The organism is Pseudomonas sp. 3B-A001-10F, assembly GCF_056313565.1.
This window is the reverse complement of record NZ_JBQYFW010000006.1, coordinates 57,672-170,885: the sequence shown is the minus strand read 5'-3', so window position 1 is coordinate 170,885 and position 113,214 is coordinate 57,672. Positions and strand designations below refer to the sequence as shown.

Annotated in this window: 106 protein-coding genes, 5 tRNA genes and 2 pseudogenes (2 of these 113 running past the window's edge); 37 read left to right on the top strand and 76 right to left on the bottom strand. The window is 58.1% G+C overall.

Annotated elements, in window-relative coordinates; genetic code table 11:
• The 7 genes from AC0ZWN_RS08790 to AC0ZWN_RS08760 all read left to right on the top strand — a co-directional run.
• Positions 1-467, top strand: the 3' portion of a protein-coding gene (locus tag AC0ZWN_RS08790; protein ID WP_476334727.1) for a glycosyltransferase. Its footprint begins 670 nt before the window's first position; only the last 467 of its 1,137 coding nucleotides appear in the window; its start codon lies beyond the left edge, outside the window; the stop codon is at positions 465-467.
• A gap of 13 nt (positions 468-480) precedes the next feature.
• Positions 481-1,482 carry a polysaccharide deacetylase family protein gene (locus AC0ZWN_RS08785; protein WP_414915462.1) on the top strand — a complete coding sequence of 334 codons (1,002 nt, stop codon included), beginning with the start codon at positions 481-483 and terminating at the stop codon, positions 1,480-1,482.
• Complete coding sequence (locus tag AC0ZWN_RS08780; protein ID WP_460063982.1) at positions 1,479-2,786, top strand: lipopolysaccharide biosynthesis protein; 1,308 nt, start codon at positions 1,479-1,481, stop codon at positions 2,784-2,786. Before AC0ZWN_RS08785 ends, AC0ZWN_RS08780 begins: the two co-directional genes overlap by 4 nt.
• Positions 2,783-4,702: a hypothetical protein gene (locus AC0ZWN_RS08775; protein ID WP_476334726.1), complete on the top strand. Its 1,920-nt coding sequence runs from the start codon at positions 2,783-2,785 to the stop codon at positions 4,700-4,702. Before AC0ZWN_RS08780 ends, AC0ZWN_RS08775 begins: the two co-directional genes overlap by 4 nt.
• A 68-nt stretch (positions 4,703-4,770) precedes the next feature.
• The gene (locus tag AC0ZWN_RS08770; RefSeq protein ID WP_476334725.1) at positions 4,771-5,460 is read left to right on the top strand and encodes an N-acetyltransferase family protein; all 690 of its coding nucleotides are present in this window, start codon (positions 4,771-4,773) and stop codon (positions 5,458-5,460) included.
• A gap of 4 nt (positions 5,461-5,464) precedes the next feature.
• Complete coding sequence (locus AC0ZWN_RS08765; RefSeq protein WP_476334724.1) at positions 5,465-6,655, top strand: GNAT family N-acetyltransferase; 1,191 nt, start codon at positions 5,465-5,467, stop codon at positions 6,653-6,655.
• Positions 6,652-7,344, top strand: a complete 693-nt coding sequence (locus AC0ZWN_RS08760; protein WP_095124757.1) for a GNAT family N-acetyltransferase — start codon at positions 6,652-6,654, stop codon at positions 7,342-7,344. The genes AC0ZWN_RS08765 and AC0ZWN_RS08760 overlap by 4 nt, the downstream gene beginning before the upstream one ends.
• 151 nt (positions 7,345-7,495) lie before the next feature.
• On the opposite strand, the gene AC0ZWN_RS08755 is transcribed toward AC0ZWN_RS08760, so the two are convergent.
• On the bottom strand, positions 7,496-8,293 hold the full coding sequence (locus tag AC0ZWN_RS08755; protein WP_476334723.1) for a class I SAM-dependent methyltransferase: 798 nt from the start codon (positions 8,291-8,293) through the stop codon (positions 7,496-7,498).
• Between the two features lie 175 nt (positions 8,294-8,468).
• On the opposite strand from AC0ZWN_RS08755, the gene AC0ZWN_RS08750 reads away from it, so the two are divergent.
• Entirely contained in the window at positions 8,469-8,816 is a 348-nt protein-coding gene (locus tag AC0ZWN_RS08750) for a hypothetical protein (protein ID WP_476334722.1), read from the top strand.
• 143 nt (positions 8,817-8,959) lie between these two features.
• Here AC0ZWN_RS08750 and AC0ZWN_RS08745 read toward each other — a convergent pair whose 3' ends face one another.
• Entirely contained in the window at positions 8,960-9,859 is a 900-nt protein-coding gene (locus AC0ZWN_RS08745; RefSeq protein WP_093439300.1) for a LysR family transcriptional regulator, read from the bottom strand.
• A gap of 161 nt (positions 9,860-10,020) precedes the next feature.
• Here AC0ZWN_RS08745 and AC0ZWN_RS08740 point away from each other — a divergent pair, with 161 nt between their 5' ends.
• Both AC0ZWN_RS08740 and AC0ZWN_RS08735 read left to right on the top strand, forming a co-directional pair.
• The gene (locus AC0ZWN_RS08740) at positions 10,021-11,043 is read left to right on the top strand and encodes an alpha/beta hydrolase (RefSeq protein WP_476334721.1); all 1,023 of its coding nucleotides are present in this window, start codon (positions 10,021-10,023) and stop codon (positions 11,041-11,043) included.
• A gap of 108 nt (positions 11,044-11,151) precedes the next feature.
• Entirely contained in the window at positions 11,152-12,579 is a 1,428-nt protein-coding gene (locus AC0ZWN_RS08735) for a mechanosensitive ion channel domain-containing protein (protein ID WP_476334720.1), read from the top strand.
• A gap of 313 nt (positions 12,580-12,892) precedes the next feature.
• On the opposite strand, the gene ycaC is transcribed toward AC0ZWN_RS08735, so the two are convergent.
• From ycaC to AC0ZWN_RS08700, 7 genes and pseudogenes are all read right to left on the bottom strand, one after another.
• Positions 12,893-13,516 (bottom strand): isochorismate family cysteine hydrolase YcaC, encoded by a 624-nt coding sequence (gene ycaC / locus AC0ZWN_RS08730; protein ID WP_007913541.1) that lies wholly within the window; start codon positions 13,514-13,516, stop codon positions 12,893-12,895.
• A gap of 74 nt (positions 13,517-13,590) precedes the next feature.
• Positions 13,591-15,429: an amidohydrolase gene (locus AC0ZWN_RS08725; RefSeq protein WP_099758574.1), complete on the bottom strand. Its 1,839-nt coding sequence runs from the start codon at positions 15,427-15,429 to the stop codon at positions 13,591-13,593.
• 43 nt (positions 15,430-15,472) lie between these two features.
• Positions 15,473-16,099: an antibiotic biosynthesis monooxygenase gene (locus AC0ZWN_RS08720; RefSeq protein ID WP_093439313.1), complete on the bottom strand. Its 627-nt coding sequence runs from the start codon at positions 16,097-16,099 to the stop codon at positions 15,473-15,475.
• Positions 16,092-16,505, bottom strand: coding sequence for a DoxX family protein (locus AC0ZWN_RS08715; RefSeq protein ID WP_476334719.1), 414 nt, complete (start codon positions 16,503-16,505; stop codon positions 16,092-16,094). The genes AC0ZWN_RS08720 and AC0ZWN_RS08715 overlap by 8 nt, the downstream gene beginning before the upstream one ends.
• Positions 16,506-16,719: 214 nt before the next feature.
• Positions 16,720-17,009, bottom strand: a pseudogene (locus AC0ZWN_RS08710) (DUF6124 family protein); the annotation flags it as partial.
• 445 nt (positions 17,010-17,454) lie between these two features.
• A complete protein-coding gene (locus AC0ZWN_RS08705; RefSeq protein WP_093439319.1) occupies positions 17,455-18,378 on the bottom strand; it encodes a LysR family transcriptional regulator in 924 nt (307 codons plus the stop codon).
• 54 nt (positions 18,379-18,432) lie between these two features.
• A complete protein-coding gene (locus tag AC0ZWN_RS08700; RefSeq protein ID WP_476334718.1) occupies positions 18,433-19,413 on the bottom strand; it encodes an MBL fold metallo-hydrolase in 981 nt (326 codons plus the stop codon).
• A 248-nt stretch (positions 19,414-19,661) separates the two neighbouring features.
• Between AC0ZWN_RS08700 and AC0ZWN_RS08695 the strand changes: the two genes are divergently transcribed.
• Together AC0ZWN_RS08695 and AC0ZWN_RS08690 are read left to right on the top strand one after the other, a co-directional pair.
• On the top strand, positions 19,662-20,093 hold the full coding sequence (locus AC0ZWN_RS08695; RefSeq protein ID WP_093439325.1) for a helix-turn-helix domain-containing protein: 432 nt from the start codon (positions 19,662-19,664) through the stop codon (positions 20,091-20,093).
• Between the two features lie 125 nt (positions 20,094-20,218).
• A complete protein-coding gene (locus AC0ZWN_RS08690) occupies positions 20,219-23,107 on the top strand; it encodes an ATP-binding protein (RefSeq protein WP_476334717.1) in 2,889 nt (962 codons plus the stop codon).
• On the opposite strand, the gene AC0ZWN_RS08685 is transcribed toward AC0ZWN_RS08690, so the two are convergent.
• Together AC0ZWN_RS08685 and AC0ZWN_RS08680 are read right to left on the bottom strand one after the other, a co-directional pair.
• A complete protein-coding gene (locus AC0ZWN_RS08685) occupies positions 23,084-24,541 on the bottom strand; it encodes an ATP-binding protein (RefSeq protein ID WP_476334716.1) in 1,458 nt (485 codons plus the stop codon). The genes AC0ZWN_RS08690 and AC0ZWN_RS08685 overlap by 24 nt on opposite strands.
• Before the next feature lie 90 nt (positions 24,542-24,631).
• Positions 24,632-25,582: a GlxA family transcriptional regulator gene (locus AC0ZWN_RS08680; protein WP_093439335.1), complete on the bottom strand. Its 951-nt coding sequence runs from the start codon at positions 25,580-25,582 to the stop codon at positions 24,632-24,634.
• Between the two features lie 215 nt (positions 25,583-25,797).
• Between AC0ZWN_RS08680 and AC0ZWN_RS08675 the strand changes: the two genes are divergently transcribed.
• The gene (locus tag AC0ZWN_RS08675) at positions 25,798-26,520 is read left to right on the top strand and encodes a pirin family protein (RefSeq protein ID WP_093439338.1); all 723 of its coding nucleotides are present in this window, start codon (positions 25,798-25,800) and stop codon (positions 26,518-26,520) included.
• A gap of 49 nt (positions 26,521-26,569) precedes the next feature.
• Here AC0ZWN_RS08675 and AC0ZWN_RS08670 read toward each other — a convergent pair whose 3' ends face one another.
• Entirely contained in the window at positions 26,570-26,965 is a 396-nt protein-coding gene (locus AC0ZWN_RS08670) for a hypothetical protein (protein ID WP_476334715.1), read from the bottom strand.
• Between the two features lie 249 nt (positions 26,966-27,214).
• Complete coding sequence (locus tag AC0ZWN_RS08665; RefSeq protein WP_093439341.1) at positions 27,215-28,090, bottom strand: LysR family transcriptional regulator; 876 nt, start codon at positions 28,088-28,090, stop codon at positions 27,215-27,217.
• Positions 28,091-28,201: 111 nt separating this feature from the next.
• Between AC0ZWN_RS08665 and AC0ZWN_RS08660 the strand changes: the two genes are divergently transcribed.
• From AC0ZWN_RS08660 to AC0ZWN_RS08650, 3 genes are all read left to right on the top strand, one after another.
• A complete protein-coding gene (locus tag AC0ZWN_RS08660) occupies positions 28,202-29,401 on the top strand; it encodes a YbfB/YjiJ family MFS transporter (protein ID WP_460127859.1) in 1,200 nt (399 codons plus the stop codon).
• A 61-nt stretch (positions 29,402-29,462) separates the two neighbouring features.
• Positions 29,463-30,461 carry an NAD(P)H-quinone oxidoreductase gene (locus tag AC0ZWN_RS08655; RefSeq protein ID WP_093439347.1) on the top strand — a complete coding sequence of 333 codons (999 nt, stop codon included), beginning with the start codon at positions 29,463-29,465 and terminating at the stop codon, positions 30,459-30,461.
• 112 nt (positions 30,462-30,573) lie between these two features.
• Positions 30,574-31,518: an alpha/beta hydrolase gene (locus AC0ZWN_RS08650; protein ID WP_476334714.1), complete on the top strand. Its 945-nt coding sequence runs from the start codon at positions 30,574-30,576 to the stop codon at positions 31,516-31,518.
• Here the strand turns inward: AC0ZWN_RS08650 and AC0ZWN_RS08645 are convergent.
• Complete coding sequence (locus AC0ZWN_RS08645) at positions 31,515-33,326, bottom strand: ABC transporter ATP-binding protein (RefSeq protein ID WP_476334712.1); 1,812 nt, start codon at positions 33,324-33,326, stop codon at positions 31,515-31,517. The two genes, AC0ZWN_RS08650 and AC0ZWN_RS08645, sit on opposite strands and share 4 nt — an antisense overlap.
• 222 nt (positions 33,327-33,548) lie before the next feature.
• Between AC0ZWN_RS08645 and AC0ZWN_RS08640 the strand changes: the two genes are divergently transcribed.
• Positions 33,549-33,962, top strand: a complete 414-nt coding sequence (locus AC0ZWN_RS08640) for a VOC family protein (protein WP_476334711.1) — start codon at positions 33,549-33,551, stop codon at positions 33,960-33,962.
• A gap of 57 nt (positions 33,963-34,019) precedes the next feature.
• On the opposite strand, the gene AC0ZWN_RS08635 is transcribed toward AC0ZWN_RS08640, so the two are convergent.
• From AC0ZWN_RS08635 to AC0ZWN_RS08620, 4 genes are all read right to left on the bottom strand, one after another.
• Positions 34,020-34,349, bottom strand: coding sequence for a hypothetical protein (locus AC0ZWN_RS08635; RefSeq protein ID WP_476334710.1), 330 nt, complete (start codon positions 34,347-34,349; stop codon positions 34,020-34,022).
• A 152-nt stretch (positions 34,350-34,501) separates the two neighbouring features.
• Entirely contained in the window at positions 34,502-35,527 is a 1,026-nt protein-coding gene (gene rtcA / locus AC0ZWN_RS08630; RefSeq protein ID WP_476334709.1) for an RNA 3'-terminal phosphate cyclase, read from the bottom strand.
• A gap of 8 nt (positions 35,528-35,535) precedes the next feature.
• Complete coding sequence (locus tag AC0ZWN_RS08625) at positions 35,536-36,324, bottom strand: nucleotidyltransferase domain-containing protein (protein ID WP_476334708.1); 789 nt, start codon at positions 36,322-36,324, stop codon at positions 35,536-35,538.
• Positions 36,325-36,338: 14 nt separating this feature from the next.
• Entirely contained in the window at positions 36,339-37,565 is a 1,227-nt protein-coding gene (locus tag AC0ZWN_RS08620) for an RtcB family protein (protein WP_093439375.1), read from the bottom strand.
• Positions 37,566-37,812: 247 nt separating this feature from the next.
• Here AC0ZWN_RS08620 and rtcR point away from each other — a divergent pair, with 247 nt between their 5' ends.
• From rtcR to AC0ZWN_RS08600, 4 genes and pseudogenes are all read left to right on the top strand, one after another.
• Positions 37,813-39,411, top strand: a complete 1,599-nt coding sequence (gene rtcR / locus AC0ZWN_RS08615) for an RNA repair transcriptional activator RtcR (protein ID WP_476334706.1) — start codon at positions 37,813-37,815, stop codon at positions 39,409-39,411.
• A 121-nt stretch (positions 39,412-39,532) separates the two neighbouring features.
• Positions 39,533-39,802 carry a hypothetical protein gene (locus AC0ZWN_RS08610; protein WP_093439507.1) on the top strand — a complete coding sequence of 90 codons (270 nt, stop codon included), beginning with the start codon at positions 39,533-39,535 and terminating at the stop codon, positions 39,800-39,802.
• A gap of 84 nt (positions 39,803-39,886) precedes the next feature.
• A complete protein-coding gene (locus AC0ZWN_RS08605) occupies positions 39,887-40,246 on the top strand; it encodes a hypothetical protein (protein ID WP_258709535.1) in 360 nt (119 codons plus the stop codon).
• A gap of 291 nt (positions 40,247-40,537) precedes the next feature.
• Positions 40,538-41,096, top strand: a pseudogene (locus AC0ZWN_RS08600) (integrase arm-type DNA-binding domain-containing protein); the annotation flags it as partial.
• A gap of 102 nt (positions 41,097-41,198) precedes the next feature.
• Here the strand turns inward: AC0ZWN_RS08600 and AC0ZWN_RS08595 are convergent.
• Complete coding sequence (locus tag AC0ZWN_RS08595) at positions 41,199-42,116, bottom strand: LysR family transcriptional regulator (protein ID WP_476334705.1); 918 nt, start codon at positions 42,114-42,116, stop codon at positions 41,199-41,201.
• 238 nt (positions 42,117-42,354) lie between these two features.
• On the opposite strand from AC0ZWN_RS08595, the gene AC0ZWN_RS08590 reads away from it, so the two are divergent.
• From AC0ZWN_RS08590 to AC0ZWN_RS08575, 4 genes are all read left to right on the top strand, one after another.
• Complete coding sequence (locus tag AC0ZWN_RS08590; protein WP_476334704.1) at positions 42,355-43,194, top strand: pirin family protein; 840 nt, start codon at positions 42,355-42,357, stop codon at positions 43,192-43,194.
• 72 nt (positions 43,195-43,266) lie between these two features.
• Positions 43,267-44,346, top strand: coding sequence for an alkene reductase (locus AC0ZWN_RS08585; RefSeq protein ID WP_093439391.1), 1,080 nt, complete (start codon positions 43,267-43,269; stop codon positions 44,344-44,346).
• Positions 44,347-44,591: 245 nt separating this feature from the next.
• On the top strand, positions 44,592-45,380 hold the full coding sequence (locus AC0ZWN_RS08580; RefSeq protein WP_038364716.1) for an SDR family oxidoreductase: 789 nt from the start codon (positions 44,592-44,594) through the stop codon (positions 45,378-45,380).
• 198 nt (positions 45,381-45,578) lie between these two features.
• Positions 45,579-46,271, top strand: coding sequence for a GntR family transcriptional regulator (locus tag AC0ZWN_RS08575; protein WP_224789881.1), 693 nt, complete (start codon positions 45,579-45,581; stop codon positions 46,269-46,271).
• Between the two features lie 63 nt (positions 46,272-46,334).
• On the opposite strand, the gene AC0ZWN_RS08570 is transcribed toward AC0ZWN_RS08575, so the two are convergent.
• The 8 genes from AC0ZWN_RS08570 to AC0ZWN_RS08535 form a co-directional block, all read right to left on the bottom strand.
• Complete coding sequence (locus AC0ZWN_RS08570) at positions 46,335-47,861, bottom strand: UxaA family hydrolase (RefSeq protein WP_476334702.1); 1,527 nt, start codon at positions 47,859-47,861, stop codon at positions 46,335-46,337.
• Positions 47,858-49,228 carry an MFS transporter gene (locus AC0ZWN_RS08565; RefSeq protein WP_181105990.1) on the bottom strand — a complete coding sequence of 457 codons (1,371 nt, stop codon included), beginning with the start codon at positions 49,226-49,228 and terminating at the stop codon, positions 47,858-47,860. Before AC0ZWN_RS08565 ends, AC0ZWN_RS08570 begins: the two co-directional genes overlap by 4 nt.
• Before the next feature lie 111 nt (positions 49,229-49,339).
• Positions 49,340-50,266, bottom strand: coding sequence for a 3,5-dioxohexanoate:acetyl-CoA acetone transferase (gene kce, locus AC0ZWN_RS08560; RefSeq protein WP_414927512.1), 927 nt, complete (start codon positions 50,264-50,266; stop codon positions 49,340-49,342).
• Between the two features lie 50 nt (positions 50,267-50,316).
• Entirely contained in the window at positions 50,317-51,279 is a 963-nt protein-coding gene (locus AC0ZWN_RS08555) for a 3-hydroxyacyl-CoA dehydrogenase (RefSeq protein ID WP_093439409.1), read from the bottom strand.
• A 322-nt stretch (positions 51,280-51,601) separates the two neighbouring features.
• Positions 51,602-52,822 carry an alpha/beta fold hydrolase gene (locus AC0ZWN_RS08550; RefSeq protein ID WP_476334701.1) on the bottom strand — a complete coding sequence of 407 codons (1,221 nt, stop codon included), beginning with the start codon at positions 52,820-52,822 and terminating at the stop codon, positions 51,602-51,604.
• A gap of 65 nt (positions 52,823-52,887) precedes the next feature.
• The gene (locus AC0ZWN_RS08545) at positions 52,888-54,276 is read right to left on the bottom strand and encodes an MFS transporter (protein ID WP_476334699.1); all 1,389 of its coding nucleotides are present in this window, start codon (positions 54,274-54,276) and stop codon (positions 52,888-52,890) included.
• A 390-nt stretch (positions 54,277-54,666) separates the two neighbouring features.
• Positions 54,667-55,593, bottom strand: coding sequence for a LysR family transcriptional regulator (locus tag AC0ZWN_RS08540; RefSeq protein WP_150705638.1), 927 nt, complete (start codon positions 55,591-55,593; stop codon positions 54,667-54,669).
• Positions 55,594-55,676: 83 nt separating this feature from the next.
• A complete protein-coding gene (locus tag AC0ZWN_RS08535) occupies positions 55,677-56,213 on the bottom strand; it encodes a 2,4'-dihydroxyacetophenone dioxygenase family protein (protein WP_007913179.1) in 537 nt (178 codons plus the stop codon).
• 352 nt (positions 56,214-56,565) lie between these two features.
• On the opposite strand from AC0ZWN_RS08535, the gene AC0ZWN_RS08530 reads away from it, so the two are divergent.
• Positions 56,566-57,570 carry an LLM class oxidoreductase gene (locus AC0ZWN_RS08530; RefSeq protein ID WP_027620508.1) on the top strand — a complete coding sequence of 335 codons (1,005 nt, stop codon included), beginning with the start codon at positions 56,566-56,568 and terminating at the stop codon, positions 57,568-57,570.
• Entirely contained in the window at positions 57,567-58,514 is a 948-nt protein-coding gene (locus AC0ZWN_RS08525) for a nuclear transport factor 2 family protein (RefSeq protein WP_414927515.1), read from the top strand. The genes AC0ZWN_RS08530 and AC0ZWN_RS08525 overlap by 4 nt, the downstream gene beginning before the upstream one ends.
• A gap of 18 nt (positions 58,515-58,532) precedes the next feature.
• On the opposite strand, the gene AC0ZWN_RS08520 is transcribed toward AC0ZWN_RS08525, so the two are convergent.
• The 5 genes from AC0ZWN_RS08520 to AC0ZWN_RS08500 form a co-directional block, all read right to left on the bottom strand.
• The gene (locus AC0ZWN_RS08520; RefSeq protein ID WP_476334697.1) at positions 58,533-59,549 is read right to left on the bottom strand and encodes a LacI family DNA-binding transcriptional regulator; all 1,017 of its coding nucleotides are present in this window, start codon (positions 59,547-59,549) and stop codon (positions 58,533-58,535) included.
• A gap of 161 nt (positions 59,550-59,710) precedes the next feature.
• Positions 59,711-60,673 carry a cyclase family protein gene (locus AC0ZWN_RS08515; protein WP_027620510.1) on the bottom strand — a complete coding sequence of 321 codons (963 nt, stop codon included), beginning with the start codon at positions 60,671-60,673 and terminating at the stop codon, positions 59,711-59,713.
• Between the two features lie 47 nt (positions 60,674-60,720).
• Entirely contained in the window at positions 60,721-61,812 is a 1,092-nt protein-coding gene (locus tag AC0ZWN_RS08510; protein WP_476334696.1) for a glycerol dehydrogenase, read from the bottom strand.
• 75 nt (positions 61,813-61,887) lie between these two features.
• Complete coding sequence (locus AC0ZWN_RS08505) at positions 61,888-62,658, bottom strand: SDR family oxidoreductase (protein WP_476334695.1); 771 nt, start codon at positions 62,656-62,658, stop codon at positions 61,888-61,890.
• A gap of 654 nt (positions 62,659-63,312) precedes the next feature.
• Positions 63,313-64,251, bottom strand: a complete 939-nt coding sequence (locus AC0ZWN_RS08500) for a LysR family transcriptional regulator (RefSeq protein WP_027620513.1) — start codon at positions 64,249-64,251, stop codon at positions 63,313-63,315.
• Positions 64,252-64,372: 121 nt separating this feature from the next.
• On the opposite strand from AC0ZWN_RS08500, the gene AC0ZWN_RS08495 reads away from it, so the two are divergent.
• Positions 64,373-65,299, top strand: a complete 927-nt coding sequence (locus tag AC0ZWN_RS08495) for an alpha/beta hydrolase (protein ID WP_027620514.1) — start codon at positions 64,373-64,375, stop codon at positions 65,297-65,299.
• A 1,425-nt stretch (positions 65,300-66,724) separates the two neighbouring features.
• Here AC0ZWN_RS08495 and AC0ZWN_RS08490 read toward each other — a convergent pair.
• From AC0ZWN_RS08490 to thrS, 9 genes are all read right to left on the bottom strand, one after another.
• Positions 66,725-66,801: transfer RNA gene (locus AC0ZWN_RS08490), tRNA-Pro, on the bottom strand.
• A gap of 88 nt (positions 66,802-66,889) precedes the next feature.
• Positions 66,890-67,246: a MerR family transcriptional regulator gene (locus AC0ZWN_RS08485; protein ID WP_003179985.1), complete on the bottom strand. Its 357-nt coding sequence runs from the start codon at positions 67,244-67,246 to the stop codon at positions 66,890-66,892.
• The gene (gene ihfA, locus AC0ZWN_RS08480; protein WP_002553164.1) at positions 67,227-67,529 is read right to left on the bottom strand and encodes an integration host factor subunit alpha; all 303 of its coding nucleotides are present in this window, start codon (positions 67,527-67,529) and stop codon (positions 67,227-67,229) included. Before ihfA ends, AC0ZWN_RS08485 begins: the two co-directional genes overlap by 20 nt.
• A 3-nt stretch (positions 67,530-67,532) precedes the next feature.
• Entirely contained in the window at positions 67,533-69,911 is a 2,379-nt protein-coding gene (gene pheT / locus AC0ZWN_RS08475; RefSeq protein ID WP_476334693.1) for a phenylalanine--tRNA ligase subunit beta, read from the bottom strand.
• Positions 69,912-69,937: 26 nt separating this feature from the next.
• A complete protein-coding gene (gene pheS / locus AC0ZWN_RS08470; RefSeq protein WP_003226365.1) occupies positions 69,938-70,954 on the bottom strand; it encodes a phenylalanine--tRNA ligase subunit alpha in 1,017 nt (338 codons plus the stop codon).
• 109 nt (positions 70,955-71,063) lie between these two features.
• The gene (gene rplT / locus AC0ZWN_RS08465) at positions 71,064-71,420 is read right to left on the bottom strand and encodes a 50S ribosomal protein L20 (protein ID WP_007913489.1); all 357 of its coding nucleotides are present in this window, start codon (positions 71,418-71,420) and stop codon (positions 71,064-71,066) included.
• A gap of 27 nt (positions 71,421-71,447) precedes the next feature.
• Positions 71,448-71,642 (bottom strand): 50S ribosomal protein L35, encoded by a 195-nt coding sequence (rpmI, locus tag AC0ZWN_RS08460; protein ID WP_002553160.1) that lies wholly within the window; start codon positions 71,640-71,642, stop codon positions 71,448-71,450.
• Between the two features lie 60 nt (positions 71,643-71,702).
• On the bottom strand, positions 71,703-72,254 hold the full coding sequence (gene infC, locus AC0ZWN_RS08455; RefSeq protein ID WP_171057393.1) for a translation initiation factor IF-3: 552 nt from the start codon (positions 72,252-72,254) through the stop codon (positions 71,703-71,705).
• Complete coding sequence (gene thrS / locus AC0ZWN_RS08450; RefSeq protein ID WP_007913488.1) at positions 72,254-74,176, bottom strand: threonine--tRNA ligase; 1,923 nt, start codon at positions 74,174-74,176, stop codon at positions 72,254-72,256. Before thrS ends, infC begins: the two co-directional genes overlap by 1 nt.
• A gap of 372 nt (positions 74,177-74,548) precedes the next feature.
• Here thrS and AC0ZWN_RS08445 point away from each other — a divergent pair, with 372 nt between their 5' ends.
• Both AC0ZWN_RS08445 and AC0ZWN_RS08440 read left to right on the top strand, forming a co-directional pair.
• Positions 74,549-74,851, top strand: coding sequence for a hypothetical protein (locus AC0ZWN_RS08445; RefSeq protein ID WP_095047633.1), 303 nt, complete (start codon positions 74,549-74,551; stop codon positions 74,849-74,851).
• A 288-nt stretch (positions 74,852-75,139) separates the two neighbouring features.
• Entirely contained in the window at positions 75,140-75,352 is a 213-nt protein-coding gene (locus AC0ZWN_RS08440) for a cold-shock protein (protein WP_003179963.1), read from the top strand.
• 72 nt (positions 75,353-75,424) lie between these two features.
• On the opposite strand, the gene AC0ZWN_RS08435 is transcribed toward AC0ZWN_RS08440, so the two are convergent.
• Positions 75,425-75,742: an I78 family peptidase inhibitor gene (locus AC0ZWN_RS08435; RefSeq protein ID WP_093432154.1), complete on the bottom strand. Its 318-nt coding sequence runs from the start codon at positions 75,740-75,742 to the stop codon at positions 75,425-75,427.
• Between the two features lie 169 nt (positions 75,743-75,911).
• Positions 75,912-76,217 carry a hypothetical protein gene (locus AC0ZWN_RS08430; RefSeq protein WP_476334691.1) on the bottom strand — a complete coding sequence of 102 codons (306 nt, stop codon included), beginning with the start codon at positions 76,215-76,217 and terminating at the stop codon, positions 75,912-75,914.
• Positions 76,218-76,347: 130 nt separating this feature from the next.
• On the opposite strand from AC0ZWN_RS08430, the gene AC0ZWN_RS08425 reads away from it, so the two are divergent.
• On the top strand, positions 76,348-76,554 hold the full coding sequence (locus AC0ZWN_RS08425) for a hypothetical protein (RefSeq protein ID WP_460063853.1): 207 nt from the start codon (positions 76,348-76,350) through the stop codon (positions 76,552-76,554).
• A 33-nt stretch (positions 76,555-76,587) separates the two neighbouring features.
• Here the strand turns inward: AC0ZWN_RS08425 and AC0ZWN_RS08420 are convergent, their stop codons facing one another.
• From AC0ZWN_RS08420 to AC0ZWN_RS08385, 8 genes are all read right to left on the bottom strand, one after another.
• On the bottom strand, positions 76,588-77,616 hold the full coding sequence (locus AC0ZWN_RS08420; protein WP_476334690.1) for a nucleoside hydrolase: 1,029 nt from the start codon (positions 77,614-77,616) through the stop codon (positions 76,588-76,590).
• A gap of 31 nt (positions 77,617-77,647) precedes the next feature.
• Positions 77,648-78,052: a D-ribose pyranase gene (gene rbsD, locus AC0ZWN_RS08415; RefSeq protein WP_476334689.1), complete on the bottom strand. Its 405-nt coding sequence runs from the start codon at positions 78,050-78,052 to the stop codon at positions 77,648-77,650.
• Positions 78,049-78,966 carry a ribokinase gene (rbsK, locus tag AC0ZWN_RS08410; RefSeq protein WP_476334687.1) on the bottom strand — a complete coding sequence of 306 codons (918 nt, stop codon included), beginning with the start codon at positions 78,964-78,966 and terminating at the stop codon, positions 78,049-78,051. The genes rbsD and rbsK overlap by 4 nt, the downstream gene beginning before the upstream one ends.
• A 24-nt stretch (positions 78,967-78,990) precedes the next feature.
• Positions 78,991-80,010 carry a LacI family DNA-binding transcriptional regulator gene (locus AC0ZWN_RS08405; RefSeq protein WP_476334685.1) on the bottom strand — a complete coding sequence of 340 codons (1,020 nt, stop codon included), beginning with the start codon at positions 80,008-80,010 and terminating at the stop codon, positions 78,991-78,993.
• Positions 80,011-80,013: 3 nt separating this feature from the next.
• A complete protein-coding gene (locus AC0ZWN_RS08400) occupies positions 80,014-80,991 on the bottom strand; it encodes an ABC transporter permease (RefSeq protein ID WP_093432140.1) in 978 nt (325 codons plus the stop codon).
• Entirely contained in the window at positions 80,988-82,541 is a 1,554-nt protein-coding gene (locus AC0ZWN_RS08395) for a sugar ABC transporter ATP-binding protein (RefSeq protein WP_093432137.1), read from the bottom strand. Before AC0ZWN_RS08395 ends, AC0ZWN_RS08400 begins: the two co-directional genes overlap by 4 nt.
• A 56-nt stretch (positions 82,542-82,597) precedes the next feature.
• A complete protein-coding gene (locus tag AC0ZWN_RS08390; RefSeq protein WP_016984936.1) occupies positions 82,598-83,554 on the bottom strand; it encodes a sugar ABC transporter substrate-binding protein in 957 nt (318 codons plus the stop codon).
• A gap of 200 nt (positions 83,555-83,754) precedes the next feature.
• A complete protein-coding gene (locus AC0ZWN_RS08385; RefSeq protein ID WP_093432134.1) occupies positions 83,755-84,210 on the bottom strand; it encodes a hypothetical protein in 456 nt (151 codons plus the stop codon).
• A 350-nt stretch (positions 84,211-84,560) separates the two neighbouring features.
• On the opposite strand from AC0ZWN_RS08385, the gene AC0ZWN_RS08380 reads away from it, so the two are divergent.
• The 3 genes from AC0ZWN_RS08380 to AC0ZWN_RS08370 all read left to right on the top strand — a co-directional run bounded on the left by AC0ZWN_RS08380 (position 84,561) and on the right by AC0ZWN_RS08370 (position 86,809).
• Positions 84,561-85,649, top strand: a complete 1,089-nt coding sequence (locus AC0ZWN_RS08380; RefSeq protein WP_034152752.1) for an asparaginase — start codon at positions 84,561-84,563, stop codon at positions 85,647-85,649.
• Positions 85,650-85,845: 196 nt separating this feature from the next.
• Positions 85,846-86,115: a DUF1654 domain-containing protein gene (locus tag AC0ZWN_RS08375; RefSeq protein WP_371748305.1), complete on the top strand. Its 270-nt coding sequence runs from the start codon at positions 85,846-85,848 to the stop codon at positions 86,113-86,115.
• Positions 86,116-86,119: 4 nt separating this feature from the next.
• The gene (locus AC0ZWN_RS08370) at positions 86,120-86,809 is read left to right on the top strand and encodes an endonuclease (RefSeq protein WP_093432123.1); all 690 of its coding nucleotides are present in this window, start codon (positions 86,120-86,122) and stop codon (positions 86,807-86,809) included.
• A gap of 106 nt (positions 86,810-86,915) precedes the next feature.
• Here AC0ZWN_RS08370 and AC0ZWN_RS08365 read toward each other — a convergent pair whose 3' ends face one another.
• Together AC0ZWN_RS08365 and AC0ZWN_RS08360 are read right to left on the bottom strand one after the other, a co-directional pair.
• Positions 86,916-87,107: a hypothetical protein gene (locus AC0ZWN_RS08365; RefSeq protein ID WP_460090350.1), complete on the bottom strand. Its 192-nt coding sequence runs from the start codon at positions 87,105-87,107 to the stop codon at positions 86,916-86,918.
• Between the two features lie 11 nt (positions 87,108-87,118).
• Positions 87,119-87,487 (bottom strand): penicillin-binding protein activator LpoB, encoded by a 369-nt coding sequence (locus tag AC0ZWN_RS08360; RefSeq protein ID WP_093432120.1) that lies wholly within the window; start codon positions 87,485-87,487, stop codon positions 87,119-87,121.
• A 249-nt stretch (positions 87,488-87,736) separates the two neighbouring features.
• Here AC0ZWN_RS08360 and csrA point away from each other — a divergent pair, with 249 nt between their 5' ends.
• Positions 87,737-87,931: a carbon storage regulator CsrA gene (gene csrA, locus AC0ZWN_RS08355; protein WP_003179932.1), complete on the top strand. Its 195-nt coding sequence runs from the start codon at positions 87,737-87,739 to the stop codon at positions 87,929-87,931.
• A gap of 225 nt (positions 87,932-88,156) precedes the next feature.
• On the opposite strand, the gene AC0ZWN_RS08350 is transcribed toward csrA, so the two are convergent.
• A complete protein-coding gene (locus tag AC0ZWN_RS08350; protein WP_476334684.1) occupies positions 88,157-88,612 on the bottom strand; it encodes a DUF2214 family protein in 456 nt (151 codons plus the stop codon).
• On the opposite strand from AC0ZWN_RS08350, the gene AC0ZWN_RS08345 reads away from it, so the two are divergent.
• Positions 88,601-88,813 (top strand): hypothetical protein, encoded by a 213-nt coding sequence (locus AC0ZWN_RS08345; protein ID WP_139213399.1) that lies wholly within the window; start codon positions 88,601-88,603, stop codon positions 88,811-88,813. The genes AC0ZWN_RS08350 and AC0ZWN_RS08345 overlap by 12 nt on opposite strands.
• Positions 88,814-89,228: 415 nt before the next feature.
• Here AC0ZWN_RS08345 and AC0ZWN_RS08340 read toward each other — a convergent pair.
• A tRNA-Val gene (locus AC0ZWN_RS08340) sits at positions 89,229-89,305 on the bottom strand.
• 183 nt (positions 89,306-89,488) lie between these two features.
• On the opposite strand from AC0ZWN_RS08340, the gene AC0ZWN_RS08335 reads away from it, so the two are divergent.
• Positions 89,489-90,772: an NAD(P)/FAD-dependent oxidoreductase gene (locus AC0ZWN_RS08335; protein WP_320414135.1), complete on the top strand. Its 1,284-nt coding sequence runs from the start codon at positions 89,489-89,491 to the stop codon at positions 90,770-90,772.
• A gap of 47 nt (positions 90,773-90,819) precedes the next feature.
• On the opposite strand, the gene AC0ZWN_RS08330 is transcribed toward AC0ZWN_RS08335, so the two are convergent.
• The 21 genes from AC0ZWN_RS08330 to AC0ZWN_RS08230 form a co-directional block, all read right to left on the bottom strand.
• On the bottom strand, positions 90,820-91,791 hold the full coding sequence (locus AC0ZWN_RS08330; protein WP_476334682.1) for an XdhC family protein: 972 nt from the start codon (positions 91,789-91,791) through the stop codon (positions 90,820-90,822).
• A gap of 1 nt (position 91,792) precedes the next feature.
• A complete protein-coding gene (locus AC0ZWN_RS08325) occupies positions 91,793-93,028 on the bottom strand; it encodes a c-type cytochrome (RefSeq protein ID WP_476334681.1) in 1,236 nt (411 codons plus the stop codon).
• Between the two features lie 2 nt (positions 93,029-93,030).
• Positions 93,031-93,570 (bottom strand): (2Fe-2S)-binding protein, encoded by a 540-nt coding sequence (locus AC0ZWN_RS08320; RefSeq protein WP_038369461.1) that lies wholly within the window; start codon positions 93,568-93,570, stop codon positions 93,031-93,033.
• Positions 93,563-96,394, bottom strand: coding sequence for a xanthine dehydrogenase family protein molybdopterin-binding subunit (locus AC0ZWN_RS08315; RefSeq protein WP_476334679.1), 2,832 nt, complete (start codon positions 96,392-96,394; stop codon positions 93,563-93,565). The genes AC0ZWN_RS08320 and AC0ZWN_RS08315 overlap by 8 nt, the downstream gene beginning before the upstream one ends.
• Positions 96,395-96,805: 411 nt before the next feature.
• A tRNA-Asp gene (locus AC0ZWN_RS08310) sits at positions 96,806-96,882 on the bottom strand.
• Between the two features lie 93 nt (positions 96,883-96,975).
• Positions 96,976-97,052 (bottom strand) — tRNA-Asp (locus AC0ZWN_RS08305).
• 56 nt (positions 97,053-97,108) lie between these two features.
• Positions 97,109-97,184: transfer RNA gene (locus tag AC0ZWN_RS08300), tRNA-Val, on the bottom strand.
• A gap of 216 nt (positions 97,185-97,400) precedes the next feature.
• Complete coding sequence (locus AC0ZWN_RS08295; protein WP_093432102.1) at positions 97,401-98,177, bottom strand: SDR family oxidoreductase; 777 nt, start codon at positions 98,175-98,177, stop codon at positions 97,401-97,403.
• Positions 98,174-99,385, bottom strand: coding sequence for an O-succinylhomoserine sulfhydrylase (locus AC0ZWN_RS08290; RefSeq protein ID WP_093432099.1), 1,212 nt, complete (start codon positions 99,383-99,385; stop codon positions 98,174-98,176). Before AC0ZWN_RS08290 ends, AC0ZWN_RS08295 begins: the two co-directional genes overlap by 4 nt.
• Positions 99,386-99,458: 73 nt before the next feature.
• Positions 99,459-100,964, bottom strand: coding sequence for an amidophosphoribosyltransferase (purF, locus tag AC0ZWN_RS08285; protein WP_016984539.1), 1,506 nt, complete (start codon positions 100,962-100,964; stop codon positions 99,459-99,461).
• Between the two features lie 41 nt (positions 100,965-101,005).
• Positions 101,006-101,566: a CvpA family protein gene (locus AC0ZWN_RS08280; RefSeq protein WP_007913461.1), complete on the bottom strand. Its 561-nt coding sequence runs from the start codon at positions 101,564-101,566 to the stop codon at positions 101,006-101,008.
• Positions 101,567-101,664: 98 nt separating this feature from the next.
• Positions 101,665-102,315: an SPOR domain-containing protein gene (locus tag AC0ZWN_RS08275; RefSeq protein ID WP_093432096.1), complete on the bottom strand. Its 651-nt coding sequence runs from the start codon at positions 102,313-102,315 to the stop codon at positions 101,665-101,667.
• Positions 102,299-103,606: a bifunctional tetrahydrofolate synthase/dihydrofolate synthase gene (gene folC / locus AC0ZWN_RS08270; protein ID WP_476334678.1), complete on the bottom strand. Its 1,308-nt coding sequence runs from the start codon at positions 103,604-103,606 to the stop codon at positions 102,299-102,301. The genes AC0ZWN_RS08275 and folC overlap by 17 nt, the downstream gene beginning before the upstream one ends.
• Positions 103,603-104,523 carry an acetyl-CoA carboxylase, carboxyltransferase subunit beta gene (gene accD, locus AC0ZWN_RS08265; RefSeq protein ID WP_007913458.1) on the bottom strand — a complete coding sequence of 307 codons (921 nt, stop codon included), beginning with the start codon at positions 104,521-104,523 and terminating at the stop codon, positions 103,603-103,605. The genes folC and accD overlap by 4 nt, the downstream gene beginning before the upstream one ends.
• Positions 104,524-104,727: 204 nt before the next feature.
• Entirely contained in the window at positions 104,728-105,354 is a 627-nt protein-coding gene (locus AC0ZWN_RS08260) for a phosphoribosylanthranilate isomerase (protein WP_476334677.1), read from the bottom strand.
• Between the two features lie 65 nt (positions 105,355-105,419).
• Complete coding sequence (gene truA / locus AC0ZWN_RS08255) at positions 105,420-106,244, bottom strand: tRNA pseudouridine(38-40) synthase TruA (protein WP_034152768.1); 825 nt, start codon at positions 106,242-106,244, stop codon at positions 105,420-105,422.
• 269 nt (positions 106,245-106,513) lie between these two features.
• The gene (locus tag AC0ZWN_RS08250; RefSeq protein ID WP_476334676.1) at positions 106,514-109,153 is read right to left on the bottom strand and encodes a motility hub landmark protein FimV; all 2,640 of its coding nucleotides are present in this window, start codon (positions 109,151-109,153) and stop codon (positions 106,514-106,516) included.
• Between the two features lie 208 nt (positions 109,154-109,361).
• A complete protein-coding gene (locus AC0ZWN_RS08245; protein ID WP_476334675.1) occupies positions 109,362-110,372 on the bottom strand; it encodes an aspartate-semialdehyde dehydrogenase in 1,011 nt (336 codons plus the stop codon).
• Positions 110,373-110,615: 243 nt separating this feature from the next.
• Positions 110,616-111,728, bottom strand: coding sequence for an aspartate-semialdehyde dehydrogenase (asd, locus tag AC0ZWN_RS08240; RefSeq protein WP_007913448.1), 1,113 nt, complete (start codon positions 111,726-111,728; stop codon positions 110,616-110,618).
• 66 nt (positions 111,729-111,794) lie between these two features.
• On the bottom strand, positions 111,795-112,877 hold the full coding sequence (leuB, locus tag AC0ZWN_RS08235; protein ID WP_116255292.1) for a 3-isopropylmalate dehydrogenase: 1,083 nt from the start codon (positions 112,875-112,877) through the stop codon (positions 111,795-111,797).
• Between the two features lie 54 nt (positions 112,878-112,931).
• Positions 112,932-113,214: the end of a class I SAM-dependent methyltransferase gene (locus tag AC0ZWN_RS08230; RefSeq protein WP_476334673.1), read on the bottom strand. The gene runs 485 nt beyond the window's last position; only the last 283 of its 768 coding nucleotides appear in the window; the start codon falls outside the window, past its right edge; the stop codon is at positions 112,932-112,934.

The window sequence follows — 113,214 nt, the reverse complement described above, 5'->3', positions numbered from 1 at the left end:
CGGTGGCGCACAAACGCATCGTTTACGTACCCCAGGCGCAAGTGATCGACCAGGGCGTTGATGAAGCGGGCAAGCAATGGCGCCGCCGCCAGCGGGTCACGGTTGGTGGCCTGCAAAGCCTGGCGCAACGCAGCGCACTGCTGAACCCGTTCAAGTACGGCCTTTATTCCATTGCCTTGATCAGCCACAAACTGATCCGCCGTCTCGCGCCGATTCTCTTGCTGCCGCTGCTGCTGAGCAATTTCTGGCTGTGGAACGAGCACGGTTTCTATCGCCTGAGCCTGATTGCGCAATTGCTCGGCTACGCGGTTGCCATCGCCGGCCTGCTGGATTCGCAACACCGTTTACCCAAACCGTTCCGCCTCGCAGCATTCCTGCTGGTGACGCTGGCCGGCATGAGCGTCGGTCTGTGGCAGTTCCTGCGCGGGCAACGCTACGCACAGTGGAATCCTGACCAGAATCGTTGAGAGGACTCATGCCATGGCGATCAAACAACTGCTAAAACGCACCAGTGGCTGGCTCTATCTCAACTCGTCAGTGGGGCGCAACCAGTTGCACGGTGCCGGGGTCATTCTGATGCTGCATCGGGTGCTGGCCAACGACCGTGCCGCCAACCTGCCGCACCGCAATGAACTGTGCGTCGGGCCCAAGGCCTTCGAGCATTTACTGCTGTGGCTGCGTCGGCATTTCGATTGCGTGCCGCTGATGGAAATCCTCCAGCCCAATTCGCTGCGCAGCGAGCGCCCACGGGTGGCGCTGACCTTTGATGACGGCTGGCGCGACAACGCCGTCAACGCCTTCCCGCTGCTGCAAAAACATCAGGTACCGGCGAGCATTTTCCTCTCCACCGATTTCATCGGCAGCCGTCAGCGTTTCTGGTGGGAAAGCCTTGGCGAAACCCTGTGGGGCAGCCACGGTGAAAAAGCGCGGATGCACTTGATCGAGTGCCTGCAGTTCATGCATCACCCATTGCCGGTACTGCTCGATGACATCGATGTCGACCGCCGCAGCCTGGCGCTGCTGCATTTCCTCCAAGGGTTGAAGACGCTTGACCCGCAGGAACTGGAAAAACTCACCGATGAGTGCCCAGCCGAATCACAGCCGCAAGCGCTGGACTGGCATCAAGTGCGCGCGCTGGAGGCTTCCGGTCTGGTGCGCTTTGGCCCGCACGGTGCCAGCCACGCCATCCTCACCGGCCTTGATGATCAGCGCCTGAACGAAGAAATCAGCCGCAGCCGCGATGCCTTGTACAACAGCTGCAACCGCCCACTGCCGGTGTATTGCTACCCCAACGGCGACAACGATGAACGCGTGCGCGAGCAGATCGCCAATCACGATTATCCGTTCGCCCTCGGCACCGGCACCGGCATTTATCGCGGCGAAGGCGACCCGCTGAACCTGCCGCGCTTCGGCGTCAGTCAGCGCATCGCGTGCAATCCGGCGTTGTTGTCGTGGCGCATTTATCGCGGGGCACGGCCATGAGTCGCAGTAGCTACCTCAAGCATCTGGCGCTGAGCATGGGCACCAAACTGGCAATGATTGCCTTGCGCCTGCTGCGCAATGTGTTGCTGGCGCGGATTCTCGGCCCGAGTGAACGCGGTTTGTTCGCCCTGCTCAGCACCCTGCCGGATCTGATCAGCGCGGCCACCAGTGGCGGCTTGAATTCGGCAGTCGGTTATCAAGCGGCCAATCAGCGGCCGATGGGCTTGTTGCTCACTCAGGTGTTGGTGTTCGGCTGTCTTCTGGCCGGGCTGCTGACCTTGCTGGTGGTCGCGCTGGCCCGTGAGTTCGGCAGCGAACTCGATGTGACGATGCAGCTCGGTCTGCTGGCGTGGCTGTTGCTGCTGGCGGTGCCGTTGACCGTACTTAAAAGCGGTTTGCTGACCTTGCACAACGCATCGGGCGGCGTGGTTGCATTCAATGTTCTGCGGCTGATCGAATCCCTGGCACCGCTGCTGTTGTTTGTTGCGCTGTTCTGGATGTGGAAGGAGGCAGCACTCGAAGCCGCGCTGATCAGTTGGCTGGCCGGCATCAGCCTGGTGGTGCTGGTCGGCTGGATGTGGCTCAAACGCGCACAACCGCTGCAACTGCAATGGGACCGTGCGAGCCAGAACGAGCTGCTGCGATTCAGTGCGCGCAGCCATCCGGACCTGCTCTTTCAACAGATCATTCTGCGCTCCGACTACTTGTTTATCGGCGCCCTGCTGGGCAGTACCGCGCTCGGCCACTACGCCATGGCCAGCGCCGCCGCCGAATTGTTGCTGATCGTTCCGGAGGCGGTCACCACACCGCTGATGAAGCGACTGCTGCAACAGGACAAAGGCATGGACAAGGTCACGCCGCTGGCGCTGCGCCTGACCGCCACGGTGATGCTCGGCGCCTGCCTGACCATGGCAGTGATCGGCGAATGGTTGATCGTCACGCTGTTCGGCGCGGCGTATCAACCGGCGTATCCGGCGCTGCTCGCGTTGCTGCCCGGTCTGCTGGGCCTGTGCTATGCAAGCATTCTGCGCCTGGATCTGATTGGCAAGGATCGCCCCGGCACGGTGTCGTTGCTGATGGGCATCGGCGCTCTGTTCAATCTGGCGCTGAATCTGCTGTTGATTCCTGCCTTCGGCATTGTCGGTGCAGCGGCGGCTTCATCAATCGCTTATCTGGCGGTGACGGTGGCGATGCTGGTGCTTTATTGCCGCTTGAGCAACGTGCCGTTCTGGCAAACCTTGATCATCCTGCCCAGCGACATCACCCCGATGTGGTTGATGCTGCAACGTCGGAAGACCGCATGAAACGCCTGGCCCTGCTGTTCGGACTCGGCCTGACGCTGAACGGTTTCGCGGCGCCGATGCAGTGGGGTGACCTGCGAGACGGCAGTTTGTACCTGCAAACCGATCGACCGGACTCGGTCACCGTGCGCTGGGTTCCGGCGTGGCAGGCCGAGGCCAATGAAGAGCATATTTATCTGCTCGACGGTCAGGGCAAGCTGCAAGGCGAACGGCTGATCAAAGCCAGCGAAACTCGCGGTTCGCAGAGCTGGCCGTTGCTGCCCGGGGCTGCCAGTTATCGCCTGGAAATTCCCGGCTACAGCTTCCGCAGTTATCGCGTCGAGCATGACGATAAAACAGTGGCGCTGTTCAGTCCGGCCAAGGTGCATTTCAGTGTCGAGACCGGCAATGGCGATGAGCTGTTTTTCAAAGTAGCACCGGGGGAACACGCGGTGCTGAACGGCAAATATCATGGCGGGGTCAACGCGCTGCAAGCCCAGCGTATGGACGATGGCCAACAACTGTCGTTGGCCCTCAAACCTTACCGCGCCTATTGGCAATTCGATCAAGTGGCCTTGCCGGTCAGCGACCAGCCCCAGGTCTGGCGCTTGCGCCTGCAGGGCAGCGGCAAAGCGGCATTCTGGCTCGATGGCACAGCCAATCTGTTTGCGCAAAATCCGCAGCAGCTCCAACCCTTGCGTGAAGAGCCGGGCCAAGTACGCCTGACCCTGCACGATAAGGTTCTCGGTCGCACCCCGGATCTAGGCATTGCCCTGCCCAATCTCATGCCGCCCGCAGCCAGTTATGCCGCACTGGATGCCTTGAAACCGAGTGCAGCGAGTTATTACAGCTATGTTGACGTTACTGCGAAAAATGCCCGTTTCGAAGACCCGGTTCGTCAGCTCTATCAGACTCGCTTCGGCATCCGCCAGGACATCACCCTGCTCGCTGGCACCGGGCGTCGGGCCGATCTGCGTGCCGACGTGCAGAGCAACAACGGCCTTGAGGCCTGGCTCGCCGGCACTCGTGCGCTGGGTGGTCAAGGCACACATTACATCGGCTTCGCCGACGAACCGAACCTGAACTATTCGAGCTACGAAGATTATCGAGCGATTTTTGTCAGCATGGCCCGCCAGGTGCGCAGCGATCCGGCGAATGCCAAGGCCGGCGTGCGCATCGCCATGCCCGCCAGCTCACGTTTTATCAACGGGCCGTTCACCCGCAACGCAGCGGACAAGCGCGGCATCGATTGGGCGCGGCGTCTACTCAGTGAATCCGCCGATCAAGTCGATGCATTGGCCTGGCATGAATGGATGGTTCGCGACTTGCTGGCGACCCGGGTCTACCGCGACAGCGTGCGTCGCGCAGCAGAGGTGGTGGGGCTGGACGCTAAAGGTCAGCCACGCAAAGCGTTGCTGCTGGATCAGACCAATCTGTCCAGTGGCTCAGCCCTGAGCCCCTACGATCAGGAAACCCATTACACCGCGCTGTGGTGGGCCTCGGTGGTCATCAACGCTTCTCAGGACGGCCTGCTGAGCATGCTCAACTGGTTTCAGGCCGCCGACGAACCGCCCTACGGCAAGGGCATGGTGCGGGTGCAGGACAACGGTCGTTTTGAATTGAAACCGGTGGGCCTTGCCCAGCAATTCATCGCCCGGCATTGGCTGCCGCAAGTGCTGCAACTGGATAACGACGCTTTTGAGGTGGATGTTCTGGCGATGGCCGGCGACGAGCAGCGCGCACTGCTCGGGGTGAACAAAGGCACACGCCTGCAACGGGTTGATCTGAGCGGTGCCAAGTGCCCGCTGAATCAAAGCGCCTTGCGTTTCTTCGGCGCTGACAACCGCAGCCGCGACATACCGTTCGCCTGCGAAAACGGGCGTGTGCGTTTCGAATTGCCGGGGCAAACCCTGTTTGCCCTGAACTGGAGCGCTTCATGAACCGCCCTTCGATGTACTGCCCCGCGAGCTTCTTGCTGTGCGTGGGACTCTCATCAGGAGAAGAGACCATGGAAGTTTTGCAAAAACTCAGCGGACATATCCGTCGTAAAGGCCTGCGAGCGACCTTGGACAAGATCCGCAGAATGTACATTTTTGCCCATCAGGAACTGCTGTGGATGGAGCGCGATCTGGTCAGCCCCGTGCCGCCGCACAACCTCAAACCCTACCCGCCGCTACGCGTAATGGAGATCACCGCAAACAACGCCAGCGCCTTCACCCGCTACTTCGGCGACCGTGTCGGCGTGATGGCCGAGCTGGCCAGTGAAGGTCACACCGGGCATATGCATGTCGACGAGCAAGGCGATGCCGTGGCGTTTATCTGGGGCTCACCGCGCGACTATTTCGATCGGCATTACTACGGTTGCCGGTTCCCGGTAAAACCCGGCGAGTTCTTCGAGTTCGGTGGCGAAATGACCCGTGCCTACTGGGGCAGCGAATTGTCAGTCGATGTGCAAGTGCGCCTGTGGGAAGCCATGGCCGCCCAAGGCTGCCGCAAAGTGGTCGATGTCTGCGACTCGAGCAACATCCCGGCGCTCAAGCTACACCTGCGCATGGGCTATACCGAACAACAGCGGATCATGAACATCTACACGCTGTTCGGCCGCTGGCGCTTCTATCGCGAAACCCGCTACAGCGGCTCGCGTCTGGCGGCGCTGGGTAAAACTTCCCGTCCACCTGTCACAGCAACGGCGGCCTGAACCCATGGTGATGCGATTCGAATGGCGCACGTCCCTGTGCGCTGCCGACTTCCCGGCGACGGCCTACGAAGCACTTCGCCTGCGCGTGGCCGACCACACGCCGTTCAACAACCTCGGCTGGTTGTGCGCGGCAGAGCAGGCCATGGGCGAGGATCAGCGCCTGCACATTCTGCTCGGCTGGGAAGCCGAGCAATTGCTGCTGTGCCTGCCACTGGTGGCCAGCCGCGAACGCTTCGCTGGCGTACCGTTTCGCGTTTTGCATCACTTGGGTTATCCAATGGCCGATCGCCTGGCCTTGCTGTCGTTGCTCGGCAGCGAAGACATGCACAAGGCACTGGTGCTGATCCGTAAGCATTTGCCTCATGCGCTGCTGCAACTCAACGAACTGTCGGAACCTGCCGGTGAAGAAAGTGCGCTCACCGAATGGATGGCGCGCAGTTCCACGGCTGAACGACGCCTGAGTTGCCGGGTGCCGGTGCATCTGATCAGCGACGCCGATCATCAGGAGGTCTCCGGTGACCCGCGCTACAAGCTGCGTCGGGCGCGCAAACGGATTGCCGCATGCGGTGCGCAAGTGCGGCGAATCACCCCCGATGCGCTGTCGATGCCTAGGATTTTAGAAGCGTTGCAGGAAGTCGAGTCGGTCAGTTGGAAAGGTGACGAGGGCGTCGGGATTTTCGCCACCGAACGCAGTCGTCAGTGGATGCAAAGCGCTTTCACCGCCCTCGCCGCTCAAGGCCTGGTGCGGGTCGTGACGCTGGAGCTGAACGGCCGCTGCATCAGCTATCGCCTCGGCCTGCTCGAACAGGGCCGCCTCTACGATTACAACCTGGCGTTTTTGCCGCAATACGCCGACCTCGGTAGCGGCCGGGTGTTGCTGGAGGAATGGATTCGCTGGGGGCTGGATGAGCAATGGCGCTGGATCGATGCGTCGCGGGTCAGCCTGGAAAACTCCAGCCATCAACTGCACGAACGCATGACCGGGCAACTGGAACACTGGCGCTGGAGTTTCTACTCGTGGCGCCCGAGCGGTTTGCTGCTGGGCCTGGGGCTACGCCTTTGGCACCGCGTCAAACCGACCCTGCAAAAATGGCGCGCCCAGCGTGCCGGCAACTCAACGGCGGCGAACACATCCGAAACTCAACCGGCAACACCATCCAACACACCTGGGCTAGCGCCTCGGAGGGCATCATGAGCGTCATCGAAAATCTGCTTCTGCGCATCAAACAAAAAGGCCTGCGCCGCACCCTTGGTGCGCTGTGGAAACGTTACGTCTTCGCTCACCGTGAATTGCTGTGGATGGAGCGCGACCTGGTCACGCCGATTGCCCCGAACAAACTGCGCCCCTGTGAAGGTTTGCGCAGAGTCGACATCACCGAAGACAACGCCAAGGCATTCAGCAAGTACTTTGGTGACCGCGTGGAGACCATGGCCGAGTTGGCCGCTGAAGGGCATACGGGGCATATGCACCTGGACCAGGACGGTCACACCGTCGGGTTTGTCTGGGCCAGCACTCGCGACTATTACGACCGCCACTTCTACCGCTGCACGTTCCCGGTCAAGCCCGGTGAATACTTTCAGTTCGGTGCCGAAATTACCCGGCAGTATTTCGGCAGTAGCTTGACCGTCGATGCACAGACCGCACTATGGCAAGTCATGTCTGCCCGAGGCTTTAAAAAAGTCGTGGATATCTGCGACAACGCCAATGTACAGGCCCTGAAGATGCATATTCGCCTGGGCTATCAGGAACAAGGGCATATCACGCATGTTTACGACCTGTTCGGGCACTGGCGTTTCTTCCGCGAATCGAACTACAGCGATTCAAGACTGGAGGCGCTGCGCAAGCCGGAAAGACCGGTAGTGACGGCGGCGGCGCAGGCTTGATTCACATCTGAAAGGTTGTGGCGGTCATGAGGCCGCCTTCGCGAGCAAGCTCGCTCCCACATTGGATTTTGCTCGGCGCAGATCCAATGTGGGAGCGAGCTTGCTCCGGGCGGCGTTCCGACGAAGGGGCCAGTGAAGGCAATGAAAGATTTCAGACCTTGGTGGCAACCAGGGTAAAGCACATCGGCATCTGCGCCTCTCGATTCAGATACTGGTCATACACCTCTTCCCGATTCGAATGCGGGTATTCCTTGAAGTGCGCAATATTCAGCCCTGCTCCGATGGCACCGCTGAAAATCGCCCCCAGCGTATGCACAAACCAATACGACTTCGCCGCCTGCTGCTCAACCTTGCCGACATAGACAATCGGTTCTTCCTGCACAAACGGTTCGGCGCGGAAGTACGAGCTGGCGAGGCGGTAGGGATCTTCCGCATCCGGGTCGACCATTTCCAGGAACGGATGGGTTTCGTAGATCACCAGTTTCCCGCCCGGTTTCAGCGTTGAAGCGACATGGCGGAAAAACTCACCGATGTCCGGCATCCAGTTCAAAACACCAATGGTGATCAGCGCCACATCGAAGCGGTTCTGCAACGACGCCGGCAGATGATGGATATCGCTTTCGATGAACTCGGCATTATGCGGTGAACGCATGTTCAGCTCACGCGCCTGCTCGAGAAACGCCGTCGACTGATCGACACCGACCACGCTGCGCGCACCGAGGGCAAACAGCGACAGACTCTCGCGGCCGTTGTTACAGCCAAGCTGAATCACATCTTTGCCGTCGACCTCCAGCAACCCGCTCAATGTCTCATCAAGGCAAGAAAAATCCGCCTGCGCAACTTCGCCGAGCAAGGCCTGCCAGTCAGGCGAATCCTGGTGATGGCGGGCGGAATCGTTCCACGCCTGTCGATTGCTCTCGATGGCGGTTTTATTGTTGGGCACTTCCATGGCGCACTCCGGACGATGCTCGTGATTGAGCGGATCCGAGTCTAGATCAGCCCGGCAATTGCGGTTGTTGCAAACTTGTAAGCCAATTCCTTGGGATCCGATGTGGATCGAGCGTTGGGGGCGTGGGCAGCTATAGTTAATAGCCTTGGGGAAAACCGCACTCGCAGGTGCCGCCATGCATATGCTCGATCGGTTGTTGTTGACTGGCTGTCTGCTTGCTGCCACACAGGCGCAAGCGCTGGACAGCAATTTCAATTATTACGGGCCCAACCAGCCCTTCGCCCACCCTGCCCCGTATTCACTGAGTTCCACGCCGCCCAAGCCTTACGACGATACGGCGCCGCAGGATTTTGTGGTGATCCCGGGTGACCATGAATTCTACGATTCGCAGTTGCCGACCGTGGCGGATGCGACGGTGCGGGTGTTTATCCGCACCTACGATGCCGAGCGCGGGATTTATGTGAATGACGAGGTGCTGGATCCTGGTTGTGTGCTGGAGTGTTTGAGTCGGCAGCAGCATTGATCCGGCACCTCCGATCCCTTGTAGGAGTGAGCCTGCTCGCGAAGGCTGGGGGTCAGCCAATATTGTTTTAACTGACACACCGCTTTCGCGAGCAAGCTCGCTCCCACAGGGGTTTTGCAGGGTTTGAAAATCTGCTGTAAGGCTCAGAGGGCGACGTGGCTCTCGTTCAGGCGTTCGCGCAGGAATTCGACCAGCGCCTGCACCGGCCTTGAGGCCTGACGATGCTGCGGATACACCGCCGATAACGTCAGCGGCTCGGGGCGCAAGTCATCCAGCACCGGCACCAACCGGCCATCCTTCAACGCCGCGCCGACAATGAACGTCGGCAAATAGGTAATGCCCATCCCCTGCACCGCCGCATCCCTGAGCAACTCGCCGTTGTTAACGCGCATGCGCCCGGTGACATTGACCAACAACGGTTTGCCCTGCCCGGCATTGAAGCGCCATTGCACCGAACGCCCATGGCCATAAGGCAGGCAGTCATGGCTGTGCAGGTCTTCCGGCTTGAGCGGCGTGCCGCGCTCGGCGAGGTACGCCGGACTGGCGCAGTACACGCGCTCGATCGACGCGATGCGCCGGGCAATCAGCGTCGAGTCTTCGAGCACACCAATGCGCAGCGCCAGATCGTAGCCCTCACCGAGCAAATCCACCGGCCGATCACTCAGATCGACCTCTACCGTAACCTCACGATAGCGCTGCAAGAACAGCGGCAGCAGACAGCCCAGATGTGCCACGGCAAACGACAGCGGCGCACTCAGACGAATCGTCCCGCGTGGTTCGGCGGTTTGCCCGGCGATGCCCTGCTCCACTTGTTCGACTTCACCCAACAGGCGCAACGCCGATTCGTAATAACTCTGCCCCAGCGGCGTCACGTCCAGACGCCGAGTCGAGCGGTTCAACAACCGCACGCCGAGACGCTCTTCCAACTGCATCAAGCGACGGCTGACGAACTGCTTGGACAGGCCTAACTGATCGGCCGCCGAGGTGAAGCTGCCGGAGTCCATGACCTGGCAAAAAATACGCATGTCTTCGAACGGGTTCATTGTCACTCTCTGGTAGACAGTTAAACGCTTTATAGCCGCTTTTTCACTTTTGAGCAGCCCATTAATCTGTGCTCACGGTGTTGCTGAGGCCTGAAGCCCAGCGCCACAGCAGCCCGCAACCCAGGCATAAAAAATCAAAAACATTCAAAAGGATTTCCACCATGAACATCGTCAAGAAAACCCTCACCGCTTCCCTCCTCGCCCTGTCCATCGGCAACGCTTTCGCCGCCGAAACCAGCGGTGTCGAACACAACACCCAAGCCTTCCTCAACGCCCTCGCCGCCGGTGGTGGCAAACCGCTAGAGCAACTGAGCCCGAAAGACGCCCGTGCGGTGCTGACCGGCGCGCAGGCTTCGGTGAAGGTCGATCTGTCGGGTATTGAAGTCAGCGACAAGGCGATCAAGGTCGATGGCCAGACCCTCAACCTGAAAGTGGTGCGTCCGGCCAAGGTCAAAGGCGAGTTGCCGGTGTTCATGTTCTTCCACGGTGGCGGCTGGGTGCTCGGCGATTTCCCGACTCACCAACGCTTGATTCGTGACTTGTTGGTGGGGTCCGGTGCGGTCGCGGTGTACGTCGACTACACGCCGTCGCCGGAAGCGCAGTACCCGACTGCGATCAATCAGGCCTACGCCGCAACGAAATGGGTGGCTGAGCACGGCAAGGACATCGGTGTCGACGGCAAGCGCCTGGCCGTGGCCGGCAACAGCGTCGGCGGCAACATGGCGGCAGTCGTGGCGTTGATGGCCAAGGAGCAGAAAGCCCCGGCGCTGCGCTTCCAGTTGCTGATGTGGCCGGTGACCAACGCACAGTTCGACGACGGTTCGTACCAGCAATTTGCCGAGGGCCACTTCCTCACCAAAGGCATGATGCAGTGGTTCTGGGACAACTACACCACCAACCCGGCCGAGCGTACGCAGATCCATGCCTCGCCGCTGAATGCCAGCGCCGAACAGCTCAAGGGCTTGCCTGCGGCACTGGTGCAGACTGCCGAGTTCGATGTGCTGCGTGACGAAGGCGAAGGCTATGCGCGGCACCTGGATGCGGCGGGTGTAGCGGTGACCTCGGTGCGCTACAACGGGATGATTCATGACTTTGGTTTGCTCAATCCGCTGAGTCAGATTCCGGAAGTGAAAGCGGCGGTGCGTCAGGCGGCGGCTGAACTGAAAACTCATCTGAATCCTTAACAGCAAAAGATCGCAGCCTGCGGCAGCGCCTACATTGGAATACGTTCTTCTGTAGGCGCTGCCGCAGGCTGCGATCTTTTTATTGGCAGACACTGCGGAGCACCGGCCATGACCTTTTTCTACACTCACCTGCTGTCCTGGAGCGCTGCCCTGCTGCTGCTCGACGCGGTGCTCTGGCACTTCTCGCCCTTCACCCATCGCGCCCCGAGAGTCGGTGTACGGCTGGTGTTGTTCCTAGCGTTCACGGCGCTGGTGATCAACGCCGGCGTCAGTCCGTTGCAAGCACCACAATTCACCGATGACCGCGTGGCGCAACTGGGTGCGACGGCACTGGGAATTCTCTGGTGGCTGTACGCTGCGCGGGTGCTGACCGAGGTGATCGGCCTGGCGCTGATGCGCCGCATCGGCCACAGCGGTCGTTTGCTGCAGGACGTGATCGGCGCCCTGGTGTTTCTGGTCGCCACCGTCGCCGCAGCCGGTTACGTGTTGGAATTGCCGGTAAAAGGACTGCTGGCAACCTCGGGCGTGGTGGCCATCGTTGTCGGTCTGGCGCTGCAAAGCACCTTGGCCGATGTGTTTTCCGGGATCGTGCTCAACACCACCAAGCCGTATCAGGTGGATGATTTCGTGGTGATCGATGGCGTCGAAGGCAAAGTCTTCGACATCGACTGGCGCGCCACGCACTTGCTGACCAGCGCCGGGACCATGGCGGTGGTGCCGAACTCGGTCGCGGCCAAGGCGAAGATCGTCAACCTCAGTCGCCCGAACAACATGCACGGCGTGTCGATCAGCATTCAGGTGCCGAATCACATCCGCCCGCGCCGGGTACTCGATGCGCTTGATCGCACTTTGCAGGGCAGCAGTTCGCTGTTGCTGACGCCAGCGCCGAAAGCCGTGCTGAAAGAGGCCGGCGAAACCATGTCGGAGTACGTCGCCAGCGGGTTCATCGCCGAGCTCGGCAAGAAAAGCGAAGTACGCAATCAACTGTTCGACCTCGCCCACCGGCATCTGGAAGCGGCAGGGATTTCGCGGCATCCGGATGGCGTGATCGAACCCTCGACCCGCGCCCGTGCGTTGCTCGATGAAGTGAAAATCTTCCGCTCGCTGAGCAGTGATGAGCGCGATCGTCTGGCGGAATCGATGGTTGCCCAGCAGTACACGGCGGGCCAGGTGGTGCTGGATCTGGACGAGGTTCCGGACAGTCTGTTCGTGATTGCCACCGGGGTGGTCAGTGCGACGGTGCCGGACGGCGACAGCCAGGTCGAGGCCGGGCGGATGGGGCCGAGTGAGGTCATGGGTGAACAGAGCATTCTGGCGGATACGCCGTCGCAGGCGACGTTCACGGCGTTGACGTCGAGCATCATTTATCGACTCGACAAGAGCCTCACCCGTCAGTGCATGGAGCACCGCACGGAGGTGGGTCAGGCGTTGAACAAGTTGCAGGCGGTGCGTCAGCAGAACAGTCGCCTCGCGTTGATGGGCGAACCGGTGGCGGTGAGGAAAGGTGGGTTTTTGGGTTGGTTGCAGAAGCGTTGAAGCGGCAAGATCAAAAGCCTACCCCCTCACCCCAGCCCTCTCCCCCAAGGGGGCGAGGGGGAAAGGGAGCCGATCTCCGTTTGCTTCAAGTACGGAGTTCGACTCGATTCCCCGTCGGTGCATATCCCGAGAGACCACCTCGGTCAGTCCCCTCTCCCCAAGACCTCAGAGGATAAGGAAGCCGATCTTCAAGCTGTTCAAAACTGAAGTTCGGCTCGGTATTGCACGTCGGCGTACCTCGAAAGAGCCCCTCGGTCAGTCCCCTCTCCCTCCGGGAGAGGGTTAGGGTGAGGGGCTTTTCAGGATCAGCCGATTACTTGGCAGTGAACTTGGTATAGCTGTTGATCAAATTGCGATAGTTAGGCAGACGCTCCGACAGCAAATGCGCCAAACCTTCCATGTCGTTACGCCAGTCACCCTGCAGCTCGCACGCCACCGAGAACCAGTTCAGCAGGTGGGCACCCGCTGCCGACATACGCGCCCACGCCGCTTGTTGCACGGTGGTGTTGAAGGTGCCGGAAGAGTCAGTCACCACAAACACTTCATAGCCTTCAGCAATCGCTGACAAGGTCGGGAACGCCACGCAAACGTCAGTCACCACACCGGCGATGATCAGTTGCTTGCGACCGGTTGCCTTGATCGCTTTGACGAAATCTTCGTTGTCCCACGCATTGATCTGGCCCGGGCGCTGAATGAACGGCGCATCCGGGAACTGCTCGCGCAGTTCAGGCACGATCGGGCCGTTCGGGCCTGCGTCGAAACTGGTGGTAAGGATGGTCGGCAGCTTGAAGAACTTGGCGATGTCGCCCAGCGCCAGCACGTTGTTCTTGAATTCGTTCGGAGTGAAATCCTGGACCAGCGAGATCAGACCGGTCTGGTGATCGACCAGCAATACAACCGCATCATCTTTGTTCAGACGTGTGTAAGGAACGCTCATGGGAAAACTCCTGATGGACGGATGGATGGATGAAGCGTGAAGCGCCGACCGGATGGCCGGCGCTTCAGGGGAAATCAGAAAGCGAAGCAGGAACAGCCGAACGCGCCCCAGAAACCGGCGAAGTCGCTGACCGGTGCGTTCGACATCCGCGCCTTTTCATGGCTGTGGGTGTGCACCGCACACGGCCCGCTGCACTGATGAACCTGCGCCTGCAACGGCGAATTTGGCCGCCAGTGGCCCGGGACTTTGACCACCGGCGACCAGTCCGGCAGCACTGGAATCGAGCGTGGGCCGAGGTCTTCGAAGTCGCCGGCCGCGTAGACAATCTTGCCGCCGACCACGGTCATGACCGATTCGATCCACTTGATTGCTTCTTCCTCGACATGGAAGAAGTCCGCGCTCAGCGCCGCAAGATCCGCCAGTTGCCCGACCTTGATCTGGCCTTTCTTGCCCTGCTCCGAGGAGAACCAGGCGCTGCCGTGGGTGAACAGTTCCAGCGCGGTGGCGCGCGGCAGACCTTCTTCGTACAAGGCCAGACCGCCGACGGTGCGACCGCTGACCATCCAGTACAGCGACGTCCACGGGTTGTAACTGGAAACGCGCGTGGCATCGGTGCCGGCGCCGACCGGAACACCTTCGGCGAGCATGCGTTTGATCGGTGGTGTCGCCTCGGCGGCTTGTTTGCCGTAACGGTCGACAAAGTATTCGCCCTGGAACGCCATGCGATCCTGAATCGCAATGCCGCCGCCCAGTGCTTTCACCCGTTCGATGTTTTGCGGGGTGATGGTTTCAGCGTGGTCGAAGAACCACGGCAAACCGTTGAACGGAATGTCGCGATTGACCTTCTCGAACACGTCGAGCATGCGGCTGATCGACTCGTTGTAGGTCGCGTGCAAACGGAACGGCCAGCGCTGTTCGACCAAGTGGCGCACCACCGGCTCCAGCTCCTCCTCCATTGTCTGCGGCAGGTCCGGGCGCGGTTCGAGGAAGTCTTCGAAATCGGCTGCCGAGAACACCAGCATTTCGCCGGCGCCGTTGTGGCGCAGGAAGTCATCGCCCTGATGCAACTTGACGCTGCCGGTCCAGTTCTGGAAATCGCTCAGCTCTTCTTTCGGTTTCTGGGTGAACAGGTTGTAGGCGATGCGCACGGTCAACTGGTCGTCTTTGGCCAGTTGTTCGATCACCTGATAATCGTCCGGGTAGTTCTGGAAACCGCCGCCGGCATCGATCGCGCTGGTCAGGCCGAGGCGATTGAGTTCGCGCATGAACTGGCGGGTCGAGTTGACCTGATATTCCAGCGGCAGCTTCGGCCCCTTGGCCAGCGTCGAGTAGAGGATCATCGCGTTAGGCCGCGCGACCAGCATGCCGGTCGGATTGCCGTTGGCATCGCGAACGATCTCGCCACCCGGCGGGTTCGGCGTGTCGCGGGTGTAGCCGGCCACGCGCAGGGCGGCGCGATTGAGTAGCGCACGGTCATACAGGTGCAGGATGAACACTGGTGTGTCCGGCGCGGCCTGGTTGATTTCTTCGAGGGTCGGCATGCGTTTTTCAGCAAACTGGAATTCGTTCCAGCCACCGACCACGCGCACCCATTGCGGGGTTGGCGTGCGGTCAGCCTGATCCTTGAGCATGCGCAGCGCGTCGGCCAGCGACGGCACGCCTTCCCAGCGCAGTTCGAGGTTGTAGTTCAAACCGCCACGGATCAAGTGCAAGTGCGAGTCGTTGAGACCCGGAATAACGCAGCGGCCATGCATATCGACCACTTGCGTGTTCGGCCCGCGCAAGGCCATGGCCTGGTTGTCGTTGCCAACGACCACGAAGCGGCCGTCGGTGATGGCCACGGCACTGGCCAGCGGTTTGGTGCGGTCTACGGTATGAAACTGGCCATTGAATAAAATCAGATCGGCGCTCATCGCAGTTCCTCAAGCAAAGTGAAAAGGAGCAAACCCCGCGCGCTCAGCGTGGCGAGGTTTCTTGGGAATCGAGGTGTTCATGGGCTTGGCTGGCTTCGAGCCACGGTGTAAACAAACGGGTTACCGGCGGCATCACCACGTACACCACCGACAGAACGATGGTCAGGGTGATCAGGAACGTGGCCACCACGTAGTTGGAAAGAATCGGATGCAGCGCCAGCAGCGGTCCCCAGATCAGCGGCACGAGCAAGGTGTGCGGCAGAATCACCAGCAACGTGACGACCGCTTGCTTCCAGCGCGGCGGCGGCGAAGCGGCATCGGCCAGTGGTGTAAACCAGAACTCTTTGATCGGCGCGACTTCAGTCTGATCGCCGTCAGCCAGCATCGGCGCCGCTTCGGCGACCAGTGCCTGACGCTGCGGCGACTCCAGCCACCCCTGCATCGCTTCAGTGGAGCTGAAACGCAGCACGCAAGTGTAGAAATCGAGACGCCCGCGCTTGCCGCGCACCACGTCCACGCCCAAATGGCCTTCACGCTGGCTCGCGACGCGGACGATATTGCGCAGCCAGGCCTCATACGCTGACTCGAAACCGGCCTTGACCCGGTGCTTGATGATCAGCGTGACCGTCTCATCGGCCCCCGGCGTTTGTGGATCGAGGACTTCAGGCATAACGCAGCACTCCGGGCAAACGAACAGGAATCACCAGCCGTCCCGGCCCGGCGATCAACACAGTGGTAAACAGGATCAACAGCAACCAGCCGAACTGCCCTTCAGCCACACTCCATTGCGGATGCACGACCAGCAGTGCCACCAGCAGCACAAAGAGAATAGGCAAGCACGCCAATCGCGCCAGCACCCCGGCGACGATCAGTAGTGGACAGAGGACTTCGGCGAAGATCGCCAGGATCAGGGTGAGGTGGGCACCGAGGTGGAACGGGTCTTCGATCAGTTGCAGTTGCGCGGTGAAATCCAGCAGCTTGGGCAAGCCGTGGACGCACAGCAGAAACAACCCGCCGCTGACCCGCAGGAACAGCAAACCGATGTCGCGTGCCTGTTCATCTGTTGAGGCATTCATGACCCGACCCTTGAAATGTCATTGGCTGGAATCATGCCAATGATGGTCGGGAGGAAATTGGATGGGTGTGCTCAGTTCTACGGCATTCCAAAATTCTTGGAGCACCGCAGCCCCCTGTGGGAGCGAGCTTGCTCGCGAAAGCAGCGTGTCATTCAAAGTATTTATAACTGACCCGACGCCTTCGCGAGCAAGCTCGCTCCCACAGGGAATGGGTTCAGACAGGTGCTTCGAGGTTATCCAGCACCCGATTCACCGCCAGTTCACCGAGCATGATCAACTGCGCAATCCCCAACAACGCCCGGCGCTGCGGCGCGGGCAACAGGTGAGCGACGTCTTGGGCGATGGTTTTGGCCGAGGCGAGTGTATCGCTGGCATCGGTCAGCAGTTCTTCGGCTTTGGTGTCGGCGGTTACGGCATACATGCCGCGAGTTCTGCGTGGCGGTGGCGTGGCGGTGGCGTGGAGCCGGGTGGCAGGAGGTAGTGGTCGAGGTGGCGACCGTATGCAGGTTAGCGAACCGGTAAAAAGGCAACCCGGTAGACCCGAAGGTCTCCCGCATACAGCCGCCATAGCGAAGTGCAGACGATAGCCTGCTACGAAGCATGGAGCGCTGATGCACTTTTTTTGGTCCGAGTCGCTAAACCCGATCGCTGAGTTTTCAGCGACCACCAAACGATAGAGACCCGACCACAAGCGCACAAGCCGGCGGATTCTGGCGTAGCTGTAGGCAAAGGCGCAAGGTTGCGTAGCCTGAAAGAGTGTCTGAGGGTGTTGCTTAAACGGCGATGTTTAAACCACCAACAACTCAGGGATCACGGCGTCCCAATGTGGGAGCGAGCTTGCTCGCGAAAGCGGTGTGTCATTCGAAATATTTATCGACTGATACGACGCCTTCGCGAGCAAACTCGCTCCCACAGGGATCAGTGCTGTATTTGAGATTGGCGTAGGGATTCAGCTAGCCGGGATATTCAGCGGCGCCGCCATGAACTGACTGATCCGCGACCTGAGCCATTTCTCCGCCGGATCGTTGTCATGCACCCCGCTCCAGGCCATCGACAATTGCGCCGCATCGATCGGGAACGGTGGATCTTCGGCGCGCAGCGCACAACCTTCCACCAATGCGCAGGCGGCGTAATCCGGCACAGTGGCGATCATCTCGGTGCCGGCGAGCAAGGCGCGCAGGCCGCTGAATTGCGGCACGCCCAACACCACGCGGCGGGTACGACCGACCTTGGCCAGGTCCATGTCGATATTGCCGCTCAGGTCGCCGGAGAACGACACCATCGCATGCGGACGCTCGCAGTATTCGTCGAGGGTCAGCGGCCCGGGACGGTCGTCGCCGCGCAGGACTTTGCAGGGAATGTCGCGCAATGTCTTGCGCTTGGCGTTGGCCGGCAGATCGGTGGTGTAGCTGACGCCCACTGAGATTTCCCCAGAGGCCAACAGTGCCGGCATCAACAAGTAATTGGCGCGGCGCACGACCACGACAATCCCCGGCGCCTCTTGCTGAAGCTGACGCAACAACGGCGGAAACAGGCCGAATTCGGCGTCGTCCGACAGGCCGATGCGAAACACGTCGCAACTGCTCGCCGGTTCAAACTCCTTGGCCCGGCTGACCGCGCCAGAGATGACGTCCATCGCCGGTTGCAGCTCTTTGAGAATCGCTAGCGCCCGCGCGGTCGGCTCCATGCCGCGACCGTTGCGCAGCAGTAACGGATCGTCGAACAGATCACGCAAACGCCCCAACGCCGCGCTGACGGCCGGTTGCCCCATGAACAGCTTTTCGGCAACGCGGGTCAGGTTCTTTTCGAACATCAGCGCTTCGAAAATCACCAGCAGGTTCATGTCGACGCGACGCAGATCGTTACGGTTCATGGGCATGTTTTCCTTTTCGGTGTCAGCTGCTTTTGCGGGTGGGCGCTGCGCACTTTACTCGATTAACGGCACCTTGGCCGCGCGCTTGTAGGGACCGTATTCCACGGGCACCCACTGAAAATGTTTGCCCTGCGCGGTGATGTGACCGATGCCCGGGAACGGCAGGTGCGCCGCCGTCACCCACGTCTTGCTGGCGACCGCCGCACTGAAGACTGCCTGACGCGCGTTGATCGCTTGCGCACTGTTGACGTCAAAGCCGATCGACACTTCCGGATGCTCAAACTGCACTGCCAGGTTATGCACCAGATCCCCCATGAAGACGATGCTCTGATTCTGCGAGGTGAACCGGTAGGTGGTGCTGCCCGGCGTATGTCCGGCTTCCAGTGTCGCTTCGACTAACCCCGGCAACGGCGACTGGCCCGCGGCGAAGGTCTTGAAACGCCCGACGGCGACGTAGGGCGCGGTGGAGTCCTGGGCAATCTTGAAAAACTCCCGGGCGCCGGCCGGAGCTTTGGCCAGCGCGGCCGGATCGAGCCAGTAATCCGCTTCAGCCTTGGCGGCATACACCGTGGCATGCGTGAACAACGCTTGCTTCTGTGCATCGACCAGCCCACAGACATGATCAAGGTGCAGGTGCGTCAGCAAGATCGTATCAACCTGCTCTGGCCGGTAGCCGGCCGCCTGCATGTTCGCCACGAGCTGCCCGGCGGTAGCGCCAATGCATTGCCCGGCGCCACTGTCGACCAGAATCAGTTGCTTGCCGGTGTTGACCAGAAAGGCATTAAACGCCGTCTGGACACCCGGGGTTTCAATCGAACGGCGTGCCAGCAGTGCGCGGATCTGACTTTGACTCATGCCCTGCAACAGCTTTGGCGACAGGTCGTTGTAGCCATCGAACAACGCGGTGACCTCGTAATCCCCCAATGCCAGGCGGAAATAGCCCGGCGCCTGAGTGCCCTGCTGTGGTGCCTGCGCCATCGCGCTGGAAGTGGCCAGCGCAAACGTCAGCGCCGCCGCTTTGAAAATGCCTTTCATTTGATTCCCCTTGGACCTGCCGATTGCGGCGCCCCCTCGGTTCGCCACGCTTGCAGTCATCGTGCCGCAAACCGCGGGGCGCAGACTTGCAGGGATGTGCTGAGTTCAGGCCAATGCGCTGGAATTAACAACGATTAACTCGTCAGCCTCCCGCCCTCGGCCAACAATGAAACCCTCTGCGCAGCGTTGTTTTTTTGACCTGAGGGGATGCGCCGACCGTGCATTCCCCATCAACACGGACTTTGGCCATGGCTCACTTACAGCACAGCGTCGCCCTTGCCCCTGCCAACGAACCACGCAAGACCGGGGTCGGCGGACTCAGTCCGCAACGCGAACGACAGGTCAAACAACTGATCCTCGAACGCCTCGGCGAAAGCCTCGAGGTCACCGAACTGGCCCGCGCCTGCTCGCTGTCGCGCAGTCACTTTTCCCGCGCCTTCAAATGCAGCACCGGGGTGTCGCCGCAGGACTGGATTCGCACCCAGCGTCTCGCGCGAGCCAAGCTGCTGATCCAGCACACCGACCTGAGCCTGACGCAAATCAGCCTGGAATGCGGGTTCTGCGATCAGGCGCATTTCTGCCATATGTTTACCCGCAGCGAGGGCATTAATCCGTTTGCCTGGCGCTGCCAGATCATGCGTGAACCCAAAGCCCAGCGTTCACAACCCGCCATGTTTTGATCGCGGCCCCCGTTGCACTGACGCTCAAACCTGAGGATTATGCCGGGACACCCCGGAATAGAAGGCCTGCGCACCCGCCCGGCCCTACTCCGCTCTGTCCGCCGCAGCACCGCAGGAGTGAGCTGTTGAGTCTTTCCCCGAATCAGGCCCTCGGTTTTGGCCCCTATCGGATTCATCCCGGCCAACGCCTGGTGCTCGAAGGCGAGCAGCCATTGCGCCTGGGCCGACGGGCGATGGACATCCTCCTGATTCTGCTGGCCCATGCCGGCGAAGTGGTGAGCAAGCAGCAACTGATGGCCGGGGTCTGGCCGGACAGCGTGGTCGAGGACATCAACCTGCGGGTGCACATGGCGGCACTGCGCAAAGCCCTCGGTGACGGTCAGGCCGGCCAGCGTTACATCATCACCGTGGCGCAACGCGGTTACAGTTTCGTCGCCCCGGTTCTACCGCAATCCATGGAGGAGCGTCCTGTGGGCGATGCTGGCGGTCGGCACAATTTGCCCTTGCGGCGCACGCGGATGCTCGGTCGCCAGGCGCTCGTCGACAGTTTGATGACGCAGTTACCGCGCCAACGCTGCATCACCCTGGTCGGCCCCGGCGGGATCGGCAAGACCACGGTGGCCTTGCGCGTGGCCGAGCAGTTGATCGGGCATTACCGCGACGGTATTCGGCTGGTGGACCTGGCACCGCTCAACGATCCACGGCTGATTTGCTCACACCTGGCCGCCCTGCTCGATCTGGCACTCCCCGAAGGCGATCCGCTGGCGGCGCTGGTCAATGGCCTGCAACAGCGACAGATGCTGTTACTGCTCGACAACTGCGAACATCTGATCGATGCCGTCGCGATGCTCAGCGAAAGCATTCTGCGCGGCGCGCCGAAGGTGCATATCCTCGCCACCAGCCGCGAGAGCCTGCGGGCGGAAGGCGAATTCGTGCAGCGTCTCGATTCGCTCGAATACCCATTGATGAACGCGACATTGAATCGTCAGCAAGCGCTGGATTATTCGGCGCTGCAACTGTTCATCGAACGGGCCACGGCCGCGCAGGAAAGCTTTGAACTGAGCGATGCGCAGTTGCCGCAAGCAATCGAAATCTGCCACCGACTCGACGGTATTCCTCTGGCGCTGGAGCTGGCGGCAGCGCAGGTCGCCGAACTGGGCCTGGAAGGTTTGCTGAGCCAACTGCAGGGCCGTTTGCCACCGCTGGCAGCGGGTAATCAAAGCAGTCTTGAGCGACACCTTACTCTGCGCGCCACGCTGGACTGGAGCTTCAACCTGCTCGACCGGTGCGAACAAACCTGCCTGCGCCGTCTGAGCGTGTTTTGCGGAGGGTTTACCCTGGAGTCGGCGGCGGCCGTCATCGTCGGCCAACAGATCGATCCCGGTGCAGTGTGTGTGTCGATCACGCAACTGGTGGCGAAATCCCTGCTCAGCGTCGAAGTCGGTGACGAAGAGGTGTTCTATCGTCTGCTCGACACGACCCGCCGCTATGCACTGGAAAAACTCGAGCACGCCGCCGAATGCGAAGAAACCCGCGAACGCCATGCCGAACGCTGCCTGGCATTGATGCAACAGGCGCAAAGCGATTGGGAAATGACGCCGACGGCTTTGTGGATCGAGCGTTACGCCCGAGGGCTGGAAGACCTGCGCGCGGCGCTGGACTGGAGCCTGAACGGTGTCAGCCCGGATAGTCTGGGGATTCGCCTGACAGCAGCGTCGGCGCCCCTGTGGCAAGAGTTGTCGCTGCTCAAGGAGTATGGCGGCTATGTGCGGCGGGCGCTGAGCCTGCTCGATGAACTCGGCGACCCCTGCCCGCGTCTGAAAATCTCCCTGAAACTGGCCCTCGGCAGTGCCTGTTATCACACGTGGGGAGGCACCCCGGAAACCATCCAGGCGTTCGTCGAGGCTCGCCAGTTGGCCCTTGAGCACGACGACGTCGCCGGGCAATTGCGCGCGGTGTCCGGACACCTGGCGGTCAACCTCAGTTGCGGGCACTACCGCATAGCGCTGGCGCAGAGTGAGCACTTCGATCGCCTCGGCGTGCACGGCGACCCGTTATTGTCACTGAGTACCCACCGTTTACGCGTGCTGGCCCTGCACTATGCCGGCGACCAGCCGCAGGCGCGCATTCATGCCGAGCAGGTGCTGCAGCGCATGGCACACAGCGGCCACGTCAACCGCTTCACCCACGGTTTTGGCGTGCAATACGACCAGAGCGTCGCGTCGCTGACGGTGCTGGCGCGGGTGCTATGGATGCAGGGATTGCCGGAGCAAGCGTGGCATTCGGCGCGACTGGCCCTGGATATTGCCGTGCAGATCGACCATGGCACCTCGATTTGTTACACCCTGGCACTGGCCAGTTGCCTGATCGCTCATTACAACGGCGATCAGCAGAACGCCCGGGCGCTGTTGCAACTGCTGCTGGAACAATCGCAGAAGCATTCGGTGCTGCTGTTCAACACGTGGGCGCGACATTACGCGCAGGTGATCGACACGCAAACCAGCACGCCCGTGCCGAAGAACAGCAGTGGGCTGATTCGGGAAATCATGGTGACGCTGGATGACCGCTTTGTGGATGACGCACTGTTTGAGCGAGCGCTGAGTGGTGATGCGGGATGGAGCACGGCGGAGATTTTGCGGGCTCGGGCTGCTGCGTTATTGAAAGACGATCCGGATTGCCTGGACGGGGCCCTTCGCGAGCAAGCTCGCTCCCACAGGGATTTTGGGTGTACTCGGAACCCATGTGAGAGCGAGCTTGCTCGCGAAGAGACCCTCAAGGAAGCCGAAGCACTCCTGCAACAATCGCTGACCATCGCCCGCAGCCAAGGTGCGCTCGCCTGGGAACTGCGCAGTGCCACCTCACTGGCGCAACTCTGGCAGCGCCAATCGCGCAGCCAAGAGGCGCTGGATTTGCTCACGCCGATTTATCAGCGCTTCACCGAGGGCTACGCGACCCCGGATTTGCGCAAGGTGCGCCTGCTGATCGACGATTTACGCGAGCACAGGCACGCCTGAGGCCCGGCGTATCCGGTTGATATAGAGCGTATGCCGGCGCTCAAGATCAATCCCTTCACCGCAACGCTCCAGTTGCTTGCGCGCATAGCAGCGAGTGGTGTGGAGCATTCGGTATCGGCCTGTGCTGCCGCCCCGCTCCGCCACCAGCAATGACTTGCACGCCAGGCCTTCAATGATCGCAGCAAGCCGCGACGACGCGAGTTGCGGGCAACTGATCACCGCCAGTGCCGCCTCCAGGGTAAACGCCATTTTGAACACCGATAACCGCTGTAGCGCGCGTTGCTCTTGCTCGCTCAAGCGTTGATAGCTCCAGTCGAGTGCCGCCTGCATCGATTGATGCCGCGGTACCGCGGTGCGCCGGCCATGGCTGAGCACTTGCAGACCATTGCTCATTTGCGCCTGTAAGCCGACCAATGCCAAGGCATCGATCTGCGCCGCCGCCAGTTCGATCGCCAGCGGTAAACCGTCGAGTTGGCGACATATCTGAAGGACGGCTTTGACATCCTGTTCACGCAAGCAGAAATCATGCTGTCGCGCCCGAGCGCGGCTGACAAACAACTGCACCGCAGAATGGCCCATGGCTTCAGTGATGCAATCGCCTGCGGAACGTTTCGGCAGGGTCAGCGGTGGCACGCCCTGAAGGGTTTCCAGACCGACCTGCAAGGCCTCGCGGCTGGTGGCGAGAATCGACAGTCGGGGAGCGGCCTCAAGCAACGTTTCAACCGCTGCCCGGCAAGCGGCGAGACGGTGGTCACAGTTATCCAGCAGCAGCAACGCATGGCGAGTCGACAGTCCGGGCAAATCGCTTTCGAGGGTGCCCAGCACCTGATCGAGCAGCGGTGTGTCGTCGTCGATCAAGCTCAGATCAATCTGCCACACGCCGTCTCTGTAGTACTGCAACAGCAGTTCCGCGACCCGCAACGCGACAGTGGATTTACCCACACCAGCCGCGCCCGTGACGGTCATCAGCCGACACAGCGGCATTTGCCGCACCAGCCCGCCGACCAGCGAGTCGCGCCCGGCGACCGGGGTCAGTCGCGCCGGCAGATTATGCTCGGGTGTTCGCAGCCCCTCGAAGGCCACTTGCGCGACGCTGTCGCAGCGCACCGGGGCGATAAAACTGTAACCGCATTGCGGCACGTTAACGATGTAGCGCTGACCGTTTTCGCCGTCACCCAAGGCGCGCCTGAGCGCGGCGATGTGCACGCGCAGGTTGATCTCCTCGACCACTGACGTTGGCCAAACCAGGGCAATCAATTGCTCCTTCCTGACCACTCGCCCGGCACGCTCGACCAGCACCTGCAAAATGTCCAGCGCACGACCGCCCATGCGCAAAGGCCGATCTCCGTCGAGTATCAGCCGTTGGCGCAGGTGGAAGGCGTAGGGGCCGAAATGCAGCACCGACGCCGTGTTCAAATCGATGAGGCTATCCATGCCAACTATCTTGGCAGCCTCAGATGACGCGACAACCGCTACACGAGACTCAATTCGGACATACGGGTGCGCCAGACGGACAACAGCGCTCTAGCTGAACTGTTCGCGGTATTGCGCGGGCGTCAGGCCGAGCTTTTCAGCGAACAGCGAACGCATGTGCCGCACACTGCCGAAACCACTTTTGTAAGCCACTGTTTTAAGGGGCAGATCGCTGGTTTCCAGCAAGTTTCGTGCGCAGTCGATGCGCGCACTTTGCAGAAACTCCATCGGCGTCATGTTGATGTCGCGGGTGAACACCCGCGCGAAGTGCCGCGCGCTCATATTGGCAATCGCCGCCATGCGCTCGACCGTGAAGGCTTCGTCGAGGTGTTCCAGCACGTAACTCTGCGCGCGGGTAATCGGCGTTTCCTGCGGTGCCACGGCAGCCATCAACGGGCTGAACTGCGCCTGCCCGCCCTGGCGTTTCATCACCACCAGCAGGACTTTGGCCACATCCTGCGCGAGCTTCTTGCCGTGATCGCGGGCGATCACAGCCAGCGCCATATCGATCCCCGCCGTAACGCCTCCCGAGGTGATCAGGTTGCGATCCTCGACATAGATCTGATCAGTCGTGACATGGGCTTTCGGGAACCCCTTGATCAGGCGCTCGGTGTAGTTCCAGTGCGTGGTTACACGGTAACCGTCAAGCAAACCGGCGTGCCCCAGGACAAAAGCACCAGTGCAGATAGATCCGAAGTACTCGACGCGCCGGACTGCGTCTTTGAGCCAGGCAAACAACGACGGGAACTGCTGGTTGTAGGCACCGGGGCCTCCCGGCACCAGCAGCAAATCATAACGCTCGGTGTCGTCGCCAATGATCCGGTCGGCCTGCACCATCACACCATTGGAGGCCCGCAGCGGGCCCTCTTCGGTGCCAAGGGTGATCAATTGATAATGCGCATCGGGTTTCAGGTAGCGATTGGCAACCGAAAAAACCTCCAATGGCCCGGCCATGTCGAGCAGAAGAAAGTCGGGAAACAGCACCATTGCCACGGTTTTCATGGGAAGACATCACTTCAATCAGAGAGACATGATACGGACCAGACATTATGGCCAACTGTAGCCGTTTGAGCGCAAAAGTTTTGTGTGAAGGCTATCGCAAAACTGTCAACCTGACAGGGACAGTCTTTCAATTTTCATCTACTTATTGCGCAGTACAGTAAACAGTAACCTTCTCCTCACTCGGACGAATTCACGTCCCGCAAGGAGATTTCATCATGCTGACCCTTCGCAAAGCCTCCGATCGTGGCCTCGCCAATCATGGCTGGTTGAAGTCCTTTCACACCTTTTCCTTTGCCAGCTACCGTGACCCGCGTGAGCAGGGTTTTTCCGATCTGCTGGTGATTAACGATGACCGCGTCGCTGCCGGCAAAGGCTTCGGCCAACACCCGCATCGCGACATGGAGATCTTTTCCTACGTGCTGGAAGGCGCACTGGAACACAAAGACACCTTGGGTACCGGTTCGGTGATCCGCCCAGGCGATGTGCAACTGATGAGTGCTGGCAGCGGCGTAGCGCACAGCGAGTTCAACCATTCGGCGACCAAACCGGTGCATTTCCTGCAGATCTGGATCGTGCCGGAAGTCAGCGGTGCCAAACCGCGTTATCAACAGGAACATTTCAGCGCACAGAAAAAACGCGGTCGCCTGCAATTGATCATCTCGCCGGACGGCAACGGCGGTTCGCTGAAAGTGCGTCAGGACGCACGAGTCTTTGCCGGGCTGTTCGACGGTAAAGAAACTGCCACGCTGGAGCTGCCAGCCAACCGTTATGCCTACGTGCATGTGGCGCGTGGCAGTGTTGAACTCAATGGCCAGCCCTTGCAGGAAGGTGACGGCGTACGGGTTCGCGAAGAACAGTTGCTGACCTTGAGCAATGGTGTCGATGCCGAGGTGCTGGTGTTCGACTTGCGGCCGCAGGAGTTGCCAGAAATGCCATGATGCGGTGTTTCAATGCTCACGAAAAACGGCCTTCTTTGAAGGCCGTTTTCTATTGTGGTGATTCGGGTGCTTGTTGCGAAGCAGGTCTTGGTGCACTTATATCCTTGCCGATCTGGATTGCGGCGAGTGTCGTCTGCAAGGTGGTTAATACCGCTGCTTGATTGGCAAAGTGCGCCCCTACGACGACGGTGATCATTCCGAGAAAATGAACGGCGGTCGTCGCCCAGTAATGCGCCTTCACTGTCGAGGCATGTTTGATGGCTTCTTTTGAGTCTTCGGCGATTTGTTGTACGCCGTCCCACATCAGATCGTATCGTTTGTCTCTCTCCGCCTGAGTCAAAAGATAAGCTTCGATTTTTTCCGACACACCCTCGAACCGAGCGTCCATTCTGGTCTCAATGGTTTCTATCCTGGCATTGAATTCTTCACGACTGATAGCGTTCATGGCTTGAGTATTCCGACCTTTGCTCGCAAGGTCACTGATTGGGTTTTGACTGAATTCCGTGGTTCTCAATTCGACACCTTCCTGGGTTTACCGATACCGTCCCTGGTATCAACATCAGTGCGAGCCCTGCGCCCCTCACCGACATGACGAAACAATAGGCCCCATCCAACCGCCTCACAAGCCGGGAGATTCTGCCTCTGATGTAGGCCGTTTCGTCAGAGCTTGTAGCCCTGCCAAAAGAACGTCTGCCTAGTCATTCTCCGACGCGAACACGTCGACAATCTGCTCAATCACCGCCCGCACCCGCGCGGTATGCCGCAAGTCCGCGTGGGTCACCAACCACACTTCGTACGGCAATGGTCGAGTGCGCTCCGGCCAGAGCCTGATCAGGCCATCGCGCTCGCCCATGTACACCGGGATTTCTCCTACACCCAACCCTGCGGCAATTGACCGGCGGACGAGCAAACTGGAACTGAGGCTGGCGACGATGCGACCGCGACTTAGCGGCTCCGACACCAGGGTCAGGTCCTTTTTGCTTTGCAGATACGGTTGATAGACCACCAGATCATGCCCCTCAAACGCTGTGTCCGGTTGCGGCACGCCATTGGCGTCTATATAGGCCTGAGAGGCGAACAGGCCCACCGGCCATCGGGCGATTCGCCGAGCGATCAGATCAGGATTGTCCGGCCGGGTGTTGCGCACCGCGATATCCGCCTCGCGCTTGGCCAGGCTGAGGATCTGCGTGGACGCGTCCAGTTGCACTCGTACGTCCGGGTGCTGCTCGTGCAAACGGGCGATGGCCGGGATCAGAAAGTCGATCGCCAGCGAATCCGTGGTACTGACGCGCACCGTGCCGGTCAGGCGATCATCCAGGCCCTGAATCTGCCGCTCCAGCTCCAGTGCCGAATGCTCCATTTTCTCCACACTCCTGAGCGCCGCCTCACCGACAGCGGTCAACGCGTAGCCGTCGGAGGTGCGCAGGAACAACGTAGCGCTCAGGGACTTTTCCAGCGCCGTGATCCGTCGCCCGACAGTGGCCTGATCCACCCCCAAAACCCGTGCAGCGCCACGTAGCGTCGACTCGCGGCAAACGGCCAGAAATACCCGTGCGTCATCCCAATTCATGCTGCCTCCAAGTGATGCAAATTCGCATCGCAGCAACGCTAAATCGCTGCATTAACGCAGCAACAATAGCCGATATGCTGAACGCCATAAACCTTCCGCGAGATCGCTATCATGCGCACTTCAACCTCCACCGGTATCTGGCTGCCGATTTTCGCCGGCCTCTGCGCCAGCCTGGTCAGCATCGGGCTGGCGCGTTTCGCTTACACCCCATTGATCCCTTCGCTGATTGAGGCGCAGTGGTTCAGCGCCAACGATGTGGTCTACCTCGGTGCGGCCAATCTGGTGGGCTACCTGATCGGCGCTCTGCTCGGCCGGCCGACAGCGCGCCAGCTCGGCAATAAAAATGCCTTGCGATTGATGATGCTGGTGGTCACGGCGGCATTTTTTGCCTGCGCGTTTCCGTTGTCGGTGAGCTGGTTCTTCGGCTGGCGACTGCTGTCGGGGATTGCCGGCGGTGCGATCATGGTGCTGGTAGCCGCGACAGTTCTGCCGCATGTTCCGCCGGCGCGTAAAGGGCTGGCCAGTGGCGCGATCTTTCTCGGCATCGGTCTTGGCATTGCCGGTTCCGGGACGCTGGTGCCGCCGCTGTTGAGCCTCGGTTTGCAAGCGACATGGCTGGGCCTGGGGGCTTTGGCTTTGTTGCTGACGGCGCTGAGCTGGTTCGGCTGGCCGTCCGATTTCCCGCACCCACAGGCTGCGCAGGAAAAGGCGCCCGTTGAACCGACACCGCGCGGTGTGTATTTGCTGTTCGCCCAATACGCCTTCATGGCCGCCGGCCTGGTGCCGGCCATGGTGTTTCTGGTGGATTACGTGGCGCGTGGACTCGGTGCCGGGGCGCATATCGGCGCGCTGATCTGGGTGATGTACGGTTTGGGCGCAATTGTCGGCCCGGTGAGTTATGGCTTTCTTGCCGATAAGCTTGGCGCACGTTCCGGCATTCGCCTGGTGCTGGTGGTGCAGGCGATTGCCCTTGGGTTGCTGGCAATGACTCACTCGTTTCTGGCGCTGGCGTTGCTGGCGGTGATTCTCGGTTCATTTCCGCCCGGCATTGTGCCGCTGGCTCTGGCGCGAGTGCATGAGCTGGTGCCGGAACATCATCGCCAGCAGATCGCCTGGAGCCGTGCCACGGTGTCATTCGCCACCTTTCAGGCGCTGGCCGGATTTGCCTATTCAGCGCTGTTCAATGCCAGCGGCGGTCATCACGCGCTGTTGTTCGTCATTGCCGCTGGCGCAATCGTCGTGGCGCTGCTGCTGGAGCAAGCCATGAAATGGCTGCCCGCCCCTACTGAGTCGCGCTGCTGTGCAAATTGAAGGGAATCATTGCTTGCACAGCACGCTCCCATCTACAGAACTTATGCCAACAGGAATCGATATGTCCCTGCCCAACGAAATGACCCGAATCGAAATCAGCGAACCCGGTGGCCCCGACGTCTTGCAACCCAAACGCGTGGCGCTTCCAGCCGTCGCAGAAGGCGAGGTGCTGATCCGCGTACACGCCGCCGGGATCAACCGGCCGGACGCCTTGCAGCGTGCCGGCAAATACCCGATGAAACCCGGCATGAACCCAATTCCCGGGCTTGAGGTCGCCGGCGAAATCGTGGCACTCGGAGCCGGTGTCAGTCAGTTCGCCGTGGGCGACAACGTCTGCGCGCTGACCAACGGCGGCGGTTATGCCGAATACTGCGCCGTCCCCGCCGGCCAGACCCTGCCGATTCCACACGGTCTGGACTGGGTGCACGCCGCCGCAATCCCGGAAACCTTCTTTACCGTGTGGGCCAACCTGTTCGGCCTCGGTGGCGCCAGTCGTGGTCAGCGCGCACTGATTCACGGTGGCACCAGCGGCATCGGCACAACCGCACTGATGCTGTGCCGCGAATTCGGTATTGAAGCGTTTGCCACCGCCGGCAGCCCGGACAAATGCGCAGCGATTCGCGATCTCGGTGGCGCAGCGATCAATTATCGCGATGAGGATTTCGCGGCAGTCATCGCCGAGAAAACCGCAGGCCAAGGCGTCAATGTGATCCTCGACATCATGGGCGGCTCGTACCTCAACGATAACGTCAGCGCCCTGGCGATGGATGGCCGACTGGTCATGCTCGGTTTCCTCGGCGGCGCACGGGCCAATGACTTTGACTTGCTGGCAATGATGGCCAAACGTGCGGTGATCACCGGTTCCCTGTTGCGCGCCCGTACCGCTGCTGAAAAAGCTGCGATTGCCGATCAACTGCGCGAGCACGTATGGCCGGCGCTGGCTGCCGGGCGCTGCCTGCCGATGATCGACAAGGTCTACCCGCTCGCCGACGCCGCTCAGGCTCACGCGCACATGGAGGCTGGCGACCATATCGGCAAGATCGTTCTGCAGGTCGTGTGAGTCTTTGCAGCATTTGGTAATTGTTGCGCCGGGGCAGTGGTCGAAAAACTCACGCGCAGACCGAGGCATCTGGTAAAAAGCCTTCTTTGTCTGCGCCTGGGTGAAACGTTTAATGTTCCTGTCCTTCATGACGCGTCTGCGACGCCGCCGTTTGGCGTTTGCCTGCATGGCCGCGCTGATTATCGGCGTGCCGACCAGTTGTGCCGTGCTCGAACACACCGAACGCAAACTGCTGTTTCGCATCGAACCGGGCACCGCCGGTTGGTATCGCGGCTTGCCCGGGAGCGTGCAGGAACTCGACCTGCAACCGAAGAGTTTCAAGGCCGGGGAAAACATTCATGCCTGGTGGTGGCCGGCGGAAAAAGCCAATGCGCCGGCCATTCTCTATCTGCATGGCGTGCGCTGGAACCTCACCGGGCAGTTGTTCCGTATCGAGCAACTGCGCGCTGCGGGCTATTCAGTGCTGGCCATCGACTACCGAGGATTCGGCAAGAGCCATGGTGATCTGCCGTCGGAAAGCAGCGTTTACGAAGATGCGCGGGTGGCGTGGGAACGCTTCAAACTGCTGCAACCGGACCCAGCCAAACGCCTGATCTATGGCCACTCCCTCGGTGGCGCCGTGGCGATCGATCTGGCCGCGGAACTCGGCCAGGCCGCCGCTCGCGATCATTCCGCGCTTCCTGTGCGCGGGCTGGTGATCGAGTCCACCTTCACCACGCTGGCGGATGTTGCCGCGTCGGTGGCCAACACTTCGCTGCCGGTGCGCTGGCTGCTGTCGCAGAAATTCGACTCGATCGACAAGATCACTGATATCCACATGCCGCTGCTGGTGGTCCACGGTTTAGCTGACGCTTTCGTGCCGCCGCGCTTCAGCGAGCAACTGTTCAACGCCGCGCAACAACCCAAGCGTTTGCTGTTGGTGCCGGGCGCGACGCATAACAACAGCATGGCGCTGGGTGGGCAGAATTACCGCAAGGCGCTCGACAGCCTGATGCAGAGCAAACCTGCCCCCCGGGTGGCCGGACCTGCCACCGTGCGCAACGGGCGGGACACTTAACGGTAGCCGCGAGCCTGCAAATCGAACAGCTGCGCGTAATGCCCAGCGGCGGCGATCAATTGATCGTGGCCGCCCTGCTCCAGAATTTGCCCTTGTTGCAGCACGATGATGTGGTCGGCATTGCGCACGCTGGAAAAACGATGGGAAATCAGCAACGTCATGCGACCTTCGCTGTGTTGGCTGAAATGCTCGAACACCGCCGCCTCGGCCGCCGGGTCAAGGGCGGACGTTGGCTCATCGAGGATCAGAATATCGGCATCACGGCGCATGTACCCGCGGGACAAGGCAATCTTCTGCCACTGCCCGCCAGACAACTCCTGGCCACCGGCAAACCAGCGTCCCAACTGCGTGGCATAACCCTTGTCGAGCCCTTCGATGAAGGGAGCCGCCATGCCTTGGGCGGCGGCCTCCTTCCAGCGCTGCGCGTCGTTGAACGCCAGGGTATCGCCAACGCCAATGTTTTCTCCGACGCTGAACTGGTAGCGGATGTAGTCCTGAAAAATCACCCCAATGCGTCGACGTAACGCGGTCTCCTGCCAATCCTGCAAATCGCTACCGTCGAGCAGGATGCGCCCTTGATCGGGGCGGTAGAGCCGGGTCAGTAACTTGATCAGCGTGGTCTTGCCCGAGCCGTTCTCGCCGACCAGCGCCACGCTCTTGCCTGGCACCAGTCGCAGGTCAATATTTTCCAGCGCTGGCCGACTGGCACCCGGATAACGGAAACCGACGTTCTCGAAACGCAAACCATCGCCCGGGCAGACGCCGACCGTCAGGTGGCCGCTATCGACCTGAACCGGTTCGGCCAGGTATTCATACAGACTGGTCAGGTAGAGGCCGTCTTCGTACAGGCCACTGATCGCACTCAGACTGCTGCTCACAGCGCTTTGGCCTTGCTTGAACAGCACCAGATACATGGTCATCTGACCAAGGCTGATCTGGCCATGTACGGCATCGATGACCACCCAGGCATAGGCCACATAAAAAGCCGCAGTACCGAGCAGGCCAAGGCCGAAACCCCAGCCATCGCGCCGCAACGTCAAACGGCGGTCTTCGGCATACAGCCTGGCGAACGTGTCGCGGTAGCGTTGCAGTAACAGCGGCGCGAAGCCGAACAGCTTGACCTCTTTAATATAGGTTTCGTGGGACAGCAGGGTTTCGATGTAATTCTGCTGCCGACTCTCCGGCGCACGGCGAGTAAACAAACGAAAGGCGTCACCGGAAAAATGCGCTTCGGCAAAAAACACCGGTAACGCACCGACCACCAGCAACGCCAGCGCCCAAGGGGAAAAATGCACCAGCAGCACCCCGAAGCTAATCAGCATGATCAGGTTCTGAATCAAGCCCAACGACTTCATGACCAGCGCCAGTGGTCGGGTCGAAGCCTCGCGACGGACACGCACCAGTTTGTCGTAGAACTCGGAGTTTTCGAACTGCACCAGTGACAGGGTCTGCGCTTTCTGCAAAATCAGCGTATTGACCTTCTGCCCCAGCTGCACCCGCAACAGCGATTGCTGCACCGACAGTGCCCGTTGCGTGCCGGACAACAGCGCCAATACACCGGCCTCCAACAACACGTAACGCAACACGGGCCACAGCGGCGCACTGCCGTGCTGCGCGTGCAACTGCATCGCTGCCACCACCGCATCGACAATCCGCTGGCCCAACCATGCCGCCAGTGCCGGCAGCAAACCGGCAACCAACGTTGCCAGCACCAGCCCCAGAAACAAGCCACGCGATGTCCCCCAGACCAAGCGCAAGGCTCGCTGTGCCTGATCGAACAAGGACGTGAAGCGCGATAGATCAGGCATGGGGCATTGGACTCTGCAGGTGATGATTGTGCGTCATGGTACTCCAGCGCTACGACTGAATTTCAAACGACGACCGCGTTATCGTCGACGTGCTTTTCAGAACAAAAACATCTGGAAGACTCTGCCCTTTCCGGCGTCCAACGCTCTGCTATGGTTTAACCGCCCTACGCGGAATCCGGCGACCCCCCGCCCGCTCCGCGCCTGACTGCCGGGAGCAGAGACATGAGAATCAATCCCTACCTGATCTTCAACGGAGATTGCCGCGCGGCCTTCAACTTTTACGAGCAAGCCTTGCAAGGAAAGCTTGAGGCGATGATGACTTTCGGCGAAACGCCCGCCGCCGAACATGTGTCCGAAGAACACCACAACCTGACCATCCACACCTGCCTGAAAGTGGGTGATCAAATGATCATGGCCTCGGACACCACACCCGATCGCCCGACTCAGGGCATGAGTGGCTGTTCGATTTCGCTGAACGTCGACAGCATCGCCGAAGCCGAGCGCGTGTTCAACGCACTGGCCAGCGACGGCCGCATCGACATGCCGCTGGAAGCGACGTTCTGGGCGGCGCGCTTCGGCATGCTGGTCGATCGTTTTGGCGTGTCGTGGATGGTCAACTGCGAAAGCGAAAAGTGACGCTGAAATTTCGTCAGCCATGAAAAAGCCCAACCGGTTCAGGTTGGGCTTTTTGCTTCAGCGCTGGGCCAATTCGTGGCGTACACATTGTTCGTAATAGGTCTGCTTGACAGCTGCAGGCTTGAGTTTCGACGTGCTGTTGTAGGTTTGCTCGGTGATTCCCATCGCGGTCATACGCATCCACGGTTGCTGGAATCGTCGCACTTGCAATTGTTTGCGCGCGCCATACAGCGAGACGCCTGACAGCTTCGATTGCTGAGCACCGGCAGCGATATCCGAACCCCAGGTGCAGGCAAAGCGATGGCTTTTGCTTAACTCTTTCGCCTCCACGCCTGTGGCGAAGACAGCCAGGGAAAGCGTTGCAACGGTGATAACAATCGTCCGCATAGAGCCCACCTAACCTTTTGAAAAAAGGCGATTTTGCCGGGGAAGCGAACGCCCGGGGGCCAGCAATTTGCCGCCTTTTCAGAGTTTTTTGCGGGCCAAAAAAAGGGCGACAGGATTTCCCGATAAAATCCTGTCGCCCTGTTCATGACCAATCAACTGCCAATGACCTCAACACGCAGTCGATCGGCACCCTCCTCGCGACAATCAATACGAACCGGCAAGAACAGCTCGATCACCGCGATATTGCTGTGCAAATGCTCGGTCATTCGCGGCGTGGTGAACGAGCCACCACCGGCCAGCGCCATTGGCAACAGCAACTGATCGGCGAGGTGTTCAGCCACCGCAGCGCCACTGCGCAACCAGTCGGCAGCCTGACTGATCGCAGCATCGGCAACCTTCTCTGCGCGCAATGACACTTGGCCAAACGCGCTGAACACCTCGGTGACGTGTTCGAAAACGTACTCCAGCAGCAACACGTTGCCTGGCCCGCGAGCCGGATCGAGTGTCACAGGATGCAGCGCCGTAGCCGGAAGATTCAATCGCTTGGCCACTCGGCTAAGCTCACGTTGGGCGACCGTAGGTCCAAGCCCGGCGGTCAGAGCCCACGCGCTTGGTGAAATCGCTTCGCCACGGTCACACAGATCGAGTCGCGTCAGGTTCGCCGGTTGCACATTCACCTCAATCTCGCCACCGCCGGCCGGGGCAAAACCATGGTGCAACAAGTCCAGCTCAACGTTGGCACCCATGCGGCGCAGCAGCGGCAGCCAACTGCGCGTGAGAAAATCGGCCGGCGGCGCGAGCGGGTTATGCGTGCCACCGGAAATCCGCACTCGACTCGCCTGCGGTGCCCGTAACAGCGCCGGCAACAAAGTCTGTAACACCAGCGTGCAACTGCCGGCCGAGCCGATGGCGAATTGAAAGTCGCCAGCGCGAATCGCGCCGGGTTCAAAGCTCAAGGCTTGCGAACCCAAATGTGCACCGCCAACCGTTGCACCACACACCTCGGCCGCCGCCATCACCGCCGTCAAGTGTTGGCGCAGCAGTCCCGGACGGCTGCGCCTGGCACGAATCTGTTTAATGCGAAACGCCCTGCCCGTCACCATCGACAGGCTCAAGGCGCTGCGCAACACCTGGCCGCCACCGATGGCACCGTCCAGTTCTATCACTTCCTGTTTCATGGCATTCCTTACGCGTACAGCCCGACGGTATCCCGGAGGTACTGATCCAGCCGTCGCGAGTCTTCCTGAGTTCTGAGTAATGTGGGCACTTCGCGCTCGAGTTCGGCGGCGATGAACCCGTGCAACGCCGGACGACGCGGCCCGTAGGCGCTCTCGTCGGCATTGCGTTTGAGGGCGAGCAATTCGTCGACTTCATCGAGCAACGCGCGGTCGTCGACGGTGGTCAGCAGGTCGGCGAACGTCATCGGCGGCCGCCCTCGGCCTTGGTCGATCCAGCGCACCGCCAGCAGTGGCCGCAGCACGTAGAAGTACTTCTTGAAACGCACGGTTTCACCTTGCAGGTAACCGCGAAAGTTCTTCTTTGCCATCGACAGATAGTGATTGCGCGCTGCTGGCGGGCTGTAGAACGCTTCGGCGAGTTCGCGCAGCTGTGCCACCTGCGCGGTTTCACTGCGATAAACCAGCGGCGAGTCGAGCCACTCCAGCAAGGTCGGATTGGATTTGCGCAATAACCCGAGGGTCTTGCGCAGCTCCCAACCACTGACGTCGAGCTCATCGTCCAGCGGACGCTCGATCACATCACGCGGCGCATCGACCTGAACGAACCACTCGGGCTTCTCCACGTAGACAAACCGCACGTCGTAATCGCTGTCGGTCGAGGCAAAACCCCAGGCCCGACTGCCGGATTCACAGGCGTACAGCACCGTGACATTGCGCTCACGCTCTATCCGCGCCAGCTCTTCCAGAACCCGCGGGCGCATGGTGTTGCACAGCGGGTGACGTTCTTCCAGTTCCATGACTTGCTTTCCTTTTATCCTTTGACGCACACCACCTGACGCAAGGTGTGCAGCACTTCCACCAGCTCACGCTGGGCGTGCATGACTTTGTCGATGTCCTTGTAGGCCATCGGAATCTCGTCGATCACCGCCTCGTCCTTGCGGCACTCCACATGGGCCGTGGCGCGAATCTGATCCTCGACAGTGAACGTATTCTTGGCCTTGGTCCGACTCATGGTGCGGCCGGCGCCGTGGCTGCAGGAACTGAAGGATTCTTCGTTACCCAGGCCGCGGACAATGAAACTCTTGGCGCCCATCGAGCCTGGAATAATCCCCAACTCGCCCTTCTTCGCCGACACCGCACCTTTGCGCGTGACCAGTACCTCTTCGCCGAAATGCCGCTCTTTCTGCACGTAGTTGTGGTGGCAGTTGACCGCTTCCAGCGCCACTTCGAACGGCTTGCGGATAATCTGCCGTGTCGCTTGAATCACCGCGCGCATCATCAGCTCGCGGTTCTGTTTGGCGAAGTCCTGCGCCCAACCCACCGCTTCCACGTAATCATCAAAGTGCTGACTGCCCTCTTCGAAGTAGGCCAGATCACGATCCGGCAGGTTGGCGATGTGCTGTCGCATATCCGCCTGAGCCATCTGGATGAACAGGTTGCCGATGGCATTGCCGACGCCACGCGAGCCGCTGTGCAACATGAACCAGACCCGGTTGGCTTCATCCAGGCACACTTCGATGAAGTGGTTGCCGCTGCCGAGCGTACCGAGGTGCCCGCGGTTGTTGGTGTTGGCCAGTTTCGGGTACTTGTCAGTGATCAATTTGAACCGTGGCTGCAGCCCCGCCCAGGCCTGATCGGCTTGCTGCGGGATCTCATCCCAGGCGCCCTTGTCGCGCCGCGAACGGGTCGAACTGCGGCCATGCGGCACCGCTTGCTCGATAGCGCTGCGCAGACCGAGCAGGTTGTCCGGCAAATCAGCGGCGGTCAGCGACGTACGCGCGGCAATCATGCCGCAGCCGATGTCGACGCCGACCGCTGCCGGAATGATCGCGCCGACTGTCGGGATCACGCTGCCGATGGTCGAGCCCTTGCCCAAGTGCACATCCGGCATGACCGCCAGATGTTTGAAAATGAACGGCATTTTTGCGGTGTTCATCAACTGCTCGCGAGCCTCGTTTTCCACGGGCACGCCTTCGGTCCAGAGTTTGATCGGCTTGCCGTTGGCGACTTCGAGGAGTTGGTAAGTGTGATCTTTCATGTCTTTATTCGATTGCGTATTAAAGAAATTTGAGTTGGCCATCTTGGCGTCTCGCTGAGTTTTTCTGTTCGTTGCGATAGACATAGCAGCGGCCGTGCCAGGTTTTCAATTCCCCCGAAAAAAACCTCATAACTCTATGTTTTAAATGACCTTTATTATCTATCGACTTTTTGAGTGTTTGAATTGACGACAAACCCTGCGTAGAAAAATTATCATTAGATATCGTTTTTTATCTTTTGAGATAAGCATGCAAAATAGACGTACCGTCGCCATCGGTTTTATCGGAGCCACCCTTGATCGCGTCGGTAAAGGCGCCAATCGCTGGAGCCATTGGCGCCCGAGCGTGGGCCTCTGCCAGCAGCCGGATGTGCTGATCAATCGGCTTGAGCTGATTCACGGCATCGACGCCCGCGACGTCAGTCTCGCCGAGCGGGTGCGCGCCGACATTCAGCAGGTGTCACCGGAAACCGAAGTGCGCCTGCACTCGATGGCGTTGCGCAATCCGTGGGATTTTGAAGAGGTCTACGGCGCGCTGCACGATTTCACCACTGCCTACGCGTTCGACACCGAACACGAGGACTACCTCGTCCACATCACCACCGGCACCCACGTCGCGCAGATCTGCTGGTTTCTGTTGACCGAGGCGCGCTACTTGCCCGCTCGCCTGATCCAGACCTCCCCCGCCAAGCGCAAGAGCGAAGACGAGCACGCCTGCGGCACCCACGCCCTGATCGACCTCGACCTGTCGCGATACGATCGCATCGCCTCACGCTTCGCCAATAAACGCCTGGAAGGTCTGGCATTTCTGAAGTCCGGCATCGCCACACGCAATGCCGCGTTCAACCGCTCCATCGAGCAGATCGAACGCGTTGCGGTACGCTCGAAAGCCCCCATGTTGCTGATCGGCCCGACCGGTGCCGGCAAATCCTTTCTGGCTCGACGCATCTACGAACTCAAACGCAACCGCCATCAGATGCAGGGCCGCTTTGTTGAAGTCAACTGCGCCACCCTGCGTGGCGACGGTGCGATGTCGACCTTGTTCGGCCACAGCAAAGGCGCCTTCACCGGCGCACAGAACGCCCGCGACGGCCTGCTGCGCGCGGCGGATGGCGGCATGCTGTTCCTCGATGAAATCGGCGAACTGGGCGCCGACGAGCAGGCGATGCTACTCAAAGCAATTGAAGAGAAACGCTTCTTTCCACTGGGCTCTGACAAGGAGGTGGAGAGCGACTTCCTGATCATCGCCGGCACCCATCGCGACCTGCGCAGCCGGGTCGCTGAAGGCCTGTTTCGCGAAGACTTGTACGCACGCATCAACCTCTGGACGTTCGACCTTCCCGGCCTCGCCGGCCGCCGCGAGGATATCGAGCCGAATATTGATTTCGAGTTACAGCGCCATGCCCGTGAGCATGGGCAATTGGTGCGCTTCAACCTTGAAGCACGCCGCCGCTATCTGGCCTTCGCCAGCTCTAGCGAAGCGGCGTGGCTGGGCAATTTCCGCGAACTGTCTGCGTCGATCACGCGCATGGCGACATTGGCGGATAGCGGGAGAATTGATGAGGCGCAGGTGCAGGAAGAGATTGAGCGGTTGCGTTATGCCTGGGGCCTGACCCAAGTGGGAAGCAACTCAGAAGATTTGCCAGGGAATGAAGAGAGCATGGATCTGTTTGACCGCTTGCAGTTGCGGGCAGTGCTTGAGGTCTGCCGGCAAGCAGACAGCCTGTCAGATGCCGGTCGCCGCTTGTTTGGCATCTCGCGCCTGGCCAAGGCGCAGCCAAATGATGCGGACCGCTTGCGCAAGTACCTGGGCCGGTTCGGGATTGAATGGAGCCAGTTGTCGCCGTAGATCTCTGAGACGTATAACGCCTGGCCACCTTACTTGACCGGATGCCGCTGGTCTGATGTACCGCACCTTCGCCCTGTGAGTTCTTCCAATGCAGTACATCCCCGACCTGGAAGACAACCTCATGAACAAGCGAATGATTGCTATCGGATTGGCAAGCCTGCTTTCACTGTGCCCACTGTTTTCCCTTGCGGCTGAAAAAACAGGCGGCTCCTCAGTTCCAGCCACTGCGATTCCCGGCGTAAACCAAGGCGGATCCGAGTCAAAAGAAGACAAAGCTGACAAGAAAGGTGAGGAAGCATCAGGGTCAAATTCCGGTGCCGAAGCACACGAAACACAGAAGGATGCCAACACCTCGAGCGATTCCGCAGATATCAAAAAACCCAGCCAGTGAACCGCTGCTTTTGGCCGATGAACAGATGGTAGCGCCGAGCCATGAATGCTAACGTTCCCGGCCAACATTCAGGGATGGCGTGCCATGTTCAATCGGTTTCTGGCGACAACGGCAATACTGCTCACTTTCAGCTTTGCAGCACACAGCGCACCCTTGCCCAGCGAATATCTGGAAGAGTGCCAGCGAGTCGAAAATTCGGCCAAAGCCATCATGAAAGCCAGGCAAGGAGGCGTGCCCCTCTCTTCCGTTCTGGAACTGGCCGACAACGCAGGAAAGGAGAGCGAGTATGTGGGCAGTTTGTACAAAGCGCTGATCGGGCAGGCCTACGACATGCCGAGAGAGTCGGACGCGAGGAAGCAGGAGCAGGTAGTGGCTGACTTTCAGAAAACTTTTTATTCGCTTTGCATCGATTCGGCTCAGAAAACGGCAAGTGGAAGAAGCTGACGGGGAATGCTCTTCTATAGAGAGCAAAAGTCCCCACGCATGAAAAAGCCCAATCTTTTCAGATTGGGCTAAGTCATTGAATTATATGGTCGGGACGGAGTGATTCGAACACTCGACCCCTAGCACCCCATCTCCTTTTTCATACTTCTTGATAGCTTCCAAAATTTTACCCTGGATTTTTCCAAGCCGGTATTTACTTGAGCTCCAGCGGTGTTCTGCTCTACGAGAGTCCAGTAACGTCCATCAAGAGCCGACGTTTTTGTGGGGGTAAAAGTAGGGGGAGTCCATTTTATGGCCAAAATTACCATCAAAGAACTCGAGTCGCTGACCGCCAATGATGCCGGCCGCATCCTCCGGGAGGATGGCAATCTGGCCGGTCGAATCTCAGTGCGCAAGGACGGTGTGTCGGTCAGCTTTTTCTATCGCAATCGGTGGGGCGGGCAAAACAAAGAGTACGCCTGCGGGTCTTGGCCGCGCAAATTACTGACGGACATCCGCAAGGTACGCAACCAAGCCCGAGCGCTCACCGATGAGCAGATCAATCCCAACGAGCATAAGAAAACCGCCAAGGCATAGACATACGCCGCTGCTAACGTAGAGGCCGAACAAGTAAAAACGACGAAGGTGCAAACGCTGACCGTCCAGGACCTGATCAAGGCCTGGCTGTTGGATGGCGTCGCGCGTAAAGATGGCAACTCAGTTGGGCCAGAAAGCGCCAACTTGGCGGGCCTTGTTGGTCGAGGGCAATCCGACGGAACTGGTCGACATCACCCCACTGCCCCCTGTCGACTACGAAGCCGAAAGAAACCGCTTCCTTTCACCGGCGGAGCTGTTGGAACTGCACAAAAAAAGGTGTTGAGGACGGGCGCAGGCACTTCCTGACTTTTCACTGCATCCCTGCCCCCCTTCTTTCGAAGACAACTGCTTGAACGATACTTGGGCAATGTGTTGATCAGGAACGAGCCGTCACGGGGAATTCTTGACCCTCTAGCTTCTCCATAACCAACTCAATGAATGCAGACACAGCTAGCGGCAAATGTTGCCGACTGGGGTAAAGCACGTGCAGGCCGTATCCGGTTCTATGGTACTGCGGAAGCACAGACACAAGGCGCCCTGTCTGAAGATCAGACTTTGTCATGGCGGGCGGCAGCAAGGCAATTCCTAGCCCGGCCAACGTCGCCTTGCGCAAAGCTTGGGCGGTGTTTCCATTGAAACGGCTAGTGACCCGCACTTCTTCCGCTGCACCATTTGGCCCATGGAGAGTCCAGGTAGTGACGCCACTAGGATGACCAAAAGTTACACAATCATGATTGACCAAATCTCCAAGCGAATCAGGTACGCCTCTTTTTCTAAGGTAATTCGGGCTGGCCACCAGACCTTCGTTACCAGCTCCAAGGAGTTGGCGACCGACATATCCTGAGTCTTGCAACGCTCCGCCTCGAAACGCAATGTCGATACGATCAGCGATCAAATCGGCGCGTGCATCACTCAGCACAAAGTCGACGTTTACCCGTGGATGCGCCTCGAGAAAATCGGCTACCCACTCCATAGGAAAGAAGTCGAAAAAATCAGCCATTGCCGCAATGCGCACGGTGCCACTCGGCACTTGGTTTCCTGTCATCAGCTGCTCACCAGCGTCAATCAGTCCATCCACGGCTCCACAGCATCGCTCGTGAAAAGCCTCGCCAGACTGGGTGAGTGTGAGCTTGCGCGTGGAGCGCTGCAGCAGCCTTGTACCGAGTTGAGCCTCAAGCTGTTGAACCCGCCGGCTTAAGGTGTTTGAGGGCATTCCAAGCTGCCGTGCTGCCTCAGCGAAACTACCGCTGCGCACCACTTTTACAAACAATGCGACGTCATTCAGATCGATCATCTTGCTGCCACCCACTCCAAAAATGGATCAGTTCAATCCAATTATGCCATCTAATAAAGCAATCAATAGACGCATATCCTTCAGTCATTGCTGCAGCTGACCTTCACTTGCCGGAATCTCCTGCGGGCTGACCGTCAAGGCTTTTCGGCATCACTGAGTTCATCCACATCCAGTCCAGGCAGCCGGAACTCCGCTCGACGACATCGTCTGTCGGCAAGGGAGAACAAAGAGAAAACATATGACCGCCACCGTAGTAGTTCGACCACGCGCCATTGTCCATCGTACTGAAGGAACCACACATGGCCCCATAACGAGGCTTATGAGTCCAGGTGATCTAGGAGAGCTGTTGAAACCGTTTATTTTCCTGGACATTTTCAGTCTGAACGCCAGTGGTAGTAAGTCGAGTTTTGGCATGCATCCGCACTCAGGAATCGCAACGGTTACCTTCATGACAAAAGGGGATGTCTCTTATGAGGACACCACTGGGGCGACCGGTTTACTGCTCGCAGGGGGTGTTGAGTGGATGCAGGCCGGCAATGGGGTGTGGCACGACGCTACGCTAGCAAGCGAGTCCGCAATACAGGGATTCCAGCTCTGGGTGGCATTGCCGCCCCCGCTTGAAAACGCTCCCGCGATGAGTACCTACCTTGATCCGTCGCAAGTTCCACAAGTGGGCCCAGCACGGGTACTACTGGGACGTTACGGGGCAGCCCAAAGCCTGATCGAAGTACCGAGTGAAATGAACTATCTCGCCGTGAGTTTAAAAGACGGTGAGCACTGGCGTTACACCCCACCGTCCGGTCACAACGTTGCCTGGCTCGCGGTTAGTTCAGGAAGTCTGGACGCAGGAGGGTTGGTCAATGTCGGCGAATTAGCTGTGTTCGAAGAGTCAGAGCACCACATCAACTTCATCGCGAAAGGCGATTGCTCCTTCGTGATGGGGTCGGCGGTAAAGCATCCGTACGACCTGGTAACAGGTAACTACTCGGTTCACACGAGCAAGGCAGCTCTGGCGCAGGGCGAAACGGAAATACAGCGGATTGGTACACGGCTGCGGCAGCAAGAACGGCTCAACTAGCGCCGCTCAACCCGGCGTGAAAATCATCTCGACGATAACTATCCAACACCCCAAATCATACTGAGGCACGTCATGACAGCGAGCAATCTCAACCTTCTTTTGTCCCCCACCCGAATCGCCAACCTCCCCCTGAAAAATCACATGGTGATGGCGCCGCTGACGCGAAGCCGAGCTGGCCAAGGCGATGTTCCAACTTCCACAGTGGTCGAGTATTACCGTCAACGTGCAAGCGCCGGCCTCATCATTACTGAGGGTTCTCAGGTCTCGGCTCAAGGCAAAGGCTATATGAGAACACCGGGCATTTTCACCAACGAGCAAATCGCCGGCTGGAAACACGTGACCGACGCCGTGCATGCAGAAGGCGGACGGATATTTCTCCAGCTCTGGCACGTTGGGCGCCTGTCACACTCCCTAGTACAGATCGATAATCAGCTGCCGGTAGCCCCCTCAGCGATCAAAGCTGATGGCGAGATCTACACGCCTGAAGGACTAAAGCCTTACGAGTCGCCACGAGCTCTGAGTCTGGATGAAATTCCTGGTGTGATTGCGGATTTTCGCCAAGGTGCTGAAAACGCGAAGCGTGCAGGTTTTGACGGTGTGGAAATACATGGCGCGAACGGCTACTTGATCGATCAGTTCCTGCGCGATGGCACCAACACCCGAACCGATTCATACGGCGGCTCTGCAGAAAATCGCGCTCGGTTTCTTAAGGAGGTTGTGGAGTCGGTCATCGAAGTATTCGGGGCTAGCCGCGTGGGCGTTCGCCTGTCGCCGATTTTTAATTACTTCTCCATGAGCGACAGCGATCCCCAAGCGACATTCAACTATGCAGCAAAAATGCTCAGTCGCTACGGGCTAGCCTACATTCACGTAGTAGAAGTCGGTGCGGGTTCATTCGACTTCAGAGAACTGAAGCGTCGTTTCGCAGGCACCTACATCGCCAATGGGGGCTATGACGCGGAACGCGCAGAAACGTCCCTCAGAGAAGGAAATGCTGATCTGGTGTCCTTTGGCACTGCGTTCCTAGCCAACCCGGATCTGGTAGAGCGATTCGAACAGGGTGTCGCATTGAATGACGCAGACCCGACCACCTTCTATCAGGGTGAGGAGCGAGGTTATACGGATTACCCGACCATGGCCCAGATTCGATAACGATGAAGTGCTGCGGGAAGCGCAGTCGCTGCCATCTGCCTCTCGCAGATTAATCGGGCCGGCAGGTAGCAATGCTGAGCCGGAGTAGGAGTCTGCGCCCTCTCCGGTAATCACCTGCAAATCTGCGGCAAGCCTGTCTTGACAAACAAACTGTGATCACATATCACTTAATGAGGTTTTCTTGTCTACGCACTCCGTAGCCACGAAAGAACTCATGAACAAAAATAAGACAGGACGCATTAGCTATGAACGTAATGAAGCGGCTGACACCCTATACCGGATTGAGAGTTTTGATTTCCGGTGGGGCAGCAGGCATTGGCGAATCGATCGCGGCTGCATATCTCGAAATTGGGGCAAGAGTCCATGTATGCGATGTAAGTGAGCAGGCGATCGCACAATTTCGTGAGCGCTATCCAGAGGCTTTGGCCACATTAGCTGACGTCTCCGACTCTGCTCAAATTAAGCGAGTCTTCGAGATACAACAGGATTGGGTGGATGGGCTAGATGTACTTATCAACAATGCAGGCATAGCAGGGCCGACCGGCGGAATCGACAAAATTAGCGATGCAGAATGGGAACAGACAATAGACATCAATCTCAATGCGCAGTATCGCTTCGCTCATCATGCTGTCCCCCTCCTAACGAAGTCAGAACACGCACACATCATTCATATTTCATCGGTCGCGGGGCGCTTAGGCTACGCTTGGCGGACTCCATACGCCGCGACCAAGTGGGCCATCGTTGGTCTTATGAAGTCATTGGCAGCCGAGTTGGGCGAAAAAGACATTCGAGTCAACGCACTGCTGCCAGGCATCGTCGAGGGCCCGCGCCAGGATCGCGTCATCAGTGATCGCGCCAAACAGTTAGGCATTTCAGAGCCGGAGATGCGCCAACAAACATTGAAGAAAATATCATTGCGCCGGATGACTCCACCCGAAGACGTGGCAGCAATGGCCTTATTTCTATGCTCTCCTGCTGCTAACAATGTGACAGGGCAAGCGATCAGCATCGACGGCAATGTCGAGTATCTTTGATTAGTCAGACCTACACGTCTCGCCACCGACCGTGGTAGCGAGACGCTTATTGTGCGTGTGCTAAAGAGCTCGTTTCTCCCGAATTCCGTCACTTTCTATACCGGCGCATCCGTGATCACAGTTGTCTCATTTTCCTATGCTGGCTGATCGAACCTGCCTATAATTCTCGTCATGAACCTATCCACACTTGTAACGCCCATGATCCGCCAGACCCTCAGTGCGGACGTTTATGCCCAACTGCGTGATCTGCTGATAAGCGGACGCGTTATGCCTGGGGAAAAGCTCTCGCTCAGATCTATAGCGGACGCTCTTGGTGTTAGCGTCATGCCAGTGCGAGAGGCTGTTCACAGGTTGGTCGCTGAGCAAGCGCTTGAAATGGCGGCTAATCGATATATTCGCGTTCCTGTACTGACAGTCAGTCAATTCCGGGAAATCACCAGTATCCGGTTGAATCTGGAGGGGCAAGCGGCAGCTCGTGCTGCGGAGCTTGTTGATTCGCAGGCGCTGGCTGAGATTGAAAAGATACACGAGGCATTTTGCGCAGAGTTTGCAAAAGGCGCTCCCGATGAGTCACGGCTGATTACGCTGAACAAAGAATTGCATTTCGCAATTTATAATCAGGCGGACATGCCGATTCTGCTCCAGATAGTTGAGTCCCTGTGGCTGAGAATAGGGCCTATCATCAACTATGACCTACGATCTGGCACTGAGCGTGTGGTTCAGCGAGTGCAAGCCAGTCATCACGCAGCGATGGTTGATGCTTTAAAGAAGGGTGACTCGGTTGCCGCCTGTGAATCACTGCAAGATGACATCAAAAGTGCTGCCGAGTTTATCCTGAATACAGGGGCGCTGATCGTTGCCGATGCGCATAAGCCTGTCGAAGTTGATTAATTTCACCAACAAGTTTTAAGAAGAGGCGCCCTGATAACAGAGCGCCTCTTTTTTGCTCGCTTATTACATTTGAGCACCGATCATCCAAGGCACTGTTTCTTCATTGCCAACGCCCAACGCCTCGCTTTTAGATTTTTCCCCAGAAGCCACTCGTATGAGCATGTCGAAAATCTCTTTACCCTTCGATTCAAGGGTGGCATCGCCATCCATGACATCCCCGCAGTTGATGTCCATATCATCCTTCATGCGAGTGTACATCTTGGTATTCGTCGCAAGCTTGATCGAAGGAGCAGGTTTGGCGCCAAAGCACGAGCCGCGTCCGGTGGTGAACGCAACGAGGTTTGCGCCGCTGGCGATTTGGCCAGTGGCTCCCATCGGGTCGTAGCCAGGTGCATCCATAAACACCAAGCCTCGGACTGTAATGGGCTCGGCGTAACGATAAACGCCCATGAGTGCTGAGGAGCCACTTTTGGCAACTGCGCCTAGAGACTTTTCGAGAATGGTCGTCAGGCCGCCAGCCTTGTTACCAGGCGTGGGGTTGTTATCAATACTGCCTTTTTCGCGGTCTGCGTAGCTTTCCCACCATTTGATAAGGTCGACGATACCCTGGCCGACCTCACGGGTTGCAGCGCGACGAGTCAGCAGGTGTTCAGCGCCGTAGATCTCCGGCGTTTCGCTAAGGATGGCCGTTCCACCTTGCGCTACGAGCATATCGACAGCCACACCGAGGGCGGGATTGGCCGTGATGCCCGAGTATCCGTCTGAACCGCCGCACTGGAGCGCCACGGTCAGGTGCCGCGCCGAGACCGGCTCGCGTCGGCACTCGTTGGCAACCGGCAGCATCGATTCCACGGCGGCAATGGCGGCATCCGCTGCGTTGCGGGTTCCGCCAACGTCTTGGATGACCACGGGAGCGATAAGCTTGCCGGTCTCGATGCCCTGGGCCATGAACAGCGCCCCCATCTGATTGGCTTCACAGCCAAGGCCGATGACGACCACGCCAGCGAAGTTGGCGTGCTTGATGAAACCGCCTAGCGTGCGCCGCAGTTGGTTCACCCCCTTGCCATTGTGCTCTATGCAGCAACCGAAGCTGTGGGTGATCGGCACCACACCGTCCACGTTTGGGTAAGCATCCAGCACACCGTTTCGCGAGAAGTGTTCAACCACCATTTTGGTAACAGTGGAGGAGCAGTTCACAGTGCTCACTACACCAATGTAGTTTCGAGTTGCTACTCGCCCGTCAGCGCGGACGAAACCTTGGAATGTCACAGGAGAGGCTGCAGGCGACGCGACTTTGGCATCCTCGCCGAACGCGTAGTCTCGCTCGAACGTCGCCATCTCCAGATTGTGCGTATGCACGTAATCGCCTGGCTCAATGGGTTTAGTAGCAAAGCCAATGATCTGGCCATAACGCAGAACAGGATCACCTGGGTTTACGTGTGCGAGGGCGATTTTGTGCGCTGCGGGCACATCGGCGAGCACCACGATATTATCGAACTCCGCAACCACGGTTCCTTGAGGTATCGAAGCGCGTGCGATTGCAACATTATCGTCGGGATGTAGTTTAAGTGCCAGGGATGTACTCTTCATTTTGTCCTCGCATTATCAGTAATACACGGCGCAGCCTGGGGCAATACAATGTTGTCCCGCGTTTTTGTAGTAATCGTTTCTTGTGCCTGACGTAGTTTCAAACTTAGGAATGCTGCGAGCGTTAAAAGAGCCGCTACAATAATGAGTCCATTCTTCGTGCTCCCAGTAGTTTGTTCAACGAAGCCCAGAAGTGAAGGGCCGAAGAAACCACCTGTAATACCAAAGGTATTCACTAACGCCAGACCCGCCGCCATACCTGCTCCCGCTAGTCTTGAACTGGCAAAAAGGAATATCACAGGCTGAACAACGAAAAACATCGATGCCGTAAGAGTGAATCCTATTAGAGCTATCAGTGGAGTGGTAAAGGCCGCGAGGGTCAATCCAGCCGACATCAGGAGCAGCCCACCGAACATTATTTTGCGTGAAATTTTTGGAGTAGTTGCATACTTTGGAAGAAACGCTGCCCCGAGTGCTGCTGCGATCCATGGGATTGAGTTTAACAATCCTATTTGTAATGATGACAAGCCTCCATACGTTCCAATGATGCCCGGCAAGAAGAAAATTACCGAATACACACTCACTTGGTGGAGGAAGTACACCGCAATCGCAAGCCAAATCTGAGGGATTTTAAGAACGCCCTTAAAAGAATGACCTACATTGCCGGAGGCGATTTCTTCATCATGTTCTTTCTTCAGAACTTGCTCTACTTCAGTGACTTGTTCCTTTGATAGCCAACTTGCCGTAGATGGGCCGTCCGGAAGCTTTCGCCAAATCACGACGGAGAATAGAACAGCTGGAATTCCCTCCAAGAAGAACAGCCACTGCCAGCCGTGCCAACCCCAGATTCCATCCATCTCTAACAGCAGCCCGCCAACCGGCCCGCTGATGATATTCGCGAGACAGACCCCGATTAGAAAATAGCCACTGGCTCGTGCCCTTTGCTCACGACCAAACCAATAGGTTAAATAGAGCATTACACCTGGGAACAATCCGGCTTCAGCTGCGCCCAGTAGCGCGCGGGCAATGTAAAACGTAGTCTCATCGGTAATGAAGGCCATACCGGCAGACAACAACCCCCAGGTGATCATGATCCTGGTGATCCAGAGTCGGGCACCTACCCGGTGCATGATCAGGTTACTGGGTACCTCCATCAGTGCATAGGTAAGGAAGAAGAGCCCTGCACCAAAACCGTAGGCGGCAGCGGAAATACCCAAGTCTACTGCCATGTGTGTTTTGGCAAGTGAAATGTTAGTTCTGTCTAGAAAGCTTATAACGTAAGCAAAGATTAACATCGGCATTAGTTTGCGAAACATTAAAGCGTTCAGCGACTGTCCCTTTTGTATTTTTGTATGGGTCGTAGCTAACATGGTTCATTTTCTCCTCATGAGGATAAGTTGCTAAGGCGCGAGTGTTGTGCCGCGACCTTTAGTTATCAAAATATCCTCTAGATAGACTTTATGGGGGGTGAGTGCCCGCGCTTAGAAATTGACGTTATCGCCACCTTTGAGCTTCAGGATTTCCCTCGCGTCAGCAGGTGTCGCCACTTCAAGTGAAAGCCCTTCGAGAATTTTGCGCATACGCGAGACTTGATCTGCGTTGCTTTTTGCCAATTGGCCCGGCCCGTCCCAAAGCGAGTCTTCAAGACCCACACGCACGTGTCCTCCAAGCGTGGCTGATTGAGCACCAATGCTCATCTGCTGCTTTCCTGCTGGAAGAACCGACCACTGATAGTCATCTCCGAAGAGACGATCAGCTGTGCGCCGCATATGCAGGACGTCCTCGGGGTGCCCGCCGATACCGCCCAAAATGCCGAAAACCGATTGGATCAAAAACGGGGGTTTGATGAGGCCACGATCAATGAAATGTGCTGCGGTGTAGAGATGCCCAATGTCATAGCATTCGATTTCAAAACGGGTACCGTTCTCACTGCATGACTCGAGGATGTGGGCTATGTCGGTAAATGTGTTTTTGAAAATGCGGTCATGGCTGCCGGCGAGATATGGTTCCTCCCAAGCGTGTTTGAACTCCTTAAACCGATTGAGCATTGGGTAAAGACCCATGTTCATCGTGCCCATGTTCAGCGAGGCCACTTCCGGTTTGAACTGATGTGCTGGACGAAGTCGATCTTCAAGCGACATTGTCGGTGCGCCACCTGTAGTCAGGTTGATCACCACATCGCTAGCTTCTTTGATAGCCGGCAGAAATTGCTTAAACAGTGCCGGATCTTGAGAGGGGCTGCCATCAATTGGGTTACGAGCATGTAGGTGAACAATTGAGGCGCCAGCCTCAGCGGCACCAATCGCCGCTTCGGCAATTTGACCTGGTGTTACCGGCAGGTAACGGGACATGGAAGGTGTATGAATTGCGCCGGTGACCGCGCAAGTGATGATGACTTTACGAGCCATGGTGACCTCCTGGTTACTTTTATTTTGGTGTTCAGGATGAAGTGATGCCGTCAGGAATTTGGTGCTTGACGCTTGTGCGCAGCGAGAGCCATAAGGCGGCGGTCACGCCAAGCGGATCGCAATGCAATGCCTTCAAGTTCAAGTTTTTGGCGGCGCTCGTCATGTACTCGGGCGACTGCTGATTCCGACCAGTCAAAAGCATTTTCGGAATTGATCGTTTCGCGATTTTGCTGACCGTAGCGTTTGGCATAGTCAGATACGCCGGCAGGGGCGTTGAGATCGATGGTTTCGAAGGGGCCCATAAATGACCAGCGGAGGGCGAGTCCATCTTTGAGCACCCGATCAATATCCTCAGAGCTGGCAAAGCCTTCCTCATGCAATTTGAAGCATTCGTTGAGGACTGCTGCTTGGACTCGGTTCAACAAGAAGCCGTGGATCTCTCGGGATAGAACGACAGGGCTCTGCCCTGCTGCGGTGTAGATCTCATGTGCTCGAATCATCACTTCAGATTCTGTCCACGGCGCTGGGCAAAGCTCCACAAGAGGAACTAAGTAAGGTGGGTTGGTAGGGTGTGCAACTACGCAGCGCCCCCGACCTGGTAGATCTTTAGTGAACTCGGAGGCCGGTAACCATGAAGTTGAACTGGCAAGAATCGCGGCCTTGGGCGCCAACGCATCCATTCGACTGAAGATATCGATTTTCGCCTCCACCGTTTCCCGAACGTTTTCCTGTACGAGCACCACGTCACGTAGCGCATCAGCCAAGTCGGGAACGCAAGTAATGCGTGCCAGCACGGTGAGGGGGGCGTCATTAAGAAGATCGAATTCTGCGAGCTCATTAAGTCTCGCTTCGATGTAGGCATGGCTGTTCTGCATTGTCTGCAGATCCATGTCGTGTAAACGCACCGAATGTCCCGCCCGAGCAAAAACAATCGCCCAAGCTCTCCCAATCAGGCCTGCGCCAACGATTGCAATGGGGCCACGCTCGGTCGCAGATGGAGTTGTACTTCGCATGATGTTCTCCAAATTTTGTATTTATGTTTAGGAGTAATCGTTTGAGCGGTTGGTGAACAATGCTGACGCTCAGATGTTCGCTCTGAGACAGATGCTATCCACTGTGATCACAGATCACAAGAAAATAATTCTGATTGTCTGACGATCGGCTATGGAAGGGATTCGAGGGTCGAGATAGCTCCCGCAACGGCCTGAGCCTCGGTGGGTCGGCGCGCTTTAGGTTTTTGTGCGGGAATAGAAAAGGTTTTTTTCGGGATTGAACCTTCGCGTTAAATAAACGCAGAAAAGCCCGCCTGACGAGCGGGCTCCTCAATCAGATCTTTCAGCCTGCGTGGCCGTGACCCGCTTCACGAAGGAAAGCGCGTACCGTGTCACAGAACTCCAATGGGTTCTCAGTCATTGGATAGTGGCCAGTACCTGCGAGCACGGCGATTTTACTGCCGGGAATGCGAGATGCTGTCTCCTCAACCTTCTCTTGGTACACCAACCAATCCGCATCACCGCGCAGAAGTAAAACAGGCGCTTTGATCTTTCCAACTTGTTGCCGCTGATCAAAGTTCGCATAGCCTGTGAGGTCACCCTTCATCACCTGCGGCGTAGTTCGCGAGATCTGCCACACCACCTCCCTCGCACGATCTGGTGGAGTGCGATTGCCCGTCATCGAACGAGACCAGGCACCGATGATCTCTGGCCCATTCATGAGCAACATATCGAGGAAGAACTCGGAAACCGTCGGGGTAAAATCTGCCCCTTCAGCTGAAATGATCGCGCTGTACGCATCGGGCCGACGCGCCCCCAATTCCAGCACCAGATTGCCACCCATCGAGCATCCCATGATGGCGGGTTTCTCAAGTCCCAAGGCCTCCATAAGGTGCTCATTGAACTCCGCATGGCGAGTGAGGCTGTGGAATGGGCCTGATTCGGGTAGCTCTGATTTGCTGTGCCCGGGGGCGTCAATTGCGATGACGCGGAACTCATCTGAGAGACCGTCCAGTACGTGCCTGTACATCAGAGAATCTTGTGATGCTGCGTGGAAGCAAACGAGTGGACGCCCCTCCCCTGATTCTTCGTAGTAAACGCGAATTCCATCAACAGTAATGTACCGTCCTACCGTCTCTTTCCCCGACGGCTTAGGCCCGGGAGAGTACGAGACTGGTGGGTTATTATTGGCTTTCCCTACACGCTTCATTGCGTCGAACGCGCGGGCCATCACATCTACGTACTGCCATGCAGCGACCACGTTGCCCTCAAGCTCAAGTTTTCCCAATCCAGGGGACAACGCTTCAAACCAGTCGATCTTTCCGTCAAGAACGCGCTGCCACTCATCATCAGCACCAGACACTATGATGTCAGCGCCCAACGGGCTTCCTTCCGGGTAAACCGCAACGACTTTACCGGCGAGAATCGCAAGCGTTGAGAAACCTGTGCTGTGCTTGAATTGAATGCGCCCATCAAAATAGCGAGCAGCGGCAGTCCAATCAGCATCACCGTTTAACTCGTCGGCGAATTGGCTCAACCATTTGGCATCATTAATAAGGGTCATGACTTTCTCCTAGCTTTAGCTATCCCCAAGGGGATTTTCTTGTAAGTGCAGGTACGATCGGTTCGTTACAAACCCATGTTGCAAGAGGACTTCGATACCAGCGCCTTGTCGTACTTAAGGAACCAGCCGGTAGTTTCTCGGGTGAAGAAAATGGTGATGATGGCCGCCAGTACCATGAGACCGGAGATAAAGTAGAGCGCGTAGTTGTAGCCCGCAGCCTGCTCAAAGCCACCACCTGCGCCGATGAACATCCCGATCACGAATGGCCCGAAGCCACCGGCGTAAATACCGACGTTGACGATTGAGCCCGCCAGGCCAGTCGTGCCTTGCTTCGCAGAGTCAAACGCAATGGCATACAGCAACGTGTAGGGCGCGTTCATCGCGAACCCAGCAAACAACTGAATCGCGATAAGCCAAGTCAGGCTGACGGATGAGTATTTGAAGAGGTACATGCCCACCGCAAGCCACGCGAAAACAAGCACTAGGCAAAGTTTTCGGCCTGCACGGTCTGAAATCCATCCCCAAACGATCTGGCCGATACCACCGGTGATCGTGAAGAGCACCGAGTAAGCAGCTGCCTCTGCGAAGTTGTAATGGGCAACAAAGGCCAGGTACTGAGGTAGCCAGAAGCTGATGCCGAAGTAGCCAACGATTGCAAACATCGAGATTAGAGCGATAGCGGAGATGTTCGGATTTTTCATTGCCGACTTGAACGCGCCTTTGGGCACCTCCACCACACCTTGTACCGCTTCCATTGATGGAGGGGTCTCACCCACGGCTTGAGCGTGTTCAACAAAGGACTCGTAACGCTTCTTCGTACTGAACCACCAGTAGACCGAAAAGATGATGATCATCGGTACAGGGAACAGCAGGAATGCCAAGCGCCAATTTTCCGGGCCGTAAGCGTGGAGTAGAGCACTGATCGCCAAGCCACCGATCAATGTGCCCCAAGGGTATCCGGTGTGATGAAGTCCTAGGGCGAAACCACGGCGCTCCTTCGACCACCACTCAGACAAGGAAGTGACTTCGATGGCTTCGCCAGCACCGCCAAATGCGTGAGACATCACTTGCAGCGCGACAAGCACTCCAAGCGAGCCAGTCAAGAAATTGAGGCCGGTCAGAAAGGTGAATAGCGTGTAAGCAATCACGATTGGCAGGTGGCGGTATTTTCGCATCCATCCCTGACCGCCTTTATCAGCCCAAATCATGCAAGGCACGGCTATCAAAGATGTAGCGATCGTGATGAACGCGGCAAGCAGCCCAGTCAGCTCAGCGCTTGTCTTGAACTCGCTGGTGATGGAGGGCAATACCATAAAGAACATCTGGCGGGAGTTGGCATCCATGGCGTACACGAGCCACAAAAGAGCCATCGCGCCCCACGAGGCTGCACCTGCTCCTTTTGGCACACGATTGACCGCAGGTAATGCTTCGATTTTTTCTTGAGCAAATCCCATGGGGATATCTCCGGGTATTTATTTTTATTCTCCGGCTGAGGATCGGTGGTTTGCACACATACGCCTCAACATCCGAGATGATCCAGCACTTGTCGTACTGTTCACCATGGACAGAGGTTATGGCTCAATTTCAGGGCTGAATATAGCTGGGAAAGCACACCTGCTGTGACCGCCAGGAACAGGTCAGTGGCACAAAATGAGAGAGGCGCCAGCGAAGCATTTGGCTAAGTAATTACTGGGAAATAGGTCTCAATTTTTTGGGAGCTCTGTTGGGCACAGAGCAGGAGGTAAAATTACAGAGAGGTGGAGTATTGGCTCTCTTGTGCAGGAGCCAAAGTTGCACGCTTGCGCGGAGGGAAAGTGAAAGTAAGCGCGGGGCCGTAGTGGCTATCAAGTCGCTTCGGGTAGCCCTCTCACGACCTTCCATGGATGTGCAATCCATTTTTTTTGGAAAAACTCGATGAACACCCGGATGCGGGGACTTAGATGTTTTCTATCCGAGTAGAGCAGGTAAATAGGCTCTAAGATCTCCGCTTTGTACTCGTCAAGCAGAAGCACCAGCGATCCGTCCTGAATGTCTTTTCCAATGTGGAAATCCGCAAGACGGACTATACCCGCACCTGATTTGGCCATATCTCTCAGCAGCTCACCCTGGGTAAAGGATCCTCGAGGCTTCACAGGGGTCGTCACACCTAGGCCATCTTGGATAAAGGCCCATTTGTTCCAAGGGCTGGCAAAACTGAAGTTAAAGCATCGATGATTCATCAGGTCTTGTGGCTGCTGCGGTATTCCATACTTTTCCAGGTAGTCAGGTGAAGCACACAGCAACCATTCACATTCGCCTATCTTCTTTGCGATTCTGGAAGAGCTCGGAAGAATCCCGCTATGGATGGCTATGTCCAATCCCTGCTCGAACTGGTCAACGAACTGAGCGCCTAACTGAATCTCGACATCAAGACCGGGATAAGTGTCGAGGAATTCCGGCAACCAAGGCACGATCTGCTGCTTCGCAAAAGAGGTCATCGTGTGGATGCGAAGCGTGCCACTGACCCTTGAAGGAAGCCCTTCTGCCAAAGAGTCAGCTTCACTCATCGCCTCAACCACAGCTTTCGCACTGCGCAGATAAGCAGCACCCTCCTCCGTCAGAGTGAGGACTCGAGAACCCCTCTGGAAAAGTCGAACCCGAAGCCGATCCTCTAGCCGCGCTATCAATTTACTGATGGCCGACGGAGTCATCTCATGCGCCCTGGCGGCAGCAGAAAAACTTCCGCACTCTGTTGACCAGATGAAGGCTAGCATTTGAGAGTATTGATCCATTTCGGTACGCTCCTTACGCGACTGAATCCACCTGTTTATCTAAACAAAAAAACGCGCCGTAGCGCGTTTTTTTTGAACCAAAATCAGCGAATGAACTGCTCGATATAATCGTCCGGCAAGCCCAAATTTTTGTAATGGCTGCGGGCAGCTTCCAGCTTGGTGAAAACGTCTTCATAGCCAACCGCGACACCCTGTGGGTCGACGTAAGTGTAGCCACCCTGAACGTGGAACCAGGTAATCATTTCTTCGACATCTTCAGGGACGAACAGAGTGTGAGTCTCCCCTGGCGGCTCGAATGCAAAGGAGCCTTCATCAGCAACCCAATCGTGTTCGAGGTAGTACCAACGCCCCTTCAACACGATCGCATGCACTGCACCTGAGTGGCGGTGACGTGACAAAACCCCGCTCTGCCGCACTCGGAGCAAGTTGATGTAGTACCCACCGCTAACGCTCAGCAGCAGTGGTTTGAAAGATACTGACTTGGTGACAGGCACCCAGAGATTATCGTCTTCGAGCCAAGTGGTCATAACGCCTGGATGCACCATGTCTGGAGACATGAAAGGCACCTGCGGCAAAGCATAAGGAATGGCAAGTTCATCAGGTTTAACGGGCGTATTCATTATAATTTCTCTCAACGTGTGACTGGCGAGCGAGCCAGGATTTCAATCGCTGAGTGAGAGTAGGTGATGCTCTCGCACAGGAGAATACTCAGAAATTCACACCATCTGTGACCACTCGTCACAGCGCGTAAGACTCATCCCGTTGAAGGCCGCGACACATCTAAGACGCCTACTGCGGACGAGTTCAAGCGATTGACCCAGAAGATTTTTCATTGAGTGGATAGCGGCGACCAGTGGATCGCGCCCCATCAGAGGGGACACATTTTCCCCAATACCTTCACTACCATGCAGACCTGTTCATCTGAAAGCCGCTTACACAGTAGTAATCGGCTTGAAATAATGAGGTTTAGCAATGACTTCTCTCAGCCCTTCCCTTGAGCTCAGTCCCGAGCTTGCAGCTCATCCGGCCTATTCGCGAGTGTTCCAGCCCGAAGGCCTCACCTTCGGATACATCATGCCCTTGGAGGGCTATCCGAATTCACCGTTTCCCACGCTGCAGGATCATCAACGCCTTGCTCGCATCGCGGACGAGGCTGGATTCGCAAGTCTGTGGATGAGAGATGTGCCCTTCTATGACCCGAGCTTTGGTGATACTGGTCAAATGATCGACCCGTTTGTATATCTGGGATATCTGGCTGCTGTTACCAAAAACATTGCCTTGGGCACAACGGGCATCGTTCTTCCGTTACGTGAACCACTGATCGTCGCTAAGCAGTCCGTTTCGGTCGACCAGCTAACCGGCGGTCGTTTCTTGCTAGGGCTATCCAGCGGAGATCGCCCGATTGAATATCCAGCATTCGGGATTGATTTCGAAGCGAGAGAAGAACGATACCGGGAAGGCTTCGAGCTGATTAAGACAGTCACTGAAAACAGCTTCCCAAGCGTCTCAACCAAACTGTTCGGCCAGCTGGAAGGCTTGCTAGACATGGTACCCAAGCCAGTTGGCCCTCGACTCCCCATGATTGTCGTGGGCCGGGCCCGTCAGACGCTTGAGTGGATAGCCAATAATGCCGATGCCTGGATTTGGCATCTGAGCGACTTCAATCGTTTGCCCGGCCTCATCCGCGAGTTCCGTTCTGCCAGCCAGACCGGCAATGCAAAACCATACGGCTACGCGACATTTTTCGATCTGGCGAAGGATCCGAACACACCGCTGGAACGAGGCTACAACGGAATAAGGATCGGGCGTAATGCTCTCGTGGAGCTCTGGAAACGGCAACAGGATGAAGGTGTTTCACACGTCGCACTGAATATCAAACCTCTGCAGCGACCAGCCGCTGATGTCCTGGAGGAGATGGCTGAGTATGTCCTGCCACACTTTCCCATAGGCCAACCTGCCTCGCAGGTGACCCAGTGACCGGCTCAAGTGATCGCACCGACATTAAGGGCGTTATAGCCACCTTTCTGGAAGCCTGGGAGAGCGGTAATTGGGAGTCTGCTGGGGATATATTCACTGACAATTGCCAGTTGGAGACAAGCCACATGTCCGCTCATGAGGGTGAACGCAAGATTGTCAGAGCTTTCCAGCAAGACCGTGTCAAGGCTGATGGCTTTTCAGTGAAGGCAACCAATCACTATGTGGGAGGTGGAGAAACCGACGCCACTTTCAGTTTCTACGCCTATGGCCATATCAGCAAAGCCACAAAGTCGGCCAAGCTCAGATTTGGAATGACTGTCACGGGCTCTCTGAAAAAGACAGCAGGCACCTGGCACCTCGACAGCGTGCTGATTGCCTTGAATTGGGTAACCGGGGACTACTCGCTTGCAACTCACTGGCAGCTTCCACCAGGTGACGACGGATGGAGAATTGGCGACCCAGCCCCGACCATCGTGAGCGAACTGAACGCGCCATGGCTTGCTTTCCCAAGCTCAACGCCTTCGGTACCCAGCGAGGAGTGTATTGCTGAAACCTACGCTCGTTACTCATGGGCGCTGGATCAGGCTGACATGCAGCTACTTGCCCATTGCTTTGCCAACGACGCCGCTGGTGATTTCCAACCGATGGGCCTTATTGAAGGGCGCCACGCGATCATCGGCTCCTTCAAAGAGTTTCGCAGGCCCTGGCCGTGGATGCAGCATTTCGCGGACGTGCTGGAGATCAAGTCCGACGAGGAAAAGGGTGTAGCGGAAATGATTGTCGGCAGAGTCATTCCTGGAAACTCACACACGCAAGATGGCACGCCTCTCTATGGCGCGCATTACCGGATGCGGCTTCGTCGCAAGCATGAAGGCTTCTGGCAACTGACCTGGAGCGAGTACCGCCCAGGCTGGTTCAATGCCAAAGAAGCACCAAGAGTTTAGTCCCTTCCTGGAAACGCTCTAGGGCCGTGGCGCCGTACTATCTCGGACGACGAGTTCGATTTGTATGCGCTCGCGGCGTGCAAGTGGGCGCCCCTCGATCAGCGCAACGATGTTGTTGGCGCTGCTGATACCAATTTTCGAAGTCGGCACCCTGACGGTCGTCAGGGCTGGCACGTAGGCAGCCGCGAACTCGATATCATCGAACCCGCTGACTGATAGTTCTTTGGGGACGTCGATCCCATTGGAGCGCGCTTCCGCCAACGCTCCGATACAGGTGAGGTCAGTGCTGCAGACAATGGCCGTAGGCTTGGGGTTAAGCTCCATAGCAATCCGCAGCCCGGCGCGCCCTCCCTCAATCGTGAATGGCTGCTCAATAATCCGTTCACTTGAAAGCTCTATCCCTGACTCGAGTAGCTGAGCGGTGATTCCTTTCAGACGGTATTTTGCCCGTTCGTTGTTAGAAACAACTCCACTGATCATGGCGATACTTTGATGACCAAGGCTAAGCAAGTGCCTGGCTATCAATCGACCACCCTCCTCATTGCTGAACCCCACGCAGTGATGGTCGTGAGCACCATCTAGTGACCACATGAGAATGAATGGGCATTGGGCGACAGTTAGTGCTTCATAAATTTCAGGACTATGTTCAGTACCCACTAACAGTAGGCCTTCGACGCCCCGCTCAATCATGTTCCTTATGTTTACCAGTTCTTGCGCCTGGTCGTATTCATGGGAAGAAATGATTAGGTGATACCCAAGCTCCGTTAGCCTTAACTGGAGGGCCTGGACAGCTTCAGCGAACGCAGGGTTGTTAAAAGTAGGAAAAACGGCTCCGATGCTGTGCGTGCGCCTGGATGCCAAAGCACGCGCGGCCCCGTCTCGCACGTACCCGAGCTCTTGAACAGCTGCTTGTACTTTGGCCAGCGTTGCAGGTTTCACTAAGTGCGGGACAGCCAATGCTCTTGAAGCACTCCCCATCGAGACGCCCGCCAATTCAGCCACATCCTTGAGCTTCGGTTTCTCGATTTTTTTCATTGGAGATTCAGCATCCTCGATCGTAGCGCGGAGACAGGACGATCAGAAGAACGCCCTCGATTTGCGCAGAGGATGATAAGCCAACAGCCTGCCGTTCGGGAGCCGTTAATTGGAGGGAAAAACCTGAGAGCAGCGTTTCTGCTGCCCCCAGGCAAAAACACTTATTTAATGACGATCGGATTCACAGGAGCTCCGGTTCCCCCAACGACCTTTAGAGGGGCTGCGGTATAGAGAAACGTCCACTGACCGTCCTCAGCGCAGTCCTCAGCGAGAGGATCAAGCTGAGCGATCTCAGTGAGAGTAATGCCCAAATTCCTCATGAGTGCGTTGTGCAACGGCAACGCAACCCCTGACACGGGATCGACGGTGACTTCGTTAGCAATGGTGTCGGTGACGATGTTCGGAATTTCCATCTCCTGAAACCACTTCACCAGCTCAGGGCTGTAGGTCAGGCCTGGCTCGATAAAGTCTTTGTAGAACTCTTCCGGGTCGCGTTTATAAAACGAACCAATCCATCCAGTGCGGATGATGAGAATGTCGCGCTTGTTGATAGAGACGCCTTGAGCGCGGGCCGCCGCCATTAGATCCTCATGGTTGAACGTTTCACCTGCATCCAGCACGTCTTTACCACGGTGGCGCGCTATGTCGATCAGAATGCCTCGGCCAACGATGCCTTTTTCACCCAATGGAGCAACGCTCGCCTTGGCCAGGGAGCCGATAGTGGTATCGGCACTGTAGCCATTCCAAATCTGATCGTCGTACCAGACATGCCCAAGGGCGTCGTACTGAGTTGATCCTTGAAGATGAAAAAACATCACGTCGTCGGCGAACTCGTAAGAGCCAGGAAAATGTGGGCCTTTGCCACAGTTGTAGTGACCACGATCCATGATATTCATGCGTTTTGACTGGGAGCGACCAGGCCAGACCGGGTCACCAGCAGGATCTGCCATCCGCACCTGCAAAGTAAATGTCTTGCCTTGCTTGACCTCTTTGACCCCTTGAAGAACTTCGATACCTGTAAGGTAGTTGAGTGAGCCTACCTCATCATCCGGGCCCCACTTACCCCAGTTCTTAGGGGAGTCTTTGAGCAAGTCATGAATATGCGGAACGGTCTTGTCTGTCATTTTCTGAGCCTCTTTTATTCTTGGATTAGCTGTGCTGCATTTAGCGGTTAGTTGAAACGTTCAAATCGTTGTCCCAGCTCGTCGGCACGAGCGAGTCCTCGGATGAGTCGTTCAGCCGTAAGGGCTGGCGCCATATTTTTCGCGTACACCGCACCCAGTGTTGCCTGGACGACAATGTCCAATTCCTCAGAGGTAAACGGAGACGTCTGGCCAAGGCCGTCGAGGGTGACGGGAAGATTCACATCATTCAGAAGCTGAGCGACCTCTAGGATCACTGAGTCTGGGCGCTCTTCGACGGACATCTGCACCAGCGTCCCGAATGCGACAAGCTCACCATGCAGCATGGAAGTAATCGCAGGAATTGCCGTTAGACCTCGCACAAGCGCATGAGCTAGCGACAAGCCGCCACTCTCGAACCCAACGCCACTGATAAGGACGGTTCCTTCAACAACCCGCTCGACATCATCATTAACCTCGTGCCGGCCTACTGCTTGGTAAGCGCTGTACCCGTAGGTCATAAGCGTCTTAAACACTGCCTCTGTTAGCAGCAATGCAGTGTTCAACGCTGGAGTACCAAATGAGTTATTGCCCCCGGCAGACTGACATTGTTGCGCCTCAAACTTTTTACTGATGGCGTCGCCGATGCCTGCGGCGAAAAACCTTGCAGGCGCACGGACAATCACTTCGGTGTCCACGACGACTGCAGATGGGTTCATGTTCAGGTACTCGACACCAACGACCTTGTGCGCTTCGTCGTAAAGCACAATCAAACGGCTGGTTGGGGCATCGCTGGAAGCAATGGTCGGGCATACGACAATGGGGACGTTAAGCTGAGCAGCCATCCCTTTAGCCGTGTCAATTGTCTTACCCCCGCCCAAAGCGATGATGGTGTCTGGCCTGTAATCTGCTGATCGCTCACAGAGAGATGCAATTGCAGCTTTAGTGCATTCACCAGGAAAAACGATACTGTTCGCCTCGAAGCCATGCTCTGACAATGCATTCCCTACCTCAGGCCACAGATGCCTCGAGACGAACTCGTCGCACAAGACCAAAGGGCGCGATTGCCCCATATCGGAAAGGATTCTGCCAAGCTGCTTTAGCGCGCCTGGCCCTTGCTCGTATCGGCCAGGAAAACCCATTGTTCGAACCATGCCACCACCCGCTGCTGAAAAACTGTGAGATAAATCGTTACGTTGAATACGAGCCCGGATGGATCAGCGCATCAACCAGCCACCCGCCACATCCACAATTTGGCCCGTGATGAAGTCGCTGTCGTTTGAAGTCAAAAAGCATGCTGCTTTAGCTACCTCAAGTGGCGTTCCAAGACGGCCCAACGGAGTCTCATCAACGACTGCCTGGTTCGCTTGCGCAGAAACGGTTTTTAGAAGCGGCGTTTCGATGCGTCCCGGAGCCAGTGCGTTTGCCGTAATGCCATAGGGCCCGAGTTCACCTGCCAGGTGACGGGTAAAACCGATAACTGCGGCTTTCGTGGCGCTGTAATGCGCCGCGACGATAGGGAGGTAAGCGCTGCCAGCAACGGAAGACATATTCACTATTCTTCCAAAACGGCGTTCGACCATCGCTGGTGCGAGAGCTCTGACCAAGTTGAATGAGCCTGTCAGGTTGATGCCAACGACGCGATCCCATTCCTGAGGATCCATTTCCCAAATCGGCGCTGGTGCGCCCTCGTGTTTGGGTGAAATACCTGCATTGTTAATCAAGGTGTCGATCGGGCCGAGCTGCTCACTAAGCTCAAGACAGGCTCGACTGCATTGAGCGAAATCTGATACGTCAGCTTTAGCCCAAGCCACCAAATGTCCGGTAGCACTAAGCTGCCGGGAAAGCTCGGAAACTGAGTGTTCGTCGAAATCTACCAAGGCAACCCGCGCGCCCTCCTCGCAGTACAGCCGGGCAATTGAGGCACCGATGCCCCCTCCTGCCCCGGTAATGAGAACTGTGCGTCCTGAATGTCGAAGATTCGTCATGCCAAATTCCCCGCGCTGAAAAAACAGAAACAAGACGCGGTGATGCTCAAACGCGTCCAATGCCGCACTGGCTGACCGAAAATTTCGGACTCATTTAGGCGGGTGGTTTTAGGAGATTTGCGTGGCGAAGCCAGTGCCCCCGTGCCGGAGCGGTCTGTGACTTTAGGTAAGAGAGTGGCGAGGGCAGCCTGCGTCGTTGACCGAGCGAAGGCTAATGATGCAGTGATCATTATGATCTCCAGACTTGCCTAGGAAAACGGCAAATATGAATCGTTTCATTCTCACAGGCTGCGGCACTAAGCCAACAAAATCTGTGGTTTTTTTCACGACTCTATTTTTGTATTTATTCTCGAAAGAGATAATTATGAAGCGCTTCATTTTTATTCGGATATTTGACCGCTGTCAAGCGGTCTGCACGGTCACTTCCCCAGCAAGGAGCGCCAGTGATTCCTACGAAACGCAGTCATGAGCATCTGCGCCAATCATATTGAGGATGTGGAAAACACCGGCGCACTAAGCCTCTGAGGCACTGGCTCCTTTGGCAGATGCACGGAACACGGGCGCAGTGCCCACGCCTGGAAGTGATGCTCAAGTGAGATGAATACGCGATGCATATGCTAGGTATCGACTAGACGAGCGGGCCTCGCTCAAGGGTCAGGCAGAGTGAATGCCTTCCGCAGAATGCTGCTCCCATGGCGGGCATGGCGACCAAGCCTCCACGAGCTTATCGATGAAGAGTCGAATTTTTGGAGACAGGTGCCGCTTGCTAGGGTAGATCACCCGAATAGGCTCTGCGGCCTCTGCATACCCAGCGAGCAATTGAACAAGCTTGCCGCTCCTCAAATCGTCGTTTACCACGTAGGAAGGAAGAGTCGCGATGCCCAGGCCAGCGACAGCTGACTGGTGTAATGACTCAGCACTGTCCATCTGTAGCCTTCCACCATGAGTAACGGACACAGAGCTACCATTCACGCGAAAATTCCAAGGAAGCAATCTCCCACCGCTCACGAAATGCAGGCACTGGTGCTCGGATAAATCCTCCGGCGTTTTAGGCTCGGCATGCTCAGCCAAATATTTGGGGGAAGCGCAGGTAATCATTTGTTGGTAAGCCACAGTGCGCGTTAACAACCGAGAATCTTCCTTCGGTGGCCCGATGCGCATGGCCAAATCAAATCCCTCATCGATCAGATCGACCAGCCTGTCAGAAAAGGTGATATCCACGCTCAGGGAGGGCCAATCCTTAAGGCAGCACTCAATGTGCTGAAGGACATGAAGTCTGCCCAGCGCAACCGGCAGACTCATCCGCAGTCGCCCACTGGGTGTCGAGCGACGAAACGCAAGGGCATCCTCCACGTCGTCCAGATCCTGAAGAACGCCCACGCAGCGCTCATACAGAACCTGGCCGTCATCCGTCATGCTTAAACTGCGCGTAGTGCGATTCAGTAAACGTACCTGTAAACGAGCCTCGAGCCTGACTATCGACTTCCCCACTGCAGAGCGCGTAAGGCCAAGCTGTTTTGCCGCCGCAGTGAAGCTTCCAGCGTTTACCGAGCTCACAAACGCGGCGATATCATTCAGGTTATGGAGTTCCATACGGCCTCGGTAGTCTCAACGTTCGGGCGGCTTAGCACCTGTTATGGGGAACCCTATTCCCCAATACTAAGCATAGCATCTCAATTAGCTAATCCACTCCCAACGATCAATTGAGGTCATTATGAACACTAAAGTCCAAGCAGCCGTCCAAACCTGGGCCAATAGCCTTAGCGATCTGGTACCCGTTCTCAAGGGAATCGATACCACCACAAAAATGAGCGACATCCGCGACTCTTACGCAAAAATGCTCGCGCAAAATCCAGCGCCAGCTGGCGTTAAATTCGAAGCAGTCGACATGGGCGGCGTACCCGGCACACTGGTTACTCCGGACGAGATCAAAACCGACGCGGTCGTGATGTACATCCACGGCGGCGCCTACATTGTAGGACGTCCAGACGGCTACCACGGTATCGGCGGCAACTACGCGAAAATGCTCGGTGCTCGTGTGTACATGCCGGACTACCGCCTTGCCCCTGAGCACAAGTTCCCAGCCTCTATTGACGACACACTGCGCGCCTACGAGTGGCTGCTTGAGCAGAAGATCCCAGCTAACAAGATCGCATTCTCTGGCGAGTCAGCCGGCGGCGCGATGGTTGTCAGCGTGATGGTGGCTGCGAAATCCAAAGGGCTTCCACTGCCTGCAGTTGGTTCGTCCATCTCGCCATGGGCAAACCTTGAACACACCGGTGCCTCCATGAGCAATCGTGAAGGTCTGGATCCTCTGAACTCCAAGCCTGTCTTGGACATCCTCGCCAGAGCATTCCTGGGCGACACATTGGCCAATCATCCTCTGGCCTCACCTGTGTTCGCGGACGTCACCGGTCTTCCACCAATCTTGGTGCAGATCGGCGAGAACGAGCTGATGTTGAGTGATGCAATGCGCCTTGCAACTCACTTGGCTGATAACCGAGTTCGCGTGAACCTGGAAGTTTGGCCAGCAATGTTCCACGCCTGGCACTTCTACGCCACCATGCTGCCAGAAGGTCAGCAGGCGATGGAGAGCTCCGTGCGCTTCATTGAGGCTGGCTTGGCCGACGCTAACCGCTAAAACGCAGAACAACCGCGATGGCTTTTCCTGCTGTCGCGGTTTTACTAATGCTGTTCCACAAAAGCTTCATCAGGCTAATAAAAAACCTGAGCAAGCGCCCTGCCCAACTCTTGTCACTTACCCCCCCTTCTTCGCAGGTCATGTCCACTGAACTCAGAACATGGTTTTTCCGATGACACGAGACCGCAGCACGATCAATCCCCGAGTCTACCCCGTCGTGCGCTACCTTAGAGCATCATCCGCATCACGGCGCGACCAGGAGCCATGGAATGAATCGCAAGCAGTTTCTCGAGCAACCGGACATGCTCACCCTCATCGAGTGGCTAATCGAAAACCTTCCCGCTCTTCCAGTACATCTGAAGGTCGCGCGCAGTAGGCTCGTGCGCAACGCGATCGACTACAAGGTTCAAGGTATCGAAGCGGCGAATACCAGTGGGGCGGGAATTGGGAGACGGTCAAGGCGGAGCTGCGCCGGCTGCGCATTCGCTTACGTTTGGCGGTTCGCGCCCGCGATGAGTTCGCCACGCATGGAGCCTGCGAAGCGATCCTAGCGTGGGGAAAAGTCGATGGCGCCGTCGGATTTCTCAAGAATCAAATGCACGACAAGAACTTGATGAATTACCTAAAGCAGTGCCAGGCGCTTCTCGCGCTGGACCGCAAGCAGCAGCTCAACCCCCCTCACCAAGCAGAACATCCTAAGATTCGACTCGGGCATGACTAAGATCCATGCCCTGCTCGACACCACTGGCTCTCCAATCTATGACGGCCGGGTCGGTGCCGCCATCGCGCTGCTCTACTGCCTGTAACGCCAAGGCACCGGCACCACTGCGCCGCAGGTAGTGGACTTCGCCTGGGGGCCAGGGATCGGCGACCAGATTCGAAACCCAAAACACTTAAAGCCTGGGTACAACGGTACACCGCAACTCTCCACCACCAGTCGGCACCCTTGGGCACGGCGTCAGCTCCAATTAGGTTGGATTATCCGCGCGGTACTAGAAGGGTCCGAATTATTCGCCAAGCAGCCTCAGCTGGTAGACCGCTGCCACGCCTTTGAAGCTGGATTGCTCATGATTGGCTATGACCTACGCAGTCTAGTCCCCGACGGCTATACGATCCCAGTGCCGCCCAAGCCTAACTACCGGGTACATAGGATGACCCGAGCGACCTGAGATAAACAAGCTGATGGTTGACCTGTATGTAGTTCTCAATACACAGGAAAATAGTCTTAAACACTCAAAAACGTCAGGACCTGAAGAGAAAGACTAATCAACATTGATAAAGAGACCACGCGTGAGCGCCAAAGCCTGCGTCCGCCCACGCGGAAGCCATGAGGATTCCACCCAGAGCCAGTCGTTTTGTGGGGGTAAAAACGACCAAACATAAAAAAGGGTAGCAAGATAAAATCTCGCAACCCTTTGAATTATATGGTCGGGACGGAGTGATTCGAACACTCGACCCCTAGCACCCCATGCTAGTGCGCTACCGGACTGCGCTACGCCCCGACTGGTTTTGCAACTGTTCTTCACCTCGAAGAACGCTCAAGAATATAGCGCAAGCGTTTGAAAACTGGAAGTATTCAAACGCTGCTTTTTATTTCTTGAGAACCACCAGCACATCTTCCAATTCGGCAATCATCTGCCGAATCATCTGCTTGTATTGGGTCGTGTCGTCTTTGGCTTCATCGCCGGACAAGCGCAAGCGTGCGCCGCCGATGGTGAAACCCTGATCGTAAAGGAGCGCGCGGATCTGCCGGATCATCAGCACGTCCTGGCGCTGATAATACCGGCGGTTTCCGCGGCGTTTGACGGGGTTGAGTTGAGGAAACTCCTGCTCCCAATAGCGCAGTACGTGTGGCTTTACGGCACACAGCTCGCTGACTTCACCAATGGTGAAGTAGCGTTTGCCCGGGATGACGGGTAGTTCGTCGTTATGACTTGGTTCCAGCATAAGCCTCAACTCGGGCCTTCAACTTCTGCCCTGGACGAAAGGTGACCACACGGCGAGCCGTGATCGGGATTTCTTCCCCCGTTTTCGGGTTGCGGCCAGGCCGCTGGCGTTTGTCCCGAAGGTCGAAATTGCCGAAACCGGACAATTTGACCTGCTCGTTGTCTTCAAGAGCGTGCCTGATTTCCTCGAAAAACAGTTCGACCAATTCCTTGGCTTCCCGCTTGTTCAGGCCCAGCTCTTCATACAGACGTTCCGCCATCTCAGCTTTCGTCAAAGCCCCCATACGTCACTTCCTTAACGTGGCGTTCAACCTTTGTTCGAGCGAGGTGAGGATATTTTGCGTCGTCGAATTCACCTCATCGTCATTAAGAGTGCGCGATGGATGCTGCCAGGTCAAGCCAACTGCAAGGCTTTTTCTATCAGGATCAATGCCTTTACCCTGATACACGTCAAACAGCCTGAGATCCGTGAGCCATTCGCCTGCATTTTCACGGATTACGTCCAGTACGGCCGCGGACGCGACGTCTTTGTGCGCAATCAGTGCAAGGTCACGACGCACTTCAGGAAAGCGCGACAACTCGTGGAATTTCGGCATTTTACCGAGTGCCACTTCAGCCAGAACCAGCTCGAAAACGAAGACGGGACGATCCAGACCCAGTGCTTTCGACAATTCCGGGTGAATGGCGCCGATGAAACCGACTTCACGCCCTTCGCGCTCGATGCGCGCGGTTTGACCCGGGTGCAACGCAGGGTGGTTGCCCGGAGCGAAGGTGAACGAATCCAGTGCACCGGCGAAGCCGAGCACCGCTTCCACGTCAGCCTTGACGTCGAAGAAATCAACCGTGTCGCGACCTTGCGCCCAGCCTTCCGGCAGGCGGCTACCGCAAACCACGCCGGACAGCATCGGCTCTTGCTTCAGGCCTTCGAGCTGACCGACGAAGCGCAGACCGCTTTCGAACAGACGCACGCGATCTTGCTGACGGTTGAGGTTGTGCTGCAGCGCCTTGACCAGACCCGGCCACAGCGACGAGCGCATGGCAGCCATGTCATTAGAGATCGGATTGGCCAGCAACAGCGGCTCGACGCCCGGATTGAACAGTTCGAACTGACGCGGATCGATGAAGCTGTAAGTGATCGCTTCCTGATAACCACGCGCTACCAGCAGGCGGCGCAGTTCCGGCAGATCGCTACGCGCCTCGGCTTTGGCTTGCGGCGCCAGACGCGCTTGCGGGTAACGAACCGGCAGACGGTTGTAGCCGTACAGACGCGCCAGTTCTTCGATCAGATCGACTTCCAGGCTGATGTCGAAGCGATGGCTTGGCACTTCTACGCGCCACTGGCCTTCGCCATCGGCAGTAATACCTAGACCCAGGCCGCCGAGCAAACGCTCAACCTGGGCGCAATCCATTTCCATACCCAGCATCTGGGTGATGCGCTGGGAACGCAGAGTGATCGGTGCGATCGACGGCAGATGTTGCTCGCTGACGGTCTCGATGATCGGGCCGGCTTCGCCGCCAGTGATTTCCAGCAGCAGGCCAGTGGCGCGCTCCATGGCTTCACGGGCCAGTTGCCAGTCGACGCCACGCTCGTAACGGTGCGAAGCATCGGTGTGCAGGCCGTAGGAGCGAGCCTTGCCAGCAACAGCGATCTGGTCGAAGAACGCACTCTCCAAGAATACGTCGCGAGTCGTCGCAGAGACGCCGCTGTGCTCGCCGCCCATGACACCGGCAATCGCCAGTGCACGAGTGTGGTCGGCAATGACCAGCGTATCGCTACGCAGGCTGACTTCCTGACCGTCGAGCAGAACGAGCTTCTCACCCTCTTCCGCCATGCGTACACGGATGCCGCCGTTGATTTCGGCGAGATCGAAGGCGTGCAGCGGCTGACCCAGCTCGAGCATCACGTAGTTGGTGATGTCGACGGCAGCGTCGATGCTGCGCACGTCAGCGCGACGCAGACGTTCCACCATCCACAGCGGCGTTGGCTTGGACAGGTCAACGTTACGGATAACGCGGCCCAGGTAACGCGGGCACGCGGCTGGGGCCAGCACTTCTACCGAACGCACTTCGTCGTGCACGGCAGGAATGGCCATGACCACCGGACGGGTGACCGGCGCGGCATACAGTGCGCCGACTTCACGGGCCAGACCGGCCAGGGACAGGCAGTCGCCGCGGTTCGGGGTCAGATCGACCTCGATGCTGGCGTCTTCCAGATCCAGGTACACACGGAAGTCTTCGCCCACCGGTGCATCGACCGGCAGCTCCATCAGACCGTCGTTGCCTTCACCGATCTGCAGCTCGGCTTGCGAGCACAGCATGCCGTTCGACTCGACGCCGCGCAGCTTGGCCTTCTTGATCTTGAAGTCGCCCGGCAGCTCAGCGCCGATCATGGCGAACGGAATCTTCAGGCCCGGACGCACGTTTGGCGCACCGCACACGACCTGGAAAGTTTCCGCGCCATTGCTGACCTGGCACACACGCAGCTTGTCGGCATCAGGGTGTTGCTCAGTGCTCAGCACCTCGCCCACCACCACACCACTGAAAACACCGGCGGCCGGGGTCACGCTATCGACCTCAAGGCCCGCCATCGACAGACGAGCAACCAGCTCGTCGCGATTTACCTGCGGGCTAACCCAGCCACGCAGCCATTGTTCACTGAATTTCATCCTGCTCTCCTAAGAATTCGTTACGACTAGCGAAATTGCGCGAGGAACCGCAAGTCGTTGTCGAAGAACAGACGCAAGTCGTTCACGCCGTAACGGAGCATGGCCAGACGCTCGACACCCATGCCGAAAGCAAAACCGGAGAACTCTTCCGGATCAATGCCGGACATGCGCAACACGTTCGGGTGAACCATGCCGCAGCCCATCACTTCCAGCCAGCCAGTCTGCTTGCAGACACGGCAGCCTTTACCGCTGCACATCACGCATTCCATGTCGACTTCAGCGGACGGCTCGGTGAACGGGAAGTACGAAGGACGGAAACGTACGGCCAGCTCTTTTTCGAAGAACACCCGCAGGAATTCTTCGATGGTGCCTTTGAGATCGGCAAAATTGATGTCGCGATCAACCAGCAGGCCTTCAACCTGGTGGAACATCGGCGAGTGGGTGATATCGGAGTCGCTGCGATACACGCGGCCTGGGCAGACGATGCGAATCGGCGGCTGTTTCGATTCCATGGTGCGGACCTGTACCGGCGAGGTATGGGTGCGCAGCAGCATGTTGGCGTTGAAATAGAAGGTGTCATGCATCGACCGGGCCGGGTGATGGCCTGGGATGTTGAGCGCTTCAAAGTTGTGATAGTCGTCTTCGACCTCAGGGCCTTCGGCGATGCCGTAGCCGATGCGGGTGAAGAACTGTTCAACACGTTCCAGAGTCCGGGTCACCGGATGCAGACCACCAGAGGTCTGGCCACGGCCCGGCAACGTCACGTCAATGGATTCGGCGGACAGTTTGGCAGCCAGTTCGGCTTCTTCAAACAGAGCCATGCGCGCATTGAGTACGCCTGTGACACGTTCCTTGGCAACGTTGATCAGGGCGCCGACTTGCGGACGCTCTTCTGCCGGCAAATTCCCCAGGGTCTTCATCACCTGAGTCAATTCGCCCTTTTTGCCAAGGTATTGAACCCGGATTTGCTCCAGGGCATTGATATCTTCAGCGCTTTGCACAGCCTCTAGTGCTTGAGAGACCAGCGCATCCAGGTTTTCCATGTACAGACTCCAGATACAAAATAGGGGAAGAGCTTGAAGGCTCTTCCCCTATTTAAGACGTTTACCACCTGGCCCCACGGAAGTGAGGCCGGGTGATTGTCGGGGGTACTTAAGCCAAGGTGGCTTTAGCTTTCTCGACAATCGCAGCAAACACCGCTTTTTCGTTCACTGCCAGATCAGCCAGAACCTTACGGTCGATCTCGATGGACGCTTTTTTCAGGCCAGCGATGAAACGGCTGTAGGACAGACCGTTAACACGAGCACCAGCGTTGATACGAGCGATCCACAGAGCGCGGAACTGACGTTTTTTCTGACGACGGTCACGGTAGGCGTATTGGCCTGCCTTGATTACCGCTTGCTTGGCAACACGGAATACGCGGGAGCGTGCACCGTAGTAGCCTTTAGCAAGTTTCAGAATTTTTTTGTGACGCTTACGGGCAATGACGCCACGCTTTACACGAGCCATGAGTTACTTCCTCTATTCTTGACTAAATTAACGAAGGCGCAGCATGCGCTCGACTTTTGCCACGTCAGACGGATGCAGCAAGCTGCTACCGCGCAGTTGACGCTTACGCTTGGTCGACATTTTAGTCAGGATGTGGCTCTTGAAAGCGTGCTTGTGCTTGATACCGTTAGCAGTTTTCAGAAACCGCTTAGCAGCACCACTTTTGGTTTTCATTTTTGGCATGTTCGGATACTCCGCATTCAGTTGATAAACATAATCAGAAGGCCTGCCGTGCCCTGTTGATTACTTCTTCTTTTTCGGGGCGATGACCATGATCAGCTGGCGTCCTTCCATCTTAGGATGCTGTTCGACCGAACCGTACTCGAGCAGGTCAGCTTCAACCCGCTTGAGGAGTTCCATCCCCAGCTCCTGGTGGGCCATCTCACGGCCGCGGAATCGCAAGGATACCTTGGCCCTGTCCCCATCACTCAGGAAACGTACCAGGTTGCGCAGTTTTACCTGGTAATCCCCTTCCTCCGTCCCTGGACGAAACTTGATTTCTTTTACCTGAATCTGCTTCTGGTTCTTCTTCGCCGCGGCAACCTGCTTCTTCTTTTCGAAGATCGATTTGCCGTAATCCATCACACGGCAAACCGGTGGGATTGCGTCTGCGGAGATTTCCACCAGATCAAGCTTTGCTTCTTCAGCAATACGAAGCGCTTCATCAATCGAGACGATGCCAATCTGCTCGCCATCAGCGCCAATTAACCGAACCTCGCGTGCCGAGATATTCTCGTTGATCGGGGCTTTCGGTGCAGCTCGTTTATCTTGTCTCATTTCACGCTTAATAATAATTACTCCGAATCTGGGCGACCACGCCGGGAAACCGCTTGCGCGAGAAACTCAGCGAACTGGGCGACGGGCATCGAGCCCAGGTCAGCACCTTCACGAGTACGCACAGCGACAGTCTGCATCTCGACTTCCTTATCTCCGATAACCAAAAGATAGGGAACCTTGAGCAAAGTATGCTCGCGGATTTTAAAGCCGATCTTTTCATTTCTCAAGTCGGACTTGGCACGAAATCCGCTTTCGTTGAGAGTTTTTTCAACTTCTGCAACAAAATCTGCCTGTTTATCAGTGATATTCATGATCACCGCCTGGGTTGGCGCGAGCCACGCAGGGAACGCACCTTCGTAGTGCTCGATCAGAATCCCGACGAAACGCTCGAAGGAACCGAGGATCGCACGGTGCAACATCACAGGGTGTTTGCGGCTGTTGTCTTCAGAGACGTATTCAGCGCCCAAACGGACAGGCAGGTTAAAATCGAGCTGCAGAGTACCACATTGCCAGACCCGACCAAGGCAGTCTTTCAGCGAGAACTCGATCTTCGGACCGTAGAACGCACCTTCACCCGGCTGCAGATCGTACGGCAGGCCCGCAGAATCAAGGGCTGCAGCCAAAGCAGCTTCAGCGCGATCCCACAGTTCGTCGGAACCGACGCGTTTTTCCGGACGAGTGGACAGTTTCATCTCGACATCGGTAAAGCCGAAGTCACGATAAACGTCCATGGTCAGCTTGATGAATGCGGCGGATTCAGCCTGCATCTGCTCTTCAGTGCAGAAGATGTGGGCGTCATCCTGAGTGAACGCACGCACACGCATGATGCCGTGCAGCGCACCCGATGGCTCGTTACGGTGGCAGGCACCGAACTCGGCCAGACGCATCGGCAGCTCGCGGTAGCTCTTCAGGCCCTGATTGAACACCTGCACGTGGCACGGGCAGTTCATCGGCTTGATCGCGTAGTCGCGGTTTTCCGATTGAGTGGTGAACATGTTGTCGGCGTAGTTGGCCCAGTGACCGGATTTCTCCCACAGGCTGCGATCAACGACTTGCGGCGTCTTGATCTCAAGGTAGCCGTTGTCGCGCTGGATCTTGCGCATGTACTGCTCAAGCACCTGGTACAGAGTCCAGCCGTTCGGGTGCCAGAACACCATGCCCGGGGATTCTTCCTGGGTGTGGAACAGGCCCAGACGCTTGCCGATCTTGCGGTGATCGCGCTTCTCAGCTTCTTCGATGCGTTGAATGTAAGCCGCCAGCTGCTTCTTGTCTGCCCAAGCGGTGCCGTAAACGCGCTGCAATTGCTCGTTCTTGGCGTCGCCGCGCCAGTAGGCACCGGACAGCTTCGTCAGCTTGAAGGATTTCAGGAAACGCGTGTTCGGCACGTGCGGACCGCGGCACATGTCGACGTATTCTTCGTGATAGTACAGACCCATGGCCTGTTCGTTCGGCATGTCCTCGACCAGGCGCAACTTGTAGTCTTCGCCACGAGCCTTGAACACTTCGATCACTTCGGCGCGCGGAGTGACTTTCTTGATGACGTCGTAATCTTTTTCGATCAGCTGTTGCATGCGCTGTTCGATAGCGGCCATGTCGTCCGGAGTGAAAGGACGCTCGAAGGCGATGTCGTAATAGAAGCCTTCGTCGATGACCGGCCCGATGACCATTTTCGCAGTCGGGTACAGCTGCTTGACCGCGTGGCCAACCAGGTGCGCGCAAGAGTGGCGAATGATCTCCAGCCCCTCTTCATCCTTTGGCGTGATGATTTGCAGGGTCGCGTCGCTGCTGATGATGTCGCTGGCGTCGACCAGTTGGCCATTGACCTTGCCGGCCAGTGTGGCCTTGGCCAGACCGGCACCAATGGATGCGGCGACCTCGGCTACGGAAACCGGGTGATCGAATGAACGTTGACTGCCGTCGGGAAGAGTAATAGTTGGCATGGCGCCTCCTCTCCTAGTGGTGACCCCTACCAAAGGTCACGTGGGTTGGGATGAGCCAGTACAAGATCCGATCCAGGCCATTCAATGACGAACGCCTGCCTTACAGCGGCAGGAGCCTTGCGGCCAACCGGAAAACCGAACCAGAGTGACTGGGATTCAAATCGAAAATATTCGCACGTTGACCGCTGCCGGGACTGAAGGTCATCCGGCGCCAGAGAACGCTTGAGCCCGGCATGCTAGCACAGATGAGCGGTCACTTATGCCTCTGTTTGATCAGAAGGCAAATCGTCTGTTTTTATGCCAGAGTGCTGAACTTGATAGGCCTTTCAGCCCTCAGATAACAAGACATTGACCCACAAGGAGCATCCTCGCATGCGTCTGAATACCCTGTTCGCCGTAGTCGCCCCTATCGTTATGTTACTGCCGCTGAGCGCCCACGCCGACTGGCCGAAGGGCGAGCGCGAGAAGTACATGGCGCAATGCACCCAGGCGGCGACCCAACAAATCGGTGCTGCGGCTGCCAAATCCCATTGTGCTTGCGGCGCTGACGCCATCAAGTCTTATCCAGCGAGCGACATTCAGGCGCTGATGGACAACAAAGCTACTCCTGAATTGCAGCAGAAAGCACTGGGCCAAATCGCCAAATGCAAGGCAAATACTCCGGCGAAAAAGTGATCAAAAAAGTCTTCTGAGTTGGCTCAGCGCCGCTAAAAAGGGCTGAATTTGAGCCTTTTCAGATGATTTATGCAGGTTTTACAGGTTTTTTTATCGTCTTTACGTTCCGCCAAAAGCCTTGTAAACCGGGGCTTTCAGCCGATAAAGGCAGTAAAGAAAACACGACTGATTGGCAAACAGCACGTCCGGGGGGCTACCAAAGCGAACATTTCGACTATGATACCCGGGTGTGCCCAGTTGGCCTGAGCAGCACAGTACTGAAAAATATATGTTTCTTGGAGATACACCATGTCTAATCGCCAAACCGGCACCGTTAAGTGGTTCAACGATGAAAAAGGCTTCGGCTTCATCACTCCTCAAGGTGGCGGTGACGACCTGTTCGTACACTTCAAAGCTATCGAATCCGACGGTTTCAAAAGCCTGAAAGAAGGCCAGACCGTCTCCTTCGTGGCTGAGAAAGGCCAAAAGGGTATGCAAGCTGCACAGGTTCGCCCAGAGTAATTTCTGCGCGCACTAAAAAAACCCCGTCCACGTGACGGGGTTTTTTATGCCTGCAATAAAAGCCTTCGCTAATCAGCCGCAGTTGACACGAGTGATCACCAGATTGTTGTCGGTGTTCAGGTTCAAGCGATCGGAGCGGTACTCGAGCGTGATCATGTCGTTCGGCTTGAGGAAGCGGGCATTTTGCGCCCCGGCTTTGCTGCGCGCCTGCTCCAGAAGCTCTGGAGAAGCTTTCTTGCCAATGGCGAATTCCGCCGCCGATGCTTCACAGCGGCTGTGACCAGCTTCGGTTGCCGCAGATTCCTTTGCCGACTCGCTGGAGGTCGTGCTGCAACCGGCCAGCATGGCAGCGGCCATAAGTGCACCCAGTGTCGCGAACTTCAAAGGCATGAAGCCTCCTTGTTTTCAAAATGGTTAAGCTGAGATCGTGCGACCGCCATTCAAGCGATTGGTTTCACAGCCAAGGCCATCACCCTGCCCCACGACCGGAAAAGCGCCGAGTGTGCCTGAGCGGCACGTACCACTTCATCAATCAATCGTGACTGAATATTAACGGTGTTCAATAGACATCGATGTAGTCATACGGCGGATTCGGCCAGTTCTCCTTCAACGCGTTGAAAATCTGCATCACCCACACCTCATCACTGGCCGCGACATTGCCCACGTAGCCCGAGCCCTTGGCCCAGGTTTCCAGGCGAAACAGCAAGCCGTCGATATCCTGCCCACCGGTAACGCCGGAGGAAATGTAAGCGATGCCGCCCTCGGTCACGCGCAGCTGCGTGTGTTCGTCATCACTGGCCGAGGCGAGCAACTGGCGCACCGCGTCGAGCGTGAGGCCGTCAGGGGTGTTCAAATCGATCTGCACAGCACAATCCTTGGAAGCCTTAAAAGACCAAGTGTCGCATAGCGCTCCGCTCATGCCTAAGTCGCAGTGCCAAATGCCCGACAAAATGGTTAACTCAAATCCAAGATCTTCCGACTATTCGAGCGCTCTCATGACCACCATCAGCATCGACGCCGCCATTAATGCCAAATGGGCAGACGGACACAGCTCTTACAGCCCGGGAACCACCGAGGAGCTTGCGCTGATTGGTATCGATCTATTGGTCAAAGAGTTAGGCACAGAAGCGGCCAAGCAATTCATCAAGCAGATTTTCGAGCGCTACCCCAGCGAACAGGCTGAACACACTGAGAGGGTGTAAAAACCCGCAGGCTGGCACCTGCGGGGGAGTGGCTTACTTCAGACGTTTCAGACGCTCGGTCAGCAAGTCAAAGAAGCCTTGCGCGTCGCCATTTTCCACCCAGAAGGCGTTTTTCGGCGCCTTCAGGCCGTCGTACCAATCGACGATGGTCTGACCGAAAGTCGGCCCTTCACGACTATCCACCACGACATTCACCGAGCGACCGGTGAACAGTTCCGGCTTGAGCAGATAGGCCACAACGGTAGCGTCATGCACCGGACCACCCGGAATACCGTAGTGCTCCATATCGCCTTTGATGTACTCGTTGAGAATGTCGCCGACAATCTTGCTCGCGTTGTTGTTCAGCGCAGCGATCTGTTTCAGGCGCGCATCACTGGTGAGAATCTTGTGGGTCACGTCCAGCGGCAGGTAGGTCAGTTTCACGCCGCTTTTCAGGACCACTTCAGCCGCTTGCGGGTCAGCAAACAGGTTGAATTCAGCCACTGGGGTGATGTTGCCGCCGTTGAAGTGCGCCCCGCCCATGATCACCACTTCCTTGATGCCCTGAACAATTTCAGGCTCCTGGATCAGCGCCAGCGCCAGGTTGGTCTGTGGACCGAGCATGGCGATCGTGATGCTGTGCGGCTTGGCTTTTTTCAGGGTATCGATCAAGTAATTGACCGCATTGCCTTCAGCCAGCCCCTTTTTCGGTTCGTGCACGGTGACACCCGACAGGCCTTCCTTGCCATGGATGTTCTCGGCGTAGATCGGTGTGCGCATCAGCGGCTTCGGCGCGCCAGCATAAACCGGTACGTCCTCGCGCCCTGCCCACTCGCGCGCCAGTCGTGCGTTACGCGAAGTCTTGTCGAGGCGCACGTTGCCGGCCACGGTGGTCAGCGCGCGAATGTTCAGTTCGTCCGGCGAGGCAAGGGCGAACAGCAAGGCGACCACGTCGTCGGCACCAGGGTCGGTGTCAATGATCAGGTCGATTTTTTCCGCCGCCTGGGCGCCGGTGGCAGAGATAACGGACAAAAGCAGCAGGCTCCGGAGCAGTTGGTGCAGTTTCTGAGCATAGCGTTGCATGGCGCATTCCTTGTGCTTGTGAAATCAAAAGTTAAAAGGTGACTCCAGCGACCAGCACGATGTTGCAGTACGGCTGACATTCGCCTGTACGAACAATCGCCCGTGCCTGTCGGCTGAGCACCTTGAATTGCTCGTGACTGAGCAGATCACGACGGCCCAGAACGCCCTCTTCATTCAACGCGTCCAGCGCATTCAGTGCGGTCGGTTGCTTGTCGAAGATTTCTTTGGCCAGTGCATGGCTTTCCACCTGCATCTCGCTGAGCACGACCTTCAGGGTGCTGACGAAATCCGGGATGCCGTGAGTCAGCGCCAGATCAATCAGCTCGACACCCGGCGGCACTGGCAGCCCGGCATCACCAATGACCACCATGTCGCCATGGCCCAGGGACGCGATCAGCCGCGACAATGCGACGTTGAGCAGAGGAGTCTTTTTCATGCGGGTTTAAAGGCCTGTACGTCGGATAGAGTTGGAATGGACGGCTGTGCGCCGGCGCGGGTTACCGATAACGCGGCGGCGATCTGCCCGAAACGAATCGCCTCGGCCTCGGACCTGCCATTGGCCAGCGCAGCGGCGAAACCACCCACGAACGTGTCGCCTGCGGCCGTGGTGTCGACGGCCTTCACTTTGGGCGCCGGGAAATGCTCAAAGCTTTGGCCATTGGCGAACAGCGAGCCTTGCGCACCAAGGGTAATAATGACTTTGCCCGCACCCATGGCGATCAACTGACTGGCTGCACTTTCTGCCGTTTCCTGCGAGTCCACCGGCAACCCGCTCAACACGGTCGCTTCGCTCTCATTGGGGATCAGGTAGTCGATCGCCGCAAACCAGTCTGCCGGCAGTGGACGACTGGCCGGTGCCGGATTGAGGATCACGATTTTACCCAGCGCGCGCGCGCGCTTGAGCGCATGCCCCACCGTGGCATCCGGAATCTCGAGCTGACAGATGATCACGTCGGCGGCTTGCAGCACCACATCAAACCGGTCGATCACTGCGGGCGTCATGGCGCCATTGGCGCCGGCGACGATGACAATGGCGTTCTGACTGTTGTCATCGACCACGATCAACGCCACGCCACTGGAGTCATCGACAGCGCTCACTGCCTGGCAATCGATCTGTTCGGCCAACAAGGCGTTGCGTAGTTGCACGCCATAATCGTCGCTGCCAACACAGCCAACCATCGCCACCTGCGCGCCCAAACGCGCTGCGGCCACCGCCTGATTGGCGCCCTTGCCGCCGGAAACCGTGGCAAACGAATGACCGATCAACGTTTCGCCGCCGACCGGCAGCCGTGGCGCCCGGGTAACCAGATCCATGTTCAGGCTGCCTATTACCACTACATTTGCTGGCATACATCATTACTCGTCAATTCGGTTTCAGCGGTATTCGGTGAACACGCCGGACAACGGTGCGGTCGATTCGCGCAAGACAATACTCGGGGTCACGATCCGTTGATCAGTGCCCAGGCTCGGCGTGGCAATCCTGCGCAGCAGCACTTCGGCCGCCATCTCGCCCAGTTGCAGGATTGATTGCCCCACCGTGGTGAGTGCCGGGTAGACGTAACGACTCATCTGGATATCGTCGAAACCAATCACCGACAGCTCGCTCGGCACGCGCACATTGCGCTCCGCCGCCGCTCGCAGCACACCAATGCCGATCATGTCGTTACCGGCAAAGATTGCGCTCGGCGGATTGCGCTCGAGCAGAATCGCCGCTGCGTTGTACCCGCCAGTACTGGTGAAATCGCTTTCCAGCATGCGCCCCTGACGGACGTCAACGCCCGCCTCTTTCAGCGCTCGGCAATAACCGGCCAGACGCATCTGCGCAACACTGGTGCTGGCCGGGCCGCCGATGGTGGCGATGTCGCGGTGCCCCAACTCAAGCAAGTGCCGGGTCGCGAGGTAAGCGCCGTATTCGTGGTCGATACGCACCAGATCGGCATCGACGCCATCCAGACCTCGGTCGACGATGACCATCGGCGTTTTCACCCCGGCCAACCCCTGCGCCAGGCCGCTGTCACCGCCAGCGGAAGCAACGATCAAACCGTCGATGCGTTTCTCCAGCAACACGCGCAAATAGCTGCGCTGCTTGTCGGGATTGTCGTCGGAGTTGCAGAGGATCACGCAATAGCCGTTACGCTCGCAATAATCCTCGATGCCCCGCGCCAACTCGGCGAAGTACGGGTTGAGACTGTTGGGCACCAGCAGGCCGATGGTTGCAGTGGTCTTGGCTTTGAGCGAGCGCGCCACCGCACTCGGCACATAGTCGAGGCTCTTGATCGCCGCCTCGACTTTCAACCGCACCTCCCGACTCACCGGCCGGGTGTTGTTCACCACATGCGACACCGTCGTGTAGGAAATCCCCGCGAGGGCTGCCACATCCTTGATCGTTGCCATCTCTTAGCCCCGGCGACTGGCGCGCTGACTGCGATAAGTGTCGAGCACCACCGCGATCACGATGACGGCGCCGGTGATGATTCGTTTGGTCGGTTCAGTCGCACCGATCTGCGCCAAACCTGCCGCCAGGACCGAAATGATCAAGACCCCAAAGAATGTGCTGATCACCGAACCACGCCCGCCCATCAGGCTGGTACCGCCGATAACCACAGCTGCGATTACCTGCAACTCCAGACCGGAACCGGCATTCGGGTCAGCGGCTTCCAGACGGGAAATCTGAAACAGCGCAGCGATACCGGCCAGCAGCCCCATCAGGCTGAAGACCAGAATCTTGTAGGGTTTCGGATTGATCCCCGCGAGGCGCACCGCCTCTTCGTTGGTGCCAATGCCGATCAGGTAGCGACCGAATACGGTACGGGTCAACACGGCCTGAGCGATGATAATCACCAGCAAAGCAATGATAAACGATGGCGAGATGCCGAACGCGATCGGGTTCGACAGCCAGGCAAACGAATCACCGATGTACGCGGTGCGCGATCCCGTCATCTGATAAGCCAGACCCCGAGCCATTTCCAGCACACCGAGAGAAACGATGAACGATGGAATCCGCCACGCCACCGTGATCGAACCGGTGACGGTGCCAGCCAGCGCCGCCACTGCCATTCCGAGCAACGCCGACGGCAATACGCTCCAGCCCCAACCGAGAATGGCGACGCTGACCGTCGAAGCGGCAAGCGCCAATACCGAACCCACCGAAAGGTCGATGCCGCCGATGATCAACACGAAGGTCATGCCGACCGCCAGCACCATCAGATCAGGGATCTGGTTGGCCAGCGTACTGAAGGTGTTATAGGACAGAAAGTGGCTGCTCAAGACCGAGAACAGCGCAATCATCGCCAGCAAGGCGCCGGCCAGGCCCAGATAAGTGCCCAGACCGTAGAAGTTGCCACTACGTTTGCCGGCAGGAGATGCAGTTTTCATGGGAGATCCCTAGGCGCCGCTTCATTGAGCAACGCATCACGTTTTTGGTAGCCGGCGAACGCGGCGGCAAGCAAGTCATCCTGGGTCCAGCTGTCGCGCTCGAAGGTGTCGATCAACCGGCCGGCCGACAACACGCCGATGCGGTCACAGATCAGCATCAACTCACGCAGATCACTGGAGACCACCACCAGCGCTTTGCCCTGGCGCGTCAGTTCGCCGAGCAAGGCATAAATGTCGAACTTGGCGCCGACGTCGATGCCACGGGTCGGCTCGTCGAACAGCAGCACCGAACAGTCGCGCTCCAGCCAGCGGCCGATCACGACCTTCTGCTGGTTGCCACCGGACAACTCTGAAACCAGTTGTGTCGGACTCGAACTGCGGATGCGCATGGCGTCGATCTGACGCTGCGCCAAAGCGATCTCGTCGCCATTGTTGACGACACCACCACTGGAGATTTCCGGCATGTTGCCCAGTGCGATGTTGGCGCTGATCGATTGACTCAGCAGCAGGCCTTCACCCTTGCGGTCTTCGGTAATCAACGCGATACCGTTGCGCACCGCATCGACCGGCGAGCGCACACTGACCACTTTGGCCGGGGAGCCGAGCGCGATGGTGCCGCTGTCGGCAACGTCCGCACCAAAAATCAGTCGCAGCAGTTCTGTGCGCCCTGCCCCGATCAATCCGGAAATCCCGAAGATCTCGCCGGCACGGACTTCGAATGAAACATCGCGCACTTTGTCAGAGCGATTCAAACCCGTGACAGTCAGCGCCGGGGCGCCGATATTGCGCGGGCCCATGTCGATGTGTTCGCCCAGCTCACGACCGACCATCAGCGTAACCAGTTGCTCGCTGTTGTAATTGGCCATCGGCTCGACACAGACCAGATTGCCGTCGCGCAGCACGGCAATGCGCTGTGCGACACGGGCCAGCTCTTCGAGACGGTGGGAAATGTAAATGATCGAAACGCCGCGCGCCTGCAACCGGGTGATCTGCTCGAACAGCATTTCGACTTCACGTGCGGTCAGCATCGCGGTCGGCTCATCGAGAATCAGCACATGGCAATCGCCAATCAGGTTACGGGCGATTTCAACCATCTGCTGATGCCCGATCCCCAGCTCGCCGACCAGCGTATCCGGATCAATCGCGTCGAGACCGACTTGCGCCATGGCTTCGATCGCTGCTTTGCGCAGTTGTTTGCGGCTGATCCAGCCGCCGTTGCTCGGCAGGTTGTCGAGAAACAGGTTTTCCGCGACCGACAGTGTCGGCAACAGATTGAGCTCTTGCATGACCATACGCACGCCGAGTTCTTCAGCCTGGGTGCGGCTGCCCGGACGATAGTCCTTGCCCTGGAATTGCATCTGGCCGGTGGTCGGCGTGACCAGTCCGCCAATGATTTTCGACAGGGTACTTTTGCCGGCACCATTCTCGCCGGTCAGCGCCAGCACTTCACCGCGCATCAGCGTCAGATCGATGCCGGTGAGCACCGGTTGCGCATAGGTCTTACCGATACCGCTGACCGAGAGGACAGCGTTCGGGGCGGAAACTGACATAAAAACTCTCCATGCGCTCGCCCGGACGGACGAGCGCCGTTGTGTCGCCAGAAGACTTACTTGGTGACCAGCTCGACCGGTGTTTCGATCACGCCGTTGGCGCCGCTGTCGACTTTCTCGCCCTTGATGATTTTCAGCGCGGTTTCGATGCCGAACACTGCCTGCTTGGCAGCGAACTGGTCAGCCGTGGCCAACACGCGGCCATCCTTCAACATTGGCTTGATAGCGTTGATGTTGTCGTAACCGACCACCTGAACCTGACCGGCCTTGCCAGCGGCACGTACTGCGGAAACGGCGCCGACGGCCATGCTGTCGTTACCGGCCAGCAGTGCTTTGACGTCCGGGTATTCGCTGAGGATCGAAGCGGCAACCTTGTTGCCCTTGTCGATCTCCCAGTCACCCGATTGCAGGGAAACGATCTTGATCTGTGCGGCGTCCATCGCATCCTTGAAGCCAGCGGTACGTTGCTGAGCGTTGGTCGTGGTGGACACGCCTTCAATGATGCCGACTTCGTCACCGGCCTTGAGCTGCTTGGCCAGGTACTCACCGACCAGACGGGCGCCTTTGCGATTGTCCGGACCTACGAAGGGCACGCTGATGTTTTTGCTTTTGACGATGGCCGGATCGAGTTGGTTGTCGATGTTGATCACGGTGATACCAGCATCGACGGCTTTCTTGATCACCGGCACCATGGCCTTGGAATCGGAAGGCGCGATCACCAGTGCATTGACCTTGGCCAGGATCATTTGCTCGACGATGCGGGTCTGGCCAGCAGTATCGGTTTCATCCTTGATGCCATTAGAGATCAGGTCGAAATCGGCGGAGTGTTCTTTCTGGTACGCCTTGGCGCCATCTTCCATGGTCAGGAAGAATTCGTTGGCCAGAGACTTCATGACCAGCGCAACTTTGGGTTTTTCGGCGGATTCGGCGAATGCCGAGGAGACAGGTAGTGCGGCGGCTGTGGCAGCCAGCATAGCGACAGCAAGAAGACGTCCAGCGAATGGCAGCTTCATGGGTTCACTCCGATCTTATGATTATTGTGAGCAACGCTTGCGCTGGCGTAAGCTACTTGGCTATCTGCAGGGCCATAGTGCCCCGAGAGCGCCGCGCAAACGTTTGCGTAGACCGAACTATGCGAATCCCGCCGACATTTGTCAACAATCAGAAATCGGTATTGATTAAAGGACGAATCCGTTGCTTCGTCCCTTGATGCTCAGGCTGTGGTGTTGACCACGTTGCCGCTGGTGGAGCCCTGGGACATTTCCTTGAGCAACGCCGCCGCGACCTCCATGAGTGCGCCGCTGGTCTGCGCGATCTGACCCTGAATGGACATCACCGCCTGCGACTTGGCCTCAGGCGTCGGATAGCTCGCAGCCTGAGCCGCCGCCAGTTGCTGTTGCTGCTCCTGCAGTTGCTTCTGCAACTCTTTCATCCGCTTGAGCAGCATTTTCACGGTGACATTCAGACTGTCGCCGCTGTCCGCGCTATCGGCCTGACTGGCTTCTTGCGCAGGGCCGCCGGTCCTGACCTGGTTGCTCGGCTCTTTTTCAACGCCCAGCGCCTCGTCGGAAGCGTCCGCTTCTGCCTGGTTCATTGCATTGATCGTCGCTGCGGTTTTACCGCCGATGGTGACTGTACCCGGGTTTGAAAAACCGATCGTCAGTGACATGTGAACTCCCTAAAAAAGCGTTTCCCAGAACAACCATCGGCCTCAAGGCCGGTTTCTTTAGTAAAGAATCCCGAGCCGGCAACCGGTTTCATTCGAAAAGAAGCCGTAGTCCCTTTCGGTGAACCGAACGCGAAAGCGTCCATTGTTCGGAAACCCGGATAAACGCTTCGCCCCACCATTTGCAAATCCATAAAATCTTGATGTAAATCATCAAGTTAAACATTTCTCTAAAGCAAAGTAGGGCTGGTACAGATCCTGCTCCCTAGCCTGCACCCCGAGCATTCAGATCGGCTTGGGGCGCATCTAGATGAACCTGCATCAGCACCGTCTCACTACTAGAGAGAAAAATAATGAAATCTGCTTTCAACACTTTGGTTCCGGGCGCTTTGGCCCTTCTCCTACTCCTGCCCACCGCCCTTCAGGCGAAAGAAGTCGAAACCCAGACCAAGCTCGCTAACGTCGTAGTCCTTGCCACCGGCGGCACCATCGCCGGCGCCGGCGCGAGCGCCGCCAACAGCGCCACCTATCAAGCGGCGAAGGTTGGCGTCGAACAATTGATCGCCGGCATTCCCGAGCTGAGCAAACTGGCAAACGTGCGTGGCGAACAAGTCATGCAGATTGCTTCGGAAAGCATCACCAACGAAAACCTGCTGCAACTGGGTCGTCGCGTGGCCGAACTGGCCGATAGCAAAGACGTCGATGGCATCGTCATCACCCACGGCACCGACACCCTGGAAGAAACCGCTTACTTCCTCAACCTGGTAGAAAAAACCGACAAGCCAATCATCGTCGTCGGCTCAATGCGTCCGGGTACCGCGATGTCCGCCGATGGCATGCTCAACCTGTACAACGCCGTGGCCGTGGCCAGCAGCAAAGAAGCGCACGGCAAAGGCGTACTGGTGACCATGAACGATGAAATCCAGTCCGGTCGTGACGTCAGCAAGATGATCAACATCAAGACCGAAGCGTTCAAAAGTGCCTGGGGCCCATTGGGCATGGTGGTTGAAGGCAAATCCTACTGGTTCCGCTTGCCAGCCAAGCGTCACACCATGGATTCGGAATTCGATATCAAAAATATCAAGAGCCTGCCTGACGTAGAAATCGCTTATTCCTACGGCAACGTCAGCGATACTGCCTACAAGGCTCTCGCACAATCCGGTGCCAAGGCGATCATCCATGCCGGCACCGGTAACGGCTCGGTCTCCTCCCGCGTGGTTCCAGCCCTGCAAGCGCTGCGCAAGGATGGCGTGCAAATCATTCGCTCGTCCCACGTAAACGCTGGCGGCTTCGTTCTGCGTAACGCCGAACAACCAGACGACAAATACGACTGGGTTGTCGCTCACGACCTGAACCCGCAGAAAGCCCGCATCCTGGCAATGGTCGCCCTGACCAAAACCAATGACAGCAAAGAGTTGCAACGGATGTTCTGGGAATACTGATGGACTTTCGCCCGGTCAATTCTTGATTGGGCACCCTGCACCACTCGCCTGACGGGCGGGTGGTGCAACGCTCACAAAGCTCTCGCACTTTTCCTACAAAAAACTCGACACGACCTACACCAAAATCCGAAAACCGCTGTCAGAGGATTTTCTTGTATTTTAAGCAGTTGCGAAAATGCTTACAGTTAAATACTGTATGCACGTACAGCTTAATAAGGATAACCTCGTGGCCACCTCCCCTGATGCTCCTGACGCTTACGAACGCATAGGCATGCGCGTTCAGAAAATCATCAATTCCCCCACCGCACAAAAAGCCAAAGCCGCACTGATCTTTCGTCTTCCGGACGAGCCGATGGACGAGTGGGAGCGCCTGCTTGAGGAAATCGACGAGAACGACAACGTCACCCTCGCTTATCGCGACGACGGTGGCGTGCAGATTTTTTGGGTTGTGCCGAAGGAAGATTGATTCAATGAGTGTCCGCTGTTTTGCTTTGCTGTTGTTGTTTTTCGCCATGGGTGCCCAGGCTGGCGCACCCCGCACATTCACCGAAGCCAAGAAGGTCGCCTGGAAACTGTATGCGCCGCAGTCCACAGAGTTTTATTGCGGGTGCAAGTACACTGGCAATAAAGTTGATCTGAAGGCTTGCGGTTACGTACCGCGCAAGAATGCCAAGCGCGCATCACGCATCGAGTGGGAACACATTGTGCCGGCCTGGCAGTTCGGCCATCAGCGCCAATGCTGGCAGGAAGGCGGACGCAAGAACTGCACCCGTTACGACCCGACCTATCAAAAGGCCGAAGCCGATTTGCATAACCTGGTGCCAAGCATTGGCGAGGTCAATGGCGATCGCAGCAACTTCAGCTACGGCTGGTTGCCCGTGCAGTCCGGGCAATACGGTTCGTGCCTGACCCAGGTCGACTTCAAGGCGAAGAAGGTCATGCCCCGCCCGTCGATTCGCGGCATGATCGCCCGCACGTACTTCTACATGAGCAAGCAATACGGCTTGCGCCTGTCGAAGCAGGATCGCCAATTGTATGAAGCGTGGGACAAGACTTACCCGGTGCAGGACTGGGAGCGTCAGCGTAATCAGAGCGTGGCATGCGTGATGGGACGCGGTAATGAGTTTGTCGGCCCAGTGAACATGAAAGCCTGCGGCTGATTGCAGCGCAGACAAAAAAGGCCTCGAACGTGATGTTCGAGGCCTTTTCATTTGCACCTGATTAGCGGCTTTGTTGTGTCGCCAGCAGCCCATCAAACTCAGTGACTCACGAGGTATGCCACGCTCTTTGATCAGGTATCTGCGCAATATTCATGACGGCTGTCGACTCTTCGGCAATCCAGCCGTAAAAGCCGTCAGTGGCGGTGTCGGCGATTTCCTGGAGAATGTTCTTTTCCATGTCGACGTCAGCCAACTCAATCGCTTGCCCCGCTGCTGCCATATCAACTGGCAGAGTCACCGCCCGTTCGTTTACGGCGTGAGCGGATGCTCGACCAGCACCGACTCAACGTTCTGTTTCTTGGCCTTCACCAACGCTGCATCCACTTGCACCTTACGTGCTTCAGCTTCAGCCTGAGAGTTGAACGGACCAATCAGAATTCGCGTTTTGCCGCTGCTGTCCTTGATCACCGTAGGCACGAAGGCGTGCTCGATGAGCCAGCCACTCAGGTCGCTGACAGCCTGTGGCGTTTCACCGCGCACTTCGAGATCCCATTGTGGTGCAGCGGCCGCCGCCGGCGCCGTCACTGCTGCCGACTGTGGTTTTGCTGCGTCTGCATTCTTGCCTTCACCACACCCTGCCAATACCAGTGCCGCGACTACCCAAACCAATTTGCGCACAACGCTTTCCTCGAAATTCTCAAAGCCGCGATCTTATCATTCATAAATACTTCGCGAGCCCCGCAAAATGGGCACAAAACAACGAGATTGATGCTTGCAGCCTCTGTATAGTTACGCCCTGGGAATTAATGCCGCTTCTGCGCGTCAGAAAGAGGCACCCAAACCGTGAGACTTCGCACTAATCTATACGTACACCGACCTCTGCACTGTCTGAATCAGGTGCCCTACAAAGCAATCAAGGAGAAGACCATGCTGATACTCACCCGCAAAGTCGGTGAAAGCATAAACATTGGTGATGACATTACGATCACCATTCTGGGCGTAAGCGGCCAACAGGTCCGCATTGGTATCAATGCTCCGAAAAACGTTGCCGTGCACCGTGAAGAGATTTACCAGCGCATTCAGGCTGGCCTGACCGCCCCGGACAAGCCACAAACTCCCTGAGCCAGATCGCAGTCAGTAGCCAGTCCGTTTACCTTGTGGAATGACTGGCTAGAGATTCACGCGCCGTATTGCCATCCGCTCCCCACTCTGTTGGGCACGGCGCCTGACACGCAAAACCCGACTCCCCTTCCAACCTCTCCGCGCATGCTCTTGCTGCCCGATACTACCTGCCATCCCCGAGGCTGGCTGTCGGACATTTCCGATAGAGCGCAGAGAATTCGCCCTCTAACCGAATGTCACACCACGCGCCATGCCTGTGGCCGCAATCACCATGAGCACCAGCAACAACGCCTCGACATGACTGATTCGCGCGTACAGCTTCGCGCGCCCGGCATCGATTGCTGCGCCGCGTGCGGAAGCGATCCGCCACTTGACCAACGTGATCATCGGGGCGAGTTCTACAATCAGGATCAGCACAAACAGCATCATCTTCAGATGAAACAGTGGCTGATGAAGATAATAGTCAGTGCCCTTTTCAAAGCCTCCAAAAGCCCGCATCCCGCCTGTCACCAGCAGAATCAATGCAGAGATGCCCCATAGGTTATCGGCCAGCAAAACGCGCCGGGGCTCGCCTGAACCGGCAGCAAGGCGACTAAACGCCGTGCCACGCGTCAGTACCGCCCAGAAACCCAAGGCAAATGCCAGCAGATGAACAGCTGCAAGAAACCAATGAACCAGCATCGATACCCCCTCATCGCAGAGTTGAAAATCGGCCAGTCAGTAGTAGTTGAAAAAACCAGGATGTGCCTGCGGGGTGTCGCCAGGCCTTCAGGAGAGATCGAAAGGAAAAATTTCAGCCAGTTGAGGCAAATCGCAGGCAAAAAAAATCCCAAGCAGCTGATGGAAGCTTGGGATTTAAAAATGCATAAACCGTGGTGGTGAACGCGGGACGAATGTTACTTAATCCCACGAACAGTAACAACATTTTTTTGATAACTGGCTGGTTAGTAACACTCGTAACCTGTTCAATATCCACACTTTTTCAAAGGGCGCTGGCGACGAACGGTGAATCGTCAACCAACTGCCTGACCCGACGACGCAGAAATTCGATCAGAGGCGGGAGGCACGACGAGGACTTGCGCACGCCATTCAGCAAGGACCGCTAAACGGTGAAGCACGACGCGCAGTGGATCAACAGGCCTCGCATGGAATTTCGAATGCCCTGAGATCGACTAAACGCGAAGTCCAGCTGGCGCCCTGAGGAGGGTTTTGCAAAAGTTTTGCAAATCGCAGACAACAAAAAAGGGCCCACCTTTCGGTGAGCCCTTCTAGACCGCCCAGCAGAGCGGATTTTATTTGGTAGGCGCGATTGGACTCGAACCAACGACCCCCACCATGTCAAGGTGGTGCTCTAACCAACTGAGCTACGTGCCTGCTGTGAGGCGGCATTCTACGGAATTCCGGAGGGGTGTCAACACCTTTTTTTCACCTAACCCTATGAATATGCAAAATATTTAATTTCGGCTCGCCGACGCAGATTTTCCGGTGGCTGGCGGAGGTTTTTCAACTCGGGTAGGATCGACGCACTCGTAAAATATATTAAACAGAGGCTGCAGGATGGCGAACACCCCTTACCCAGAGTCTTATTACGCTGCGTCGGCCAATGCCGTACCGCCCCGCCCTGCCTTGCAGGATGATGTGGAGACGGACGTCTGTGTGATCGGCGCGGGGTATACCGGATTGTCCTCAGCGCTGTTCCTGTTGGAGAACGGTTTTCGCGTCACCGTGCTGGAGGCGGCCAAGGTCGGGTTCGGCGCCTCCGGGCGTAATGGCGGGCAGATCGTTAACAGTTATAGCCGTGACATTGATGTGATCGAACGCAGTGTCGGGCCGAAGCAGGCGCAGCTGCTCGGGCAGATGGCATTCGAAGGCGGCCGGATCATTCGCGAGCGCGTGGCCAAGTACAACATCCAGTGCGACCTGAAGGACGGCGGCGTGTTCGCGGCGCTGACGGCCAAGCAGATGGGCCACCTGGAATCGCAGAAGCGCCTCTGGGAGCGCTTCGGTCATACGCAACTGGAACTGCTCGATCAGCGCCGCATTCGCGAAGTGGTTGCGTGCGATCAGTACGTCGGCGGCATGCTCGACATGAGCGGTGGGCACATCCACCCGCTGAACCTTGCGCTGGGCGAAGCGGCGGCGGTCGAGTCTCTCGGCGGCACGATCTATGAACAGTCACCCGCCGTGCGCATCGAGCGCGGCGCGAACCCAGTTGTACACACGCCGCAGGGCAAGGTCAGGGCCAAATTCATCATCGTCGCGGGCAATGCCTACCTCGGTAATCTGGTGCCGGAGCTTGCGGCCAAATCGATGCCGTGCGGCACGCAAGTCATCACCACCGAGCCACTGGGTGACGAGCTGGCGAAAGCGCTGCTGCCGCAGGACTACTGCGTTGAAGACTGCAATTATCTGCTCGACTACTACCGCCTCACGGGCGACAAACGCCTGATCTTCGGCGGCGGCGTGGTGTATGGCGCGCGCGATCCGGCGAACATCGAAGCGATCATCCGCCCGAAAATGCTCAAGGCTTTCCCGCAGCTCAAGGATGTGAAAATTGACTACGCCTGGACGGGCAACTTCCTACTGACGCTGTCGCGCTTGCCGCAGGTCGGGCGCCTGGGCGACAACATCTATTATTCGCAGGGTTGCAGCGGCCATGGCGTGACCTACACGCATCTTGCAGGCAAAGTGCTGGCCGAAGCGCTACGCGGTCAGGCCGAGCGTTTTGATGCGTTTGCCGATTTGCCACACTACCCATTCCCCGGCGGGCAGTTGCTGCGTACGCCATTTGCGGCGTTGGGCGCTTGGTATTACGGCTTACGCGACAAATTCGGGATGTAAAAAAGGGCCGCTGAACAGCGGCCCTTCTTATTCAACACCGAACGGTTTCAGAGTTGTTCTCGGGCAATCCCGCTACGGATCCGCAGGATATCCGCCAGCACCGCCAAGGCAATTTCCGCTGGCGTCTTGCTGCCGAGGTTAAGACCGATCGGCGCATGAATCCGCGCCAGCTCCGCCTCGCCCAAGCCGCCAATTCGACGCAAACGCTCGAAGCGCTTCTGTGACGTCTGCAGCGAGCCCATCACGCCAATGTAGAACGCTTCGGTGCGCACCGCTTCCATCATCGCCAGGTCATCGATACGCGGATCGTGAGTGAGCGCTACGACCGCCGTGTCACGATGACAGCCACCGTCAGCAATAAACACCGACGGCAACTGCCGACGAATCTCCACGCCATCCAGCACCACGCCTTCAAGCACCTCGTCGCGCGGATCGCAGAGAATCACCTCAAAACCCAATCCAACGGCAAACTCGGCACACGCTTGCGCCACACTGGAATACCCGGCGAGCAACAAGCGCTGCGCCGCGCCGACACGAGCGCGCACCCGATCAATCTCACGCTCGATCCGCGCGCCCTGCTCGCGATCAGCGAACAGACTGCGTGCACCGCTGGCCAGATCGACCTCGCGAATCAAGCGGCGCTGACCGAGCAGCGCCGACTCCAATTCACGCAGATGCGCCTGTACCTCGCAGTCGGCGTCAAATTTCTCTACCAGCACATCGAGAATTCCGCCACAAGGCAGGCTGACCCGCGAGCGCGGATCATCACCCTCGCCGTAACGCACGACGTTGACCGCATCGAGAAACGCACCTTCGGCGACGCGCTCGAGAAAATCCTCCTCGACGCAGCCGCCGGACAGCGAACCGATCCACTGTCCGCCATCGTTCACCGCCAGCAGCGAACCCGGCGCACGCGGTGCCGAACCATAAGTCGTCAGCACGGTGCAGAGCCAGATGCGCTGCCCCGCCACCGACCACTCCAGCGCGCGGCGCACCACTTGTAGATCGAGATGCTGCATGTCAGTGCGCCTTGTGCTCGATGGACGGTGCGTCGGCTTGCAGCTTCTGCACTTCACTCACCGCCAACTCAGCGGATTGACCACCCCAACCTTGACGCAGGTAGTTGAGCAGATCAGTCAGTTGCTCAGGACTGAGCTTGCCAGCGAAGCCCGGCATCGGTTGCATGTGCTCGAACCCGGAAAACTTCTGCTCGCCGATACCATCCTCGATCACGCGCAACAGGTTGCGTGGGTCTTCCAGACGCAACGTGGTATTACCGCGCATGGCCACCGCGATATGCGGCTTGCCTTCGCCACCGACCGCATGGCAACCGGCGCAGACGTTCAGGTATTCCTGCTGGCCGCGCTGGGCGCTGGCGCTGAGTTTCTCGACTGGCACTTCAACGAGGGCTTTGGCTACCGGCGGTTTGTCGCCGAGCAGGAACGTCGCCATCGCCGCCAGATCGGCATCGCTCAGGCCTTGAGTGCTGTTGTGGAACACCGGGAACATCTCGTTGAACATCGTCCCTTGCGCGCTCATGCCGTGCTTGAGGAACGTGCCCAGATCCTGCTCGTTCCAGCCGCGCGCGGCCAGATCAGTGGCCAGCAGGCTCGGTGCCAGATAACCATTGAGGATGCCGCCAGTCAGACGCTTGTCCAGCTGCATTGCGCCCGGCAGGCCGCGCGGTGTGTGGCATTCGCCGCAGTGACCGAGTACTTCGACCATGTACTGGCCGCGCTTCCAGGCTTCGCTTTTGCCTTCGGCCGGCTCCAGTTTCAGGGCCTTGCCGTACATCATGTTCCAGCCGATCAAGCCCGGACGCACATTAAACGGGAAGCTCAGGCTGGTAACCGGGGCTGCGCGCTCGATCGGCTCGATGGTTTTCAGATACGCATGGATCGCATCCGAGTCTTCGCGCGGCATCAGGTGATACGAGGTATACGGCATAGCCGGATACAAATTCGCGCCATCGCGACGCTTGCCTTCAGTCAGCGCCGCGAAGAACTCATCATCGTTGTACAAACCGATGCCGTGCTCTTTGCTCGGGGTAATGTTGGTGCCGTAGATCGTGCCGAACGGCGAGACGATCGGCAGGCCGCCGGCAAACGGCGCGCCGCCCGGTGCAGTGTGGCAAGCCATGCAGTCAGCGGCGCGGGCGAGGTATTCGCCGCGCTTGACCTGATCATCGGCGTGGGCAAACAACACCGGCGCAGCGAGGCCGACCGCCAGGGTCAGGCGAGTCAGAAAAAGCTTCATGCTTAACCCTCCTTGACCAGGCCGAGATCGGTCAGCACGTTGCGGGTAGCGTTGTAGTAACGCACGTACCCGGTGCAACGGCAGACGTGATGGCCGAGGCTGTCCTCGATGACTTGTTCGAGCTTGCTTTGCACGGTCGGCTGGCGCTGCAGCTTCTCGACCAGCACGGTCGCGGCGTTAACGAAGCCCGGCGCGCAGTAGCTGCACTGGAAGGCGAACTCGTCGACGAAGCGTTGCTGGATCGGATTCAGCTCGGTGACCTGACCGCTCTCGTCACGCTTGGCGTGAGACTCGATGGTGCGGACTTTCTTGCCTTCGAAATAGTGCGCGCCGGTGATGCAAGTGCGCACTTCTTCGCTGGTGCCGTCCGGGTTATCGACGATCACCACGCAGGCGTGGCAGATGCCCTGACCGCAGCCCAGGCGCGAACCGGTGAGGTTCTTGTATTCATGCAGGTAGTCGATCATCGGCAGGTCATCAGGGATGTCCACCGGGCCGACGGATTGACCATTGAGGGTCAGTTGAAGCGGACGGTTAGCCATTGAGGGCCTCCTTGATGCGCGCAGCAGTGATTGGCAGGTCGCGAACACGTTTACCGATGGCGTGGGCCACGGCGTTGCCGATGGCACCGACGATCGGGATCATCACCACTTCGGCGATGCCTTTGGACGGATCACTTGGCGACAGTGCCGGCAGAATCTCCGACGTCTGTTTCCACACGGCAACGTGACGCGCCATCGGCAAACGGTAACGGTTGAAGTTCCAGTCACCCTCCCCCGGGCCGCCTTCATACAGCGGCATTTCCTCCATCAAGGCGTGGCCGATGCCCATGGCGATACCACCTTCGAGCTGGCCCTTGACCAGTTCTTCGACCAGCACCCGACCGCACTCGACCCACGAATGGTGGTTGAGCACTTCGACTTCCGCCGAGCCTTTGTTGACCTTCAGTTCGACCAGTGTCGCGACCGGGCTGTAGTAAGTCACGGCAGCGTTGTTCAACTGGACAACCGGGTAATTGATGTTCTGGCGATCCAACAGGTGGAAACCAGCGGTGTTCATCAGCGCCTTCTTCGCCTTCGGCGCGCCATCGCCATATTTCACCGCCAGACCGTCGAGCGGCAGCCGCTCGCGCACGCCGTCGATGCTGTATTCGGCTTCAGCCCAGCTCCAGCGGTTGAATGCGTGAACGGTGGCGCCGGTCACCAGACCACGCTCATGAGCGTGTTTGGCCAGTTCTTCGAAGCTCAACGGTTGCATGCCGTTGGCCGTGAGTTTGCCGTCGACCCAATGCGCATCTTCGCGACGCACCACGTAAGGGTTGGCTTGACCGCCATAAGGACCCTGACGCCAGATTTCCATGGCCGCCGGCCACAAGCCGTTGTTGAACAGCACGCGTGCCGCTTCACGGGTGGCGTGACTGAAGTAGTACGCCGAGTTGGTCGCCGACGAGGCCGAAGCCAGTTTGCCGACCCAGCGCGGGTTGCGCAGCAGGCTGTCCTGCTCGGCCTGGCTCATGATGTAAGGGTTGCCGCTGGTGATCAGCTGCATTTCCTTCCACTCGGTTTCGCCAGTCTTCACTTCGTGCGCCGGGCTGCCGAGGAAATCGGCAACCACTAGGGCTTGCGAGGTGGACATGCCGGTGCCGATTTCAATGCCGATGTGGCGCAGAGTGATGCGACCGTCAGCCGTGAATTCGATGCTGGCCATCGGCGCTTCAGAACCGGTGCCGAAGTCTTTCTGGCAAATGGCGAAACCGACGCCGTACCAGTTGTCCGGGTCTGCCGCTTCGCGTTGTTTCTTGATCGCGTCGCGGTTTTTCCAGACTTCGTGCACCGAGGCTTTGTCGAGAATTTCATGCAGGCGCAGAGCACCGGCCGGAATCGCGCCCTGGGTGTTTTTCATGCCGGAACGCAGGGCGTTCTTGCGACGCAGATCGATCGCATCGACACCGAGGCGATTGGCGATTTCGTCGACCATCATCTCGGTCGCCGCCATGCTTTGCAGGGTGCCGTAACCGCGCATCGAACCTGCCTCAACACCACGCGAGTGATAGGCGGTGACTTGCAGGTCGTTCTGCGGCATGTAGTAGATCGACTGCGCGGCTGTTGCACCCACTGCGGCTACGGATGGGCTGTAATTGATCCGGCCGCCACCGTCGACGCTCATTTCGGCACGGAAAATCTTGAAGGTGTAGTCATTCTTGTCCACGGCCAACTGGTAGCGGATGTCGAACGGGTGGCGCTTGATGCCACTCTGGAACTGCTCGTAGCGGTCGTTGGCCAGACGCACCGGCACACCCGCGCCATACAGCGCCGCGAGGGCTGCGTAGTAGACGAAGATGTTGTGGTCTTTGGAACCGTAACCGACGGTGTAACCCGGGTGCATGTTCAGGTTGTCGAGGCCGAAACGCGACGGCGCGATCATCTTCGCGGTTTCGGTCGCTGCCTCCAGCGGGCACTGGGTGGCCACGACGAAATGCAGGGTCTTGGTTTTCGGGTCGTACCAGCCGTTGCCGTTGTCCGGTTCCATGGCGGCCGGCTCGATCGACGGGGTCTTGTAGCGCTCGTCGAACACCAGCCAGTTGTCTGGTGGCGTATCGATCTCTTGCTTCATGCGGTCGGCGTAGAACAAGCCGCGCTCGGTCAGATTGCCGTGCAGGTTCGGCTGGGAATTCCACACCGGACGACGGTTCTTCAGCATCGGGAACAGGATCGAATCCTTGAGGCTGGCGAATTCGTCTTCGTCGGCCGAGGTCGCACCGCCGACGCGCACGTAGCGGAAGCTGCCGTAGGGGTCGCCTTCGTAGAACGGCGCTACATTGCCATAGCGGATTGCTTTGTCATTGAATTTGAGTTTGTTCTTGGCCTGGCGGAAACGCTCGAAGTCATTCCAGATCAGGATTGCCACCGGGTGACCGATGAACATCGGCACTTTGCCTTCTGGCAGCAGTGGATCCGGCGCGTGCTCTTCGGGGAAGACGATGCCGTCCTTGTTCAGATCAGCGGCGGTGACAATGCGGTCAGGCTGCAAGTCAGCGCCAAGCCACGACAGGTCGTAGCCGTCGTAGATGCGGTCAGCCTTGATGGTTTTCAGCAGCATGGCGTGGCCTTGCTGCTCAGGCCAGCCCGGCATGTCCTTGGAACGGATGTCGCGGGCAAAGACTTTGCTGCCGCAGACCTTGGACAGTGCATCGTTGCGCTGACGCGCCTTGCCGTTGTTGCCGAGCCACTTCTCGGACGGCACGGTGACGGTATTTTCCATCAAGGCAGCCAGCGCCTGACTGCTGAGCGGCGTGAGCGTGACGCTCACACCCGCCACCAGCCCGCCCTGGAGGAACGAGCGCCGGGATATTTCACGGTTGGACATGGATCATCCTCTGGGCGGTTATGTGTCCGCCCTTCTGGTTATCTACTGGGGAATCTCGAGTCTTGCAGAAGCCTTTCTTGGCTAAACAAAAGGCGTGATGACAGTGCAAAGCTGACCGAAAGGTTAACTTTAAAGGTTTCTGCGCTCGCAGCAAACAACCAGTTACAAAAATTTGACTAAAGGATCAAAAAATCAATGCGACGTGGCACCGCAGGAGCTCGTTGAACATACCAACGCTCCCACATGGGGATTTGTGTCGAATTCAGAATCAGGGGGAAGGAGCAGAGGGAAAAGCCAAATTTCAGACACAAAAAACCCCGGTCTTTCGACCAGGGTCTTTGCTATCGATTCCGAATCAGCCAACGGCTGTTTTCGGTGCTTCAAGGCGTTCAGTGGTCCTTGGAGCAGATATGGCGCAGCGGACGGGACTCGAACCCGCGACCCCCGGCGTGACAGGCCGGTATTCTAACCGACTGAACTACCGCTGCGTATCGCTTTGAGCTTGCGCTCAAGTAACTCGTTTTGACTGCAAGCTTCGGTGCTTTGCAATCGCGAACCAGACAAGTCTGATTCGTAAAATATGGCGCAGCGGACGGGACTCGAACCCGCGACCCCCGGCGTGACAGGCCGGTATTCTAACCGACTGAACTACCGCTGCGCGTCGGTGCAGGCACTTTCAGCCTACGCTCTTGCTTACGCAAGTCTCTCGGGGAGTGGTGGGTGATGACGGGATCGAACCGCCGACATTCTGCTTGTAAGGCAGACGCTCTCCCAGCTGAGCTAATCACCCGTTTGCATCTCCGAGGCCGCGAAATTTACGCAGGTAGCGAACCTAAGTCAATAGCAGGATTGAAGTTTTTCTGAAAAAGACGAAATTGTTTCGATCCTGCAAGACCGCCTTCGCGAGCAAGCTCGCTTCCACAGGGGATTGCATTCCAAATGTGGGAGCGAGCTTGCTCGCGAAGGCGTCAGTTCATTCAACGCAAATTCAGGCGAAAAAGGCGACCTACTCGCTGTAGATCATCTTTTTCGTCATGCCGCCATCAACGACGAATTCCTGTCCGGTAACAAACCCGGCATTCCTTGACAGCAACCAGGCAACCATCGCCGCCACATCCTCGACCGTCCCTACCCTGCCCGCAGGATGCTGAGCATGGTCGGCATCGGCCAACGGCTCAGCGCGACGCGCAGAAGGATCACGCGCATCAATCCAGCCCGGACTGACCGCGTTGACGCGAATCTCCGGCCCCAGACTGATCGCCAGCGCATGCGTAAGCGCCAGCAAGCCGCCCTTGCTCGCCGCATAAGCCTCGGAGTCCGCTTCCGACTGCCGCGCACGAGTAGAGGCCAGATTGACGATCGAACCGTTGTGCGCACGCAGATACGGCGCACAGTGCTTGGCCAACAGCATCGGCCCACTGAGATTCACCGCCAGCACCCGATTCCAGTAAGCCAGATCTAGGCTTTCCAGTGTGATGTTGTGCGGATCAGCGACCGCCGCGTTGCACACCAGTGCATCGAGACGACCAAACTGACCCAGCACTTCAGCCACGCCGAGTGCCACCTGACTTTCCTCGGCAACGTCCATGGCAATAAACCAGGCGTTTTCACCCAGCACTTTCGCCACTTTTGAACCGCGCGCCCGATCCAGGTCGGTCAACACGACTTGCCAGCCCTCGCTGATCAGCCAGGCAGCGATGCCCAGACCGATACCGCGCGCAGCACCCGTGACCAGCGCAACGCGGCCATGGGTACCTGCTGTCGGCGTAGACAACTCGATCACAACGCGGCCAGACCGCGCGCCAGGTCGGCTTGCAGGTCAGCGACGTCTTCCAGACCGACCGCGATGCGAATCAGGCTGTCACGGATGCCCGCCGCTTCACGCTCTTGCGGCGCCAGACGGCCGTGAGAGGTGGTGCTTGGGTGCGTGATCGTGGTCTTGCTGTCGCCGAGGTTGGCGGTAATCGAAATCAGCCGGGTCGCATCGATGAAGCGCCAAGCGCCCTCTTTGCCGCCCTTGACCTCAAAGCTTACAACCGCACCGAAACCCTTCTGCTGACGCTGAGCCAATTCGTGCTGCGGATGGCTCTTGAGGCCAGCGTAATGCACCTTCTCAATGCCGTCCTGCTGCTCCAGCCATTCAGCTAGCGCCTGAGCATTCGCGCAGTGCGCCTTCATCCGCAGGTTCAGGGTTTCCAGACCTTTGAGGAAGATCCACGCGTTGAACGGGCTCAGGGTCGGCCCGGCAGTGCGCAGGAAGCCGACGACTTCTTTCATCTGCTCACTGCGACCGGCCACCACACCACCCATGCAACGGCCCTGGCCGTCGATGAACTTGGTCGCCGAGTGCACGACGATGTCTGCGCCCATTTTCAGCGGCTGTTGCAACGCTGGCGTGCAGAAGCAGTTATCGACGACCAGCATCGCGCCTTTGGCGTGAGCAATTTCAGCCAGTGCGGTGATGTCGACCAACTCGGCCAACGGATTCGACGGTGACTCGACAAAGAGCAGTTTGGTGTTGGATTTGATTGCCGCATCCCAACCCGACAGGTCGGCCAAAGGCACGTAATCGACTTCCACACCGAAACGCTTGAAGTACTTCTCGAACAGGCTGATGGTCGAACCGAATACGCTGCGCGAAACCAACACATGGTCGCCGGCGCTGCACAAGCTCATCACCACCGCCATGATGGCGGCCATGCCGGTTGCGGTCGCAACGGCTTGCTCGGCGCCCTCCAGCGCAGCAATGCGCTCCTCGAACGCGCGCACGGTCGGGTTGGTATAACGCGAGTAAACGTTACCCGGCACTTCCCCGGCGAACCGTGCGGCCGCGTCGGCAGCGGTGCGGAACACATAGCTGGAGGTGAAGAACATCGGATCACCGTGCTCGCCTTCCGGCGTACGGTGCTGACCGGCACGTACGGCCAGGGTATCGAACGCTACGCCTTCGAGGTCGCTGTCCAGCCGACCGGCATCCCATTCCTGACTCATGCTGTCACTCCTTGCCCTGTTCTCGAAAATTGAAAGTCAGATACAAAACCGGCCCCTCAGGGCCGGTGATAACTCAGTTGTTGTACAGATCGATGATCGCACTGACCGCCTGGGTCTTGACCTTCGAGGCATCGTTGCGTGCCTGCTCGATCTTGTCCAGGTAAGCCTCGTCGACGTCACCGGTAACATACTTGCCGTCGAACACCGCGCAATCGAAATTCTCGATCTTGATCTTGCCGCCGCCAACCGCTTCGATCAAGTCAGGCAGGTCCTGATAGATCAGCCAGTCAGCGCCGATCAGATCCGCCACGTCCTGAGTCGAACGGTTGTGTGCGATCAGTTCGTGCGCGCTCGGCATGTCGATACCATAAACGTTCGGGAAGCGTACCGCTGGCGCTGCCGAGCAGAAGTAGACGTTTTTCGCGCCGGCTTCGCGGGCCATCTGGATGATCTGCTTGCAAGTGGTGCCGCGCACGATCGAGTCATCGACCAGCATCACGTTCTTGCCGCGGAATTCCAGCTCGATGGCGTTGAGCTTCTGGCGAACCGACTTCTTGCGCGCCGCCTGGCCCGGCATGATGAAGGTACGACCGATGTAACGGTTCTTGACGAAACCTTCGCGGAATTTCACGCCCAGGTGGTTGGCCAGCTCCAGTGCCGCGGTACGGCTGGTGTCCGGAATCGGGATAACCACATCGATGTCATGCTCTGGACGCTCGCGCAGGATCTTCTCGGCGAGTTTCTCACCCATGCGCAGGCGAGCCTTGTAGACCGACACGCCGTCGATGATCGAGTCCGGACGCGCCAGGTAGACGTGTTCGAAAATGCACGGGGTCAGGGACGGATTGGTCGCGCACTGACGGGTGTGCAGCTTGCCGTCCTCAGTGATGTAGACCGCTTCGCCCGGCGCCAGGTCGCGAATCAGGGTGAAACCGAGCACGTCCAGCGAAACGCTTTCGGAGGCGATCATGTATTCAACGCCTTCGTCAGTGTGACGCTGACCGAACACGATCGGACGAATGCCGTGCGGGTCACGGAAACCGACGATGCCATAACCGGTGACCATCGCCACAACGGCGTAACCGCCAACACAACGATTGTGCACGTCGGTCACGGCGGCAAACACGTCTTCTTCGGTCGGTTGCAGCTTGCCGCGCTGGGCCAGCTCGTGAGCGAACACGTTGAGCAGCACTTCCGAGTCGGAACTGGTGTTGACGTGACGCAGATCGGATTCGTAGATCTCTTTGGCCAACTGCTCAACGTTGGTCAGGTTACCGTTGTGCGCCAGAGTGATGCCGTAAGGCGAGTTGACGTAAAACGGTTGGGCTTCGGCCGAAGTCGAGCTACCCGCGGTCGGGTAACGGACGTGGCCGATCCCCATGTGGCCGACCAGACGCTGCATGTGACGCTGTTGAAAGACGTCACGCACCAGGCCATTGTCCTTGCGCAGGAACAACCGGCCATCATGGCTGGTCACGATACCGGCAGCGTCCTGGCCGCGGTGCTGGAGCACGGTTAGCGCGTCATACAGCGCCTGATTGACGTTCGACTTACCGACGATACCGACGATGCCACACATGCGACGCAACCCCTACTTAATGGATCTGAACTGAACAACACTCACTGAGGCGTTTTCGCCGACGGCAAGAGTTGCTCCTTGAACGGAATATCAGCGGGTACGCTGATTCCGCTGGCAAGCCACTGACTGCTCCACCCGAGAATCAGGTTTTTGGACCAATCAGCGACCAATAGAAATTTTGGTACGAGCTGTGATTCTTTCCACCACCCGTCCTGCTGTACCGGCCCCAGGCTCAACAGCCCGACCGCCACGACCACCAGCAACACGCCACGCGCTGCGCCGAAGGCCATGCCGAGGAATCGATCGGTCCCGGACAACCCGGTGACGCGAACCAACTCGCCGATAAGATAATTGATCATTGCGCCCACGATCAGTGTGGCGACAAACATGATGGCACAGCCCGCGATCACGCGAGCCGATGGGGTTTCGATGTATCCGGCGAGGTACTCGGACAGTGAGCCACCGAACATCCAGGCGACGACTCCTGCGATGATCCAGGTCACCAGCGATAATGCTTCCTTGACGAAGCCGCGGCTCAAACTGATCAAAGCGGAGATGGCGATGATTGCAACGATCGCCCAGTCAACCCAGGTAAATGGCACAGTGCAGCCTACAGACGGATAAGGCGGCGCATTTTAGCAGAGCGCATGCCTCTCGGTAAGCTGCGATTGTCAGTGCATTTCAATCGGCGCGATAGTTTTTAGCCGCGCTCAGGCTGGAAGCGCACGACAAAGCCCTTGAGGTTCTGCTGACGACCCAACAGATCACGCAGACGATCGGCTTCGGCACGCTCGATCAGCGGACCGACAAATACCCGATTCTTGCCATCGGCCGAACGGATATAGGCGTTGTAGCCTTGGCTGCGCAGGGTTTTCTGCAAACTCTCTGCACTGGCGCGACTCGACAGACTGGCCAGCTGCACCGACCAGCTCACCGACAGGCCATTGGCATCGACGCGGCTTTGCGTGGTGTCCGGCTTGGTCGAAGACGCAGTGATCGGCTGAGCAGGCGCCGGAATCGGCTTGGCCACCGCCGGCGGCGCAACAGGCTTGGTGATCATGATGGGAGCCGTCGGCGTCGCGGCGACGGGCGCAGCAGGCGCTGTGTCTTCGGCGACTTCTTCATCAGTCGGCACCGGCTCTTGCGGCAAGGCTTGCGGCTCGGGAACAGCCACCGTCTCCATCTGCACTTGCGGCACGACAGGCGCTTGCGGCGCGGCGGGTGCTTCGACGGTCACCTGACGTTGCTCGTCCTGACGGGAAAACAGCATCGGCAGGAAAATCACTGCCAGCGCGACCAGCACCAAAGCGCCAACCATGCGCTGCTTGTACGCTTTATCCAGCAAAGCCATTTGCCGCTTCCTCCGTGGAGCGCCGGGCCAGCCATTCAAGGGCTTCGGCGACACAATAAAATGATCCGAACAACAGAATCTCGTCGTCACTGGTGGCTACTGCGCACTGCCCTTCCAGCGCAGCGGCGACACTGTCGTAAGACGTGACCGACGCACCAAGGTTCTGCAATGCAGCGTTTAATTCAGCCACCGGACGGGCACGCGAAGAATCCAGCGGCGCCACCGCCCAATGCTCGACACTAGCATTCAATTCGCTGACAACACCATCCAGATCCTTGTCGGCCAACAGACCAAACACCGCCAGGCGCTTGCCGACCGGTGGTCGCGAGGCCAGACGACGAGCCAGATACTCGGCGGCATGCGGGTTATGCCCGACATCCAGCAACAGGTTCAGGCGCTTGCCGTTCCAATCGAACGAGCGGCGATCCAGTCGACCGACCACACGAGTCGCCTGCAAGGCCGCGACAATCTGCTGCGCATTCCACGGCAAACCGAGCAGCAAGTACGCCTGCAACGCCAACGCGGCGTTCTCCATCGGCAGATCAAGCAGCGGCAAGTCACGCAATTCGACAACCTGACCCCGCGCGTCGGTGCCGCGCCACTGCCAGTGCTGATCGGTGATACCGAGGTCAAAATCACGCCCACGCAGGAAGAACGGACAGGCCAGCTCACGCACTTTATCGAGCAACGGCTGCGGAGGATTCAGATCGCCGCACAGGGCTGGCTTGCCCTGGCGGAAGATCCCGGCCTTCTCGAAAGCCACCGATTCGCGGGTATCGCCCAGATAATCGGCGTGATCGACGCCAATACTGGTAACCAGCGCGATATCGGCATCGACCACGTTGACCGTGTCCAGCCGCCCGCCCAGCCCGACTTCCAGCACCACCGCATCCAGCCCGGCCTGCTGAAACAGCCAGAACGCCGCGAGGGTGCCCATTTCGAAGTAAGTCAGGGAAGTGTCGCCGCGCCCGGCCTCGACTGCTGCAAAGGCTTCGCACAGCTGCGCGTCAGTGGCTTCGACGCCATTGAGCTGCACCCGCTCGTTGTAACGCAGCAGGTGCGGAGAATTGTAGACACCAACGCTCAGGCCCTGCGTCCGCAGCAATGAAGCCACGAAAGCGCAGGTCGAACCCTTGCCGTTGGTGCCGGTGACCGTGATCACCCGAGGCGCCGGCTGGCCCAGCCCCATGCGGGACGCTACCTGTTGCGAACGCTCCAGGCCCATGTCGATGGCCGACGGATGCAACTGCTCAAGGTAGGCGAGCCATTCGCCAAGGGTGCGCTCGGTCATAGGCCAGCAGGGACCGGTGGAACCACGATCGGCTCGATTGGCGCGGCGACGAATTTCGGCGTCGGCTTGCCAGTCATTTGTGCCAGCAGGTTACCCAGACGCGGGCGCAGTTCCTGACGGTGGATGATCATGTCGATCGCGCCGTGTTCCAGCAGGAATTCGCTGCGCTGGAAGCCTTCCGGCAGCTTCTCACGCACGGTTTGTTCGATAACGCGCGGACCAGCGAAGCCGATCAGGGCTTTCGGCTCACCGACGATCACGTCGCCAAGCATCGCCAGACTCGCCGAAACACCGCCGTAGACCGGGTCGGTCAGCACGGAGATGAACGGAATGCCTTCTTCACGCAGACGCGCCAGCACTGCCGAAGTCTTGGCCATCTGCATCAGCGAGATCAGCGCTTCCTGCATGCGCGCACCACCGGAGGCGGCAAAGCAGATCATCGGGCAGCGGTTTTCCAGCGCGTAGTTGGCGGCGCGAACGAAGCGCTCACCGACGATGGCGCCCATGGAACCGCCCATGAAGGCGAATTCAAAGGCCGAAACCACCACTGGCATGCCCAGCAAGGTGCCGCTGACGGAGATCAGCGCGTCTTTTTCGCCAGTCTGCTTCTGGGCAGCGGTCAGGCGATCCTTGTACTTCTTGCCGTCGCGGAATTTCAGACGGTCAACCGGCTCCAGATCGGCGCCCAGTTCGTTGCGACCTTCAGCATCGAGGAAGATGTCGATGCGTGCACGTGCGCCGATGCGCATGTGATGGTTGCATTTAGGGCAAACGTCCAGGGTCTTTTCCAGCTCTGGACGATACAACACCGCCTCGCAAGACGGGCATTTGTGCCACAGACCTTCAGGGACCGAGCTCTTCTTGACCTCGGAACGCATGATCGAAGGGATCAGTTTGTCTACTAACCAGTTGCTCATGCTTTCTTTCTCCAGTACCGGCGGCCCGAACGCTCTGGTTCGCAGCCCCGCGTATGCCCTTCAGCTAAATTCATGTGTGTGGCGATGGTTGGTGGAAAGCCACGGTCAGCGCGAAACATGACCTGCGTGCGATCCAGAAACCCTCAGCCGCGCCTGCTTTGTGCAAGTGCATTGATGGACGGCGGCAGACTGCCAGCCGTCACATCAATATGGCGCTTTGCGTACCGCGTTGATGAACGCGCGAATCTTTGCGTGATCCTTGATGCCTTTGCTCACCTCTACCCCACCGCTGACGTCTACCGCGTATGGTTTTACCCGAGCCACGGCGTCTGTGACGTTCTCTGGGGTCAAACCACCCGCGAGAATCAACGGCTTGCTCAAACCTTGCGGAATCAATGACCAGTCGAAGGCCTCACCGGTTCCGCCCGGTACGCCTTCGACATAAGTGTCGAGCAGTACACCGCTGGCGCTCGGGTAGGAATCCACAGCTGCGGGAATATCATCTCCCGCCTTGACCCGCAACGCCTTGATGTACGGGCGATGCCAGCCTTCGCAATCTTCCGCGACTTCATCACCATGGAACTGCAACAGATCCAGCGGCACGGCATCGAGGATTTCCCCCAACTCGCAGCGGCTGGCGTTGACGAACAGGCCCACGGTGGTCACGAACGGCGGCAATGCCTGAATAATCGCTCGCGCCTGCTGCACCGTGACCGCACGCGGACTCTTGGCATAGAACACGAACCCGATCGCATCTGCCCCGGCCTCAACGGCGGCCAGCGCATCTTCTATGCGGGTAATCCCGCAGATCTTGCTGCGAACGGCTGACATATCGAGAAAAACTCCGAGGCAAAATCCGGGAAAGTCCCGGATGGTAACAAAAGCGTTCGAGGGCGTCAGCCGTCAAGTTCGGAGAAACCCGTAAGGAAATGTGGCCCGATAAAACGCTCGGGCAACGGGAATTCGTCGTGGTACTCGACCTGCACCAGATACAAGCCGTACGGATGCGCCGTAACGCCACCGGAACGGCGCTCGCGACTTTCCAGCACTTCCTTCATCCACTCGACCGGGCGCTCGCCGGCACCAATGGTCATCAACACGCCAGCGATATTGCGCACCATATGATGCAGGAACGCATTGGCGCGAATATCGAGCACGATCATCTTGCCGTGACGGGTCACGCGCAGGTGATGCATCTTCTTGATCGGCGACTTGGCCTGGCACTGGCCGGCGCGGAACGCACTGAAATCGTGAGTACCGATCAGGTACTGCGCAGCTTCAGCCATACGCTCGACGTCCAGCGGGCGGTGGTTCCAGGTGATTTCTTCGTTGAGATGCGCCGGGCGGATCTGATCGTTGTAGATCACATAGCGATAACGCCGGGCGATGGCTTTGAAGCGCGCATGAAAATGCGCCGGCATCACCCGCGCCCAACTGACACTGATGTCGTGAGGCAGATTGATATTGGCGCCCATGACCCAGGCTTTCAGCGAACGATCGACGGTCGTATCGAAGTGCACCACTTGCCCGCAGGCATGCACGCCGGCGTCGGTACGTCCGGCGCACTGCAGCGAAACCGGTGAATTGGCGACTTTCGACAGCGCTTTTTCGAGTTCTTCCTGCACCGTCGCCACACCCGTCAACTGACGCTGCCAGCCGCTGTAGCGCGAGCCTTTGTACTCAACGCCCAGCGCGACGCGGTAAAAGCCGTCGGGGGCCATTTCGGCGACCGGGTTATCTATGTTTGCCAAGGTGGGACAGCCTGCTGTTTGTGCAAAGGCGGGCATTATAAGGCTGTCGTTCAGGGATGCCAGAGTTCTCTATTGGCAGTTCTGGCCCTATCGCGAGCAGGCTCACTCCTACAGGGGAACGCATTCCAAATGTAGGAGTGAGCCTGCTCGCGATAGCAATCATTCAGACACCACTGAATCCGGCACAAACAAAAACGGCAGCCTCAATGGGCTGCCGCTTTCGTTTACCGCTGGCCTTACTACAAGCTCGAGAGCATGTCCTTGGCCTCGCCACGTTGTTTCTCGTCACCCTCGGTCAACACTTCGTTGAGGATGTCGCGCGCACCATCGCTGTCGCCCATGTCGATGTAGGCCTGAGCCAGATCGAGCTTGGTCGCCGCTTCGTCGGTGCCGGCGAGGAAGTCGAAATCATCTTCGCCCAGATCATCACCCTTCATTGCATCGGCTTCGGTGAAAGTCGGTTCGGCGATGCTTTGCGACAGGCGATCCAGCTCGGCGTTGACGTCATCCAGCTCAGCCGCGAACGCATCCGGTTCGGCCGCTGGATTGCTGTCCATTTCGTCGGCCAGCGACAGATCGAAATCGGCCGGCAGCTCCAGATCATCTTGTGGCACGTCAGCCACCACTGGCGCCTCGACCGGCGGCAGATCCTTCACGCCTTCGTCCAGGTCCAGCAGGAAGTCATCGTCCGCCAGATCAACCGCTGGAGCTGCCGGCTCAGCACCGAGGTCCAGATCGAGGTCGAAGTCCGACAGATCATCCAGATTCTCTTTGATGTCGGTCTGCTGTTGCAGCACCGATTCGAAGCTCAGGTCGTCGTCCGCCGGGAATTCGTCCAGCTCGACCGGCGCTTCAGGCTCAACCACCGGCGCAGGCTCTACCGGCGTGATGTTGTCGAGATCGTCCAGGCTCAGATCAAACGCGCTGTCGAGGTCGTCTTCCACTGGCGCTGGCGCCGGTGCTTCAGGCTCATCGAGCAGCAGATCCTTGACGTATTGCGCGTCCAGCTCGGCAGCCACGGCGGCAGCGGCCAGACCACTGGCAGCGACGACGGCCATGGCCGGGAAGCGGCTTTTCAGTTCTTCGACCTTGGCGAAGTTGTCGCCGTTGGCCACCAGCTGACGCTCCTGACCGACAAACGCGTCGCGGTCGCCCTGCTGACCGTAGACTTCCATCAGCTTCAAACGCAGATCACTACGCTGCGGCTCCAGGCTGACGCCCTCTTCGAGCAGCGCGGCAGCCTGATTCAGGCGACCGGCGTTGATATGCGACTGCGCCTTGTCGAGCACGTCATCGGATCGCTCGGCGGCGGGAGCTACCAGCGGCGCGGCAATCGGCTCAGCCATCACGATCGGGGCGACTACCGGAGCCACTACGGGTGCAGGTGCCGGAGTGCTGAGCTTGACGCTCGCCGCCGGGGTTTCCAGACCTTCGAAGCTGCTTTCCGGCAGATCCTGCTCGGCGGAGAACTCTTGCTCTTCCGACAGCGCGCGGGCCATGCGCATGTGTTTTTCGGCCTCTTGCTGCGCTTTGCGGCGACGCGCCAGCAGCAACAACAGGAGCAGCAGAACCACAGCACCGCCGCCCACCAGACCCAGCAGAATCGGGTTGGTCAGCAGTTCGTTAAAGGTTTTCTCGTCTTCGACCACCGGTTTCGGCGTAACCACTGGCTCGACGACTGGCGTTTCAGCCGGTGGTGCAATGGCGGACTCTGGCGTCGGCGCTGCGTCTGCCGGAGTAGCTGGCGGGGTGGCGGCGAGCTCAGCCGTGATTGCAGGCACCGCAGGTGCGGCAGGATTGGTGGCCGGCGCAGTGCCCGCGCCTTCAGCTTGCAGTTTTGCCAACTGATTGTTCTTCAGCTCGATCAGCTTTTGCAGCTTGTCCAGCTGACTCTGCAGATCGGACATGCGGCTTTTCAGTTCCTCGTTGTCACGACGGGTCGTGTCGAGGCTTTCCTGAGTGACCGCGAGCTTGTTGCTCAGTGCCTTGGCATCACCTGCCGGGCCTTTGCCGCGCGCCTTGGCGCTCTCAGCGGAGACCAGGCTCAGATTGTCCTGGGCGTTCTGTGCTGCACCGGTGTTACCGCGACCACGGTTGGTCGCATCGAGCTGCTGCTGACCAGTGCCCGGTTTGGCCACATAACGACGACCCTGACGCCAGGCTTCGTTCTGCGCAGCGACTTCGGCAATCGCTTTCGACTGCGGCAATGCCGTGCTTTGCACCGCATCCGGCAGACGCAACACCTGGCCGGTTTTCAGGCGGTTGATGTTGCCACCGATGAATGCATCCGGGTTCAGCGCTTGAATGGCGAGCATGGTCTGCTGCACCGAGCCGCCGGTACGCGCCTTCGCAGCGATTTCCCAGAGGGTATCGCGCGGCGTGGTGGTGTATTGCGTCGGGTGCGTGGCGCCAGTGGTCGGCGCGGCGATGGTCTGCGACGGCGCTGGCTGTGCGGCGGCGTCAGCGGTCTGTGGCGAGAACTTCGACGGATCCAGCAGCACGCTGTAGTCGCGCAGCAGACGGCCGTTCGGCCACATCACCTGCACGAGGAATTTGACCATCGGCTCCGACAGCGGCTTGCTCGACGTTACACGCAGCACGCTTTTCCCGCTGGCGTTGAGCACCGGGGTAAAGGTCAGATCGTTGAGGAAGGCCTGGCGGTCGACGCCGGCCTTGGCAAAATCTTCAGGTGAAGCCAGGCTCGGCACCACTTCGGCAGCAGTGAGATCCTTGACGTCGAGCAGCTCGATTTCAGCCACCAGCGGCTGGTTCAGGGTCGACTTCAGGGTCAGCTCCCCGAGCCCGAGGGCATGCGCCATACCGGAGGACAGCGCCGAGGCGGCCGCTATTGCTAACACCAGTTTGCGAACTTGAACCATAGCCTCATCCTTTGTTTGAACGTTCCTCGGCCAGCGAGAAGATGTTGAATACCGCTGCCGTAAGGCATTGCGCGCGACGACGACAGATGTCGCGCGCGATCATTTCTTTGATGCCCCGGAAAGTCCCGGAGGGTGACACGTTATCAAGCGATCTGGGCAAGCATAGCGCTCACCTAGAATCAGTCGACAAATTGTTGCCAAGTATCTTTTACAGCAGGTCTTTTATCAACAATTCAGCCACCTGCACAGCGTTAAGGGCCGCGCCTTTGCGTACGTTATCTGACGTCAGCCACAGATTTAGTTCCGCCGGATCGTCGACACCGCTGCGCACGCGACCGACATAGACAACATCCTGCCCTACCGCGTCACCGACCGCAGTCGGGTAATCACCGGCCTCGACCAGCTCGATACCCGGCGCATCTTCGAGTGCAGCGTTGACTTTTGCCAGGTCGACAGCCGACGTTGACTGCAAGGTCACGCTAAGGCTATCGCCAAAAAACACCGGGGCTTGAACGCAAGTTGCGGAAATCTTTAATAAAGGCTTGGCCAGCACCTGACGCAACTCGCGCACCAGACGTTTTTCCAGCAGCGTATGGCCCTGCGCGTCTGGCGTGCCGACCTGAGCCAACAGGTTGAAGGCCATCTGCCGATCAAAGAACGTCGGCTCCAATGGACGCATGTTCAGCAGCTCGGCGGTCTGCCGCGCCAGCTCGGTCACGGCTTCGCGTCCCTGGGCGGAAACGGCCAGATTGGCGGTGACGTTGACATATTGCGGGTCAAGCAGATCAAGCAGTGGCGCCAATACCACGGCGAGCGAAGTGGCCGACGGGCTTGGGCTGCTGATCTGAAACGGCGCTTTCAAACCAGCGAGCACTTCGGCGTTGGCTTCGGGTACTACTTGCGGCGCCTGATCGGCCGGCAGCGCGCCGGACAAGTCGATCAGCGAGCAACCGACGGCGTGGGCACGGGCGGCGTAGCTCAGGGTAATCGCCGGGCCTGCGGCGAAAAACACCAGTTTGACCTTGCTGAAATCGAACTCGTCGACTTCGCGAACGCGCACGTTCTTGTTGCGGTACAGCACCGAGCTGCCGGCGGATTCGCTGCTCGCCAGCAGGTGCAGGGTACCGACCGGGAAGTCGCGTTCTTCGAGAATCTGTACGAGGGTTTCGCCGACAGTACCGGTGGCGCCGATCACGGCAATATCTAGGGTCTGGGTCATGGTGCGAGCCTCTGGCGAAACGGGGGGAGCGGCACTTTACCGGGTGACTGGCGCACAGGCAATTTCTGCCCACCCAGATCGTTCCCACGCTCTGCGTGGGAATGCCACATCGGACGCTCTGCGTTCGGCTTGTAAAGGGACGCGGAGCGTCCCGGGATGCATTCCCACGCAGAGCGTGGGAACGATCGGCATAAAAAACCCGCACCTCTTTCAAGGCACGGGTTCTTTCATTGCTTCAAGCGATCAACGCTCAAGCAAAATCCGCAGCATGCGACGCAGCGGTTCGGCCGCGCCCCACAGCAGTTGGTCGCCGACGGTGAAGGCACCGACAAACTGCGAACCCATGTTCAGCTTGCGCAGACGACCCACCGGCACATTCAGGGTGCCGGTAACCTTGGTCGGGCTCAGCTCCTGCATGCTGATCTCGCGCTGGTTTGGCACCAGTTTGACCCAAGGGTTGTGCTGACTGATCAGCCCTTCGATATCGGCGATCGGCACGTCTTTGTTCAGCTTGATGGTCAGCGCCTGGCTGTGGCAACGCATAGCGCCTATGCGCACGCAGATGCCGTCGACCGGGATCGGGCTCTTGAAGCGGCCGAGGATCTTGTTGGTCTCGGCCTGAGCCTTCCACTCTTCGCGGCTCTGGCCGTTCGGCAGTTCCTTGTCGATCCACGGGATCAGGCTGCCGGCCAGCGGTACGCCGAAGTTTTCGGTCGGGTACGCTTCGCTGCGCATGGCATCGGCCACGCGACGGTCGATGTCGAGGATCGCGCTGGCCGGATCAGCCAGTTGATCGGCGACAGCGGCGTGGGTCGCGCCCATTTGCTTGATCAGTTCACGCATGTTCTGCGCGCCGGCACCGGAGGCCGCCTGATAGGTCATGGCGCTCATCCACTCGACCAGACCGGCTTCGAACAGACCGCCCAGGCCCATCAGCATCAGGCTGACGGTGCAGTTGCCGCCGATGTAGTTCTTGGTGCCCGCGTCGAGCTGCTGGTCGATGACCTTGCGGTTGACCGGATCGAGAATGATCACCGCGTCATCGTTCATGCGCAGGCTCGAGGCCGCGTCGATCCAGTAACCCTGCCAACCGGCTTCGCGCAGCTTGGGGAACACTTCGCTGGTGTAGTCGCCGCCCTGGCAGGTCAGAATCACGTCGAGGGTCTTCAGCTCGTCAATGCTGTAAGCATCCTTGAGCGGAGCAATGTCCTTGCCCACGGACGGGCCTTGGCCACCGACGTTGGACGTGGTGAAAAACACCGGCTCGATTAGATCGAAATCCTGCTCTTCCAGCATCCGCTGCATGAGCACGGAACCGACCATCCCGCGCCAACCGATCAGACCTACACGTTTCATCGCAACTACACCTTCTTGAAAAGTGGGCCGCTGCTTTGTATTGAATTTCGCAGCGGGCCCGAGAGATTACAGATTCCGCAGCGCGGCGACTACTGCGTCGCCCATTTCCTGCGTACCGACTTTGGTGCAACCGGCCGAATAGATGTCACCGGTGCGCAGGCCTTGATCCAGCACCACGCTGACGGCTTGCTCGATGGCATCGGCCGCGTCATGCAGATTGAAGCTGTAACGCAGCATCATCGACACCGACAGAATGGTCGCCAACGGGTTGGCAATGCCTTTGCCAGCGATGTCCGGGGCTGAACCGTGGCAAGGCTCGTACATGCCCTTGTTGTTGGAATCCAGCGAGGCCGACGGCAGCATGCCGATGGAACCGGTGAGCATCGACGCTTCGTCGGAAAGGATGTCGCCGAACATGTTGTCGGTGACGATCACGTCGAACTGCTTCGGCGCGCGCACCAGTTGCATGGCGGCGTTGTCGACGTACATGTGGCTCAGCTCGACTTCCGGGTAATCCTTGGCCACTTGCTCGACCACTTCACGCCACAGTTGGCTGGACGCCAGCACGTTGGCCTTGTCCACCGAGCAGAGCTTTTTGCCACGGACCATGGCCATGTCGAAACCGACACGGGCGATGCGGCGGATTTCGCTTTCGCTGTATGGCAGCGTGTCGTAGGACTGACGCTCGCCGTTTTCCAGGGTACGGGTGCCGCGTGGCGCGCCGAAGTAGATGCCGCCGGTCAGTTCACGGACGATGAGGATGTCCAGGCCAGCAACGATTTCCGGCTTCAGGCTCGAAGCATCGGCCAGTTGCGGGTACAGAATCGCCGGACGCAGGTTGCCGAACAGGCCCAGTTGCGCACGGATTTTCAGCAGGCCACGCTCAGGGCGGATGTCACGCTCGATGGTGTCCCATTTCGGGCCGCCAACGGCGCCCAACAGCACAGCGTCGGCAGCGCGAGCGCGGTCGAGGGTTTCATCGGCCAGCGGCACGCCGTGCTTGTCGATGGCGGCGCCACCGATCACGTCATGGCTCAGCTCGAAGCCCAGGCTGTATTTGTCGTTGGCCAGCTCCAGCACCTTGACCGCTTCGGCCATGATTTCCGGACCAATACCGTCACCTGGGAGAATCAGAATCTGCTTGCTCATGCTTTCCTCGTGTCTTCAGTCGGTGCGCCTCTACCGGCGCGCCCGGAAAAATTCTTATCGCTCAGCCATCAATACGATTACATCTGTACTGAACGAGCCGTCGGCATCAATCTCAAAATATTCACGCACTTCGTGGCCCATCGACTGCTGCAACTGGCGGATCGCGGCGCGCAGCACTTCAGGCGTGCGCATGCGCTCAACCCAACTGGTGTACTCCAGACGCAGGCGCTGACGGGTGGTACTGCGTACATGCAAACCGGCCTCGCTGACCTGACGCAGCCATTCGGCGGCGGAATAATCGCGCACATGGCTGGTGTCACGCAGCACCTCGACGCTT

What these genes read in the sequence shown, in the direction of transcription:
- AC0ZWN_RS08785 (WP_414915462.1), top strand. Translation starts at nt 481, where the DNA reads ATGGCGATCAAACAACTGCTAAAACGCACCAGTGGCTGGCTCTATCTC.
- AC0ZWN_RS08780 (WP_460063982.1), top strand. Translation starts at nt 1,479, where the DNA reads ATGAGTCGCAGTAGCTACCTCAAGCATCTGGCGCTGAGCATGGGCACC.
- AC0ZWN_RS08775 (WP_476334726.1), top strand. Translation starts at nt 2,783, where the DNA reads ATGAAACGCCTGGCCCTGCTGTTCGGACTCGGCCTGACGCTGAACGGT.
- AC0ZWN_RS08770 (WP_476334725.1), top strand. Translation starts at nt 4,771, where the DNA reads ATGGAAGTTTTGCAAAAACTCAGCGGACATATCCGTCGTAAAGGCCTG.
- AC0ZWN_RS08765 (WP_476334724.1), top strand. Translation starts at nt 5,465, where the DNA reads ATGGTGATGCGATTCGAATGGCGCACGTCCCTGTGCGCTGCCGACTTC.
- AC0ZWN_RS08760 (WP_095124757.1), top strand. Translation starts at nt 6,652, where the DNA reads ATGAGCGTCATCGAAAATCTGCTTCTGCGCATCAAACAAAAAGGCCTG.
- AC0ZWN_RS08755 (WP_476334723.1), bottom strand. Translation starts at nt 8,293, where the DNA reads ATGGAAGTGCCCAACAATAAAACCGCCATCGAGAGCAATCGACAGGCG.
- AC0ZWN_RS08750 (WP_476334722.1), top strand. Translation starts at nt 8,469, where the DNA reads ATGCATATGCTCGATCGGTTGTTGTTGACTGGCTGTCTGCTTGCTGCC.
- AC0ZWN_RS08745 (WP_093439300.1), bottom strand. Translation starts at nt 9,859, where the DNA reads ATGAACCCGTTCGAAGACATGCGTATTTTTTGCCAGGTCATGGACTCC.
- AC0ZWN_RS08740 (WP_476334721.1), top strand. Translation starts at nt 10,021, where the DNA reads ATGAACATCGTCAAGAAAACCCTCACCGCTTCCCTCCTCGCCCTGTCC.
- AC0ZWN_RS08735 (WP_476334720.1), top strand. Translation starts at nt 11,152, where the DNA reads ATGACCTTTTTCTACACTCACCTGCTGTCCTGGAGCGCTGCCCTGCTG.
- ycaC (WP_007913541.1), bottom strand. Translation starts at nt 13,516, where the DNA reads ATGAGCGTTCCTTACACACGTCTGAACAAAGATGATGCGGTTGTATTG.
- AC0ZWN_RS08725 (WP_099758574.1), bottom strand. Translation starts at nt 15,429, where the DNA reads ATGAGCGCCGATCTGATTTTATTCAATGGCCAGTTTCATACCGTAGAC.
- AC0ZWN_RS08720 (WP_093439313.1), bottom strand. Translation starts at nt 16,099, where the DNA reads ATGCCTGAAGTCCTCGATCCACAAACGCCGGGGGCCGATGAGACGGTC.
- AC0ZWN_RS08715 (WP_476334719.1), bottom strand. Translation starts at nt 16,505, where the DNA reads ATGAATGCCTCAACAGATGAACAGGCACGCGACATCGGTTTGCTGTTC.
- AC0ZWN_RS08705 (WP_093439319.1), bottom strand. Translation starts at nt 18,378, where the DNA reads ATGAACCGTAACGATCTGCGTCGCGTCGACATGAACCTGCTGGTGATT.
- AC0ZWN_RS08700 (WP_476334718.1), bottom strand. Translation starts at nt 19,413, where the DNA reads ATGAAAGGCATTTTCAAAGCGGCGGCGCTGACGTTTGCGCTGGCCACT.
- AC0ZWN_RS08695 (WP_093439325.1), top strand. Translation starts at nt 19,662, where the DNA reads ATGGCTCACTTACAGCACAGCGTCGCCCTTGCCCCTGCCAACGAACCA.
- AC0ZWN_RS08685 (WP_476334716.1), bottom strand. Translation starts at nt 24,541, where the DNA reads ATGGATAGCCTCATCGATTTGAACACGGCGTCGGTGCTGCATTTCGGC.
- AC0ZWN_RS08680 (WP_093439335.1), bottom strand. Translation starts at nt 25,582, where the DNA reads ATGAAAACCGTGGCAATGGTGCTGTTTCCCGACTTTCTTCTGCTCGAC.
- AC0ZWN_RS08675 (WP_093439338.1), top strand. Translation starts at nt 25,798, where the DNA reads ATGCTGACCCTTCGCAAAGCCTCCGATCGTGGCCTCGCCAATCATGGC.
- AC0ZWN_RS08670 (WP_476334715.1), bottom strand. Translation starts at nt 26,965, where the DNA reads ATGAACGCTATCAGTCGTGAAGAATTCAATGCCAGGATAGAAACCATT.
- AC0ZWN_RS08665 (WP_093439341.1), bottom strand. Translation starts at nt 28,090, where the DNA reads ATGAATTGGGATGACGCACGGGTATTTCTGGCCGTTTGCCGCGAGTCG.
- AC0ZWN_RS08660 (WP_460127859.1), top strand. Translation starts at nt 28,202, where the DNA reads ATGCGCACTTCAACCTCCACCGGTATCTGGCTGCCGATTTTCGCCGGC.
- AC0ZWN_RS08655 (WP_093439347.1), top strand. Translation starts at nt 29,463, where the DNA reads ATGTCCCTGCCCAACGAAATGACCCGAATCGAAATCAGCGAACCCGGT.
- AC0ZWN_RS08650 (WP_476334714.1), top strand. Translation starts at nt 30,574, where the DNA reads ATGTTCCTGTCCTTCATGACGCGTCTGCGACGCCGCCGTTTGGCGTTT.
- AC0ZWN_RS08645 (WP_476334712.1), bottom strand. Translation starts at nt 33,326, where the DNA reads ATGCCTGATCTATCGCGCTTCACGTCCTTGTTCGATCAGGCACAGCGA.
- AC0ZWN_RS08640 (WP_476334711.1), top strand. Translation starts at nt 33,549, where the DNA reads ATGAGAATCAATCCCTACCTGATCTTCAACGGAGATTGCCGCGCGGCC.
- AC0ZWN_RS08635 (WP_476334710.1), bottom strand. Translation starts at nt 34,349, where the DNA reads ATGCGGACGATTGTTATCACCGTTGCAACGCTTTCCCTGGCTGTCTTC.
- rtcA (WP_476334709.1), bottom strand. Translation starts at nt 35,527, where the DNA reads ATGAAACAGGAAGTGATAGAACTGGACGGTGCCATCGGTGGCGGCCAG.
- AC0ZWN_RS08625 (WP_476334708.1), bottom strand. Translation starts at nt 36,324, where the DNA reads ATGGAACTGGAAGAACGTCACCCGCTGTGCAACACCATGCGCCCGCGG.
- AC0ZWN_RS08620 (WP_093439375.1), bottom strand. Translation starts at nt 37,565, where the DNA reads ATGAAAGATCACACTTACCAACTCCTCGAAGTCGCCAACGGCAAGCCG.
- rtcR (WP_476334706.1), top strand. Translation starts at nt 37,813, where the DNA reads ATGCAAAATAGACGTACCGTCGCCATCGGTTTTATCGGAGCCACCCTT.
- AC0ZWN_RS08610 (WP_093439507.1), top strand. Translation starts at nt 39,533, where the DNA reads ATGAACAAGCGAATGATTGCTATCGGATTGGCAAGCCTGCTTTCACTG.
- AC0ZWN_RS08605 (WP_258709535.1), top strand. Translation starts at nt 39,887, where the DNA reads ATGTTCAATCGGTTTCTGGCGACAACGGCAATACTGCTCACTTTCAGC.
- AC0ZWN_RS08595 (WP_476334705.1), bottom strand. Translation starts at nt 42,116, where the DNA reads ATGATCGATCTGAATGACGTCGCATTGTTTGTAAAAGTGGTGCGCAGC.
- AC0ZWN_RS08590 (WP_476334704.1), top strand. Translation starts at nt 42,355, where the DNA reads ATGACCGCCACCGTAGTAGTTCGACCACGCGCCATTGTCCATCGTACT.
- AC0ZWN_RS08585 (WP_093439391.1), top strand. Translation starts at nt 43,267, where the DNA reads ATGACAGCGAGCAATCTCAACCTTCTTTTGTCCCCCACCCGAATCGCC.
- AC0ZWN_RS08580 (WP_038364716.1), top strand. Translation starts at nt 44,592, where the DNA reads ATGAACGTAATGAAGCGGCTGACACCCTATACCGGATTGAGAGTTTTG.
- AC0ZWN_RS08575 (WP_224789881.1), top strand. Translation starts at nt 45,579, where the DNA reads ATGATCCGCCAGACCCTCAGTGCGGACGTTTATGCCCAACTGCGTGAT.
- AC0ZWN_RS08570 (WP_476334702.1), bottom strand. Translation starts at nt 47,861, where the DNA reads ATGAAGAGTACATCCCTGGCACTTAAACTACATCCCGACGATAATGTT.
- AC0ZWN_RS08565 (WP_181105990.1), bottom strand. Translation starts at nt 49,228, where the DNA reads ATGTTAGCTACGACCCATACAAAAATACAAAAGGGACAGTCGCTGAAC.
- kce (WP_414927512.1), bottom strand. Translation starts at nt 50,266, where the DNA reads ATGGCTCGTAAAGTCATCATCACTTGCGCGGTCACCGGCGCAATTCAT.
- AC0ZWN_RS08555 (WP_093439409.1), bottom strand. Translation starts at nt 51,279, where the DNA reads ATGCGAAGTACAACTCCATCTGCGACCGAGCGTGGCCCCATTGCAATC.
- AC0ZWN_RS08550 (WP_476334701.1), bottom strand. Translation starts at nt 52,822, where the DNA reads ATGACCCTTATTAATGATGCCAAATGGTTGAGCCAATTCGCCGACGAG.
- AC0ZWN_RS08545 (WP_476334699.1), bottom strand. Translation starts at nt 54,276, where the DNA reads ATGGGATTTGCTCAAGAAAAAATCGAAGCATTACCTGCGGTCAATCGT.
- AC0ZWN_RS08540 (WP_150705638.1), bottom strand. Translation starts at nt 55,593, where the DNA reads ATGGATCAATACTCTCAAATGCTAGCCTTCATCTGGTCAACAGAGTGC.
- AC0ZWN_RS08535 (WP_007913179.1), bottom strand. Translation starts at nt 56,213, where the DNA reads ATGAATACGCCCGTTAAACCTGATGAACTTGCCATTCCTTATGCTTTG.
- AC0ZWN_RS08530 (WP_027620508.1), top strand. Translation starts at nt 56,566, where the DNA reads ATGACTTCTCTCAGCCCTTCCCTTGAGCTCAGTCCCGAGCTTGCAGCT.
- AC0ZWN_RS08520 (WP_476334697.1), bottom strand. Translation starts at nt 59,549, where the DNA reads ATGAAAAAAATCGAGAAACCGAAGCTCAAGGATGTGGCTGAATTGGCG.
- AC0ZWN_RS08515 (WP_027620510.1), bottom strand. Translation starts at nt 60,673, where the DNA reads ATGACAGACAAGACCGTTCCGCATATTCATGACTTGCTCAAAGACTCC.
- AC0ZWN_RS08510 (WP_476334696.1), bottom strand. Translation starts at nt 61,812, where the DNA reads ATGGGTTTTCCTGGCCGATACGAGCAAGGGCCAGGCGCGCTAAAGCAG.
- AC0ZWN_RS08505 (WP_476334695.1), bottom strand. Translation starts at nt 62,658, where the DNA reads ATGACGAATCTTCGACATTCAGGACGCACAGTTCTCATTACCGGGGCA.
- AC0ZWN_RS08500 (WP_027620513.1), bottom strand. Translation starts at nt 64,251, where the DNA reads ATGGAACTCCATAACCTGAATGATATCGCCGCGTTTGTGAGCTCGGTA.
- AC0ZWN_RS08495 (WP_027620514.1), top strand. Translation starts at nt 64,373, where the DNA reads ATGAACACTAAAGTCCAAGCAGCCGTCCAAACCTGGGCCAATAGCCTT.
- AC0ZWN_RS08485 (WP_003179985.1), bottom strand. Translation starts at nt 67,246, where the DNA reads ATGCTGGAACCAAGTCATAACGACGAACTACCCGTCATCCCGGGCAAA.
- ihfA (WP_002553164.1), bottom strand. Translation starts at nt 67,529, where the DNA reads ATGGGGGCTTTGACGAAAGCTGAGATGGCGGAACGTCTGTATGAAGAG.
- pheT (WP_476334693.1), bottom strand. Translation starts at nt 69,911, where the DNA reads ATGAAATTCAGTGAACAATGGCTGCGTGGCTGGGTTAGCCCGCAGGTA.
- pheS (WP_003226365.1), bottom strand. Translation starts at nt 70,954, where the DNA reads ATGGAAAACCTGGATGCGCTGGTCTCTCAAGCACTAGAGGCTGTGCAA.
- rplT (WP_007913489.1), bottom strand. Translation starts at nt 71,420, where the DNA reads ATGGCTCGTGTAAAGCGTGGCGTCATTGCCCGTAAGCGTCACAAAAAA.
- rpmI (WP_002553160.1), bottom strand. Translation starts at nt 71,642, where the DNA reads ATGCCAAAAATGAAAACCAAAAGTGGTGCTGCTAAGCGGTTTCTGAAA.
- thrS (WP_007913488.1), bottom strand. Translation starts at nt 74,176, where the DNA reads ATGCCAACTATTACTCTTCCCGACGGCAGTCAACGTTCATTCGATCAC.
- AC0ZWN_RS08445 (WP_095047633.1), top strand. Translation starts at nt 74,549, where the DNA reads ATGCGTCTGAATACCCTGTTCGCCGTAGTCGCCCCTATCGTTATGTTA.
- AC0ZWN_RS08440 (WP_003179963.1), top strand. Translation starts at nt 75,140, where the DNA reads ATGTCTAATCGCCAAACCGGCACCGTTAAGTGGTTCAACGATGAAAAA.
- AC0ZWN_RS08435 (WP_093432154.1), bottom strand. Translation starts at nt 75,742, where the DNA reads ATGCCTTTGAAGTTCGCGACACTGGGTGCACTTATGGCCGCTGCCATG.
- AC0ZWN_RS08425 (WP_460063853.1), top strand. Translation starts at nt 76,348, where the DNA reads ATGACCACCATCAGCATCGACGCCGCCATTAATGCCAAATGGGCAGAC.
- AC0ZWN_RS08420 (WP_476334690.1), bottom strand. Translation starts at nt 77,616, where the DNA reads ATGCAACGCTATGCTCAGAAACTGCACCAACTGCTCCGGAGCCTGCTG.
- rbsD (WP_476334689.1), bottom strand. Translation starts at nt 78,052, where the DNA reads ATGAAAAAGACTCCTCTGCTCAACGTCGCATTGTCGCGGCTGATCGCG.
- rbsK (WP_476334687.1), bottom strand. Translation starts at nt 78,966, where the DNA reads ATGCCAGCAAATGTAGTGGTAATAGGCAGCCTGAACATGGATCTGGTT.
- AC0ZWN_RS08405 (WP_476334685.1), bottom strand. Translation starts at nt 80,010, where the DNA reads ATGGCAACGATCAAGGATGTGGCAGCCCTCGCGGGGATTTCCTACACG.
- AC0ZWN_RS08400 (WP_093432140.1), bottom strand. Translation starts at nt 80,991, where the DNA reads ATGAAAACTGCATCTCCTGCCGGCAAACGTAGTGGCAACTTCTACGGT.
- AC0ZWN_RS08395 (WP_093432137.1), bottom strand. Translation starts at nt 82,541, where the DNA reads ATGTCAGTTTCCGCCCCGAACGCTGTCCTCTCGGTCAGCGGTATCGGT.
- AC0ZWN_RS08390 (WP_016984936.1), bottom strand. Translation starts at nt 83,554, where the DNA reads ATGAAGCTGCCATTCGCTGGACGTCTTCTTGCTGTCGCTATGCTGGCT.
- AC0ZWN_RS08385 (WP_093432134.1), bottom strand. Translation starts at nt 84,210, where the DNA reads ATGTCACTGACGATCGGTTTTTCAAACCCGGGTACAGTCACCATCGGC.
- AC0ZWN_RS08380 (WP_034152752.1), top strand. Translation starts at nt 84,561, where the DNA reads ATGAAATCTGCTTTCAACACTTTGGTTCCGGGCGCTTTGGCCCTTCTC.
- AC0ZWN_RS08375 (WP_371748305.1), top strand. Translation starts at nt 85,846, where the DNA reads ATGCACGTACAGCTTAATAAGGATAACCTCGTGGCCACCTCCCCTGAT.
- AC0ZWN_RS08370 (WP_093432123.1), top strand. Translation starts at nt 86,120, where the DNA reads ATGAGTGTCCGCTGTTTTGCTTTGCTGTTGTTGTTTTTCGCCATGGGT.
- csrA (WP_003179932.1), top strand. Translation starts at nt 87,737, where the DNA reads ATGCTGATACTCACCCGCAAAGTCGGTGAAAGCATAAACATTGGTGAT.
- AC0ZWN_RS08345 (WP_139213399.1), top strand. Translation starts at nt 88,601, where the DNA reads ATGAACCAGCATCGATACCCCCTCATCGCAGAGTTGAAAATCGGCCAG.
- AC0ZWN_RS08350 (WP_476334684.1), bottom strand. Translation starts at nt 88,612, where the DNA reads ATGCTGGTTCATTGGTTTCTTGCAGCTGTTCATCTGCTGGCATTTGCC.
- AC0ZWN_RS08335 (WP_320414135.1), top strand. Translation starts at nt 89,489, where the DNA reads ATGGCGAACACCCCTTACCCAGAGTCTTATTACGCTGCGTCGGCCAAT.
- AC0ZWN_RS08330 (WP_476334682.1), bottom strand. Translation starts at nt 91,791, where the DNA reads ATGCAGCATCTCGATCTACAAGTGGTGCGCCGCGCGCTGGAGTGGTCG.
- AC0ZWN_RS08325 (WP_476334681.1), bottom strand. Translation starts at nt 93,028, where the DNA reads ATGAAGCTTTTTCTGACTCGCCTGACCCTGGCGGTCGGCCTCGCTGCG.
- AC0ZWN_RS08320 (WP_038369461.1), bottom strand. Translation starts at nt 93,570, where the DNA reads ATGGCTAACCGTCCGCTTCAACTGACCCTCAATGGTCAATCCGTCGGC.
- AC0ZWN_RS08315 (WP_476334679.1), bottom strand. Translation starts at nt 96,394, where the DNA reads ATGTCCAACCGTGAAATATCCCGGCGCTCGTTCCTCCAGGGCGGGCTG.
- AC0ZWN_RS08290 (WP_093432099.1), bottom strand. Translation starts at nt 99,385, where the DNA reads ATGAGTCAGGAATGGGATGCCGGTCGGCTGGACAGCGACCTCGAAGGC.
- purF (WP_016984539.1), bottom strand. Translation starts at nt 100,964, where the DNA reads ATGTGTGGCATCGTCGGTATCGTCGGTAAGTCGAACGTCAATCAGGCG.
- AC0ZWN_RS08275 (WP_093432096.1), bottom strand. Translation starts at nt 102,315, where the DNA reads ATGGCTTTGCTGGATAAAGCGTACAAGCAGCGCATGGTTGGCGCTTTG.
- folC (WP_476334678.1), bottom strand. Translation starts at nt 103,606, where the DNA reads ATGACCGAGCGCACCCTTGGCGAATGGCTCGCCTACCTTGAGCAGTTG.
- accD (WP_007913458.1), bottom strand. Translation starts at nt 104,523, where the DNA reads ATGAGCAACTGGTTAGTAGACAAACTGATCCCTTCGATCATGCGTTCC.
- AC0ZWN_RS08260 (WP_476334677.1), bottom strand. Translation starts at nt 105,354, where the DNA reads ATGTCAGCCGTTCGCAGCAAGATCTGCGGGATTACCCGCATAGAAGAT.
- truA (WP_034152768.1), bottom strand. Translation starts at nt 106,244, where the DNA reads ATGGCCCCCGACGGCTTTTACCGCGTCGCGCTGGGCGTTGAGTACAAA.
- AC0ZWN_RS08250 (WP_476334676.1), bottom strand. Translation starts at nt 109,153, where the DNA reads ATGGTTCAAGTTCGCAAACTGGTGTTAGCAATAGCGGCCGCCTCGGCG.
- AC0ZWN_RS08245 (WP_476334675.1), bottom strand. Translation starts at nt 110,372, where the DNA reads ATGACCCAGACCCTAGATATTGCCGTGATCGGCGCCACCGGTACTGTC.
- asd (WP_007913448.1), bottom strand. Translation starts at nt 111,728, where the DNA reads ATGAAACGTGTAGGTCTGATCGGTTGGCGCGGGATGGTCGGTTCCGTG.
- leuB (WP_116255292.1), bottom strand. Translation starts at nt 112,877, where the DNA reads ATGAGCAAGCAGATTCTGATTCTCCCAGGTGACGGTATTGGTCCGGAA.